Source organism: Rhodobacter calidifons (assembly GCF_011174775.1).
GTDB classification, from domain to species: Bacteria; Pseudomonadota; Alphaproteobacteria; order Rhodobacterales; family Rhodobacteraceae; genus Tabrizicola; species Tabrizicola calidifons.
Genome location: NZ_JAANHS010000002.1, coordinates 1 through 108,983, shown reverse-complemented (window position 1 = coordinate 108,983; position 108,983 = coordinate 1). Strand labels below are relative to the sequence as shown.

The 108,983-nt window shown below is 66.5% G+C and carries 113 protein-coding genes and 1 tRNA gene (1 of these 114 running past the window's edge); 57 read left to right on the top strand and 57 right to left on the bottom strand.

The features are described 5' to 3' along the window. The 3 genes in view from G8O29_RS03060 to tsaD are tightly spaced (at most 2 nt apart) and all read right to left on the bottom strand, a layout consistent with a single transcriptional unit that may run on beyond the window. Window positions 1-3: the 5' end (the start) of a YciI family protein gene (locus tag G8O29_RS03060; protein ID WP_166402078.1), read on the bottom strand. Its footprint begins 270 nt before the window's first position; only the first 3 of its 273 coding nucleotides appear in the window; its start codon is at window positions 1-3; its stop codon lies off the left edge, out of view. Window positions 4-5: 2 nt separating this feature from the next. Continuing rightward, the gene (locus tag G8O29_RS03055) at window positions 6-962 is read right to left on the bottom strand and encodes an NAD(P)H-dependent glycerol-3-phosphate dehydrogenase (RefSeq protein ID WP_166401754.1); all 957 of its coding nucleotides are present in this window, start codon (window positions 960-962) and stop codon (window positions 6-8) included. Beyond that, window positions 959-2,050, bottom strand: a complete 1,092-nt coding sequence (gene tsaD / locus G8O29_RS03050; protein WP_166402077.1) for a tRNA (adenosine(37)-N6)-threonylcarbamoyltransferase complex transferase subunit TsaD — start codon at window positions 2,048-2,050, stop codon at window positions 959-961. The genes G8O29_RS03055 and tsaD overlap by 4 nt, the downstream gene beginning before the upstream one ends. 39 nt (window positions 2,051-2,089) lie before the next feature. On the opposite strand from tsaD, the gene G8O29_RS03045 reads away from it, so the two are divergent. From G8O29_RS03045 to G8O29_RS03030, 4 genes are all read left to right on the top strand, one after another. Continuing rightward, window positions 2,090-2,860 carry a uroporphyrinogen-III synthase gene (locus tag G8O29_RS03045; RefSeq protein WP_207623639.1) on the top strand — a complete coding sequence of 257 codons (771 nt, stop codon included), beginning with the start codon at window positions 2,090-2,092 and terminating at the stop codon, window positions 2,858-2,860. A 64-nt stretch (window positions 2,861-2,924) separates the two neighbouring features. Continuing rightward, entirely contained in the window at window positions 2,925-4,094 is a 1,170-nt protein-coding gene (locus G8O29_RS03040; RefSeq protein ID WP_166401752.1) for a COG4223 family protein, read from the top strand. Then, window positions 4,094-5,545 carry a heme biosynthesis protein HemY gene (locus tag G8O29_RS03035; protein ID WP_166401751.1) on the top strand — a complete coding sequence of 484 codons (1,452 nt, stop codon included), beginning with the start codon at window positions 4,094-4,096 and terminating at the stop codon, window positions 5,543-5,545. The genes G8O29_RS03040 and G8O29_RS03035 overlap by 1 nt, the downstream gene beginning before the upstream one ends. Window positions 5,546-5,744: 199 nt before the next feature. After that, window positions 5,745-5,820: transfer RNA gene (locus G8O29_RS03030), tRNA-Thr, on the top strand. Between the two features lie 63 nt (window positions 5,821-5,883). On the opposite strand, the gene G8O29_RS03025 is transcribed toward G8O29_RS03030, so the two are convergent. From G8O29_RS03025 to G8O29_RS03010, 4 genes are all read right to left on the bottom strand, one after another. After that, entirely contained in the window at window positions 5,884-8,253 is a 2,370-nt protein-coding gene (locus tag G8O29_RS03025; protein WP_166401750.1) for a DEAD/DEAH box helicase, read from the bottom strand. Between the two features lie 143 nt (window positions 8,254-8,396). Continuing rightward, entirely contained in the window at window positions 8,397-9,173 is a 777-nt protein-coding gene (locus G8O29_RS03020) for a 3'(2'),5'-bisphosphate nucleotidase CysQ (RefSeq protein WP_166401749.1), read from the bottom strand. After that, window positions 9,160-10,503, bottom strand: coding sequence for a TldD/PmbA family protein (locus tag G8O29_RS03015; protein ID WP_166401748.1), 1,344 nt, complete (start codon window positions 10,501-10,503; stop codon window positions 9,160-9,162). Before G8O29_RS03015 ends, G8O29_RS03020 begins: the two co-directional genes overlap by 14 nt. Window positions 10,504-10,567: 64 nt before the next feature. Continuing rightward, a complete protein-coding gene (locus G8O29_RS03010; RefSeq protein ID WP_166401747.1) occupies window positions 10,568-12,082 on the bottom strand; it encodes a DUF2125 domain-containing protein in 1,515 nt (504 codons plus the stop codon). Window positions 12,083-12,188: 106 nt separating this feature from the next. Here G8O29_RS03010 and G8O29_RS03005 point away from each other — a divergent pair, with 106 nt between their 5' ends. Genes G8O29_RS03005 through G8O29_RS02990 form a run of 4 tightly spaced genes read left to right on the top strand, consistent with a single transcriptional unit; the run spans window position 12,189 to window position 16,199 of the window. Continuing rightward, the gene (locus tag G8O29_RS03005) at window positions 12,189-12,806 is read left to right on the top strand and encodes an enoyl-CoA hydratase/isomerase family protein (protein WP_166401746.1); all 618 of its coding nucleotides are present in this window, start codon (window positions 12,189-12,191) and stop codon (window positions 12,804-12,806) included. Then, complete coding sequence (gene speB / locus G8O29_RS03000) at window positions 12,803-13,747, top strand: agmatinase (protein ID WP_166401745.1); 945 nt, start codon at window positions 12,803-12,805, stop codon at window positions 13,745-13,747. Before G8O29_RS03005 ends, speB begins: the two co-directional genes overlap by 4 nt. Then, a complete protein-coding gene (locus G8O29_RS02995) occupies window positions 13,748-15,040 on the top strand; it encodes a mechanosensitive ion channel family protein (protein WP_437440795.1) in 1,293 nt (430 codons plus the stop codon). Then, the gene (locus G8O29_RS02990; RefSeq protein ID WP_166401744.1) at window positions 15,027-16,199 is read left to right on the top strand and encodes a BaiN/RdsA family NAD(P)/FAD-dependent oxidoreductase; all 1,173 of its coding nucleotides are present in this window, start codon (window positions 15,027-15,029) and stop codon (window positions 16,197-16,199) included. Before G8O29_RS02995 ends, G8O29_RS02990 begins: the two co-directional genes overlap by 14 nt. A gap of 33 nt (window positions 16,200-16,232) precedes the next feature. Here G8O29_RS02990 and G8O29_RS02985 read toward each other — a convergent pair whose 3' ends face one another. The 4 genes from G8O29_RS02985 to G8O29_RS02970 form a co-directional block, all read right to left on the bottom strand. Next, a complete protein-coding gene (locus G8O29_RS02985) occupies window positions 16,233-16,688 on the bottom strand; it encodes a hypothetical protein (protein ID WP_166401743.1) in 456 nt (151 codons plus the stop codon). Beyond that, window positions 16,689-17,762 carry a phenylalanine--tRNA ligase subunit alpha gene (gene pheS / locus G8O29_RS02980; protein ID WP_437440794.1) on the bottom strand — a complete coding sequence of 358 codons (1,074 nt, stop codon included), beginning with the start codon at window positions 17,760-17,762 and terminating at the stop codon, window positions 16,689-16,691. Between the two features lie 67 nt (window positions 17,763-17,829). Continuing rightward, on the bottom strand, window positions 17,830-18,546 hold the full coding sequence (locus G8O29_RS02975; RefSeq protein ID WP_207623638.1) for a class I SAM-dependent methyltransferase: 717 nt from the start codon (window positions 18,544-18,546) through the stop codon (window positions 17,830-17,832). A gap of 62 nt (window positions 18,547-18,608) precedes the next feature. Next, on the bottom strand, window positions 18,609-19,430 hold the full coding sequence (locus G8O29_RS02970) for an AfsR/SARP family transcriptional regulator (RefSeq protein ID WP_166401741.1): 822 nt from the start codon (window positions 19,428-19,430) through the stop codon (window positions 18,609-18,611). Window positions 19,431-19,728: 298 nt separating this feature from the next. Between G8O29_RS02970 and G8O29_RS02965 the strand changes: the two genes are divergently transcribed. Then, complete coding sequence (locus tag G8O29_RS02965; RefSeq protein ID WP_166401740.1) at window positions 19,729-20,916, top strand: aminotransferase class I/II-fold pyridoxal phosphate-dependent enzyme; 1,188 nt, start codon at window positions 19,729-19,731, stop codon at window positions 20,914-20,916. On the opposite strand, the gene ubiG is transcribed toward G8O29_RS02965, so the two are convergent. Next, complete coding sequence (gene ubiG / locus G8O29_RS02960; RefSeq protein WP_166401739.1) at window positions 20,883-21,626, bottom strand: bifunctional 2-polyprenyl-6-hydroxyphenol methylase/3-demethylubiquinol 3-O-methyltransferase UbiG; 744 nt, start codon at window positions 21,624-21,626, stop codon at window positions 20,883-20,885. The two genes, G8O29_RS02965 and ubiG, sit on opposite strands and share 34 nt — an antisense overlap. 68 nt (window positions 21,627-21,694) lie before the next feature. Here ubiG and pip point away from each other — a divergent pair, with 68 nt between their 5' ends. Next, window positions 21,695-22,666 (top strand): prolyl aminopeptidase, encoded by a 972-nt coding sequence (gene pip / locus G8O29_RS02955; RefSeq protein WP_166401738.1) that lies wholly within the window; start codon window positions 21,695-21,697, stop codon window positions 22,664-22,666. A 6-nt stretch (window positions 22,667-22,672) separates the two neighbouring features. Here the strand turns inward: pip and G8O29_RS02950 are convergent, their stop codons facing one another. Beyond that, entirely contained in the window at window positions 22,673-23,002 is a 330-nt protein-coding gene (locus G8O29_RS02950) for a hypothetical protein (RefSeq protein WP_166401737.1), read from the bottom strand. 175 nt (window positions 23,003-23,177) lie between these two features. Here G8O29_RS02950 and G8O29_RS02945 point away from each other — a divergent pair, with 175 nt between their 5' ends. Further along, a complete protein-coding gene (locus tag G8O29_RS02945) occupies window positions 23,178-23,864 on the top strand; it encodes a Crp/Fnr family transcriptional regulator (protein ID WP_242678855.1) in 687 nt (228 codons plus the stop codon). 30 nt (window positions 23,865-23,894) lie between these two features. On the opposite strand, the gene dxs is transcribed toward G8O29_RS02945, so the two are convergent. After that, window positions 23,895-25,808 carry a 1-deoxy-D-xylulose-5-phosphate synthase gene (dxs, locus tag G8O29_RS02940; protein ID WP_166401735.1) on the bottom strand — a complete coding sequence of 638 codons (1,914 nt, stop codon included), beginning with the start codon at window positions 25,806-25,808 and terminating at the stop codon, window positions 23,895-23,897. Window positions 25,809-26,253: 445 nt separating this feature from the next. Between dxs and G8O29_RS02935 the strand changes: the two genes are divergently transcribed. Beyond that, complete coding sequence (locus G8O29_RS02935; RefSeq protein ID WP_166401734.1) at window positions 26,254-26,871, top strand: hypothetical protein; 618 nt, start codon at window positions 26,254-26,256, stop codon at window positions 26,869-26,871. A 30-nt stretch (window positions 26,872-26,901) separates the two neighbouring features. Here the strand turns inward: G8O29_RS02935 and G8O29_RS02930 are convergent, their stop codons facing one another. The 5 genes from G8O29_RS02930 to G8O29_RS02910 are packed head-to-tail and all read right to left on the bottom strand — an operon-like array spanning window position 26,902 to window position 30,178. Further along, on the bottom strand, window positions 26,902-27,771 hold the full coding sequence (locus G8O29_RS02930; RefSeq protein WP_166401733.1) for a polyprenyl synthetase family protein: 870 nt from the start codon (window positions 27,769-27,771) through the stop codon (window positions 26,902-26,904). After that, window positions 27,768-28,019 carry an exodeoxyribonuclease VII small subunit gene (locus G8O29_RS02925; protein ID WP_166401732.1) on the bottom strand — a complete coding sequence of 84 codons (252 nt, stop codon included), beginning with the start codon at window positions 28,017-28,019 and terminating at the stop codon, window positions 27,768-27,770. Before G8O29_RS02925 ends, G8O29_RS02930 begins: the two co-directional genes overlap by 4 nt. Further along, window positions 28,016-28,939, bottom strand: coding sequence for a histone deacetylase family protein (locus G8O29_RS02920; protein WP_166401731.1), 924 nt, complete (start codon window positions 28,937-28,939; stop codon window positions 28,016-28,018). Before G8O29_RS02920 ends, G8O29_RS02925 begins: the two co-directional genes overlap by 4 nt. Window positions 28,940-28,991: 52 nt before the next feature. Beyond that, window positions 28,992-29,687 (bottom strand): response regulator, encoded by a 696-nt coding sequence (locus G8O29_RS02915; protein WP_166402074.1) that lies wholly within the window; start codon window positions 29,685-29,687, stop codon window positions 28,992-28,994. Further along, entirely contained in the window at window positions 29,684-30,178 is a 495-nt protein-coding gene (locus tag G8O29_RS02910) for a MarR family winged helix-turn-helix transcriptional regulator (protein WP_166401730.1), read from the bottom strand. The genes G8O29_RS02915 and G8O29_RS02910 overlap by 4 nt, the downstream gene beginning before the upstream one ends. 138 nt (window positions 30,179-30,316) lie before the next feature. On the opposite strand from G8O29_RS02910, the gene G8O29_RS02905 reads away from it, so the two are divergent. Next, window positions 30,317-31,183, top strand: coding sequence for a branched-chain amino acid aminotransferase (locus G8O29_RS02905; protein WP_166401729.1), 867 nt, complete (start codon window positions 30,317-30,319; stop codon window positions 31,181-31,183). 42 nt (window positions 31,184-31,225) lie between these two features. Next, window positions 31,226-31,471: a hypothetical protein gene (locus G8O29_RS02900; RefSeq protein WP_166401728.1), complete on the top strand. Its 246-nt coding sequence runs from the start codon at window positions 31,226-31,228 to the stop codon at window positions 31,469-31,471. Window positions 31,472-31,504: 33 nt separating this feature from the next. Here the strand turns inward: G8O29_RS02900 and G8O29_RS02895 are convergent, their stop codons facing one another. Beyond that, window positions 31,505-31,933 carry an organic hydroperoxide resistance protein gene (locus G8O29_RS02895; RefSeq protein ID WP_166401727.1) on the bottom strand — a complete coding sequence of 143 codons (429 nt, stop codon included), beginning with the start codon at window positions 31,931-31,933 and terminating at the stop codon, window positions 31,505-31,507. Window positions 31,934-32,050: 117 nt separating this feature from the next. Here G8O29_RS02895 and G8O29_RS02890 point away from each other — a divergent pair, with 117 nt between their 5' ends. Next, window positions 32,051-32,482, top strand: coding sequence for a MarR family winged helix-turn-helix transcriptional regulator (locus G8O29_RS02890; protein WP_166401726.1), 432 nt, complete (start codon window positions 32,051-32,053; stop codon window positions 32,480-32,482). Between the two features lie 21 nt (window positions 32,483-32,503). Here the strand turns inward: G8O29_RS02890 and G8O29_RS02885 are convergent, their stop codons facing one another. Further along, complete coding sequence (locus G8O29_RS02885) at window positions 32,504-32,671, bottom strand: hypothetical protein (protein WP_166401725.1); 168 nt, start codon at window positions 32,669-32,671, stop codon at window positions 32,504-32,506. A 158-nt stretch (window positions 32,672-32,829) separates the two neighbouring features. Here G8O29_RS02885 and G8O29_RS02880 point away from each other — a divergent pair, with 158 nt between their 5' ends. Then, the gene (locus G8O29_RS02880) at window positions 32,830-33,684 is read left to right on the top strand and encodes a fumarylacetoacetate hydrolase family protein (RefSeq protein ID WP_166401724.1); all 855 of its coding nucleotides are present in this window, start codon (window positions 32,830-32,832) and stop codon (window positions 33,682-33,684) included. On the opposite strand, the gene queG is transcribed toward G8O29_RS02880, so the two are convergent. The 4 genes from queG to G8O29_RS02860 all read right to left on the bottom strand — a co-directional run bounded on the left by queG (window position 33,681) and on the right by G8O29_RS02860 (window position 36,868). After that, window positions 33,681-34,727, bottom strand: coding sequence for a tRNA epoxyqueuosine(34) reductase QueG (gene queG, locus G8O29_RS02875; protein WP_166401723.1), 1,047 nt, complete (start codon window positions 34,725-34,727; stop codon window positions 33,681-33,683). The genes G8O29_RS02880 and queG overlap by 4 nt on opposite strands. A 54-nt stretch (window positions 34,728-34,781) precedes the next feature. Further along, window positions 34,782-35,459: an FtsZ-binding protein FzlA gene (fzlA, locus tag G8O29_RS02870; RefSeq protein ID WP_166402073.1), complete on the bottom strand. Its 678-nt coding sequence runs from the start codon at window positions 35,457-35,459 to the stop codon at window positions 34,782-34,784. Window positions 35,460-35,527: 68 nt separating this feature from the next. Continuing rightward, window positions 35,528-36,295, bottom strand: coding sequence for a monofunctional biosynthetic peptidoglycan transglycosylase (gene mtgA, locus G8O29_RS02865; protein WP_166401722.1), 768 nt, complete (start codon window positions 36,293-36,295; stop codon window positions 35,528-35,530). A 48-nt stretch (window positions 36,296-36,343) separates the two neighbouring features. After that, window positions 36,344-36,868 carry a DUF1269 domain-containing protein gene (locus G8O29_RS02860; protein WP_166401721.1) on the bottom strand — a complete coding sequence of 175 codons (525 nt, stop codon included), beginning with the start codon at window positions 36,866-36,868 and terminating at the stop codon, window positions 36,344-36,346. 238 nt (window positions 36,869-37,106) lie between these two features. Between G8O29_RS02860 and G8O29_RS02855 the strand changes: the two genes are divergently transcribed. Then, window positions 37,107-37,607, top strand: coding sequence for a DUF1643 domain-containing protein (locus tag G8O29_RS02855; RefSeq protein WP_166401720.1), 501 nt, complete (start codon window positions 37,107-37,109; stop codon window positions 37,605-37,607). On the opposite strand, the gene G8O29_RS02850 is transcribed toward G8O29_RS02855, so the two are convergent. Next, window positions 37,580-38,596: a calcium-binding protein gene (locus G8O29_RS02850; RefSeq protein WP_166401719.1), complete on the bottom strand. Its 1,017-nt coding sequence runs from the start codon at window positions 38,594-38,596 to the stop codon at window positions 37,580-37,582. The two genes, G8O29_RS02855 and G8O29_RS02850, sit on opposite strands and share 28 nt — an antisense overlap. A gap of 340 nt (window positions 38,597-38,936) precedes the next feature. On the opposite strand from G8O29_RS02850, the gene rpsO reads away from it, so the two are divergent. Continuing rightward, a complete protein-coding gene (gene rpsO, locus G8O29_RS02845; RefSeq protein WP_166401718.1) occupies window positions 38,937-39,206 on the top strand; it encodes a 30S ribosomal protein S15 in 270 nt (89 codons plus the stop codon). A gap of 96 nt (window positions 39,207-39,302) precedes the next feature. Then, complete coding sequence (gene hslV, locus G8O29_RS02840; protein WP_166401717.1) at window positions 39,303-39,887, top strand: ATP-dependent protease subunit HslV; 585 nt, start codon at window positions 39,303-39,305, stop codon at window positions 39,885-39,887. On the opposite strand, the gene G8O29_RS02835 is transcribed toward hslV, so the two are convergent. Then, on the bottom strand, window positions 39,862-40,152 hold the full coding sequence (locus G8O29_RS02835) for a BrnA antitoxin family protein (protein ID WP_207623635.1): 291 nt from the start codon (window positions 40,150-40,152) through the stop codon (window positions 39,862-39,864). The genes hslV and G8O29_RS02835 overlap by 26 nt on opposite strands. A 203-nt stretch (window positions 40,153-40,355) precedes the next feature. Here G8O29_RS02835 and G8O29_RS02830 point away from each other — a divergent pair, with 203 nt between their 5' ends. The 3 genes from G8O29_RS02830 to mutS all read left to right on the top strand — a co-directional run bounded on the left by G8O29_RS02830 (window position 40,356) and on the right by mutS (window position 45,505). Further along, entirely contained in the window at window positions 40,356-41,411 is a 1,056-nt protein-coding gene (locus tag G8O29_RS02830) for a hypothetical protein (protein WP_242678853.1), read from the top strand. Continuing rightward, window positions 41,408-42,706: an ATP-dependent protease ATPase subunit HslU gene (gene hslU / locus G8O29_RS02825; RefSeq protein WP_166401716.1), complete on the top strand. Its 1,299-nt coding sequence runs from the start codon at window positions 41,408-41,410 to the stop codon at window positions 42,704-42,706. The genes G8O29_RS02830 and hslU overlap by 4 nt, the downstream gene beginning before the upstream one ends. 183 nt (window positions 42,707-42,889) lie before the next feature. Then, a complete protein-coding gene (gene mutS / locus G8O29_RS02820) occupies window positions 42,890-45,505 on the top strand; it encodes a DNA mismatch repair protein MutS (protein ID WP_367890116.1) in 2,616 nt (871 codons plus the stop codon). A gap of 50 nt (window positions 45,506-45,555) precedes the next feature. On the opposite strand, the gene G8O29_RS02815 is transcribed toward mutS, so the two are convergent. Beyond that, the gene (locus G8O29_RS02815; protein WP_166401715.1) at window positions 45,556-46,086 is read right to left on the bottom strand and encodes a nucleotide exchange factor GrpE; all 531 of its coding nucleotides are present in this window, start codon (window positions 46,084-46,086) and stop codon (window positions 45,556-45,558) included. A 14-nt stretch (window positions 46,087-46,100) separates the two neighbouring features. Then, window positions 46,101-47,171 carry a heat-inducible transcriptional repressor HrcA gene (hrcA, locus tag G8O29_RS02810; RefSeq protein WP_166401714.1) on the bottom strand — a complete coding sequence of 357 codons (1,071 nt, stop codon included), beginning with the start codon at window positions 47,169-47,171 and terminating at the stop codon, window positions 46,101-46,103. A 67-nt stretch (window positions 47,172-47,238) separates the two neighbouring features. Here hrcA and rph point away from each other — a divergent pair, with 67 nt between their 5' ends. From rph to hemW, 3 genes are read left to right on the top strand one after another with little or no spacing between them, the layout of a single operon-like run. Then, window positions 47,239-47,955: a ribonuclease PH gene (gene rph, locus G8O29_RS02805; RefSeq protein ID WP_166401713.1), complete on the top strand. Its 717-nt coding sequence runs from the start codon at window positions 47,239-47,241 to the stop codon at window positions 47,953-47,955. Between the two features lies 1 nt (window position 47,956). Continuing rightward, a complete protein-coding gene (gene rdgB, locus G8O29_RS02800) occupies window positions 47,957-48,562 on the top strand; it encodes an RdgB/HAM1 family non-canonical purine NTP pyrophosphatase (protein WP_166401712.1) in 606 nt (201 codons plus the stop codon). Then, the gene (gene hemW / locus G8O29_RS02795) at window positions 48,562-49,734 is read left to right on the top strand and encodes a radical SAM family heme chaperone HemW (protein WP_166401711.1); all 1,173 of its coding nucleotides are present in this window, start codon (window positions 48,562-48,564) and stop codon (window positions 49,732-49,734) included. Before rdgB ends, hemW begins: the two co-directional genes overlap by 1 nt. Here the strand turns inward: hemW and G8O29_RS02790 are convergent, their stop codons facing one another. From G8O29_RS02790 to G8O29_RS02755, 8 genes are all read right to left on the bottom strand, one after another. After that, window positions 49,735-50,583 (bottom strand): ParB/RepB/Spo0J family partition protein, encoded by an 849-nt coding sequence (locus G8O29_RS02790; RefSeq protein WP_242678852.1) that lies wholly within the window; start codon window positions 50,581-50,583, stop codon window positions 49,735-49,737. It lies immediately after the preceding gene. Between the two features lie 50 nt (window positions 50,584-50,633). Next, window positions 50,634-51,443, bottom strand: coding sequence for a ParA family protein (locus tag G8O29_RS02785; RefSeq protein ID WP_166401709.1), 810 nt, complete (start codon window positions 51,441-51,443; stop codon window positions 50,634-50,636). After that, entirely contained in the window at window positions 51,430-52,056 is a 627-nt protein-coding gene (gene rsmG / locus G8O29_RS02780) for a 16S rRNA (guanine(527)-N(7))-methyltransferase RsmG (RefSeq protein WP_166401708.1), read from the bottom strand. Before rsmG ends, G8O29_RS02785 begins: the two co-directional genes overlap by 14 nt. Further along, a complete protein-coding gene (gene mnmG, locus G8O29_RS02775; RefSeq protein ID WP_166401707.1) occupies window positions 52,053-53,918 on the bottom strand; it encodes a tRNA uridine-5-carboxymethylaminomethyl(34) synthesis enzyme MnmG in 1,866 nt (621 codons plus the stop codon). Before mnmG ends, rsmG begins: the two co-directional genes overlap by 4 nt. A gap of 9 nt (window positions 53,919-53,927) precedes the next feature. Beyond that, window positions 53,928-55,214, bottom strand: a complete 1,287-nt coding sequence (gene mnmE / locus G8O29_RS02770) for a tRNA uridine-5-carboxymethylaminomethyl(34) synthesis GTPase MnmE (RefSeq protein ID WP_166401706.1) — start codon at window positions 55,212-55,214, stop codon at window positions 53,928-53,930. A gap of 12 nt (window positions 55,215-55,226) precedes the next feature. Further along, window positions 55,227-56,498 carry a transcription termination factor Rho gene (rho, locus tag G8O29_RS02765; protein ID WP_166401705.1) on the bottom strand — a complete coding sequence of 424 codons (1,272 nt, stop codon included), beginning with the start codon at window positions 56,496-56,498 and terminating at the stop codon, window positions 55,227-55,229. Between the two features lie 117 nt (window positions 56,499-56,615). Then, window positions 56,616-57,515, bottom strand: a complete 900-nt coding sequence (locus G8O29_RS02760; protein ID WP_166401704.1) for a hypothetical protein — start codon at window positions 57,513-57,515, stop codon at window positions 56,616-56,618. Next, window positions 57,509-57,970, bottom strand: coding sequence for a CopD family protein (locus G8O29_RS02755; protein ID WP_166401703.1), 462 nt, complete (start codon window positions 57,968-57,970; stop codon window positions 57,509-57,511). The genes G8O29_RS02760 and G8O29_RS02755 overlap by 7 nt, the downstream gene beginning before the upstream one ends. Before the next feature lie 413 nt (window positions 57,971-58,383). On the opposite strand from G8O29_RS02755, the gene G8O29_RS02750 reads away from it, so the two are divergent. Genes G8O29_RS02750 through dnaQ form a run of 4 tightly spaced genes read left to right on the top strand, consistent with a single transcriptional unit; the run spans window position 58,384 to window position 61,130 of the window. Next, window positions 58,384-58,971: a Maf family protein gene (locus G8O29_RS02750; RefSeq protein WP_166401702.1), complete on the top strand. Its 588-nt coding sequence runs from the start codon at window positions 58,384-58,386 to the stop codon at window positions 58,969-58,971. Beyond that, on the top strand, window positions 58,968-59,807 hold the full coding sequence (locus G8O29_RS02745) for a shikimate dehydrogenase (protein WP_166401701.1): 840 nt from the start codon (window positions 58,968-58,970) through the stop codon (window positions 59,805-59,807). Before G8O29_RS02750 ends, G8O29_RS02745 begins: the two co-directional genes overlap by 4 nt. Continuing rightward, entirely contained in the window at window positions 59,804-60,400 is a 597-nt protein-coding gene (gene coaE, locus G8O29_RS02740; protein WP_166401700.1) for a dephospho-CoA kinase, read from the top strand. The genes G8O29_RS02745 and coaE overlap by 4 nt, the downstream gene beginning before the upstream one ends. Beyond that, on the top strand, window positions 60,393-61,130 hold the full coding sequence (gene dnaQ, locus G8O29_RS02735) for a DNA polymerase III subunit epsilon (protein WP_166401699.1): 738 nt from the start codon (window positions 60,393-60,395) through the stop codon (window positions 61,128-61,130). The genes coaE and dnaQ overlap by 8 nt, the downstream gene beginning before the upstream one ends. A gap of 91 nt (window positions 61,131-61,221) precedes the next feature. Here the strand turns inward: dnaQ and secB are convergent, their stop codons facing one another. From secB to G8O29_RS02700, 7 genes are all read right to left on the bottom strand, one after another. Next, window positions 61,222-61,740, bottom strand: a complete 519-nt coding sequence (secB, locus tag G8O29_RS02730) for a protein-export chaperone SecB (RefSeq protein WP_166401698.1) — start codon at window positions 61,738-61,740, stop codon at window positions 61,222-61,224. Window positions 61,741-61,926: 186 nt separating this feature from the next. Continuing rightward, window positions 61,927-62,928, bottom strand: coding sequence for an inositol 2-dehydrogenase (iolG, locus tag G8O29_RS02725; protein ID WP_166401697.1), 1,002 nt, complete (start codon window positions 62,926-62,928; stop codon window positions 61,927-61,929). Window positions 62,929-62,967: 39 nt separating this feature from the next. Next, window positions 62,968-63,735 carry an ATP-binding cassette domain-containing protein gene (locus G8O29_RS02720; RefSeq protein WP_166401696.1) on the bottom strand — a complete coding sequence of 256 codons (768 nt, stop codon included), beginning with the start codon at window positions 63,733-63,735 and terminating at the stop codon, window positions 62,968-62,970. A 2-nt stretch (window positions 63,736-63,737) separates the two neighbouring features. Further along, window positions 63,738-64,850, bottom strand: a complete 1,113-nt coding sequence (locus tag G8O29_RS02715) for an ABC transporter permease (protein ID WP_166401695.1) — start codon at window positions 64,848-64,850, stop codon at window positions 63,738-63,740. 106 nt (window positions 64,851-64,956) lie between these two features. Continuing rightward, window positions 64,957-65,898: a substrate-binding domain-containing protein gene (locus G8O29_RS02710; RefSeq protein ID WP_166401694.1), complete on the bottom strand. Its 942-nt coding sequence runs from the start codon at window positions 65,896-65,898 to the stop codon at window positions 64,957-64,959. Between the two features lie 152 nt (window positions 65,899-66,050). Further along, window positions 66,051-66,857 (bottom strand): TIM barrel protein, encoded by an 807-nt coding sequence (locus tag G8O29_RS02705; RefSeq protein ID WP_166401693.1) that lies wholly within the window; start codon window positions 66,855-66,857, stop codon window positions 66,051-66,053. A 129-nt stretch (window positions 66,858-66,986) separates the two neighbouring features. Beyond that, window positions 66,987-68,018, bottom strand: a complete 1,032-nt coding sequence (locus G8O29_RS02700) for a LacI family DNA-binding transcriptional regulator (RefSeq protein ID WP_166401692.1) — start codon at window positions 68,016-68,018, stop codon at window positions 66,987-66,989. A 153-nt stretch (window positions 68,019-68,171) separates the two neighbouring features. Between G8O29_RS02700 and G8O29_RS02695 the strand changes: the two genes are divergently transcribed. From G8O29_RS02695 to G8O29_RS02685, 3 genes are read left to right on the top strand one after another with little or no spacing between them, the layout of a single operon-like run. Then, window positions 68,172-69,263 (top strand): fatty acid desaturase family protein, encoded by a 1,092-nt coding sequence (locus G8O29_RS02695; RefSeq protein WP_166401691.1) that lies wholly within the window; start codon window positions 68,172-68,174, stop codon window positions 69,261-69,263. 9 nt (window positions 69,264-69,272) lie between these two features. After that, complete coding sequence (locus G8O29_RS02690; protein WP_166401690.1) at window positions 69,273-69,584, top strand: MocE family 2Fe-2S type ferredoxin; 312 nt, start codon at window positions 69,273-69,275, stop codon at window positions 69,582-69,584. After that, window positions 69,584-70,381 carry a 3-methyl-2-oxobutanoate hydroxymethyltransferase gene (locus tag G8O29_RS02685; protein WP_166401689.1) on the top strand — a complete coding sequence of 266 codons (798 nt, stop codon included), beginning with the start codon at window positions 69,584-69,586 and terminating at the stop codon, window positions 70,379-70,381. Before G8O29_RS02690 ends, G8O29_RS02685 begins: the two co-directional genes overlap by 1 nt. Here the strand turns inward: G8O29_RS02685 and G8O29_RS02680 are convergent. Then, on the bottom strand, window positions 70,378-71,310 hold the full coding sequence (locus tag G8O29_RS02680) for a LysR family transcriptional regulator (RefSeq protein WP_166401688.1): 933 nt from the start codon (window positions 71,308-71,310) through the stop codon (window positions 70,378-70,380). The genes G8O29_RS02685 and G8O29_RS02680 overlap by 4 nt on opposite strands. Window positions 71,311-71,474: 164 nt before the next feature. Between G8O29_RS02680 and chvE the strand changes: the two genes are divergently transcribed. From chvE to G8O29_RS02640, 8 genes are all read left to right on the top strand, one after another. After that, complete coding sequence (gene chvE / locus G8O29_RS02675) at window positions 71,475-72,521, top strand: multiple monosaccharide ABC transporter substrate-binding protein (protein WP_242678867.1); 1,047 nt, start codon at window positions 71,475-71,477, stop codon at window positions 72,519-72,521. A 64-nt stretch (window positions 72,522-72,585) separates the two neighbouring features. Beyond that, the gene (gene mmsA / locus G8O29_RS02670) at window positions 72,586-74,127 is read left to right on the top strand and encodes a multiple monosaccharide ABC transporter ATP-binding protein (RefSeq protein ID WP_166401686.1); all 1,542 of its coding nucleotides are present in this window, start codon (window positions 72,586-72,588) and stop codon (window positions 74,125-74,127) included. Further along, window positions 74,128-75,297, top strand: a complete 1,170-nt coding sequence (gene mmsB, locus G8O29_RS02665) for a multiple monosaccharide ABC transporter permease (protein WP_166401685.1) — start codon at window positions 74,128-74,130, stop codon at window positions 75,295-75,297. It abuts the gene before it with no gap. A gap of 8 nt (window positions 75,298-75,305) precedes the next feature. Beyond that, window positions 75,306-76,277 (top strand): AraD1 family protein, encoded by a 972-nt coding sequence (araD1, locus tag G8O29_RS02660; protein ID WP_166401684.1) that lies wholly within the window; start codon window positions 75,306-75,308, stop codon window positions 76,275-76,277. Window positions 76,278-76,286: 9 nt separating this feature from the next. Continuing rightward, a complete protein-coding gene (araD, locus tag G8O29_RS02655) occupies window positions 76,287-78,032 on the top strand; it encodes an L-arabinonate dehydratase (protein WP_166401683.1) in 1,746 nt (581 codons plus the stop codon). After that, window positions 78,032-78,952, top strand: a complete 921-nt coding sequence (locus G8O29_RS02650; protein ID WP_166401682.1) for a Gfo/Idh/MocA family protein — start codon at window positions 78,032-78,034, stop codon at window positions 78,950-78,952. Before araD ends, G8O29_RS02650 begins: the two co-directional genes overlap by 1 nt. Before the next feature lie 11 nt (window positions 78,953-78,963). Further along, window positions 78,964-80,472 (top strand): aldehyde dehydrogenase (NADP(+)), encoded by a 1,509-nt coding sequence (locus G8O29_RS02645; protein ID WP_166401681.1) that lies wholly within the window; start codon window positions 78,964-78,966, stop codon window positions 80,470-80,472. Between the two features lie 2 nt (window positions 80,473-80,474). Next, a complete protein-coding gene (locus G8O29_RS02640) occupies window positions 80,475-81,500 on the top strand; it encodes an aldose epimerase family protein (RefSeq protein WP_166401680.1) in 1,026 nt (341 codons plus the stop codon). 42 nt (window positions 81,501-81,542) lie between these two features. Here G8O29_RS02640 and G8O29_RS02635 read toward each other — a convergent pair whose 3' ends face one another. Continuing rightward, window positions 81,543-82,241: an SDR family oxidoreductase gene (locus G8O29_RS02635; RefSeq protein WP_166401679.1), complete on the bottom strand. Its 699-nt coding sequence runs from the start codon at window positions 82,239-82,241 to the stop codon at window positions 81,543-81,545. A 424-nt stretch (window positions 82,242-82,665) separates the two neighbouring features. On the opposite strand from G8O29_RS02635, the gene G8O29_RS02630 reads away from it, so the two are divergent. Next, window positions 82,666-83,343, top strand: a complete 678-nt coding sequence (locus G8O29_RS02630; protein WP_207623634.1) for a GntR family transcriptional regulator — start codon at window positions 82,666-82,668, stop codon at window positions 83,341-83,343. A 39-nt stretch (window positions 83,344-83,382) separates the two neighbouring features. Here G8O29_RS02630 and G8O29_RS02625 read toward each other — a convergent pair whose 3' ends face one another. From G8O29_RS02625 to G8O29_RS02600, 6 genes are all read right to left on the bottom strand, one after another. Next, window positions 83,383-85,464, bottom strand: a complete 2,082-nt coding sequence (locus G8O29_RS02625; RefSeq protein WP_166401677.1) for an oxidoreductase — start codon at window positions 85,462-85,464, stop codon at window positions 83,383-83,385. Beyond that, window positions 85,461-86,219, bottom strand: coding sequence for a nitrilase-related carbon-nitrogen hydrolase (locus G8O29_RS02620; RefSeq protein WP_166401676.1), 759 nt, complete (start codon window positions 86,217-86,219; stop codon window positions 85,461-85,463). Before G8O29_RS02620 ends, G8O29_RS02625 begins: the two co-directional genes overlap by 4 nt. An 86-nt stretch (window positions 86,220-86,305) precedes the next feature. Then, window positions 86,306-87,325: an extracellular solute-binding protein gene (locus G8O29_RS02615; RefSeq protein ID WP_166401675.1), complete on the bottom strand. Its 1,020-nt coding sequence runs from the start codon at window positions 87,323-87,325 to the stop codon at window positions 86,306-86,308. 17 nt (window positions 87,326-87,342) lie between these two features. After that, window positions 87,343-88,143 carry an ABC transporter permease gene (locus tag G8O29_RS02610; protein ID WP_166401674.1) on the bottom strand — a complete coding sequence of 267 codons (801 nt, stop codon included), beginning with the start codon at window positions 88,141-88,143 and terminating at the stop codon, window positions 87,343-87,345. A gap of 154 nt (window positions 88,144-88,297) precedes the next feature. Beyond that, window positions 88,298-89,215, bottom strand: a complete 918-nt coding sequence (locus G8O29_RS02605; protein ID WP_166401673.1) for an ABC transporter permease — start codon at window positions 89,213-89,215, stop codon at window positions 88,298-88,300. Beyond that, on the bottom strand, window positions 89,215-90,270 hold the full coding sequence (locus G8O29_RS02600) for an ABC transporter ATP-binding protein (protein ID WP_166401672.1): 1,056 nt from the start codon (window positions 90,268-90,270) through the stop codon (window positions 89,215-89,217). The genes G8O29_RS02605 and G8O29_RS02600 overlap by 1 nt, the downstream gene beginning before the upstream one ends. Window positions 90,271-90,350: 80 nt before the next feature. Here G8O29_RS02600 and G8O29_RS02595 point away from each other — a divergent pair, with 80 nt between their 5' ends. Then, the gene (locus tag G8O29_RS02595) at window positions 90,351-91,178 is read left to right on the top strand and encodes a helix-turn-helix transcriptional regulator (protein ID WP_166401671.1); all 828 of its coding nucleotides are present in this window, start codon (window positions 90,351-90,353) and stop codon (window positions 91,176-91,178) included. A gap of 168 nt (window positions 91,179-91,346) precedes the next feature. Here the strand turns inward: G8O29_RS02595 and G8O29_RS02590 are convergent, their stop codons facing one another. Next, a complete protein-coding gene (locus tag G8O29_RS02590) occupies window positions 91,347-92,003 on the bottom strand; it encodes a flagellar hook capping FlgD N-terminal domain-containing protein (protein ID WP_166401670.1) in 657 nt (218 codons plus the stop codon). Between the two features lie 7 nt (window positions 92,004-92,010). Then, complete coding sequence (gene fliK, locus G8O29_RS02585; protein WP_207623633.1) at window positions 92,011-93,474, bottom strand: flagellar hook-length control protein FliK; 1,464 nt, start codon at window positions 93,472-93,474, stop codon at window positions 92,011-92,013. 268 nt (window positions 93,475-93,742) lie between these two features. Here fliK and G8O29_RS02580 point away from each other — a divergent pair, with 268 nt between their 5' ends. Genes G8O29_RS02580 through G8O29_RS02570 form a run of 3 tightly spaced genes read left to right on the top strand, consistent with a single transcriptional unit; the run spans window position 93,743 to window position 94,534 of the window. Further along, window positions 93,743-93,928: a hypothetical protein gene (locus tag G8O29_RS02580; protein WP_166401668.1), complete on the top strand. Its 186-nt coding sequence runs from the start codon at window positions 93,743-93,745 to the stop codon at window positions 93,926-93,928. A gap of 35 nt (window positions 93,929-93,963) precedes the next feature. Beyond that, window positions 93,964-94,236 carry a rod-binding protein gene (locus tag G8O29_RS02575; RefSeq protein WP_166401667.1) on the top strand — a complete coding sequence of 91 codons (273 nt, stop codon included), beginning with the start codon at window positions 93,964-93,966 and terminating at the stop codon, window positions 94,234-94,236. After that, the gene (locus G8O29_RS02570; protein WP_166401666.1) at window positions 94,223-94,534 is read left to right on the top strand and encodes a hypothetical protein; all 312 of its coding nucleotides are present in this window, start codon (window positions 94,223-94,225) and stop codon (window positions 94,532-94,534) included. The genes G8O29_RS02575 and G8O29_RS02570 overlap by 14 nt, the downstream gene beginning before the upstream one ends. 61 nt (window positions 94,535-94,595) lie before the next feature. Here G8O29_RS02570 and G8O29_RS02565 read toward each other — a convergent pair whose 3' ends face one another. Genes G8O29_RS02565 through G8O29_RS02555 form a run of 3 tightly spaced genes read right to left on the bottom strand, consistent with a single transcriptional unit; the run spans window position 94,596 to window position 97,656 of the window. Next, a complete protein-coding gene (locus tag G8O29_RS02565; RefSeq protein WP_166401665.1) occupies window positions 94,596-95,774 on the bottom strand; it encodes an acetyl-CoA C-acyltransferase in 1,179 nt (392 codons plus the stop codon). Beyond that, a complete protein-coding gene (locus tag G8O29_RS02560; protein ID WP_166401664.1) occupies window positions 95,771-96,895 on the bottom strand; it encodes a 3-hydroxyacyl-CoA dehydrogenase in 1,125 nt (374 codons plus the stop codon). Before G8O29_RS02560 ends, G8O29_RS02565 begins: the two co-directional genes overlap by 4 nt. A 5-nt stretch (window positions 96,896-96,900) precedes the next feature. Beyond that, window positions 96,901-97,656: an enoyl-CoA hydratase-related protein gene (locus G8O29_RS02555; RefSeq protein ID WP_166401663.1), complete on the bottom strand. Its 756-nt coding sequence runs from the start codon at window positions 97,654-97,656 to the stop codon at window positions 96,901-96,903. A gap of 104 nt (window positions 97,657-97,760) precedes the next feature. Between G8O29_RS02555 and G8O29_RS02550 the strand changes: the two genes are divergently transcribed. From G8O29_RS02550 to G8O29_RS02495, 12 genes are all read left to right on the top strand, one after another. Then, window positions 97,761-100,046 carry a bifunctional salicylyl-CoA 5-hydroxylase/oxidoreductase gene (locus tag G8O29_RS02550; RefSeq protein WP_166402069.1) on the top strand — a complete coding sequence of 762 codons (2,286 nt, stop codon included), beginning with the start codon at window positions 97,761-97,763 and terminating at the stop codon, window positions 100,044-100,046. Further along, window positions 100,043-100,795 (top strand): SDR family NAD(P)-dependent oxidoreductase, encoded by a 753-nt coding sequence (locus G8O29_RS02545; protein WP_166401662.1) that lies wholly within the window; start codon window positions 100,043-100,045, stop codon window positions 100,793-100,795. Before G8O29_RS02550 ends, G8O29_RS02545 begins: the two co-directional genes overlap by 4 nt. Next, on the top strand, window positions 100,792-101,223 hold the full coding sequence (locus G8O29_RS02540; protein WP_166401661.1) for a MarR family winged helix-turn-helix transcriptional regulator: 432 nt from the start codon (window positions 100,792-100,794) through the stop codon (window positions 101,221-101,223). Before G8O29_RS02545 ends, G8O29_RS02540 begins: the two co-directional genes overlap by 4 nt. After that, complete coding sequence (locus tag G8O29_RS02535) at window positions 101,220-102,047, top strand: enoyl-CoA hydratase family protein (protein ID WP_166401660.1); 828 nt, start codon at window positions 101,220-101,222, stop codon at window positions 102,045-102,047. The genes G8O29_RS02540 and G8O29_RS02535 overlap by 4 nt, the downstream gene beginning before the upstream one ends. A 4-nt stretch (window positions 102,048-102,051) precedes the next feature. Next, window positions 102,052-103,200, top strand: coding sequence for an acyl-CoA dehydrogenase family protein (locus tag G8O29_RS02530; RefSeq protein WP_166401659.1), 1,149 nt, complete (start codon window positions 102,052-102,054; stop codon window positions 103,198-103,200). A gap of 4 nt (window positions 103,201-103,204) precedes the next feature. Continuing rightward, window positions 103,205-103,612 carry an acyl-CoA thioesterase gene (locus tag G8O29_RS02525; protein WP_166401658.1) on the top strand — a complete coding sequence of 136 codons (408 nt, stop codon included), beginning with the start codon at window positions 103,205-103,207 and terminating at the stop codon, window positions 103,610-103,612. Next, on the top strand, window positions 103,609-104,007 hold the full coding sequence (locus tag G8O29_RS02520) for a RidA family protein (RefSeq protein WP_166401657.1): 399 nt from the start codon (window positions 103,609-103,611) through the stop codon (window positions 104,005-104,007). The genes G8O29_RS02525 and G8O29_RS02520 overlap by 4 nt, the downstream gene beginning before the upstream one ends. Before the next feature lie 45 nt (window positions 104,008-104,052). Then, the gene (locus G8O29_RS02515; RefSeq protein WP_166401656.1) at window positions 104,053-105,684 is read left to right on the top strand and encodes an AMP-binding protein; all 1,632 of its coding nucleotides are present in this window, start codon (window positions 104,053-104,055) and stop codon (window positions 105,682-105,684) included. 236 nt (window positions 105,685-105,920) lie between these two features. Next, window positions 105,921-107,123 carry a flagellin N-terminal helical domain-containing protein gene (locus G8O29_RS02510; RefSeq protein WP_166401655.1) on the top strand — a complete coding sequence of 401 codons (1,203 nt, stop codon included), beginning with the start codon at window positions 105,921-105,923 and terminating at the stop codon, window positions 107,121-107,123. A gap of 71 nt (window positions 107,124-107,194) precedes the next feature. After that, window positions 107,195-107,566 carry a flagellar biosynthesis regulator FlaF gene (gene flaF / locus G8O29_RS02505; RefSeq protein ID WP_166401654.1) on the top strand — a complete coding sequence of 124 codons (372 nt, stop codon included), beginning with the start codon at window positions 107,195-107,197 and terminating at the stop codon, window positions 107,564-107,566. Next, window positions 107,563-107,967, top strand: coding sequence for a flagellar biosynthesis repressor FlbT (gene flbT / locus G8O29_RS02500; protein WP_166401653.1), 405 nt, complete (start codon window positions 107,563-107,565; stop codon window positions 107,965-107,967). The genes flaF and flbT overlap by 4 nt, the downstream gene beginning before the upstream one ends. A gap of 59 nt (window positions 107,968-108,026) precedes the next feature. Further along, the gene (locus tag G8O29_RS02495; protein ID WP_207623632.1) at window positions 108,027-108,755 is read left to right on the top strand and encodes a DUF1217 domain-containing protein; all 729 of its coding nucleotides are present in this window, start codon (window positions 108,027-108,029) and stop codon (window positions 108,753-108,755) included. Window positions 108,756-108,983: the final 228 nt, after the last annotated feature.

Sequence of the window (108,983 nt, the reverse complement as noted above, 5' to 3'; positions counted from 1 at the left end):
CATGGTCATTCCTGTTTCAGCGGTCGGCTCATCAGCCGGGCGATGGCATCATTCAGCGCGATCCGACCCGAGGCAAGGGCGTCCACCATCGCCGTGACCGGCATGTCGATGCCCAGACCGGCGGCCAGCCGCAGGACGGCACGGGCGGTGGCAATGCCTTCGACCGTGACGGACGGGTCGAACACGGTTCCCTGGCCGAGGGCGGCGCCATAGCGGAAGTTGCGCGATTGCGCCGAGGTGCAGGTCAGGACCAGGTCTCCCAGGCCGGACAGGCCCGCCAGCGTCTCGGGCCGCGCGCCCAGCGCCATGGCCAGCCGCAGCATTTCGGCATAGCCGCGGGTCAGCAACGCGGCCCGGGCACTTTCGCCCAGGCCCGCGCCGATCACCACCCCGGCCGCGATGGCGACGACATTCTTCAGCGCCCCGCCCAGTTCGGCCCCGATGATGTCGTCGGTCCGATACAGACGCAGGGTCTGGGTCGAGAGCAGATCCTGCAACGCCGCGCCCCGCTCGGTCGCGGCCAGGGTCAGGGCCGTCGGCAGGCCCCGGGCGATGTCGGCCGCAAAGCCTGGCCCGGTCAGGATGGCCGCCACCGCCTCTGGCCGGCGATCCCGGATCAGGGCCACCGGGCCGCGGAGGCTGGTCAGGTCCACCCCCTTGCAGCAGGCCACCAGCGGACAGGACCCGTCGATCCCGGTATGTCCGTCCAGAAGCGCAGCCAGGGCCTGCATCGGGACGCAGAGCAGCAGCGCCTCGGCAGGCACAACTTCGGCGATCTCGGCGTGAACCGAGACCGTCTCCGGCAGATCCACATCCGGCAGCGCCACCGCGTTGCGCCGTGTCGCCTGCATCGCCCTGACCTGATCCGCGTCTCGCGCCCAAAGCCGGACCGCCCGGCCCGACCGGCCCAGCGCAACGGCAAGAGCCGTCCCGAATGCGCCCGCCCCCAGGATGCCGATCATGCCTTGGCCCCCTTCCGGCCCGATCCGAGCAGCGCAGGCGCCGCCTGATCCAGCGGCCAGCGTGGCCGGGCAGGGAAATCGGCGGGTGTGGCCAGACCCAGGCGCAACCGCTCGATCCCGGCCCAGGCGATCATCGCCGCATTGTCGGTGCACAGCCGCAAGGGTGGCGCGACGAAGGGCAGACCGAAGCGGGCGCAGACCGTTTCCAACCTGGCCCGAATCGCCCGGTTCGCCGCGACGCCCCCGGCGACGGCAAGCGCCGTCGGGCGCTGATCTGCGACCGCTGCAAGGGCCCGCGCTGTCTTGGTTGCCAGGACCTCGGTCACCGCAAGCTGAAATCCGGCGCAAAGGTCGCGGCGGTCCTGCACCGTGATGCCGCCCTTTTCGGCCACCAGCGCGTCGCGCGCCCGCAGCAGCGCCGTCTTCAGCCCGGAAAAGGACATGTCACAGCCCTCTCGGTCCAGAAGCGGCCGGGGAAAGCGGAAACGGTCGGGATCGCCGGATGCGGCCTCGGCCTCGACCGACGGCCCGCCCGGTTGCGGCAGGCCCAGAAGCTTGGCGGTCTTGTCGAAGGCTTCGCCGGGGGCGTCGTCGATCGTCCCGCCCAGCCGCTGAAAGCTGTCGGCGCCCTTCACCAGAAGGAACTGGCAATGCCCGCCCGAGACCAGCAGCATCAGGTAGGGAAAACTGATCCCGTCAGTCAGCCGGGGCGTCAGTGCATGTCCCGCCAGATGGTTCACCGCCACCAGCGGCAATCCGCGCGCGGCAGTCAGCCCGCGTGCCAGCATGACGCCGGACAGCACCCCGCCGATCAGCCCAGGACCCGCCGTCACGGCAACCGCGTCGATCCCCTCAAGCCCGACCCCGGCCTGTGCCAGGGCCGCCGCGACGACGCCATCCAGCCGCTCCGCATGGGCGCGCGCGGCAATCTCGGGGACCACGCCGCCATAGGCCTCGTGCAGGGCAGTCTGACCCAGGACTTCCGAGGACAGGATCTCTGGCCTGCCGCCTGCGGGGGCGCGCACGACCGCCGCCGCAGTATCGTCGCAGCTGGTCTCGATCCCGAGAAGGGTCAGCGTCCGGTCCATGGCCTGCCGTTGCACCAAAGGTCATCGGCAGGTAACACCATGGGCATGGCGAGACAATCCGATCCGTCCCCGGCCGATCCGTCCCCGGCCGATCCGACCCTGCCGGTGCTTCTCACGCGGCCCCGCGCCCAGGCCGAGGCCTTTGCCGCGCGGCTGCTTTCCCGCCTTGGTGACAGGATTCGCCCCCTGGTCGCACCCTTGATGGCGCCGGAGTTCCTGTCTCCTGCCCTTCCCGATGGCCCTTTTGCCGCGGTCGTCTTCACCTCGGCCCACGGCGTGGAGGGCGCGGTGCGGCTGGGGGTTCCCCTGCCTAAGCTGGCCTGGTGCGTCGGACGCTCGACCGCTGCCGCCGCAGCGGCGGCAGGGTTCCGGCCAAGGTCCGCCGACGGTGATGCCGAAGCCCTGGTGAAGGCGATCCTGGCGGACCCACCCAAGGGCAGGATTCTATACATACACGGCGTAGATACATCAGGAGACGTCGATAAGATATTGAATTCAGAAGGTATCATGACGATATCTTTACAAGTGTATCTACAGAAGGCGCTACCACTTTCGGATGAATCGGCGCGTGTGCTTCAGCAGGGCGGCCCCGTGATCCTGCCGCTGTTCTCGCCCAGAAGCGCGCGCCTGTTCCACGCGGCCATGCCTTCACAGCTGCGGTCCGACCTCAGGATCGCAGCGATCAGCCCCGCCGTTGCGGCGGCTTCGCGTGACATCCCGCACGCTGCCCTGACCATCGCCGCACGTCCCGATGCCGAAGCCATGCTGGATGCGGTCGAAAGCTTGCTTGCCGCACCCCCTCTGCCTTGAACCGGGGGGCCGGCAGTGTGTAGGTTGGGACCAGCGACGTAGAAGGGTTGCAGGGGGCCCACGCATGACCAGACGCAAGGAAACCCCGCCCGAGGCCCCCGTCGAAGCGCCCGCGCCCGTCCCGCAGGATCCCGCCGCGCCCCCCTCCGACACCCCCGAGCCTTTCGTGGCCGAGCCAGCCATCGCCGATTCCCCGTCGGTGGACCCGGCACCGGAACCCGCCGTCCCGCAGCCGCCTGACCCGCCAAAACCCGCGCCGCAGCCGCAGCGGTCCGGGGTTCTTGCTCCACTTCTCGGCGGGGCGCTTGCCGCCATCGGCGGCTTTGCGCTGTCGCATTTCGATCTGCTTGGCCTCGGCGGATCCACGGATCCGGCCGAACTTGCCGCGCTCTCCACCCGGCTGGACGAAACCGAGGCGCGGCTGGTGGCGGCCCTGGACGCGGCCAAGGCCGAGGCTGCGGCCATCGCATCACGCGTCGCGGCACTGGAAACGGCTCCCGAACCTGCCGCACCGGACCTGTCGAGGCTTGACGACCTCGCGCAGCGGCTGGCCGCGCTCGAGACCGCCCCGGCCGATGGCGCCACGGGCGATGCTGCGCTGGCAGCCCGGCTGGCCGATCTGGAACAGCGGCTTTCCAACCTGCCCGCGACCGACGCCTCGCCCGAGATCCGGCAGCAACTGGACGCGGCGCTGGCCCGGCTGGACGCGGCCGAGGCCGAGGCGAAGGCGCGTGCTGCCGAAGCCGAAAGTGCCGCGGAAAGCGCGCGCCGCGCCAAGGCGCTGGACGCCCTGACGGCAGCCGTCGCCACCGGAGGCCCCTTTGCCGCCGAGCTTGAGGCGCTGGCCGATCCGGCGCTGACTGCGGCGCTTGGCCCCTTGGCCGACAGCGGCGTGCCGACGCTGGCCCGCCTTCAGGCCGACTTCCCGGAAGCCGCCCGCGAGGCGCTGCGGATCGCGCGCCAGACCAGCGCCGGGGACAGCTGGTTCGATCGCCTGCTGGGCTTCCTCGCGGCACAGACCGCGGCGCGGCCCCTGACACCGCTGGAAGGCGCGGCGCCCGATGCGGTCCTGTCCCGGGCCGAATTCGCGCTGACCGAAGGCAGGGTCGCCGATGCCCTTGCCGAACTGGCGACGCTCGACCCGGCAGTGCAGGCGCCCTTCGCGGCCTGGATCACGGCGGCAAATGCGCAGGTCGAGGCCGCTACCGCCCTGCGTTCGGCCCGGGGGGAATGATGCTCTGGTCGCTGACAAAGGTCGTTCTCTTCGTTGTCCTCGTTGCCGGATTGGCCCTGGCCGCCGGGCTGCTTTCGGAAAGCGGCGAGACGCTGCGCCTGATCGTGGCGGGCTGGGAATTCACCATCGGCCCGGTGCAGGCCGTCGTCCTGGCTCTTCTGGTCATCCTGGCGGTCTGGCTGCTTTTGAAGGCGCTCGGGCTTCTGGGCGCGACATTCCGCTTCCTGAACGGCGACGAGACGGCCCTTTCGCGCTATTTCGACCGGAACCGCGAGCGGAAGGGCTATCGCGCCCTGTCCGAGGCGATGATGGCGCTGGCCTCGGGCGAGCCCCGCCTGGCGCTGTCGCGGGCGCAGAATGCCGAGCGTCTGCTCGGCAAACCGGAACTGACCACGCTGATCGTTGCTCAGGCCGCCGAGGCCGCCGGCGACCGCAAGCGCGCGACCGAGGCCTACAAGACGCTGCTGTCCGACGAGACGACCCGCTTTGTCGGCCTGCGCGGCCTGTTGCAGCAGAAGCTGGCCGAAGGGGATCGCGAAGTGGCGCTGAAGCTGGCGGAAAAGGCCTTCCAGCTTCGGCCGAAACATGCGGAGACGCAGGACATCCTGTTGCAGCTCCAGGCCGATGCCGGCGACTGGGCGGGGGCGCGGTCCACCCTGGGGGCCAAGCTGAAGTCCGGTGGCCTGCCCAAGGACGTCTATCGCCGCCGCGACGCCGTGCTGGCCTTGCAGCAGGCCCGGACCGTGTTCGACGACGCTGCCAGCATCGAGGCGCGCGAAGCGGCCATCGAGGCGAACAGGCTGTCGCCGGACCTGATCCCCGCCGCGGCGATGGCGGCGCGCGGCTACATTGCCAAGGGCGACCGCAAGAATGCGACACGCGTGCTCAAGAAGGCATGGGAGGTCCTGCCCCACCCCGACCTCGCGGCGGCCTTTGCCGAGATCGTGCCGGACGAGACCCCGCAAGAGCGGCTCAAGCGGTTCCGCACCCTGACCGCCCTGCGCCCGGACCATGACGAGACGCGCATGCTGCTTGCCGAACTTCTGATCGCCGCCGAGGATTTCCCCGCGGCGCGTCGGGCGCTGGAAGATGTCGCGACCCGGGCGCCGACGCAACGTTCCCTGGCGATTCTTGCCGCCATCGCGCGCGGAGAAGGCGCTGACGATACAATCGTGCGCGATCTTGTAGCCAAGGCCATCGCCGCACCGCGCGGTCCGCAATGGGTGTGCGACAAGTGTCATGCCATCCATGACGGCTGGACCCCGGTCTGCGACAATTGCGGCAGCTTCGATACCCTGTCCTGGACGACCCCGCCGGCGAATGCGGCCGCCTCGCCCGCCCTGGCCGAACTGCTGCCGCTGATCGAGAGCCGCCCCGAGCCCGCGCCCGAAGCCGATCTGTCACTGCCGGATCCGCTTCCTCCCGACGAGATCGCACGTCGCGCGAACTAGGGCATGATCCGGCTGCCGCAGGATGGACAGCGCCGCCGGTTCCGTCCGGCGGGCTGATTTCCGCGCTGCCGACACTCGCACGCCGGTCCCGGATCCGCCGGACGAGAAGGACGCGCGCCGCCAAGAAGCCTCGCGCTTTGCGCAAATTGGGGCTACACACCGCGGATGGGCGATGCTAATAGCCCGCGCACGGAAGAATGCCGGTGTAGCTCAGCTGGTAGAGCACGTCATTCGTAATGATGGGGTCGGGGGTTCGAGTCCCTTCACCGGCACCATTCTTCCAAGGCAGAGGCCGCCGGTCCGCATGGATCCGGCGGCCTTGCTGTTTGCGACGGGGCTCAGCGTTTCGGCCCTTTCGGTGGCACGAACCGCCGGGACGTGTCCCGCGCATCGGGCCTGGGCCTGGCCGGGCGGTCGGAACCCGCCCGGTCGAACGGCTTCTTGGTCCCGAAGGACTTGCCCGCCGGTTTCCCGGTGCCCTCGCGCCTTGCGTAAGGCCGCGCCTCGTCACCCTTCTGGGCGTAGGTCTTCTTCGGGCGGTCCCCGTCTTCCCTGGGCCGGAAGCCCTCGCCTTTCGCGGCATAGGGCTTCTTCGGACGCTCGCCGGCCTCCCGAGGCTTGTAGCCCTCGGACTTGCCCGCATAGGGTTTGCGCGCCGGGCGTTCGGCATCTTCGGCTTGCTCGCGCGGTTTCCAGCCTTCGGGCCTGGCCCGGTAGCCACCTTCCGCCGCGTGGCTCTTGTAGCCTGCCGCCCGCGCCGGGCGATCTGCCGATTCGCCGTGGCTCTTGTAGCCCGCCGAACGCGGAGCCGCCTTCTGATCCGGCGACCAGCGCGGCTTGCGCGGGCGGTCTTCGTCGCCCTCGGGACGGGGCGCGCGTTCATCCTGCGGCTTGCGCGCGGGACGCTCTGGTCGGGCCTCGGTCGGGGTCACCCTTGGCCGCGCGGCATGCTTCGCCGTCGGCTGCGGCGCAGTCGCACGCGGGGAATCGGCCTCGCCCTCCTCCTCGACCACGCGCGGCGGCTTCGGCGTGTAGGCCGGCTTCCCGGCCCGCACCGGACGGTCGGCCCGTTCCGGCCGTGCCGGACGCTCGAACCGGGGCTTTTCGGGGCGCGGACGGTCGAAATCCGGTTCGCCCTCCAGCCGCTCCATCAACAGACCCTTGTCCAGTTCGATCTGGCCGCGGAACCTGTCCGCCACCCCTTCGGCGATCTGGACGAAGGTTTCCTCCTCGCGCACCCGGATCGCACCGATGGACTCCTTGCCGATGCTGCCGGCATCGCAGATCTTCGGCAAAAGCCAGCGCGCCTCGGCGCGGCCCGCCCTCCCGACGTTGATCCGGAACCAGACCGAAGGACCGAACTCTCCCCGTTCGCGTGGGGTGGCCGGGGCGGGCATCGGGTTGTCGGTCGACAGCACCTCGGGCGCCGACCGGCCTTCACGCCACAGCCGCACGAAGGCTGCGGCCAGCGCCTCGGGCCCGAACCGCTCCAGAAGCTCGGCTGCGATCCCGGCCTCTTCGCCGGGGGGGGCCGTCAGCGCCGGATGCTCCAGGATCCGCAGGTCATCCCTGGCCTGCACATCATCGGCCCCGGGCGCGCCGCTCCATTCGGCCACGACCTTCGCGCCCGCCAGCAGCCGCTGCGCCTTCTTGTAGTCCGCCGGCGTCACGATCAGCGCCGAAACCCCCTTCTTGCCCGCGCGCCCTGTCCGGCCCGAACGGTGCAGCAGGGTTTCCGAATTCGACGGCAGATCGGCGTGGATCACCAGTTCCAGCCCCGGCAGGTCGATGCCCCGCGCGGCGACATCCGTTGCAATGCACACCCGCGCCCGCCCGTCCCGCAGCGTCTGAAGCGCATGGGTCCGTTCCTGCTGCGACAGCTCGCCCGACAGCGCCACGACCTGGAACCCCCGGTTCCCCATGCGTGCGAGCAGGTGGTTCACATTGACCCGCGTCTTGCAGAAGACGATGGCGGTGCGCGCATCGTAATAGCGCAGCACGTTGAAGATCGCATGTTCCCGGTCGCGCACCGCCACCGAATAGGCCTTGTATTCGATATCGACATGCTGCTTCGCCTCGCCCTGGGCGACGATGCGCAACGCGTCCTTCTGGAATGTCCCCGCCAGCTTCTCGATCTCTTTCGGCACGGTGGCCGAGAACATCAGCGTGCGCCGTTCCGGCGGGGCGGCGGCGAGAATGAACTCCAGATCCTCGGCGAAGCCCAGGTCCAGCATCTCGTCCGCCTCGTCCAGCACCACGGCGCGAATAGCCGACAGGTCCAGCGAGCCGCGCTCGATATGGTCCCGCAACCGGCCCGGAGTGCCGACGACGATATGCGCCCCGCGTTCAAGCGCGCGGCGTTCGCTGCGGTAATCCATCCCGCCAACGCAGGTGGCAAGCCGGGCCTGCGCCCCGGCGTAAAGCCATTCCAGCTCGCGCGCGACCTGCAAGGCCAGCTCTCGCGTCGGCGCGATGGCCAGGGCGATGGGCTTGTCCGCGTAAAGCAGAACGTCCTGCCCGTTCAGGATCTCCGGCGCGATCGCCAGCCCGAAGGCCACCGTCTTGCCCGAGCCCGTCTGCGCCGAAACCAGCGCATCACGGCCCGCGACGCCTTCGGCCAGCACGGCCTCTTGCACGGAGGTCAGGGTCTGAAAGCCCTTGTCGGCCAGGGCCTGCGCCAGAGGCGCGGCCAGATTTTCGATCGTCATGGTGTCTTTTCCAAAGGGGGCGCAGCTATTCGCCCGTCAAAGCCAAACGGCCCCTGTCCCCCTGATGCGGGCCCCCTCGCCCACCGTCGCGGAATCTCGACCGTCGGGGGCACCTATCCCAGATCGGGCGGGCTGTATAGACCCTAACCCTGCAGCCGCGCCAAGGCCTCGGCATGGGGTCCCGGCGGCAGGGCCAGAACCCCCTGCGCCCGCGCACCTGCCGCGTTGAACCGCAACGGCGCCCCGGTCATGTCGGTCACCACCGCCCCCGCCCTTTCGGCGATCAGCGCCCCCGCGGCGATGTCCCACTCCCAGGCATCGCGCAGGGTCAGCATCCCGTCGAACCGTCCCTCGGCCGCCAGGCACATCCGGTAGGCCAGGGAGGCGCGGAAACTGCGCGTGATCTCCGGCACCCCGCCGGGCCATTTCTCGGGCGCCATGTTCGCCTTTGTCGTCAGGATGTTGGCGCCCTCCAGCCGGTCACGCCCGCTGACGGCAATCAGCTCGCCATCCCGCATCGCCGGAGAGGTCTCGGAAGCCGTGTATATACGGTCAAGCGCCGGCAGATACACGACGCCCGCCGTGATCCTGCCCTCTCGCGCGACTGCCAGCGAGTGCGCCCAGGTTTCCTCGCCGGCGATGAAGGCGCGGGTGCCGTCAATCGGGTCCAGGATGAACACCGCTTCGGCAGTCAGCCGGTCGGGGCTGTCCGGCGTCTCTTCGGACAACCAGCCGTAGCCTGGCCGCGCCTCCAGCAGCCGCGCCTTCAGCATGTCGTTGACGGCCAGGTCGGCCTCGGTCACCGGCCCATGCTCGCCGCCCTTGTCCCAGACCTTCGGGTCTTTCCGCCAATAGCGCAGCGCGATCCGCCCCGCCTCGCGCGCGGCCTCGGTCAGAAGGGCCAGGTCACGCGCCGGCAAGGGTCATCCCGTCGATCAGGCAGGACGGCACCCGCGTGGACAGATGCGCCCGCGCGTCGTTGGCGGGAACGATCCGCAACAGCATGTCGCGCAGGTTTCCCGCGATGGTGCATTCGTGGACCGGATAGGCCAGTTCGCCGTTCTCGACCCAGAACCCGGCAGCCCCGCGCGAATAGTCCCCGGTGGTCGGGTTGATCGTCGCGCCGATCATCGAGGTCACCAGAAGCCCGGTTCCCATCTGCTTCAGCAGATCCTCCCGGCTGGCAACCCCTTGCGTCAGGTCGATGTTCGTCGTCGATGGCGAGGGCGGTGCCGAAACCCCGCGTGACGCATTCCCGGTAGAGGCCATGCCCAGCCTGCGCCCGGTCGCCAGGTCCAGCACCCAGCCGGTCAGCACGCCGTCGGCGACGATCTCACGCCGCCGGGTCGGCAGCCCCTCGCCGTCGAAGGGCCGCGACGCGCCGATACGCGGCCGATGCGGGTCTTCGATCAGCGACAGGCCCGTCGGCAGGACTTGCTTGCCCAGAAGTTCCCGCGCCCAGCTGGAGCCCCGCGCGATCGCGGTGCCGTTGATCGCCGACAACAGATGCGACACCAGCGAGGCCGCCACCCTTTCGTCATAGACCACGGGAAAGGTTCCCGTCCTGGGCTTCACCGAGCCGACCCGCGCCAGCGCCCGCTCTGCCGCCAGCCGACCGATCTCCTCGGCCGAGGGCAGGTCTGCGGCGTATATACGCCCCTCGCCGGCATGGTCGCGCTGCATCCCGGTCCCCGATCCGGTGAAGGCCACGGCCGACAGCGAGGTCGATGTCCGCCCATAGCCCCCGGAGAACCCGTTCGTCGCCGCCATGTGCAGCGCCCGCCGGCTGTGGGACGCCGCGGCCTCGACCTGGGTGATCCCATGGGCCTCCAGCGCCGCCGCCTCTGCCGTCCGGGCCAGGGTCTCCAGCGTCGCCGCCGCCGGCTCGCCGGCCGGATCGGCCAGGTCCAGCATCCCGAGATCCCAGCCCGAGGCAAGCTGCGACGGCTCGGCCAGCCCGACCGTCGCATCCTCCGGCGCCTCGCGGGCCATGGACACGGCCCGCTCGGCCAGGGCCTGGATGGTCGCCTGCGATGTATCCGAAGCCGAGACGCAGGCCTGCCGCCGGCCCAGCAACACCCGCAGCCCGATCTCGACGCCTTCCGACCGTTCGGCCGTCTCCAGCGCGCCCTTGCGGATCTCGATCGAGACCGCAGTCCCCGAGACCGCCAGGGCATCGGCACTGTCGGCGCCCGCCTTGCGGGCGGCCTCCAGCAGGGCGTGGCTCAGGTCGGCAAGGCTTTGGTTCATCACTTTGGTCCCGCGCTGTGTCGGGATCAGGTAGCCCTGCCGACGTCCCTGTGCAAGGTCGCCGCTATTGCAGGCGCTGCCCGTTCGCGAAAAGCCCGCCCTCCTTGAACTCGATCTCCGAGGTCAGTTCGTCCGGACCGGCGCCGGGCCGCGTGAACATTGCCATCCCCATGCGGAAGCCCATCGCGTCCTCCTGGCTCAGGATGCCCAGCGCGATCAGATTCTCGACCAGCTTGTTCGCGCCCTTGATCCCGATGCTGATCTTGCCATCCGGCCGCGGCATCCCGCCGAAGGTCATCATGTCGCTGTTGTCGAAGACCAGCCCGCCGGTTGCCGAAACCTCGGCCCCGGCAGCCCTGGCCAGGATCTGGGTGACATCCAGACTGTCCAGCTCTCCCGGAGGTTCGGCGCCGTCCATCTGGACGGCCGGGTCCATGATGTCGGCCTTCCACTTGCCGGTGCCCTTCAGGTCAACGATGATCGTCGCCGGCTCGCGCGACAGGCTGGCGCCGGGATCGACCATCGCCCAGATGTCCTCGGAGACGGTGAAATCGACAAGCTTGGTCAGGAAGGCGAAATCCTGCGGGCTGTCCGACTTCGAAACCGGCATCAGCAGGTTGAACCCGCTTTCGGCAAAGGCCAGCTCGACCTGCGGGAAGGGGATTTCGGCGCCCGAGAAGGTGAACTTGCCGCCGTTCAGCGAGGTGCCGTAGGTCATCCGCGCCTTGTCCATCGCCAGCACGAAGCCGCCGCCCGTCGCATTCGCCACCACCCGGGACGGACCTGCCGCCTCCTCGATGTCAAGGTTCATCGACAGGGCGCCGAAGTTGAACGACGAGTCCATCGTGAAGCCGGAATTCAGCGCAACCGCCATGTTGGCCATCACGTCGGCACCCAGGAAGGTGCCCTTGGTCGCCCCGGTCAACCCGGACAGGGAAAGCATGATCGTGCCGCGACCGCCATTTTCGCCCGAACTGTCCACGCCCGACAGGTTCAGAAGCATCGAACCGGCGGCGAAGTCAGAATCCAGCGTGGTCTTGTCGCCGTCCTGCGCCACCAGATAGCGGGCGGTCAGATCGGCCATGGTCAGATCGGCCTTGGTGTCCAGAACCGCACCGGTCTGGTCCTTGATCTCGTCCAGTTCAACCGTCACCTTCGGGCCGGCAAATTCATAGCGCGTTTCGGTCGCGCTGCCGCCGGCCACGATCTTCATCCCCGGCTGCCTGACCGTCAGCTTCATCGCGCCGGGGCCATCGCCCTCTGCCGGGAAGGACATCTCGAGGGGATAGCTTTCCGGCATCGTCACCGTCACTGTCCCGTCGCCGTTACCGACAAATGTCAACTTGTCGAACGAAACCGCCGCGCTGCCCCCCATCTCGTCCTTGTAGGCCACGGCCAGGTCCGTCACCTCGACCGAACTGCCGTTGTCCGCGGTGTTGCCGATGGTCAGCTCTTGCCCGGCCGAGGTCAGCATGGCCTGCCAGCTGGCCCAGACCTCTTGCGGCGTGACATCGGCGCTGGCCGAGGTTGCAAGCAAAACAAGACCGATCGCTGAGGAACAGGTAAGAGAGGGGGTCATGGGCCTATGCCTTTCGGGTTGAATTCGCGGCCGCAACCTTTCTATCTCGTGGGATGTGCGTCAAGGGATTCCACGGGCGCAGGTCAGAATGTCGGACGGGGGACGCATGATCGGGGTCGATCAACGGGGCGATTGCTGCACGATCACGCTTGCCCGCCCGGAAAAGGCCAATGCCCTGACCCAGCCGATGCTGGACGGCATCGCCGCCGCCGTGCGGGAAAGCACCGCGAAGGTCCTGATCCTGACCGGCGAAGGCAAGGTCTTTTCTGCCGGGGCCGACCTTGACGGGATGAAGGCGGGCCTCGGCCTCTCGCCGGCATGGGAGGCCGCATCGAGCGCCATCGCCGCCTTCCCCGGCCTCTCCATCGCTGCCCTGAACGGCACGCTTGCCGGGGGTGCCATGGGGATCGCACTGGCCTGCGACCTCCGCATCGCGGTGCCTTCGGCCAGCTTCTTCTATCCGGTCATGCGGCTTGGCTATCGGCCGCAGCCTTCGGACCCCGGCCGGCTTGCCGCCCTGATCGGGCCATCCCGGGCGAAGATGATCCTGCTTGCAGGCCAGAAGATCGACGCCGAGACCGCCCTTTCCTGGGGTCTCATCGATCGCATCTGCCCGCCAGATACCCTTATCGACACCGCAATGTCGCTGGCCGAACAGGCACTTGCCGCCGATCCGGGGCATGTTGCCGCCCTGAAACGCATGACCAACGGGGACGCGCCATGACCAACGCCTACGACACGGGCCGCCTTGACCTGCCCTTCGTCGGCATCTCGACCTTCGGCAAGAACCCCTATGAACCGGACTGGTCCAGGATCGACGCCGACTTCGCCGTGCTCGGTGCGCCCTTCGACTTCGGCACCCAGTTCCGCGCCGGAGCCCGCTTCGGCCCCCGCGGCATCCGCGAGGCCTCCACGCTCTTCTCCTTCGGCCATGCCGGGGCCTATGACCACGAAGACGACGTGACCTACCTGGAAGGCGTCCGCATCCTTGACATCGGCGATGCCGACATCGTCCACACCGACACCGAAACCAGCCACGCCAACATCGAGAAAGGCGTCCGCGCCATCCTCGCCGCCGGGGCGGTCCCGGTGGTGCTGGGCGGCGACCATTCCATCAACATCCCCTGCATCCGCGCCTTCGAAGGCCGCCCCCTGCACATCGTCCAGATCGACGCCCACCTCGATTTCGTCGACGTGCGCCACGGAGTCCGCCATGGCCACGGCAACCCGATGCGCCGCGCCGCCGAACAGGATCACGTCAAGGGCATCACCGCACTGGGCATCCGCAACGTCTCTTCCACCGCCAAGGACGGCTACGTCGCCGCCCGCGCGATGGGCGACGACATCCTGTCGGTCCGCCAGGTGCGCAAGCTGGGGGTAGAGGCGACGCTCGCCCGTATTCCGAAGGGAATCGACTACTACCTGACCATCGACATCGACGGCTTCGACCCCTCCATCGCCCCCGGAACCGGCACCCCTTCGCACGGCGGGTTCCTCTACTATGAGGTGCTGGAGCTGATCGACGGCCTGACGAAGCAGGGCAACGTCATCGGCATCGACCTCGTGGAAGTCGCCCCGGATTACGACCACTCCGGCACCACCGCGATCCTTGCGGCGCAGATCCTGCTGAACACCATCGGGCGCATCGCCCATAACCGGAGGTAAATCGTGGACAGGGTCGAGGACTGGCTGCAACAGGCTGTCGATATCGCTTTGCGCTGGCTCTCCTCGCCAGCGGCCCTGATGCAATTCGGCCTGTTGATCGTGGCGTATATGCTGGCCACCCTCCTCACCCGCCGGCTGATGCCCGTCATCGAGAAGGCCCTCACGCCAAAGGCCGAAGCCACCCACATCGTCGTCCGCCTCCGCCGCTTTGCGCTGCAATTCCTGCCGTTGCTCCTTCCCCTCCTCGCCTACGCGCTAACCGCCGTGGGCGAAGGGCTCACCCGCGCCGCCTTCGGCAGCGGCGAAGTCATCGCCTTCGGCAAGCGCATCTTCCTTTTCCTCGCCGCGCTGGAGCTTGTCCGCCGCATCCTGCCCCCCGGCCTTTTGAAGCTGATGGGCCGCTACATCCTCCTCCCCGTCATGGCGCTGAACGCGCTGGGCGTCCTGGATGACGTCACCGCTTACCTCGATGCCGCCCAGGTCAACCTTGGCGAGATCCGTTTCACCGCGCTTGGCCTGATCCGGGGCGTGATCGCCGGGGCGCTCCTGTTCTGGCTCGGTTCATGGTCCAACCGCCAGTCTGCGGGCTACATCAAGGCACAGCCGGACCTTCGCCCCGCCACGCGGGAACTGGCGATCAAGGCCTCCGAGATCGCCATCTTCGGCGCGGCCTTCCTGCTGCTGATGTCGATCATGGGCATCGACCTGACCGCTGTCGCCGTCATCGGCGGCGCGTTGGGCGTCGGGATCGGCCTTGGCCTGCAACAGATCGCCGCCAACTTCGTTTCCGGCATCATCCTCTTGCTCGAAGGCCAGACCACCGTCGGCGATTACGTCGAACTCGACGGCGGCGAGAAGGGGACCATCGTCAAGATGACCGCCCGTGCCTGTGTGCTGGAAACCTTCGACGGCAAATGGATCGTCGTCCCGAACGAACATTTCATTACCTCGCGGGTGGTCAACTACTCCGACCAGGGCAGCGCCAATCGGTATGAGGCTGAATTCTCAGTTACTTACGAAACCGATATCAACATCGTGCCCGATTTGATCGAACGCGCTGTATCGAAGCTTCCCTTTGTTCTTCAGTCCCCGGAGGGCCCGGATTGCGAGTTACGCGGCTTTGGAGAGTCCAGCGTCAACTTCGCCGTTGAATACTGGGTTTCCGGCATCGACGACGGCAAGAACAAGTATGGCTCTGCGGTCCTCTTCGCGATCTGGAACGCGCTGAAAGAGGCCGGGATCCAGATGCCCTACCCCCACCGCATCGTCGAACTGCGCAATGGCGCAACCTGACGCACTGGTCATCGGCGCAGGCCCCGCTGGCCTGATGGCGGCCGAAGAGCTTGCGAAGACCGGCGCGCAAGTGCTTGTCTGTGAGGCCAAACCCACGGTCGCCCGCAAGTTCCTGATGGCCGGGAAATCCGGCCTGAACGTGACCAGGGACGAGCCGTGGGAAACCTTCGTCACCCGCTACGACTGCCCCCACCTGCGCCCGATCCTGGCTGATTTCGGCCCCGAACAGGTGCAGGACTGGTGCCGTGCTCTGGGGCAGGACGTATATACAGGCTCCTCCGGCCGGGTCTTTCCCGTGGCAATGAAGGCCTCGCCCCTCCTCCGTGCCTGGCTCCAGCGTCTCGCAACCCAGGGCGTCGAAATCCGCACCCGCTGGCGATGGACCGGCTTTGACGGCAGCGCCTTCCGCTTTGACGCGCCCGATGGCCCCCGGACCCTGATGCCGAAAGTGACCGTCCTCGCCCTCGGCGGTGCCAGCTGGCAACGGCTCGGCTCTGACGGCGCCTGGGTCCCCTGGCTGGAGGCAAAGGGCGTCCGGATCACCCCCTGGCAGCCCGCCAACATGGGGTTCCACGTCGACTGGTCGCACCACATGGCACCGTTTTTCGGACGCCCCGTCAAAGGCATAGCCCTGATTGCCGGGCCGCAGCGGGCGCTTGGCGAGTTCGTCATCTCCTCCAGAGGGATCGAAGGCGGCGGTATATACAGTATATACAAGTATCTGCGCGATGCAGCTACACTTCACCTCGACCTCTTGCCTGACCTGACGCAGGATGACATTGCTCGAAGGCTGGCGAAGATGCGGCCCGGCGAAAGCACCGCGAATCGACTGCGCAAACTCGGCCTCGACCGAACCCAGATCGCCCTGGTGATGGAGTTCGCCCGAAGCGACCCGTTCGCGCACATCAAGCACCTGCCCATCCCCCTGCAAGGCCCCCGCCCCCTGGACGAGGCAATCAGCGTGGCCGGCGGCATCGACTGGGACGCCCTCACCCCCGATCTGGAACTGGAAGCCTTGCCGAACACCTTCGCCGCCGGGGAAATGCTGGACTGGGAGGCCCCGACGGGCGGCTACCTCCTGACCGCCTGCTGGGCCACAGGCCGCTGGGCGGGACAGGCCGCGGCACGTCGTTTGCAGGAAACCCCGCCCCGGACCTGATCCGGGGCCTCTCGCGTTGCAGGGTGCCCCGGATCAGGTCCGGGGCGGGTGGTCCCGATGCAGCGCCTCGAACCAGGGCAAGACCTGATCGCGCAGTGTCACCACGGCCACGTCCAGACACTCCGGCCGCTCCAGCACGTCGATGAAGGCCAGCGTCCCCGGATCGCCCACTGCCTGCTCGAAGAAATCGGCCAATGTCACGTCCTCGCCACCCGGCCAGTCGGGATGGTCCGGCACCTCGCCGTCCGGGGTCACGAACCGCAGCACGATCCGCACGTCCCAGCCATAGCGGTCCCGTTGAAGGTGCACCGCCGACTTGCCCGCCGCCGTCACCCGGCTCCAGGTCGATTTGGTCAGCGCATAGCCCGCAGGCGCCAGCACCCCGTCGAGCGTCGCCACGATCCGGCCCCAGGCTTCCTCCCGCCGCGCCGGAAAGGCCGGGTCATTGGCGGCGAGGTGCTGGCGGGCGGAAAGATCCGGGTCGTCCATTCAGGCCGACAGCCCCCCCGCCAGGTCCGGCACATCCAGCGCGCTGAACCCGTAATGCCGCAGCCAGCGCAGATCGGCCTCGAAGAAGGCCCGCAGGTCCGGGATGCCGTATTTCAGCATCGCGATCCGGTCGATCCCCATGCCGAAGGCAAAGCCCTGCCACTGGGTCGGATCAACCCCGGCCGCTTGCAGCACCTTGGGATGCACCATGCCAGAGCCGAGGATCTCCATCCACTTGTCGCCCTCGCCGATCTTCAGCTGGCCGCCGGTGTTGGAATAGCGGATGTCCACCTCGGCCGAGGGTTCCGTGAACGGAAAATGCGAGGCGCGGAAGCGCAGTTCCACCTTGTCCACCTCGAAGAAGGCGCGGCAGAACTCCTCCAGGCACCATTTCAGGTTCGCCATGCTGATGTCGCGGTCGATGGCCAGCCCCTCGACCTGGTGGAACATCGGCGTATGGGTCTGGTCCATGTCCATCCGATAGACCCGGCCCGGAGCGATCACCCGGATCGGCGCCCCGCGTTCCATCATCGCCCTGATCTGCACCGGCGACGTATGCGTGCGCAGCACATGCGGCGGGCGGTTGTCGCCCGGGGCGCGGTGCATGAAGAACGTGTCATGTTCCTGCCGCGCGGGGTGTTCGGGCGGGATGTTCAGCGCGTCGAAGTTGTACCAGTCGCTTTCGACCTGCGGCCCCTCGGCCACGGAAAAGCCCATGTCGGGAAAGATCGCCGTCAGCTCTTCCATCACCTGGCTGACCGGATGCACCGTCCCCCGCGGCCTGGGCCGCCCCGGCAGGGTCACGTCCAGCCATTCGGTCTTCAGCCGCTCGTCCAGCGCCGCATCGGCCAGAGCCACCTTCCGGGCGCGCAGGGCGGCGTCGATCTCGTCCTTCAACGCGTTCAGACTGGCCCCGGCGGCCTTGCGCGCCTCGGGGTCCATCTTGCCCAGACCCGCCATCAGGGCCGAGATCTCGCCCTTCTTGCCCAGCGCCGCGACGCGGACCTCTTCCAGCCCGGCCTCATCCGCCGCACCGGCCACCGCCGCCAGATATCTGGCCTTCAGCGTGTCGATCCCGTCCATCGCGCCTCTCCTCGGAAACCGCCCCTCTGCTAAAGGCGAAGGCCCTGCATTGCAAGGTTCAGAAGATCGACCGCCGCCCCCGGACCTCCAGGATCCTGCGCGACCGCGTGACCTGACCGTTCCTTGCCGCAATCGAGACCGGAGGCTCTTTCAGCCGCTTTTCGATGACCACCAGACTGTCATGAAAGCGGATGCCGCCGATCTCGCGTGCCAGGGGATGCAGCGGAAAGCCCGCGTCGTCCTCGGTGTACCAGGAATGCATCCGGTCGATCAGATCCTTCGCGAATTCGATGAAGCTGGCCGGTTCACGGAACCCGCCGCCGAAGCCCGGCCAGTAGCTGGTGTGCACGTCCTCGACGATATACAGCCCCCGGTCGCGCAGCCGGGGCCAGAGATGGCGGAAACTTGTGATCTGCTGATGCATCTTGTGGCCGCCATCGTCCACGATCAGGTCGAAGGGGCCATGGTCCCGGCCTACCCGGTCCAGAAAGGCCGGGTCCGCCTGGTCGCCGATCTCGACCAGGGTGCCCGGCAGCGCCAGGTCGCGGCAGGCCGGGTCGATGTCCAGGAACACCAGGCGCGAAGCCGGTCCGAGGAACCCCTGCCACATCGGCAACGAGCCGCCCTTGTAGATGCCGATCTCGAGGAACGACACATCACGCCCCTGCCAGCCGGCCAAGATCTCGTCGTAGATTTCCAGATAATGCTCCATCTTCAGAAGCATCCTGTCGCCGCTGCGGGCCGGAAAGTCGCGGAAATAGCGTGTGATCGACATGGCACCCCCTTCCGGCCCGGAACCGTCCTCCTGCTAGCCGGTCCGGCCGGCATAGGACAAGCCTACATGATCGGCGCGTCGGTGGTCTCGAAGATCAGCGCCGATGCGGCGCCTTGCCCTTCTTCGGCGGAAGGACGGGTCGCGATCAGCCGCTGGCTCCAGATCGTCTTGCGGTCCGACTGGGCAACCAGCCGCACCTTCAGATGGGCGCGGTCCTGGCTCCAGGCGCCTTCGATCTCCAGATCCAGCCCGTCCGGCAACAGGGCCGCGGGCGATCCGAAGGCCGCGACGCCATCGCGCAGAAGATGCTCGGCCGCCAGCCGCGCGACCGCCTGAGCCAGGTCGCGCGCCATGTCGGCGCCGATGCCTTCGGGCAGCGCGCCGATGCGCAGGGTGAAGGGCTGGCTGCGCCCCGGAACCTGCTCAGCCAGGGTCGCGCCGCCCAGCTGCCGGGCCAGACGCTGCCGCTCCTCGGTCAGCCAGGCGCAGAAGGCCGCGTCGATCACGTCGTTGCCTTCCAGGAACTCGCGCCCGCCGGCCAGCGCCATCCGGGCCGCCACCGGGTCGCGATCGATGTCTGTCGTGACCTCGGTCAGCGCCACGCTGTCCCGGTCGCTGTGCAGGTGGACGGCCAGCGGGCCAAGGCTCTTGCGCAACTCGGTCAAGGCCTGGCGCAGGCTTCCCGAAGCCTGCTCCTGCCCGCGGTCCGACCAGAGCCGGCTTTCCAGCCAGCGCCGGGGGCGGCAATGGCCCGGTGTCCGGCAGAGCAGCGCCAGGAGTGCGCGGGCCTTTGCCCCGCGCGGCGTGTGATCCCGCCCGTCTGCATCCTGCACCTGGAACAACCCTATCAGCCGAATGAACATCGCCTTTGCCCCGCTTGTCATCGCGTTTCGTGGTTCGCAACGACCTTCGAGGGGTCTGCGTGAAATCTTCGTCAATTGCCGCGACCGGCGCTTGGTGCCCGCGAGAAAATCGTGAAATCGCGTGAAAACCGGGGTGGTTCCGGCGGTGTCCGGCGCCGATTCTCCGGTTTTTGGCGCCATTCGACCCGCCAGTTCACGGATTCCGGGCGTTTCACGGGGAATTAACGCGCATTTCTCCCCCTTGATCGGAGGCTGGACAACGAAGCGGCGCCGCGACCGCCGCCCAAGTCCGTTTCCGGAACCCGAAAGAGGTGACGCCATGCCCAGACCCGCTTCGGCCACCCCGTTCCCCGCCGGCACTGCCGAGGCCGAAAGCCTGCTCCGGCTCCTGGACGGCGGCCTTCTGCGGGACCGCAGCGAAATATCCAGGTTCCAACAGGAACCCCGGCTCGACTTTGCCACGCGCGATCCGCTGGCCCTGCGCCTGCGGTCAGGCCCAGGTTGCGCGCTGGCCGAGCCTTGCGGGGATCCTGCACAGGCACTTGCAACCCGGATTGCCGACGCGCTCTCGCTGGCCGGCGCGGCGACCTTCGCCTCGGCCGCGGATGCCAGCCGCATCGCGCTGGCCGGGGTCATGGGTCCGGGGGATGAGGCTCTGGTCGATTCCGGTGTCGATTCCGCCCTGTTCGAGACGGTTCGTGCCACCGGCGCCCGCCCGCAGCGCTTTCCTGCGGCTTCCTTGGACGGGGCAGAGCGGCGGTTGCGCCGCCTTTGCCGGCAGCCGACCATGGGCCGCGTGCTGATCGTCGCACCGGCGGTTTCGGCGCATGGGGCACGGTTGACGGACCTTTCAGCTCTGGGCCAGCTGGCCCGCCAGCATGGCGCCGTGCTGGTCGTTGACCTGTCGCAGGATTTCGGCCTGATGGGTCCCGACGGCGGCGGCGTGATGGAGATCCAGTCCTGCCTCGGCCGCGCCGACCTGGTCCTTGGCGACCTTGCGCCCGCCTTCGGCACGACCGGAGGCTTTGCCGCCTGGCGCGACCCCGATCCGGAAGAGCGCCTGCGCCGCCAGAGGCCGGTCTCGGCCTTCCTGCCCACGGACCGCGCCGCGGCGGCGCTGGCGGCGGCCGAGATGGTTTTCGGGCCAGAGGGACGCCGCCGTCGCCGCAAGCTGCAAGGTCTGGCGTTGCGGCTGCGGAATCACCTGATGGCGGACGGGCTGCGTGTCCCGGGCTCCGCCGCGCCCTTCGTGCCGGTGCTGTTGCCATTCCTGACCGCGCTGCCCCGGGCCGCGCTTCTGCAAAGCGCCGGACCGCGGGTCGGCCTGCTGCTGGCGCCGCAGGTGCCGCTGCACGTTCCGCGCTGGCGGATCGAGCTTTCGGCCCGCCACGGCCTGGCCGACATCGACAATCTGGCCGACCTGATCCGCGATGTCTCGCGCGCCTTCGACCGGGTTCCCGCCCGAAGCCGGGGTCACGCCTGGGGCTTGACCGAGGCGGTGACGTAGTTGCAGCTCAGGTCGCGGTCCGAAAGGCTCCAGCGCCAGGTGACCGGGTTGAACACCATCCCCTTGCGGTCCACCGGGCGCAGTCCGGCCTTCTGGATCAGCGCGTACAGCTCGTCCGGCGTGATGAACTTCGCCCAGTCATGCGTGCCCTTCGGCAGCCAGCGCATGACCCATTCCGCGCCGATGATCGCCATCAGAAAGGACTTGGGGTTGCGGTTCAGGGTGGAACAGATCATCAGCCCGCCCGGTTTCAGAAGCTCCTGGCAGGCGGTGAGGTAAGCCAGCGGGTCGGCCACATGCTCGACCACTTCCATGTTCAGCACCACGTCGAACCGTTCACCCGCCGCTGCCAGCGCCTCGGCCGTGGTGTGGCGATAGTCGATCGCCAGCCCGGACTGTTCGGCATGCAGTCGCGCCACCGGGATGTTGCGCGCCGCCGCATCGGCCCCCACCACCTCGGCCCCCAGCCGGGCCATGGGTTCCGACAGAAGGCCGCCGCCGCAGCCGATGTCCAGGATGCGCAGGCCCGTGAACGGCGCGGGCCCCGCCAGATCCCGCCCGAACTCGGCGGCGATCTGGCTGGTGATATAGTCCAGCCGGCAGGGGTTCAGCATGTGCAGCGGCTTGAACTTCCCTTCGGGGTTCCACCATTCGGCGGCCATGGCCTCGAACTTGGCGACCTCTGCCGGGTCTACAGTGTCAACCGTCATCGTCGTCTCCCGACTGTCCCGTGATTGCCCTTCGACTTCGGGCTTTCCCGTGGCTATATAGGGTGAAGATGGATCAGAGATCAGGTCAAAAGCGCGCAGTCGAATTCCTTTATCCGCCGATCGACCCCTTCGATCAGCGCGTGATCGACGTTGGCGACGGCCATCGGGTCTATCTGGAACAGTGCGGCAACCCCGAGGGCATCCCCGTCATCGTCTTCCACGGCGGCCCCGGCGGCGGCTGCTCCCCCGCCATGCGCCGCTATTTCGACCCGCGCGCCTTCCGCATCGTCCTCTTCGACCAGCGCGGTTGCGGCCGGTCGCGTCCCCATGCCAGCGTAACCGCCAACACCACCTGGCACCTCGTGCAGGATGTCGAGACGATCCGCACCGCCCTGGGCATCGACCGTTTCATCGGCTTTGGCGGCAGCTGGGGCGCGACGCTGGCGCTGATCTACGCGATCACCCATCCCGACCGGGTGATGCACCTGGTCCTGCGGGGTGTCTTCCTGGCCACCCGGGCCGAGCTGACCTGGTTCTACGGCGGCGGGGCAGGGGCCTTCTTCCCCGATCTCTGGTCGCGCTTTGTCGATGTCATCCCCGAGGCCGAGCGCGGCGACCTCATCGCCGCCTATCACCGCAGGCTCTTTTCCGGCAACCTGGTCGAGGAAACCCGCTTTGGCCGGATATGGGCCAACTGGGAAAACGCGCTCGCCTCGATCCAGAACGAAGGCGCCCTGGGCGAAAGCCCTTCGGACTATGCCCGCGCCTTTGCCCGGCTGGAGAATCACTATTTCCAGAACGCGGGCTTCCTGGAATCCGACGGTTGGATCCTGCGCGAACGCAAGCGGATCGAACATATCCCGGCCACCATCGTCCAGGGCCGCTACGACATGATCTGCCCGCCGCACTCGGCCTGGACGCTGGCGCGCGGCTGGGCGGCTTGCGAGCTCAGAATGGTTCCCCTGGCGGGACATGCGCTGTCCGAACCCGGCATCAGCGAAGCGCTGGTGCGGGTGATGGACGGCCTGCGCCGCGACTGATCCGCGTCAGGCCATTCTGCCGCCGCCCGGCCGCGAGGACTGGCCCAGCACCCGGTCCAGGACGTCACGCAGTTCCGCGGCGATCGCCGAGCTGACGAAGGGCAGTTCCAGGAACCGGTGGCGCGTGGCCAGCGCGTCGGCCTCGTGACCCAGCAGGATCACGGTCGCACCTGTCTGCTCCAGCTGTCGCACCAGATCGCTGCGCGCCAGTTCAAGGGGCGACAGGTTCAGGAAGGCGATGTCCACCCGCGCGTCCTGCAACAGCGTCATCGCCTGCTCCGCCGATCCGGCGACCAGCATCCGCGTGTCCGGCATCACGTCCTGGACAATCGCCATCAGATCCTCCGCGACCAGCGCGACGGGCTCCAGCAGCAGGCATGTCAGTCGGTTTGCGTTTTCCACACCTCATATGGAACGGACTCCGGGCCGTCCGCATTAACCTGCGTTAAGTTCGAGGGCCGAAATGATGCAGATGACCGATTGCGCCGCCTGTCCGCTTCAGAAAAGGCGGATGTTCCTGCCCTTCACACCCGAAGAGATCGCCTTCATGCGGGCCTTCAAGACCGGCGAGGCGGTGGTGCGGCCCGGCGAGACGCTTCTGGCGCAGGGCGAACGGTCGGAACGGCTTTACACCGTGCTTGAAGGTTTCGCGACCCGCTCCATCCAGCTGGAGGATGGCCGGCGCCAGGTGGTGAACTTCGTCTTCCCCGGCGACTTCCTGGGCCTTCAGGCCGGGATCATGGGCGAGATGCGCCACAGCGTGCAGGCGACCACGCCGATGCGGGTCTGCATCTTCCAGCGCAGCCGGTTGTGGGACCTGTTCCGCGACAAGCCGGACAGGGCCTACGACCTGACCTGGCTCGCCGCCGTCGAAGAGCACTTTCTGGGCGAGACCATCGCCACCCTTGGCCAACGCGACGCGACCGAACGTGTCGCCTGGGCTCTGGCGCGGATCTGGCAAAGGCTGTCGGCGCTGGGCGAGATCACGCCGGACGGCGTTGCGCTGCCCTTCCGCCAGCACGAACTTGCCGACGCGCTGGGCCTGTCGAAGGTTCACACCAGCCGCACCGTGTCGCAACTGCGCGCGCTGGGCCTTCTGGTCTGGCGGCGCGGCCGGCTGAACATGCCGGACCCCGCGCGCCTGTTCGCCCTCGCCGGCCTGCCGATGGAACGCGAGGAGCAGCGGCCGCTGATCTGATCCCGATCAGGGATGCGGGGCGATCCGCAGCTACGCCCGTTTCCCCACCACCGCGACGCCCAGCGCCTCAAGCACCTTGGCCTCGATATGCCCGGCATCCAGGCCCGCGACCCGATACATCGCCTCGGGCGAGGCCTGGTCGATGAAGATGTCGGGCAGAAACAGGCTGCGGAACTTCAGCCCCCGGTCGAACATCCCTTTCTCGGCCAAAAGCTGCGCCACATGGCTGCCGAACCCCCCGATCGCGCCCTCCTCGACCGTCAGCAGCGCTTCATGACCCCGCGCCAGGTGCAGGATCAGCTCGCGGTCCAGCGGCTTGGCAAAGCGCGCGTCCGCCACCGTCACCGACACGCCCCGCTGGCCCAGGGCCTCTGCCGCCTTCAGGCTTTCCGCCAGCCGGGTCCCGAAGGACAAGAGGGCCACGCGCGAGCCTTCCCGGACCACCCGGCCCTTGCCGATCTCCAGCGGCACCCCGCGCGCGGGCATCTCCACCCCCACACCCTCACCGCGCGGATAACGGAAGGCAATCGGGCCGTCGTCATGCGCCGCCGCCGTCGCCACCATATGCACCAGCTCGGCCTCGTCAGCCGCGGCCATCACCACAAAGCCCGGCAGGTTCGCCAGAAAGGCCACGTCGAAGGCCCCCGCATGGGTCGCCCCGTCTGCGCCCACCAGCCCCGCCCGGTCGATGGCAAAGCGCACCGGCAGGCGCTGGATCGCTACATCGTGCACGACCTGATCGTACCCGCGTTGCAGGAAGGTCGAGTAGATCGCACAGAACGGCTTCATCCCGCCCGCCGCCAGCCCCGCGCTGAAGGTCACCGCGTGCTGCTCGGCGATCCCCACGTCGAAGCACCGCCTCGGGAACCGCCCCGCGAACAGGTCCAGCCCCGTCCCGTCCGGCATCGCCGCCGTGACCGCGACGATCTTCTCGTCCCGCTCCGCCTCGGCGATCAGCGACTGCGCGAAGACCTTGGTGTAGCTCGGCGCGTTCGACGCCGCCTTGACCTGCACCCCGGTCAGCACATCGAACTTGCCCGTCGCATGTCCCCGATCCCGCGCCGCCTCGGCCGGGGCATAGCCCTTGCCCTTCTTCGTCAGCACATGCAGCAAGACCGGCCCCGTCGCCCGCGCCTTCAGCGTCCGCAACACTGGCAGCAGCTGGTCCAGATCATGCCCATCGATGGGCCCGACATATTCGAACCCCAGCGATTCGAACAACGTCCCGCCCACCGCCATGCCCTTCAGCATCTCCTTGGCCCGCTTCGCCCCCTCTTGCAGCGGCGAGGGCAGAAGGCCCACGATCCCCTTCGCCACCTGCTTCAGGTCCTGCATGGGTGCGGCGGCATAGATGCTGCTCAGATAGGCCGACAGCGCGCCTACGGGCGGAGCGATCGACATCTCGTTGTCGTTCAGGATCACGAACAGCCGCTTCTTCAGATGGCCCGCGTTGTTCATCGCCTCGAAGGCCATGCCCGCACTCATCGCCCCGTCGCCGATCACCGCAATCGCATCGCCGGGGTCGCCACCCAGATCGGCCGCCATGGCGAACCCCAGCGCTGCGCTGATCGAGGTCGAGGAATGCGCCGCTCCGAACGGGTCATAGGGGCTTTCCGACCGCTTGGTGAACCCGCTGAGGCCCCCCTCCTGCCGCAGCGTGCGGATCCGGTCCCGCCGCCCGGTCAGGATCTTGTGCGGATAGCACTGGTGCCCGACATCCCAGATCAGCTTGTCGCGCGGCGTGTCGAAGACGGCGTGCAGCGCCACCGTCAGTTCGACCACGCCCAACCCGGCCCCCAGATGCCCGCCCGTCTGCGACACGGCGGAAATCGTCTCGGCCCGCAGCTCTGCGGCCAGCTGGTGAAGCTCCCGGTCGCTCATCGCCTTCAGGTCCGAGGGCAGCGTCACCCGGTCTAGCAAAGGAGTCTTGGGTCGGTCTGCCACGCCAGATCCTCGATCGACTGCAATTTTCCCCGACCTAGACGGATTTCGGGCATCGGGCAATCACCAAGGTGACGCATCGGGCGGCCCGCACGGCCGGCAGCGGGCACATGAGGCTACGCGCGCTGCTTTGGCCCTGAATTGTTCATCCAGGAACCGAAATCTCGTCAAGATTCGCCGGTAGGCCCCACAGGCGAGCCGAGGGTCCGGTACGCAGGTTGCGGGCAACATCCCCAAGCGGTCGCCGACCCTGTCGCACGAACACGGATCATGGAGCGATAGCGAGATGTTGAAAGCGAAAGAGTGTTCCGGTCGTTATGTTGATGTCCGGGCGGCAGCCAGCCTGCTTGCCTTCTGTGTCGCCATCTTCCCGGTTGTGGCTTCGGCGGACCTTGCCGCCGGGCCTGTAATCCTGAAAGCCTACCCTGCACCCGGCGGCCACGCGCCGATGCTGGTCCAGATGGATGCGGACCGGGTCCGTCTCATCACCGGGCTGATCGCTATCGAACACGATCTGCTGCTGGGTTCGCTGTTCAGCAACGACCAGCTGGTCAGCGCCGAGGGGTCGCATTTTTCCCACCCGCGCCAGGAAACCTTTCCCGAGATCAGCGAGGCACTGGCCAAGGCCGGAGCGCCCGACCTCGAACCCCTTCTGATCGACCTCGAGAATGCAGGCGACCGGAAGACGATCGACGCGGCCTATGTTGCCGCGCTGACCGGCATCAAGCGCACCCTCGAGGTCTTGCAGCCGACCGAGCAGGAAATCCTTCATGCCGTGATTGCCACGGCACAGGAAGCGCAGCGGAAACTGGATCCTTCCGGCACGACCGCGGTGGCCGACTATCAGGAAGCCTGGGGTCTGCTGATGGCAGCGCGCGGCAAGCTGGATACCCTGGTCTTCAGCCGCGACCCTGCGATCAAGACTTCTGCCACAAAGGCTGTTCTTGACTTCGACGAGGTGCTGATGCTGGCCCCCGATCCTGCGGCAAAGGCGCCGGTCCAGTTCGACCCGGCCCTGATCGGCAAGCTGGTAACTTCTCTGGAGGGAAGGCTTTCCTCGACCTGACCCGGACAAACCCTGTCGCGAATCCGAAGATCAGGCACGCCGCTCGATGCTGAATCGGGCGGCGCTGCGCAGATTGTCCGCCCGCGCTCCGTAGCAGGCCAGAGCCGCCTCGGCCTCGGCCACCAGAGCGGCCGCCCGGGCCTGTGCACCCTCCAGTCCCAGAAGCGAAACGAAGGTCGCTTTCCCTGCCCTTGCATCCTTGTGGAGCCGCTTGCCGGCCTGTACCTCGTCGCCGGTCACGTCCAGAAGGTCGTCCGCGATCTGAAAGGCCAGCCCCAGCGCCGCCGCATATCGCCGCAGGGGGTCAGGGTCCGCCCCCGCAATCACGGCCCCCGCCTCGGCCGCAAAGCCGATCAGCGCCCCGGTCTTGCCTGCCTGCAATGCCGTGATCTCCTCCAGCGTCAGCGCGCGCCCCACTGTTTCCGCCGCGATGTCCAGCGCCTGACCCAGAACCATCCCGTCGATCCCCGAGGCCTTCGCCAGCCCCGCAACCAACGCCATCCGCACCTCGGCCGACCCCAGCGCCGGATCGCACAACAGCTCGAAGGCCAGCGTCTGAAGCGCGTCCCCCGCCAGCACCGCCGTCGCCTCGTCCCACTTCCTGTGCACGGTCGGCTGTCCCCGCCGCAGGTCGTCGTCGTCCATGCAGGGCAGATCGTCATGCACCAGCGAATAGGCATGCAGGGCCTCGATGGCCGCCGCCGCACTCACCGCCCGGGCCTCGGGAACCCCCAGCATCCGCGCGCCTTCCAGCACCAGAAACCCGCGCAGCCGCTTGCCGCCCCGGACCGCATAACGCATCGCCTGCGTCACCGGCTGGTCCGCGCGCCCTTCCAAGGCAGACAACAACCGAGCCTCAATCAGCCCGGCATCCGCCGCCAGCCTCTGCGAGAAATTCACATCCCCTCCGCCGGAGTCGTGCCCACCGCCCGGCCTTCCTGCGCCCGGATCAGCTCCACCTTCTCCTCGGCCTCGGCCAGCTTCTTCGCACAATGCGCCTTCAGCGCTGCCCCGCGTTCATACAGCGCGATCGACTGCTCCAGCGGCACCTCGCCGCGCTCCAGGGCGCCCACGACCTGCTCCAGCGCGGCCATCGCCTCCTCGAAACTCATCGCCTCAACGGCCTTTTCAACGGCCTTGTCGCTCATCGGCCCCGCTCCTCCATCGCGCCCACATGCGCCGCGACGCTTGCCGCCAGCGCGTCCAGATCATAGCCCCCCTCCAGCGAGGACACCACCCGCCCCCCCGCGAAATCGCACAGCCGGTCGGTCAGCCAGCGATAGTCCTCCGCCTGCCATTCCAGCCCGGCCAGCGGATCGTCGGCATGGGCATCGAAGCCCGCGGATATGAGCAGCAACTCGGGTTTCCACCGCTCCAGCGCCGGGAAAACCGCACCCTCATAGACCTCGCGCATCGCCTTGCCGCCCGAGCCCGCCCGCAGCGGCACGTTCAGCACCTGCCCATGCGCCCCCCGCTCCTCGGGCCGCCCGGTCCCGGGATACAGGGGCATCTGGTGGCTGGAGACGAACAGACACCGCCCCTCGTCCCACAACAGATCCTGCGTCCCGTTGCCGTGATGCACGTCGAAATCCACGATGGCGACACGCGACAGCCCGTGATGATCCAGCGCCCGCTTCGCCCCGATGGCCACGGTTCCGAACAGACAGAACCCCATCGCCGTCTCGCGCTCGGCATGGTGCCCGGGGGGGCGCCCGGCCACGAAGGCCGTCATCGCCTCCCCGCGCAGCACCGCATCCACAGCCGCACAGATCCCGCCCACCGCCCGCATCGCCGCCTGATACGACCCCGGCGACAGGAACGTGTCCCCGTCCAGCTGCACCCAGCCCTCGCGCGGGACCGCGGCCTTTACCCGCGCCAGATAGGCGCCCGGATGACAGCGCAGGACATCGGCCTCGTCCCCCGGCGGACAGTCCCGCCGCTCGACCGCCAGTCCGACCAGCCCCCGCTCCACCGCCGCCAGCCGGTCCAGCCGTTCGGGATGTCCTGGCGGGGTCGCATGGCCGGCAAAGGCATCAGAGTTGAAGACAAGCACGCGCTGCCCTTTCATCTGTCCAAAAATATCCCGGGGTCCGGGGCAGCGCCCCGGGGGCAGCCACAGGTCAATCCGGCTGCAACATATAGCCCTCGCCGCGCACAGTCTGGAGATAGCGCGGGGCCTTCGGGTCGTCCTCGATCTTGCGCCGCAGGCGCGTGATCTGCACGTCCACCGCACGCTCCTGCGCCGCGTCCTCGCCCTGGTCGGCCACCAGCTTCTCGCGGCTCAGCGGCACCCCCGGCTGCGCGGCAAAGATCCGCATCAGCGCCGCCTCGGTCGCCGTCAGCCGCACCGGAACCTCCCCGCGCCACATCTCGCCCCGGTCCAGATCATAGCGCACCGCGCCCATGTGCAGGAATTGCCGCACGGGCTCGGCGGCCTTGGCCGCCGGGACGCGCCGCAGGATCGCGTTGATCCGCAACAGCAACTCCTTCGGCTCGAAGGGTTTCACAAGGTAGTCGTCCGCCCCCGCCTCCAGCCCCTCGATCCGGTTCGCCGTCTCGCCCCGGGCGGTCAACAGCAGGATCGGCGTCTGCATCCGCTTGCGCAACTCGCGCGTCAGCGTCACCCCGTCCTCGCCCGGCATCATCACATCCAGGACAATCAGGTCGAACTCCAGCCCGCCGAGGATCTTCCGCGCCTGCGCCGCATCCCGCGCGACAGATACCAGAAATCCGTTGCGGATCAGGAACTTCTGCAACAGCCCCCGGATACGCTCGTCATCATCGACGATCAGCAGATGAGCGTCCGGAACCATCAGCCCCCCTCCTTCAGCCGGTTGTACTGGCGCCGCATCTCCGGGTCCATCATCGCCTCCAGCACCTGCCGGAAGCCCGCAACCGCCTGCGGCCCCGCCGCGCGATATGCCGCCCGCATCCGCGCCCTTTGCGCGTCCGACAATTCCCGTTCCAGCATCAGTCCCTTGTCCGTCAGATGCAGATGCCGCTCCCGCGCATCCACCTTGCCCTTTTCACTGCGAACAAGGCCATCCTCGATCAGGGTGCGCAACACACGATTCAACGACTGCTTTGTAACACCCAGGATCGACAGGAGGTTCGAAACCGTGGTCCCGGGCGAGCGATGGATGAAATGAATCGCCCGGTGATGCGCCCGGCCATAGTTCATGCCTTCCAGGATCCGGTCCGGGTCGGCCGTGAACCCGCGATAGGCGAAGAACATCGCCTCGATGCCCTTCCGCAGCTGTTCATCCGTCAGGAACAGCAGGTTCTCGCCACCCGGTGTCTCGGCCATCGCGCTCTCCTTTTCCCGGAATTTACGTCAGCCTTGTTGACTTTCCAAGCACGAACCCGTAACCCTCAGCCGATTTGGCGCAAGAATCTGTCCGATACGGACCTTTCTGGCGCAACTTTCGCAAAGCTGGAGGGTCAAATGGCAGGCTATGACGATCGCGACGGGTTCATCTGGATGGATGGCAAGCTGGTGGACTGGCGCTCCGCGAATGTCCACATCCTGACCCACGCGCTGCACTATGCCTCCTCCGTCTTCGAAGGCGAACGCTGCTACAATGGCAAGATCTTCAAGGGCCACGAACACTCGCTGCGCCTTCTGCGCTCAGGCGAGCTTCTGGACATGCCGATCCCCTACACCGCCGAACAGATCGACGCCGCCAAGGAAGAGGTGCTGAAGGCCAATGGCCTGACCGACGCCTACGTCCGCGCCGTCGCCTTCCGCGGCGCGGGGGAAGAGATGGGTGTCGCGTCCCTCGGCAACCCTGTCCGCCTTGCCATCGCCTGCTGGTCCTGGGGCGCCTACTACGGCGACGCCAAGATGAAGGGCGCGAAACTCGACATCGCTAAATGGAAGCGCCCCTCGCCCGAAACCATCCCCACCGCCGCCAAGGCCGCGGGCCTCTACATGATCTGCACCATGTCGAAACACGCCGCGATGGCCAAGGGCTGCTCGGACGCTCTGTTCTACGACTATCGCGGCTATGTGGCCGAGGCGACCGGGGCCAACATCTTCTTCGTGCGGGACGGAGAGGTCCACACCCCGGACCCCGACTGCATCCTGAACGGCATCACGCGGCAGACGGTGATCCAGATGCTGCGCGACATGCAGATCAAGGTGCACGAACGCCACATCCTGCCCGAGGAACTGGCGACCTTCGAACAGTGCTGGCTCACCGGCACCGCCGCCGAGGTGACCCCTGTGGGTCAGATCGGCGAGTACATGTTCGAGGTGGGCGAACTCACCCGCCGTGTCGCGACCGAATACGAAAAGCTGGTCCGGTCCTGAGGGCCCGGCGCGCCGACGCTGCGGATGAACTGGCGGTATCTGATGATCGTTCTGGCTCTGGGCTTCTTCGGCGTGGGCGTCGATGCCCTTCACTCTCTCCTGTCCCATCTGACAGGGACCGACCTGTTCGGAACCGTTGCACAGCAGGCACTTGGCATGGTTGAAGACGGCGGAGAAATGCTGATTGGCAGTCTCGCGGTGGCGTTTACGCTGACCGATGAGGCCGTTGCGCCTGCTGTTTCCCCTGCCGACCAGCCTCAGACCGGCGCGGGCGGGACGAGCGCATAGGGTGATAGGCCCGGCACCCGGCACTGGCCCGCTTCAGGCAATCTCGGTTTCAACCTCGATGTTTCCCCTGGTCGCATGAGAGTAGGGGCAGATGAAGTGGCCACGCTCGGCGATCTTCTCGGCAACCGCCCGGTCGACCCCCGGCATGCTGACCACCAGCCGCACCTTCAGCCCGAAGCCACCGTCCGACCGGCCGCCGATCCCGACATGTGCCGTCACCGTCGCCGTGTCCGGCACGGTGCCCAGCTTCTCGCTGCTGGCCGCAAAGCGCATCGCGCCCAGATAGCAGGCGCTGTAGCCCAGGGCGAGCAGCTCTTCCGGATTGTGGCCCAGGCCCGAACCGCCCAGTTCCTTCGGGCTGGCGTGCGTCACCGTCAGCTGACCGTTCGCCAACGAGGCAACCCCGTTCCGTCCGCCGCCCGTCGCCTTTGCTTCGGTCCAGTATTTCACATCGACTGCCATCCAGTTCTCCATCTTGTGCGATTTAATCGTTTACGATTTATAGGACACTCCACCATACCGGTCAACGCTGCGGCGCAAGGAGCTTGAAATTATATCGCCTGCGATCTATCATCCGGCATGGCCATTGCTCCGTCGGACATGCTCTGCTTTGCGCTGCATTCGACCGCCCATGCGGTCCACGCAGCCTATGCCCCGCTGTTGCAGCCGCTTGGCCTGACCTATCCGCAATACCTTGCGATTTCGGCCCTGGGCACGCGGGACGGGATGACCGTCAGCCAGCTTGGCGCCGAACTGCGGCTCGACTCCAACACGCTCACGCCACTGCTCAAGCGGATGGAGGCTGCGGGTTGGATAACCCGCAGCCGCGACACCAGGGACGAACGTCAGGTCCGCCTTTCGCTGACCGAAGCCGGACGCGCCCTGTCGCTGAAGCTGGCCGATGTGCCGAAGGCCTTTGCCGCCAAGACCGGACTCCAGATGTCCGAGATCGCCGATCTGCGCGACATCCTTGCCGCCTTGCGCGACAAGCTGAAACCGGCCCGATCCTGACGCCAGGCTGTCGCCGACAGGTCAGGCGGTCCGGCCCCTTTCGATCCGCAGGAACTGGACCAGCCGCGAAGCACCCGAGGCGCCCCGTGCCCGCTGCCAGGTTTCCCGTGGCGTGCGGGACAGGCGCAGGAAATGCTTGACGCGGGCCCCGGTGCTCCGGGCGCGATGGTCTGCCAGATGACGGCTCATGCTTTCCTCCCAGGCAACTGCAACCGCGACAGTCTGCACCCGAATCGCCGCTGCGCCAACCCTTTCGCGTGGCCCGTCCGCGTCATCTTGCCATTCCGCCGCCCGGGACGGTAGCCTGCGGCCGACCTGCCATCTTCGCACCCGGACAAGGACATCCAATGAAGCTGCTCAGATACGGGGCCAAGGGCGCCGAGAAACCCGGTCTCCTGGACGCGGACGGCCGCATCCGCGACCTCTCGGCCCATGTCGCCGATATCGCCGGGGACGCGCTGTCCCCCGCCGGTCTGCAACGTCTGGCCGCTCTGGACCCGGCCAGCCTGCCGCTCGTCCCCGGCACGCCGCAGAAGGACATCCGGCTTGGCCCCTGCGTCGGCGGCACCCGCAAGTTCATCTGCATCGGCCTGAACTACGCCGACCACGCCGCCGAAACCGGCGCGGCCATCCCCACCGAACCCGTGGTGTTCAACAAGTGGATCACCGCCATGTGCGGCCCCGACGACGACGTCGAGATCCCCCGGGGCTCGGTCAAGACCGACTGGGAGGTGGAACTGGGCGTCATCATCGGCACCGGCGGCAAATACATCGACGAGGCCGTCGCCCTGGATCACGTCGCCGGCTACTGCGTCGTCAACGACATTTCGGAACGCGAGTACCAGCTGGAACGTGGCGGGACTTGGGACAAGGGCAAGGGCTGCGACACCTTCGGTCCGACCGGCCCCTGGCTGGTGACGAAGGACGAGGCCGGCGACATCGGCAATCTGAAGATGTGGCTGGAGGTCGACGGCCGCCGCTATCAGGACGGATCGACCGCCACGATGATCTTTGGCGTGGCCCATATCGTCTCGTACCTGTCGCAGTTCATGTCGCTGGAACCCGGAGACGTGATCTCGACCGGCACGCCCCCCGGTGTCGGTCTGGGCCAGAAGCCTCCGGTCTATCTGAAGGGCGGCGAGGTCATGCGGCTTGGCATCGACGGTCTGGGCGTGCAGACCCAGCGCGTGGTGCGCAGCTAGGGCGGCGAGGCCTCTGCCCCGGTCAGCCGCCGCAGGGCCCAGCCTGCGGCGTCCGCCACCGCGGGATCGGGGTCGTCCAGCCGTTCGGCAGCCACCGCCGCCAGATCAGGCAAACGCGAGTTGCCGATCGCATACAGCACGTTCCGCACCAGGCGGTCGCGCCCGATGCGCTTGATCGGGCTGCCCGCGAACATCGCGCGGAACCCGGCATCGTCCAGACCGGCCAGTAGCGAAAGCTCTGGCAGACCGACCTTCGGTCGGTATCCCAGATCGCGCGCCGCGACGGCGAACTTGTTCCAGGGGCAGACGGCCAGACAGTCGTCGCAGCCATAGATGCGGTTGCCCATCAGGCCGCGCAGGCTTTCGTCCACCGGCCCCCGGTGCTCGATGGTCAGGTAGGAAATGCAGCGCCGCGCATCCAGCTGATAGGGCGCGGGAAAGGCGGCGGTCGGGCAGATGTCCAGACAGGCGGTGCAGCTGCCGCAATGGCTGACCTCCGGCGCATCCGGCTCCAGCTCCAGCGTGGTGAAGATCGCGCCCAGGAAGATCCAGTTGCCCAGATCGCGGCCTAGAAGATTGGTATGCTTGCCCTGCCAGCCCAGCCCCGCCGCCTGCGCCAGCGGCTTCTCCATCACCGGGGCCGTATCGACAAAGACCTTGATCTCGCCCCCCGCCTGATCGATCAGCCAGCGCCCCAGCCGCTTCAGCCGCCGCTTGACCAGATCGTGGTAGTCCTTCCCCTGCGCATAGACCGAGATCACCCCCCGGTCCCGCGCGCCCAGCCCGGCCAGCGGATCGGCCTCCGGCGTATAGGCCTCCGCCAGCATGATGACCGACCGCGCCTCGGGCCACAGCGCCGCCGGATTGCCCCGCCAGGCCTCGCGCTCGGCCATCCAGCCCATCTGCCCGTGCCGCCCCTCGGCCAGAAACGCCCGCAACCGCCCCGCCTGCTCGGGCACCGCATCCGGGCGGCAGACCCCCACCTTCACGAACCCCTCCTCCAGGGCCCGCGCCACCAGCCGCTCTTTCGTCAGCCCTTTCATCTGTCCGCAAATATCCCGGGGGTCCGGGGGCTGGCCCCCGGTCGGCGCCCGGGATCAGAAATCCAGGTCGGCATAGTGCGGCGCCGGCGGAAAGCCCGAGATCTGGTCCGCCAGCAGTGGCCGGAAGCTGGGGCGCGACTTGATCTTCGCATACCAGTCCTTCAGCACCGCGTGCCGGTTCCAGTCCACGTCGCTGATATAGTCAAGGCAGCTCAGATGCGCCGCCGCGGTGAAATCCGCCAACGTCATCGCGTCGCCCGCCAGCCAGCGCCGCTGGTCCAGAAGCCAGGCCATGTAGTCCAGGTGATACTTGATCCGCGTCGATCCCAGCTTGACGTTCTTCGAATCCGGATAGCCCTGGCCGGTGACCTTCTTGTTCACCCGTTCGTACAACAGTTTCGACGTCACCTCGTGGTGGAACTTGTCGTCGAACCAGGCGCAGAGCCGGCGCACCTCATACCTGCCGTCAGGATCCTTCGGCATCAGCGGCACCTGAGGCGCGATCTCCTCCAGATACTCGCAGATCGCCTGGCTTTCGCTCATCGTGCGCGTGCCCATCTTCAGGATCGGCACCTTGCCCGCCGGGTTGCGGCGCAGGAAGTCCGGCGAGGGGTCCCAGTAGCGCTCTTCCACCAGTTCGGCCTCGATCTTCTTTTCCGCCAAAGTCAGGCGCACCTTGCGGCAGAACGGGGACAGCGGAACGTGGTAGAGGCGGTTCGAGGGACGGTTCATCGGGCGGAGCTCTCCGGTCTTTCCCCTCATTGCCGCGCCGGGGGCCGGAATTCAATCCCTGCGCGGGGTCATCCCTCGAAACAGGCGGATCTGCCGTCCGCCGCAATGGTCTCGGCCCCCGAAATGATCGCCCGGGTCCGGCTGCGCACGAAGGTGGAGGGATTTGACGCGCTGCGCCCCTTCGGATCCGGCAATACCGCTGCCAGCCGTGCGGCCTGCAACGCCGTCAGGTCGCGGGCATCGACGCCGAAGTAGTGCCGCGCCGCCGCCTGGACGCCGAAGACGCCCTCGTCGAACTCGGCCACGTTCAGATAGACCTCCAGGATACGCTGCTTGGACCAGACCAGCTCGACCACCGGAGTCAGCACCGCCTCCATCGCCTTGCGCAGCCAGCTGCGGCCGTGCCAGAGCAGCACGTTCTTCGTCACCTGCTGGCTGATGGTCGAGGCGCCGCGGTTGCTGCCCGCCTCGATCGCCTGCCGGATGGCGGCCATGTCGAAACCCCAGTGATTGCAGAAGTTCGCATCCTCCGCCGCCACGACCGACCGCCCCATGACCGGCGCGATCTCGTCCCAGCTGACCCACTCCTTCTCGATCCCGCCCAGCCGCGAGGATTCGGCCAGCTGATAGGCGTTGATCGGCGGCGGCACGAAGGCGAACAGCACGATCAGCACGGCATAGGCCGCCGCCACGGCGCCCAGGGCCCGCGCGGTCCAGCGCAGGCCTGTCCGCAGCACCGACCGGCGCGGGGGCGGCGCCTCGACGGCTTTGGCCTTGCGCTTCCGCGGCGGATTGGCCGGCTTGGCGGCAGTCTTTTCGGCGGATTTCTCGCTCATTCCCTCACCTGGCCGCAGGCAGGCTGGTCCCGCCAAGCCGCACGTCCTTCAGCCCCCCCGGGGACGCGCGGTCCGGCCCAGCGCGGCCTCGGGGATCTGGCCGATCATGCCGGTCAGCGCCTCTTCGGTATCCGCATCCAGCCGGGTCCTGAGGATCTGCGGCGCGCCCGCAAGGCTTTCCAGCTTCTCGATGACCCGGTTGCTGCCCAGCATCCGCACCCGCAGCCCGACGGCGGCTCCGCCCTTGTCCAGGGACTGCACGGCTCCGGCCAGAAAGCCTTCGTCCAGTCCGGCGGCGCGCAACTGCGCCGCAAGCCCCTTGGACCCGGGTTGCGGCTTGCGCGCATCCAGAAACATGGTGCCGATCAGCATGCCCCAGCCTCCGCCGCCCAGCGGTGCGCCGGTGGCGATGTCGATCGACTGGTTGACCGAGATCCGACCCTCGGCGCTGCGCGTGACGACCACGATGTCCTCCGGCTCGGTGCCTGCGGCGCGCTGAAAGGCGGCCAGTTGCTCGCCGGCTGCGAAGGCCGCGGCCTGGCTGCGGTAGACAGAGATGATCAGATCGGACATGTCGCGGTCTCCGGGTTTGGGTCGCGTCAGGCCTATCTAGTCGTCGTCGCGGACCCGCAACAAGCGGATTCCGCGCCCTGCCGGCGGGTGGGGTGGCCGGTCGGCCGGAACCGGGAAGGGTGCAGAGGTTCCGGCCTTGACGCGGTCACGCCCCTTGGATTCCCTGCTGCCACTTTCCTTCGGGCGAAGGACAAGGGCCGGCACGGGGGACCGGCAAGGGATTTCGGAGGCCTGACCATTGATTTCGCGCAGCCATTCCGCAAACGGCATCCGCTCGGAAGCGGTCTATTCCGATTGCGAACGGTATCGTTACCTGCTGACCCGGACCTGGGGGTCGGGGCCGCGCGCCCTGTTTGTCATGCTGAACCCGTCCACCGCCACCGAGGTCCAGAATGATCCCACGGTCGAACGCTGCCAGCGGCGCGCGGCTGCACTTGGGTTCGGATCCTTCCGGGTGACGAACATCTTCGCCTTCCGCGCCACCGACCCCAGGGAAATGCGCGCGCAGGACGACCCCGTCGGTCCCGACAACGATGCGGCGATCCTGGACAGCCTGCCCGGAGCAAAGCTGATCCTCTGCGCCTGGGGCAACCATGGCCTGCACCTGGATCGTGGGGCCAGGGTCGGCGCCCTTCTGCGACAGTCCGGGGCGGCGTTGTTCCATCTTGGACTGACCGGCCAGGGCCAGCCGCGCCATCCGCTTTATGTGGCCTATGACCAGAAGCCGCAGCCCTGGTAGCCCTCAGGACGCGCCATGAGTCGGATGTCCGACAGGCTGAGCGGGGCCCCGCTGACCACGGCCACCCTGGCACCGTCAAGGTAGACCACCTGACCCGGCCCGCCCTCGTTCGGGCCGATCGTCAGCACGGGGTCGGTATGCACGCTGGGGTCGTAGACGATGACCAGGCTGTCCTCGGCCGGATCGTAATCGGTGATCTGGGCGACCAGGCTTTCCGAAAGCCATTCGTCCAGCACGAATTCATCCGCGCCACGGCCCCCGGTCGCGATGTCGCCGGCGCCCAGGATCAGACGATCGTTTCCGTCGCCGCCATTGATGTAGTCCACCTGCTGACCGCCCGGCCCGGTTTCGACGCCCGATATCCAGTCGTCACCGGCGCCGCCGTCCAGGACATCGCTGCCCCGACCACCGACCAGCGTGTCGTTTCCGACGCCGCCGACAAGCCAGTCGTCATCGTCCCCGCCATCCAGCCAGTCGTCGCCTTCGCCGCCGATCAGCGTGTCACGGCCTTCGCCGCCCAGCAGGGTGTCGTCCCCCTCGCACCCGGCGAGGCTGTCGTTCCCCGCCCCGCCGAACAGAAGATCGTCGCCCCCCTGACCCAGGATGCTGTCGTTCCCCTCCCCGCCATAAACCGTATCGGCACCGTCGCCGGCCCAGACCGCATCATTGCCGTCCCCGGCGTCGATCCAGTCATCACCACCGCGGCCGTCAATGAGATCAGAGCCACCATGTCCCCGGATGTGGTCATTCCCGCCCCCCCCGGACAGGACATCCGCATCGTCGCTGCCGTCCAGCGACACCGGAGCATCCACGGCGTCGGGAAGGTCATCCGACGTGGGAACGCCCGGTTCTATGATCACAAGGTCGAGAAGATCGCTTTCGCAGTCGAGATCATCGTCCCCCTCGGCGCGGTCATCCTGCGGACCGCCCGGGGATTCGTCCCCGGTGTCACGCCCGAACAGAAGGGCATCCGCGGCAAGACCGGCCATGAGGATCCCGAACAACCCGAATACAGCAAGCAACTCTTCACCCTCCGGCCGCCGCGCAACAGGACACAAGACCTGGCATCCTGATGTTAACCATATGTTAACACAAGGATTCTCCCCGTCAGACTACCACTCGGCCGGCGCCGACCAAAGCCCTTCCTGCGGCCCGGCCCCCGGAATCTGCGCCGTTGGTTAATCACTCCGGAAGGCCGGGATCCGCAAATCCCCTTTCCAAGCGGGGCGAATCCGCCTATACGCCCGCATCCGCCCGATGGCGGACCCTCCAAGGGCCCTGCTGGACGACATCCCGGCTTGCGCCATCACCCTAGCCAAGGAGACCCCGATGTCGATCACCGTCGAAGAAAAGGCGAAGCTCATCAAGGAATACGCGACCAGGGAAGGCGACACGGGCTCGCCCGAAGTCCAGGTTGCGATCCTGTCTTCGCGCATCGCCACCCTGACCGAGCATTTCAAGAGCCACAAGAACGACAACCACTCGCGTCGTGGCCTTCTGATGCTGGTCGCCCAGCGCCGCAAGCTGCTGGACTACCTGAAGAAAACGGACGAATCGCGCTACGCCTCGCTGATTTCCCGCCTCGGCCTGCGCCGCTGATCCCGGCACCAGTCGGACCGAACGCCCGCACCGCAAGGCGCGGGCGTTTTGCCTTGCCGCGCCGGGATGGCTATATGGTCCCAAACGGAGGGCATCATGGCGGACGACACATTCCCCGGCTGGCACGGCACCACCATCCTTGCGGTCCGCCGCGGCGGCGAGGTCGTGGTGGCCGGCGACGGCCAGGTCTCGCTGGGCCAGACGGTCATCAAGGGCACCGCCCGCAAGGTCCGCCGCCTGTCCCCCGGCGGCCACGAGGTCGTCGCGGGCTTCGCCGGGTCCACCGCCGATGCCTTCACCCTGCTGGAACGGCTGGAAAAGAAGCTGGAGGCCGCCCCCGGCCAGCTCGCCCGCGCCTGCGTCGATCTCGCCAAGGACTGGCGCATGGACAAGTATCTGCGCAACCTCGAAGCCATGCTGATCGTCACCGACGGCGCGGCACTTTACGTCATCACCGGCGCCGGCGACGTGCTGGAACCCGAACATGACGTCGCCGCCATCGGCTCCGGCGGCAACTTCGCCCTCGCCGCCGCCCGGGGCCTGATGGCAACGGACCTGCCGGCCGAAGAGATCGCCCGCCGCGCCATGGCCATCGCCGCCGACATCTGCGTCTATACCAACGGCAACCTGACGGTCGAGCGGATCGGTGCCGGGGTCAGCCCCTGCCCATCTCCTTCTTGACCTGCATGTAGGCCTGGAGGACGGCATTCATCCGCGTCTGATAGCCCGGACCCTGCGCCTTGAAGAACTCCAGGACCTCCGGATCGACGCGCAGAGAGATCAGCTTCTTCCGCGTCTGCTCGGGCAGGACCGTCTCGGTCCAGCTGCCTTGCGCCAGAACCTCGTCCGGCCGGTCCTCGACCTGGTTTTCGGCGTGCAGCACCAGGGGAAGATTCATCGCCCGCTTCTCGGCGATGCTCAGCCGCTTCGGTCCCTCTTCCACCATTCACGCACTCCCTCGGACGACACAGGCGTGTTAATTCTTCTATGTTTGGCAGGGCCTTGCAACCCTGTCTGAACGTATACACAAAGTGTAACTACACTTTTCGAACGTATATACCGCAGGTAGATACCAGAATACCTGACTTGGTTTGCCGCCACAAACCCCTTATCTCTGCGTGGACGATTTCCCGCCAAGGATGGCCCCGCATGACCCCAGACGATCTCCGTGCCGCCGTCGCCGCCGGGATTCTCAGCGAAGCCCAGGCCGCCTCGCTTTCGGCCCTGGCGGCCGACCGCGCCGGCAAGCGCGCCGCCCTCCCGCAAGAGGACGAACCGTTCGAATTCTTCCGCGGCTTCTCCGAGATCTTCATCTCCATCGGCCTGGTGATCCTGCTGACCGGGGCGACCATGCTTCTGACCATTGTCGGAGGCTTTGCCCTGATGACGCTGGTCCCGCTGGCAACGGCCGCGATCGCCTGGTGGTGGGCGGGCTACTTCACCCTGAAACGGCGGATGACCCTGCCCTCGATGGTGCTGGCCAGCGCCTATGGCATCGGCATCGTCATCTTCGCCTTCGCCCTTCTGGCCCGCACCAACCTCGACGAACGGGTGATCGGCATCGCGGGCTTCGGCCTTTCGGCACTGGCCCTGCTGCTGTGGTATCGCCGGTTCCGCCTGCCCTTCTCGGCCTTTCTCGCCGGGGCGGCGATCCTGGGCATGATCTATGCGCTGACCGCCTCGGCGTCGAACCTGGCCCCGATCGCCACCGGCAACTTCGGGCTTCTGTTCGACCTGACCGAAAGCCCCGCCTTCGCCACGGCAACCCTGCTGTTCGGCATCGGCGCCTTCCTGGTCGGCATGTGGTTCGACACCCGCGACCCGCACCGCCTGGGCCGCCATTCCGCCACCGCCTTCTGGTGCCACCTCCTCGCCGCGCCCGCGCTGGTCAATACCGTCGCGATCACGCTGCTGAACGGCGGCGGCACCGGCCTTCTGGCCATCGCCCTGGTGCTCATCACCATCCTTGCCCTGGTGATCGACCGCCGCAGCTTCCTGACCGCAGCCATCGCCTATATCGCCGTCGTGATCTCCTGGGCCATGGGGGAAACCGGCGGGACGGGCTGGATCTACATCCTCCTCGTCCTCGGCGCCTTCATCACCGCCATCGGCACCTGGTGGGTCCAGCTGCGCGCCTGGCTGATGGGCATCCTCCCCGATTTCCCCGGCAAGTCCCGCCTGCCGCCCTATGGATCCACCGAATGACCGACCTGACCCCGCGCGAAATCGTCTCGGAACTCGACCGTTTCATCATCGGCCAGAAGGACGCCAAGCGCGCCGTCGCCGTGGCGCTGCGCAACCGCTGGCGCCGCAAGCGTCTGGGCGACGACCTGCGCGACGAGGTCTATCCGAAGAACATCCTGATGATCGGCCCGACCGGCGTCGGCAAGACCGAGATTTCGCGCCGCCTCGCCAAACTCGCCAGGGCCCCCTTCCTCAAGGTCGAAGCCACCAAGTTCACCGAGGTCGGCTATGTCGGTCGCGATGTCGATTCAATCGTGCGCGATCTGGTCGATGTCGCGATCAACGACACCCGCACCCGGATGCGCGACGAGGTTAGGGCGCGGGCGCAGAAGGCGGCCGAGGACCGGGTGATCGACGCCATCGCCGGCAAGGAGGCCCGCGAACAGACCCGCGAAACCTTTCGCGGCAAGCTGAAGCGCGGCGAACTGGACGACACGATGATCGAGATCGAGGTCGCCGATGCTGCGCCCGCCATGCCGCTCGGCTTCGGCATGCCGGGGATGGAAAGCCAGATGCAGGGCCTGCAAGACCTGTTCAAGGTCTTTGGCGGCCGCTCCACCCGCAAGCGGATGACCGTGGCGCAAAGCTACGAGGTGCTGATCGGCCAGGAAGCCGACAAGCTTCTGGATGATGAGGCCGTCCGCGCTGCCGCGCTGGAAGCCGTGCAGGAAAACGGTATCGTCTTCCTCGACGAGATCGACAAGATCTGCGCCCGCTCCGACGCGCGCGGCGCCGATGTCAGCCGCGAAGGCGTCCAGCGCGACCTTCTGCCCCTGATCGAAGGCACCACCGTCAGCACCAAGCACGGGCCCGTGAAGACCGACCACATCCTCTTCATCGCCTCCGGCGCCTTCCACATCGCCAAGCCCTCGGACCTCCTTCCCGAACTTCAGGGCCGCCTGCCGATCCGCGTCGAACTCGCCCCCCTGACGGAAGAGGATTTCGTCCGCATCCTGACCGAAACCGACAATGCGCTGACCCGGCAGTACACCGCCCTGATGGCGACCGAGGGGGTCAGCGTCACCTTCACCCCCGACGGCATCGCCGCCCTCGCCCGGATCGCCGCCGAGGTGAACCGCAGCGTCGAAAACATCGGCGCCCGCCGCCTCTACACGGTGATGGAGCGCGTCTTCGAGGACCTCAGCTTTCACGCGCCCGACCGCTCTGGCCAGTCCGTGACAGTGGATGCCCGGTTTGTCGAAACCAATCTCGGCGCGCTGGCCCGCTCGGCGGACATCTCCCGCTACGTGCTGTAACTCCCGCCGGTCCGGCCTCCGATCAACCTGCGCATTTGCCTTCGGCCCAAATACTCCCGCCGGAGGCATCCGACCGATGCTCCGGGCACTCCGCTCCGGCAGAGGCGGGCCATTGCAGCCGGGCACCCCCCTTCCCCGACGCCCCCCCAGCCGTTACTCTCCCCCCACTCAAGGGGGCACGCAGTGACCGACGACACCGTCACGCCGATGATGGCGCAGTATCTGGAGATCAAGGCCCAGAACCCCGGCGCCCTCCTCTTCTACCGGATGGGCGACTTCTACGAGATGTTCTTCGACGACGCCGTGGCCGCCGCCGCCGCCCTCGACATCGCGCTCACCAAGCGCGGCCTCCACCTTGGCGAGCCGATCCCGATGTGCGGCGTCCCGGTCCATTCCGCCGAAGGCTACCTCCTGACCCTGATCCGCAAGGGCTTCCGCGTCGCCATCGCCGAACAGCTGGAAGACCCCGCCGAGGCGAAGAAGCGCGGCTCGAAGGCCGTGGTCAGACGCGACGTCGTCCGCCTCGTCACCCCCGGCACGCTGACCGAGGATTCCCTCCTCGAAGCCCGCCGCCACAACTTCCTTGCCGCCTATGCCGAGGTCCGCGACCAGGCGGCGCTGGCCTGGGCCGACATCTCGACCGGCGAATTCCGGGTGATGCCCTCCTCCCTCACCCGCCTCTCCCCCGACCTCGCCCGCATCGCCCCGCGCGAGCTTCTCCTCTCCGAAGCCCGCGAACGCGAGATCGCGCCCCTCCTCGACAACCTCGCCGTGACCCCCCTCAGCCGAGGCAGCTTCGACTCCACCAACGCCGAGCGTCGCCTCTGCGACCTCTTCCACGTCGCCTCTCTTGACGCCTTCGGCACCTTCGACCGGGCCGAAATCTCCGCCATGGGCGCCCTTGTCGATTACCTCCACCTCACCCAGCGCGGGCGGATGCCCCTCCTCCGACCCCCGGTGAAGGAACCCCTCGGCGGCACGATGCAGATCGACACTGCCACCCGCCGCAACCTCGAACTGACCCAGGCCCTCTCCGGCGGCCGCGAAGGCTCGCTCCTTGCCGCCATCGACCGCACCGTAACCGCCGGCGGCGCCCGCCTCCTCGAACGCCGCCTCTCCTCCCCCTCGCTCGACCTGCGCACCATCCACGCCCGCCAGGCCGCGCTCGACTTCCTCCTCGAATCCCCCAGCCTCCGCGACCAACTCCGGGAATCCCTCCGCCGCGTCCCCGACATCGACCGCGCCCTCTCCCGCCTCGCGCTCGACCGCGACGGCCCACGCGACATGGCCGCCATCCGCGCGGGTCTCGAACAGGCGGGCCGCATCGCCACCCTTCTGACCGACGCTCCGCCGCTCCTGGCCGAAGCCGCACAGGCCCTCGTCGGCCATGACGCGCTGGTGGACCTCCTCACCCGCGCCCTCGTCGCCGAACCCCCGCTGCTGACCCGCGACGGCGGCTTTATCGCGCCCGGCTTCGACCCCGAACTGGACGACACCCGCGCGCTGCGCGACGAAGGCCGCAGCGTCATCGCCCGGATGCAGGCCGACTACATCGAGGCCACCGGCATCCAGTCCCTCAAGATCAAGCACAACAACGTGCTGGGCTATTTCATCGAGACGACGACCACCCACGAAGACCGCATGCGGGCGATGCCGGAGCTGTTCATCCACCGCCAGACCACGGCCGGACAGGTCCGCTTCACCACCCTCGCCCTCTCCGACCTGGAAACGAGGATCCTGAACTCCGCCAACCACGCCCTGGACATCGAAAAGCGTCACTATTCCGCCCTCAAGGCCGAGATCCTCGACGCCTCCGCCCCCATCGCCCGGGCCGCCCGCGCGCTGGCCGAGATCGACCTTGCCGCAGCCTTCGCCGATCTCTCCGCCGAGGAAGGCTGGTGCCGGCCCGAGGTGGACGACAGTCGCGCCTTCCAGATCACCGCTGGCCGCCACCCCGTTGTCGAACGCAGCTTGCGCCGCGACGGCCAACCCTTCGTCGCCAACGACTGCCAACTCACCGACAAGGACACCCCGGCGATCTGGCTGCTGACCGGCCCCAACATGGCGGGTAAGTCCACGTTTCTAAGACAAAACGCCCTCATCGCTCTTCTCGCGCAGGCGGGCTCCCACGTCCCGGCCGCTTCAGCCCGCATCGGCCTCGTCTCCCAGCTTTTCAGCCGCGTCGGGGCGTCCGACGACCTCGCCCGTGGCCGCTCGACCTTCATGGTGGAAATGGTCGAAACCGCCGCGATCCTGAACCAGGCAGACGACCGCGCGCTGGTGATCCTTGACGAGATCGGCCGAGGCACCGCCACCTACGACGGCCTCTCCATCGCCTGGGCCACGCTGGAACACCTGCACGAGGTCAACCGCTGCCGCGCGCTGTTCGCCACGCATTACCACGAGATGACCGCGCTGGCGGGCAAGCTGCCGGGCGTGAAGAACGCCACCGTCACGGTGAAGGAATGGGAAGGCGAGGTCATCTTCCTGCACGAGGTCCGCGAAGGTGCGGCCGACCGCAGCTATGGCGTGCAGGTCGCGCGCCTTGCGGGCCTGCCGCAGTCGGTCATCGAACGGGCGAAGGTCGTACTTGAGGCGCTGGAGAAGGGCGAGCGCGAAGGCGGCAAGCAGGCCACGCTGATCGACGACCTCCCCCTGTTCCGCGCCGCGCCCCCGCCTCCCCCGCCGCAGAAGCAGAAGGTCTCGGCGGTGGAGGAACGGCTGAAGGACATCCACCCGGACGAGCTCACCCCGATGGACGCCCTGAAACTGATCTACGAACTCAAAAGCCTGGTGTAGGGTGCGCTACAGCGCACTGTCCGAAGGTGCGCTGTAGCGCACCCTGTGGTTCACTCCGCCGTGTTCGACGACACCCCGACCTGCGCCGGGCGCAGCAGGCGGTCGTGCAGCAGAAAGCCTTCCGTCGCCACCTGGATGATCTGCCCGGCCTTCGTCCCCGGCAAGGGCGCCTCGAACATCGCCTGATGCAACTGCGGGTCGAACGTGTCCCCCACCGCCGGAGAGATCGGCGTCACCCCGTGCTTCGTCATCACATTGGTCAGCTCGCGCAGCGTCAGCTCCACGCCCTCGATCAGGGCGGCGCTGGCCTCGCGGTTCTCCTCGGGCACGGCCTGAAGCGCGCGCTTCAGGTTGTCATAGACCGGCAGCAGGTCCCGCGCCAGGCGCGAGCCGCCATACATCTCGGCCTCCCGCCGGTCCCGCTCGGCGCGCTTGCGGCTGTTCTCGGCATCCGCCAGCGCGCGCATGAACTTGTCGCGCAATTCGTCGCGCTCGGCCCGCAGGGCCTCAAGCTCATCGACTTCGGGGGTTTCAAGCTCTTCCAGCTCCACCTGCTCGGCAGAGATTTCTTCCTGCGACATTCACAACGTCCTTTTCAGCCCTTGCCGCGGTCACTGACCAGGCGGCCCACCAGCTGGGCGGTGTAATCGACGATCGGGACGATCCGGCCATAGTTCAGCCGGGTCGGACCGATGACGCCCACCGCGCCGATGATCTTCCGATCCGCGTTCATATAGGGAGAAACCACCAGACTTGAACCGGAAAGTGAGAAAAGCTTGTTCTCGGACCCGATAAAAATGCGCACGCCTTCGCCCGCCTCGGTCAGGTTCAGGAATTCGGCGATATCCCGCTTGCGCTCCAGATCGTCGAACAGCACGCGGATGCGCTCGATTTCCGCCTGATCGGCCACGTTGTCGATCAGATTGGACCGGCCGCGCACGATCAGCCGCTCGGACGGCTCGCCCGCGTTTTCCCACAGCGCCAGCCCGCTTTCGACCAGATCGCGCGCGAGCGAATCAATCTCCTGCCGTCTGGCCGCGATCTCGCCGGCAATCCGTGCCCGAAGCTCGGACAGCGTCATCCCCTCGGCCAGCGCATTCAGGAAGTTCGCCGCCTCCCGCATCGAGGACGGCGTCTGCCCCGGCGGCGGCACGAAAACCCGGTTCTCCACCTGCCCGTCTGCGAACACCAGCACCACCAGCGCCCGGTCGGCGGCCAGGCTGACGAACTCGATATGCCGGATCGCCGCCTCGCGCTTGGGCGCCAGCACCACGCTTGCCCCCCGGGTGATCACCGACAGCGCCGCGCCCACCTCATCCAGCAGCGTCGTCACGTCCTGATCGTTCATGCCCAGGGTCGCGTCGATCTTTTCCTGATCCTCCGGCGCGACCTGGCCCACCTCCAGCAGGCTGTCCACGAATATCCGCAGGCCCATCTGTGTCGGCACCCGCCCGGCCGAGACATGCGGGCTGTCCAGCAGGCCCAGATATTCCAGATCCTGCATCACATTCCGCACCGTCGCGGCCGAGACCTTCTCGGACATGCTCCGTGTCAGCGTGCGTGACCCCACCGGCTCGCCCGAGGACAGATAGCCCTCCACCACGCGGCGAAACACCTCGCGCGTGCGGTCGTTCATCTCGGCCAGAACGGGTTGCGGCGTCGTCATGGTAATCGGGGTTGCATCCATCGCTCTTGGTTGCATATGTGGCCGCATTCCCAGGAAAGGTTCGGCAATGCGCCCGTCAGGCAGAAAACTAAGCGATCTTCGGGCGGTTTCAATCGAAACCAACGTGATGAAACATGCCGAGGGCTCCTGCCTCATCAGGATGGGGGAAACCCACGTCCTCTGCTCGGCCACGATCGAGGACAAGGCGCCCCCCTTCCTGAAGAACACCGGCCAGGGCTGGGTCACCGCCGAATATGGCATGCTGCCGCGCGCGACAAACTCGCGCACGAGGAGAGAGGCGGCGGCGGGCAAGCAATCCGGCCGCACTCAGGAAATTCAACGGCTTATCGGACGAGCCCTGCGTGCCGGCGTGGATCGGCAGGCCCTGGGCGAACGGCAGATCGTCATCGACTGCGACGTGATCCAGGCCGATGGCGGCACCCGCTGCGCCGCAATCACCGGCGGCTGGGTTGCGCTGCGGCTGGCCGTGAACAGGCTGCTGGCCTCCGGCGTCATCACCTCCGACCCGATCCTCGACCACGTTTCCGCCGTGTCCTGCGGCGTCTATGCCGGGCAACCCGTCCTCGACCTCGACTATGCCGAGGATTCGGCAGCCGGGACCGATGGCAACTTCGTGATGACCGGCGCGGGCAAGCTGATCGAGGTGCAGATGTCCGCCGAGGGCTCTGCCTTCAGCCAGGAAGAACTGCTGCATCTCCTCGACCTCGCCCGCCAGGGCAACGCCGCCCTCGTCACCGCCCAACGCGCGGCCTTGGGCCTCTAGGATGCTCAAGCGCGGGGATCGACTGCTGGTCGCCACGCATAACCGTGGCAAGCTGGAAGAGATCGCCGATCTCCTCTCTGACTTCGACGTGACCGTCGTCGGGGCCGGAGAGCTCGGCCTGCCCGAGCCCGAGGAAACCGAGACGACCTTCATCGGAAACGCGCGCCTCAAGGCCCATGCCGCCGCGAAAGCCTCGGGCCTCGTGGCGCTGGCCGACGACTCGGGCCTCGCGGTCGATGCCCTTGGCGGGGCCCCCGGCGTCTTCACCGCCGACTGGGCCACAACCGCGAAAGGCCGCGACTTCAAGGTCGGGATGGAGCGCGTCTGGCGCGAGCTGGAGGCGATCCACGCCCCCGAACCGCGCACCGCCCAGTTCTGCTGCACTCTCGTCCTCGCCGCGCCCGATGGCCGGGACCTTGTCTTCGAAGGCAAATCCCCCGGCCGCCTCGTCTGGCCCGGCCGCGGCGAGCAAGGCCACGGCTTCGACCCGATCTTCCTGCCCGATGGCTATGCCCAGACCTTCGGCGAGATGGACCGTTGGGAAAAGAACCGCCTTTCCCACCGCGCCGATGCCTTCCGCAAACTCGTTGCGGCGATGTTCCCCTGATGGAGGACTGGCGCCATGCGGGCTTCGGTCTGTATATACACTGGCCCTTCTGCCAGTCGAAATGCCCCTACTGCGACTTCAACAGCCACGTCGCCGCCCGCATCGACCAGTCGCGCTGGCTGCAAGCCTTCCAGCATGAGATCGACCGCATCGGCGCCCTCACCGAAGGTCGCATCCTCAACACCGTCTTCTTCGGCGGCGGCACCCCTTCGCTGATGGAGGCCGCGACCGTCCAGGGCATCCTCGACCGCATCCGCGCCACCTGGACCCTGGCGAATGACGTGGAGATCACGCTGGAGGCCAACCCCGGCAGCGTGGAGGCTGGCCGCTTCGACGCCTACGCCAAAGCCGGAGTCAACCGTGTTTCCCTTGGGATTCAATCGCTTGATCCAGACGATCTGCGTCGCCTCGGCCGGATGCACACGGTGGACGAGGCCGCCAGAGCCATCGCCATCGCCCAATCCACCTTCGATCGCGTCTCCATCGACCTGATCTTCGCCCGCCAGAACCAGACCCTCTCCGCCTGGCGCGACGAACTGAACTGCGCGCTAGACTTCGGCACCTCGCACCTCTCGCTCTACCAGCTGACCATCGAGGACGGCACCGTCTTCGGCAAGATGCACGCGAAGAACCTGCTGAAGGGCCTGCCCGAGGAAGACCTCGCCGCCGACATGTTCGAACTGACGCAAGAGATCACTCGCGCCGCTGGCCTCCCCGCTTACGAGGTGTCGAATCACGCGCGCCCGGGCGACGAATCACGCCACAACCTGATCTACTGGCGCATGGGCGATTATGCGGGAATCGGCCCCGGCGCACATGGCCGACTCACCCTCGATTCGGCCCGATTCGCCACTGAAGCAGAGCGTCAGCCGACCCCCTGGCTGGATCAGACCCTGACCCACCCCGGGTCAGCGGAACGCGTCGAACGCCTCACGCCCGAGGAACGCGCCGCCGAATACCTGATGTTCGCCCTGCGGCTGAAAGAGGGGGCATCGCTCTCGCGGTTCCAGGCTCTCCGGGGATCGCCTCTGTCCGCGGCGGGCCTTGCCGAAATGATCGATCTCGGCTTCCTGCATCAGGACGGCGACCGCATCCGTACGACCGAGACCGGGGTCATGATGCTGAACGGCATCCTCCGCGCCTTGCTGGCGGACCGGCTAAGCGCGGGCTGATCAATCTTCATCTGGTAGCTGAGACAGAATCCGGCACAACCTGTCGAGGTCATCCAGCGATCCATAGCGGATCACCAGCTCCCCGCTCTCTCCGCCCGGCGCATGTTCGATCCGCACCGGCATCTTCAGGTTCGCCGAAAGATCCCCCTCCAGCGCCCGCGTGTCCGCGTCCTTCTCCGCTCCCCTGGCAGCCTTCGCAGATGGTGTTTTCGCCGTCTCCTGCGCCTTCATCAGCCGCTCGACCTCGCGCACCGAAAGTCCCTTGGCCACGATCTGCGCCGCCAGTTCGCTGGCTTTCGGGCTGCCGATCAGCGCCCGGGCATGACCGGCCGACAGCTTCCCGTCGCGCACAAGATCCTGCACATCATCCGGCAGCGTCAACAGCCGCAGCAGATTCGCGACATGGCTGCGACTCTTGCTCAGCGCCTCGGCCAGCTTCTCCTGCGTGTGCCCGAATCGAGTCATCAGCTGCCGGAACCCAAGCGCTTCTTCGATGGCGTTCAGATCCGATCGCTGGATGTTCTCGATGATCGCGACTTCCAGCACTTCCGTATCGCTAAGCTCCCGCACTACAACAGGAACTTCGTGCAGCTGAGCCAACTGCGCCGCCCGCCAGCGCCGCTCACCCGCGACGATCTCATACACATCCCGCCCCGGCTTCCGCCGCACGATCAGAGGCTGGATCACGCCCTTCTGCCGAATCGAATCAGCGAGGCTCTCCAGCTCGTCCTGCCGGAAATCCAGCCGTGGCTGCTGCGGATTCGGCTCCAGCTTCTCCACCGGGACGTGCAGCTCTGCCTTGCGCGGCGCCGCCATCTGCTCCGGCCCCGCCAGATGGACGTCCGCCATCAAAGCCGACAATCCACGGCCAAGGCCCCTCTTCTCCGTCTTTGACATGCTCAAGCCTCTGAAACTTCCGGGGTTTTGCGGCGGTCGGCGATTTCCCTCGCCAGCGCGCGATAGGCTTCCGCACCCTTCGACGCCGGATCATAAGTCAGCACCGGCAGCGCAAAGGACGGTGCCTCGCTGATTCGCACGTTGCGCGGAATTGTTGTCTTCATCACCAGGTCGCCCATGTTCGCCCGGGCATCAGCCTCGACCTGAGCAGTCAACCGGTTGCGCCGGTCGTGCATGGTCAACACAATACCTTCGATCCGCAGGTCCGGGTTGGCCGATCGCCGCACGTCCCGGATCGTCAGCATCAGCTGGGAAAGCCCTTCCAGAGCAAAGAACTCGCATTGCAGCGGGACAAGCACCGAATCGCTTGCGACAAGAGCGTTGACCGTCAGCAGGCTCAGCGCCGGCGGGCAGTCGATCAGGATGTAGTCAAAGCCGTAGGCGTCCATTTCCGGCCGCCGCAGCGCGTCGTGCAGCAAGTAGCTGCGCTTCTCGTTGGACACGATGTCCAGGTCGGCCGACGCAAGATCCGCGTTCGCCGGAATGATCATGACGTCGGGAATACCGGTTTCGATCACAACATCCTGTAGATCTGCACCGTCGACAATCAAGTCATAGCTCGTCTTCTTCCGCGCGTCCGGGCGGATGCCAAGACCGGTCGAAGAGTTCCCCTGTGGATCGATGTCGACAAGAAGAACTTTCTTTCCCAACTCTGCCAGGCCAGCTGCCAGATTGATCGCTGTTGTCGTCTTTCCCACGCCACCTTTCTGGTTGGCAAGCGCAAGGATGGAGGTCTTGTCAGTCTTGGGCACGGCGGATGTTCCTGATTACTAGAAGAGCTGCCTCTGCATCGGAATGGCTGGGCTGGCGGACGACGTCGAACGACCACGCTTTGCGGGCTTCGACAACCTCGGTCTCATAGCGCGCACCTTTGGGGAAGATCGCAACGCCATCACGCGCAAGATGCTGATCGGCAAACCCGAGAAGGTCGGCAAGGGGAGCAAGCGCGCGCGCAGAAACAACATCCGCAGACAAAGCTGGAACCGATTCGATTCGCTGGCTCAGAACAGTAACGCACAGCTCCAGTGCTTGCGCTGCCTGGCGCAGGAAGGTTGCTTTCCGCAGGTCGGATTCGACAAGCGTTACCCTCAAGCCTGGCCGCAACTCTCGCGCGATTATCGCAACAACAAGCCCCGGAAGCCCGGCTCCAGACCCCAGATCGACCCAGGTCTGCGCTTTTTCGGGGCAGAACGTGAAGACTTGCGCTGAATCGACGACGTGTCGCATCCAGAAATCCGCAAGCGTGCCCTTGCTTACCAGATTGATCGCCGTGTTCCAGCGCTGCACAAGCGATTCGTACGCTTGCAAGGCCGACAATGTTTCACGTGAAACATCCAGCCCCGGAAGATTGCGTGTCGCCGTCATCCTGCAAGCCGGTCTGCAATCGGCTTCCGCAAATGCGCAAGCAGAAGCAACAGAGCTGCTGGGGTCACTCCTTCGATTCGCGACGCTTGCAGAATCGAATCGGGCTTCGCGCGACCCAGCTTCTGTTTCAGCTCGTTCGACAGGCCCGAAATCCGCGTGTAGTCGAAGCCAGAAGGGATACGCTGCGTTTCCTGTCGCCGCAGATCGGCGATTTCCTTGGCCTGACGATCGGAATATTGATCGTATGTCGCGTCGATTTGCAGCTGCTCAAGCACGTCACGGCTCAACATCCGGTAGGCTGGCAGCGCATCTGCCACGACATTCAGATCCACACCCGGCAGGGACAGCACATCATAGGCAGAGCGCCGCCCGCCGTCCCTGCTGACTGCAATGCCGATTTCGTTCAGCACCCCTGGCGCGATCATTTCCGCCCGCAACGCCGCGCGGCCCGACTCAAGCGCGTCGAGTTTCGCCTCGAACGCCTGCCGCCGCGCGGCCGAAACGCAGCCGACGGCGATGCCCACGGGCGTCAACCTCCGATCGGCGTTGTCGGCCCGCACCGTCAGCCGGAACTCGGCGCGCGACGTGAACATCCGGTAGGGCTCGGTCACCCCCCTAGTTGTCAGATCGTCGATCATCACGCCGATGTAGCTGTCGGTCCGGCTGAACTCTACTGGAGCGCGGCCCCTGGATGCTGCTGCTGCATTCAGGCCGGCAACAATCCCTTGCGCCCCTGCTTCCTCATATCCCGTCGTTCCATTGATCTGGCCCGCAAAATACAGACCCCGGATCGCGCGGGTCTCCAGCGTCCGATGCAGACAGCGGGGGTCGAAATAATCGTATTCGATGGCATAGCCGGGTTGCAGGATGACGGTCTGTTCCAGACCGGGAATCGTGCGGATGTAGGCGTGTTGCACATCTTCGGGCAGCGAGGTCGACAGCCCGTTCGGATAAACGGTGCTATCGTCCAGTCCCTCCGGCTCCAGGAAGACCTGATGCGAGGTCTTGTCTGCAAATCGCACGACCTTGTCTTCGATCGACGGGCAATAGCGCGGACCGACACCTTCGATATGGCCCCCATACATGGCGGAGCGACTCAGGTTATCCCGCACGATCTGGTGAGTCGCCTCGGACGTATGGGTGATTCCACAGGAAATCTGCCTGGCCTCGGGGGCGCGGTTCAGGAACGAAAACACGGACGGAACTTCGTCGCCCGGCTGGCTTTCCAGCCGCGACCAGTCGATGGTCCGGCCATCCAGCCGCGGCGGAGTGCCCGTCTTCAGCCGCCCCACGGGCAGCGCGAGCTCGGACAGCTGCGCTGCCAGGATCTTCGACGGCGAATCGCCCATCCGCCCGCCCGCCATCCGACGGTCGCCAATGTGAATCACGCCGTTCAGGAACGTCCCCGCCGTCAGCACCACCTGGCCCGACGACAACTCGACGCCCGAGGCAAGAACAACCCCCGCCACAGCACCGCCGGCCAGCCGCAGCCGCGCCACCTCGCCCTCGATGACCTCCAGCCCCGGCGTCGCCAGAAGCTCGGCCCGCATCGCCTCGCGGTAGAGGCGCCGGTCGATCTGCGCGCGCGGGCCCTGCACAGCCGGGCCCTTGCGTCGGTTCAGCAAGCGGAACTGGATTCCCGCCCGGTCCGCCATCCGGCCCATCAGCCCGTCCAGCGCATCGATCTCGCGCACAAGGTGGCCCTTCCCCAGGCCTCCGATCGCCGGGTTGCAGGACATCGCGCCCAAGGTCTCGATCCGCAGCGTCACCAAGGCCGTCGCTACGCCCATCCGGGCCGCCGCCGCTGCCGCCTCGGCGCCTGCATGGCCGCCTCCGATCACGATGACGTCGTAGTGTTTCACGTGAAACCCTCACTTACCGATGCAGAAGCTGGCGAAAATCTCGCCCAGAAGATCGTCCACATCCACGCGGCCGACCAGGGCATCCAGTGCCCGGACGGCCTGCCGCAGATGCTCTGCCGCCAGCTCGACGCGCGAGTCAGGTCTTACCACTTCCGCCCGTGACTCGGCCAGAGCGGCAATCGCCCTTGTCACAGCCACGCGATGCCGTTCACGCACCAGGGCGCCGGCCGAACCCACCCGCTCACCAAGGATTTCACCGATCCGGGCCAGAAGTTCCGGCACACCCGCCCCGGTCTTGCCCGAGACGGCCAGGCCATCAACACCTGATCTTGTGTCAGACTTACCTAAAACCACAAGATCATCGCCTTCTGGGTCCAGCCCTGGCAAGGGTGATCCGTCCGTCAGGAACAGGCGCAAATCCGCCGCCCTGGCACGCGCCAGGGCACGCTCGATCCCCGCCTGCTCCAGAGGATCGGCGGTATCCCGCAGGCCCGCCGTATCCAGGAACGTCACCGGCAGCCCGGCAATCTCCATCCGCACTTCGATCACATCCCGCGTCGTCCCCGCGATCTCCGACGTGATCGCCGCCTCCCGCCCCGCCAGCTGGTTCAGCAGCGTGGACTTCCCCGCATTCGGCGCGCCCACGATCGCCACCTCGAACCCGTCGCGGATGCGCTCGGCCGCGGCCACCCCGGCCGCCTCGCGCCCGAGGTCGGCCATCAGCCCGTCGATCAGCGCCAGCACCTCCGGCGAGACATCCACCGGCACCTCCTCATCGGCGAAATCGATGGTCGCCTCCAGCAGCGCCCCCGCCCGGATCAGATCGCGCCGCCATCCCTCCACCTTCTGACCCACAGACCCCGAAAGCACCCGCACCGCCTGCCGCCGCTGCGCTTCCGTCTCGGCGTCGATCAGGTCGGCCAGCCCCTCGACCTGCGCCAGGTCCAGCACGCCGTTCTCCAGCGCGCGGCGGGTGAACTCGCCCGGTTCGGCCAGCCGCAAACCCGGCTGGTCCGCCAGCGCCCGCAGCACCGCCCCCACGACCGCCGGGCCGCCGTGACAATGCAGCTCCACCACCGCCTCGCCAGTAAAGCTCGCGCCTTCGGCAAAGGACAGCACCAGCGCCTCGTCCAGCAGTTCCCCGCCCCACATCAGCCGCCGCAGCCCCGCCCTCCGCGCAACCGGCAGCGTCCCGCACAGCGCGGAACCGGCCGCAAACGCCGCCGGTCCCGAGATCCGAACCACGGCGAGGCCCGCCCGACCCCGCGCCGTGGCGAGGGCATAGATCGTGTCCATCGCCGCGCGCCTTTACGTGTTCATCGATTCGAAGAACTCGGCGTTGGTCTTGGTCTGCTTCAGCTTGGAAATCAGGAACTCGATGGCATCCGTGGTGCCCATCGGGTTCAGGATGCGGCGCAGGACATAGGTCTTTTGCAGGTCCATCTTGTCCACCAGCAGGTCCTCTTTCCGGGTGCCGGATTTCAGGATGTCCATCGCCGGGAACACGCGCTTGTCGGCCACCTTGCGGTCCAGCACGATCTCGCAGTTGCCCGTGCCCTTGAATTCCTCGAAGATCACCTCGTCCATCCGGCTGCCGGTGTCGATCAGCGCCGTGGCAATGATGGTCAGCGACCCGCCCTCCTCGATGTTCCGCGCCGCGCCGAAGAACCGTTTCGGCCGCTGCAAGGCGTTCGCATCCACACCGCCGGTCAGCACCTTGCCCGAGGACGGCACAACCGTGTTGAACGCACGGCCCAGGCGGGTGATCGAGTCGAGCAGGATCACCACGTCGCGCTTGTGTTCGACCAGGCGCTTGGCCTTCTCGATCACCATCTCGGCCACCGCAACGTGCCGCGTCGCCGGTTCGTCGAAGGTCGAGGCCACGACCTCCCCCTTCACCGTGCGCTGCATGTCGGTCACTTCCTCGGGGCGTTCGTCGATCAGCAGGACGATCAGATAGCACTCGGGATGATTGGTCGCGATGGAATGGGCGATGTTCTGCAACAGCACCGTCTTGCCCGTGCGGGGCGGCGCCACGATCAGCGCGCGCTGGCCCTTCCCGATCGGAGCGATCAGATCGATGATCCGGGCGGAACGGTCCTTGATCGTCGGATCGTCGATTTCCATCTTCAGCCGCTCGTCGGGATACAAGGGCGTCAGGTTGTCGAAATGGACCTTGTGCTTGGCCTTTTCGGGATCGTCGAAGTTGATCTTCGTGGCCTTGGTCAGGCTGAAATAACGCTCGTTGTCCTGCGGCGCCTTGATGACGCCTTCTATGGTGTCGCCGGTGCGCAGCGAAAACTGGCGGATCATCTCGGGCGAGACGTAGATGTCATCCGGGCCGGGCAGATAGTTGGCTTCCGGCGACCGCAGGAACCCGAAACCGTCCTGCAACACCTCCAGCACACCGTCGCCGCCGATTTCCCAGCCTTCCTCGGCGTGCTCTTTCAGCAGCGAGAACATCATCTCGCCCTTGCGCATGCTGGGCGCGTTCTCGATCTCCCACTCCTCGGCCATCGCCAACAGGTCGGCGGGGGTCTTGGCCTTCAGTTCGGCAAGGTTCAAGCGGTCAACGGTCATGGAATACCTTCGGACGGACCACGGCCTGATGCGGCGGGTCTCAGCAGATGTGCAACGGGAGATGCCGTGGACCGGACGGTCCTGCGGCGCTGGTCTACACCGCAGCGGCGGTCAAAGTCAATCTGGCAAACCCGGATCGGCCAACAGCGCCGCGCCGGGGGCCAGAAAGATCAGCCGATGCTGCGGAAAATCCCACAACACCGGGGTATCGGCCAGGAACCTTGCGCCAAGTCGCAGGAAATCCGCCGGGCCGCTGTGGCGAAAATCCCGCGGGCCGCCAGCCTGCACCAGGTTCACCGTCAGCGGGCCGAACGTCATGTCCCCCAGCCGGATCGACGCCAGCTGCCAGAGATCGGGTCCTCCGGTCAAGAGCCCGGCCTCTGTCAGCGCCGCTTGCGTCTCGGGGCGCACATAGAGGGTTCCCCCGTCGCCGGTGTCGAAGTCGGCCAGAATCGCCTGATCGCCGATCTGCACGGCGGTGGTCGGCTGTTCGCCCTTCCAGTAGGAGAAGACAATCTCGCCGCGCAGGTCCTCCGGGGTCAGGGCAAGGCTGCCCTCGCGCAGCACGATCAGACGTTTGCGCGCATAGTCCAGCAGGAAGGGATGCGGCTCGACAGCGGGTGAACCGAGAAAGCCCATGAACCCGGCGCCGAACCGGGCTTCGACAAAGCCGAAGTCGCCGCTCACCACCTTCGGCGGCAACGACAGCGGGGCCCCGTCCACCAGCATCTCCGGCGCATCGTGCAGCATGACGATGATCGGCTGGCCAGACGCCGCATTGCCCCGCGCCACCTCTTGCCCCGGCGCCAGATCGGCCGCCTCGCGGTTCAGCATCACCGCCTCCGGCGTGCCGTTGTCCAGCATCATCTGGCCAGGCTGGCCATTGACCGTCACCTCCAGCATCGGCTTGCCGTCGATGACCGAAAAGACGATGTCGCGCCGATCCTGTCCAGCAGCCAGAAGATCGGCCCAGACGGGCCCGGCGCACAGAAGCAGAAGGCTGGCCAGCCTTACCATCGCAGGATCACCGAAAAGACGATGACGACCATCAGCACGGTCGGCACCTCGTTCATCATCCGGTAGGTCCGGCCCGAGCGCGTGTTGGTGCCCGCGATGAACTCCTTGCGGCGCAGGCCCAGCCAGTGGTGGAACCAGGTCATCCCCAGCACCGCCGCCGCCTTCACCCAGGGCCAGGCGAAGGACCAGTCCACCACACCGGGCGTGAAGACCAGCGCCAGTCCGAAGACCCAGGTCGCCACCATGGCCGGGTTCATGATCCCGCGCAACAACCGCCGCTCCATCGTCTGGAATATCGCGTCCGTGGTAGACCCCGCCTGCACCTGCTCGACGTGGTAGACGAACAGCCGGGGCAGATAGAAGATCCCCGCCATCCAGGAAATCACCGAGACGACATGCAGCGACTTCGTCACCAGATACCAGTCGGCCAGAAAATCCGTGATTGTCCCAAGCATCTTGTCCACCAGAGGGCCGCTGTTCTTTCTACTATAAGGAATAAATGAAAGAAGGAATGTGGATGATGTAGAGCCTGTGGATGACGGGATTTCCGCGGTCGCCCCCAGATCCGTCCACAAGAAGCGGCCTGGGGACAAATCGTGGAAAACTGGACCGCAGATGGAAGATTGCAAAATTATATCTTCCAAATCAATACTTTATTACGTATCACTGGCGAACACAATCCACAGGCGAGTGCTGTCCCAAGCCCGGGCACAACACGTTTTCCCGTCCCCCGTGACAATCCCGTGCACAGCGGGATATCTCTGGCCCGTGCACCCCGGACTGCGTCACATGCTCACAGCCCCCCCTGCGACCCGGCTTTCGCCCCCGCCATGACCCCAGGAACAAACCGCGGATATCCACACCCCCCATGATCCTCGCCTCCACCTCTCCCACCCGCCTCGCCATGCTCCGCGCCGCGGGCCTCGACCCCACCCCCGTCGCCCCCCGCGTCGATGAGGTGACGATCCGCGACGCGCTTGTGGCCGAGGGTGCCTCCCCCCGCGACATCGCCGACACCCTGGCCGAGATGAAGGCCCGCAAGGTCGCCGAGAAGCACCCCACCGACCTCGTCCTCGGCTGCGACCAGGTCCTCGCGCTCGACCGTCAGACCTTCGCCAAACCCGAAACCCCCGACGACGCCCGCGCCCAGTTGCGCGCCCTTCGGGGCAAGACCCACAAGCTCCTCTCCGCCGCCGTCGTCTACCAGGCGGCCCGACCCGTCTGGCGTCACGTCGGCGAAGCCCGCCTGACCATGCGCGATTTCTCGGACGCCTATCTGGAGGACTACCTTGCCCGGAACTGGAACAGCATCCGCTACTCGGTCGGCTGCTACCGGATCGAAGAGGAAGGCGTCCGCCTGTTCTCGGCCATCCAGGGCGACCACTTCACCATTCTCGGCCTGCCACTGTTACCGCTGTTGGCTTGGGCGGGCACAAAGGGCATCATCCCCGCATGACCGACCACCCCCGCATCCCGCTTGCCGCCGTCATCGGCCATCCGATCGCCCACAGCCGCAGCCCTGCGCTGCACGGCTACTGGCTGAAACGCTACGGAATCAAGGGCCACTACATCCCCATCGACATCGCGCCACTCGACCTGCCCCGCCTCCTCCGCACCCTGCCGGACCTGGGCTTCGTCGGTTGCAACGTCACCATCCCGCATAAAGAGGCCATCCTCCAGATCGCCGATGTCGTCACCGACCGCGCTGCGCTGATCGGCGCCGCCAACACGCTGATCTTCCGCAAGGACGGAAAGATCCACGCCGACAACACCGACGGCTCCGGTTTCATCGCCAACCTGCGCCAGCACGCCCCGGACTGGAAACCCGCCTCGGGCCCCGCCGTGGTCCTCGGCGCCGGAGGGGCCGCCCGCGCTGTCGTCGCGGCCCTGATCGAGGTCGGCGTGCCGGAAATCCGTCTTGCCAACCGCACCCGCGCCCGGGCCGATGCCATCCGCCAGGACTTCGGCGCCAAGATCCACGTCCATGAATGGGTGCAGGCTGCAAACCTGATGGACGACGCCGTGACCGTCATCAACACCACCGCGCTCGGCATGACCGGCAAGGCCGAGTTCAACGTGCCGATGCACCGCCTGAACCCCGGCGCGGTCTGCAACGACCTTGTCTATACCCCGCTCAAGACCCAGTTCCTGATCGAGGCGGAAGAGCGTGGCGGCATCATCGTCGATGGCCTCGGCATGCTGCTTCACCAGGCCGCGCCCGGTTTCGAACGCTGGTTCGGCATCCGGCCCGAGGTGGATGAGGCCACCCGCAAGGCCGTCCTTTCGGCATGAGCTTCATCCTCGGTCTCACCGGCTCCATCGGCATGGGCAAGTCCACCACCGCCCGGATGTTCGCCGACGAAGGCCTTCCGGTCTGGGACGCCGATGCCGCCGTGCATCGCCTGTATCAGCCCCGCCAGCCCGCCGCGCGCGCGGTGAAAACGCTTTTCGCCGAAGCCATCGACGCCGACGGCAGCGTCAACCGCGCCAGACTTCGCGCGCTGATCCAGGCCGACAGCACCGTTCTCGACCGGCTGAACGCCGCCGTTCACCCGCTGGTCGCTGCCGACCGGGCGGCCTTTCTGAAGGCCCATGAAGCGGACGACATCGTGCTTCTCGACGTTCCCCTTCTGTACGAAACCGGCCTGGACGCCGCCTGCGATGCCGTGGCCGTGGTTTCCGCCCCTGCCGAGATCCAGCGCCAGCGCGTCCTCGACCGCGGCGCCATGACCGAGGCCGAATTCCAGACCATCCTCGCCCGCCAGCTGCCCGATGCCGAAAAGCGCGCGCGGGCGGACTACATCATCCCCACGACCAGTCTTGCAGCCGCCCGGCAGGCGGTGAAAGATGTGCTGGCAGACATCCGGCGGACCCTTGATGCGTGAAATCGTCCTCGACACCGAAACCACGGGTTTCGAGCCCGCCGAAGGCCACCGCATCGTCGAAATCGGCGCGGTAGAGCTTTACAACCACCTGCCCACGGGCCGCACCTGGCACCAGTACATCAACCCCGAACGCCCCATGCCGAAAGAGGCTTTCGAGGTGCACGGCATCGGCCATGACATCCTGGACCCCCCCGGCCAGCCCGTCCCGGGGGGCGTGACCCTGCGCGACAAGCCGGTGTTTGCGCGCATCGGCCGGGCCTTCCTCGATTTCGTCGGCGACGCGCAGCTGGTGATCCACAATGCCGCCTTCGACATGAAATTCCTGAATTTCGAACTCGAACGCGCGGGCCTGCCGGGCCTGCCGTTCTCGCGCGCGACCGACACGCTGATGCTCGCCCGGACGAAATTCCCCGGCTCCCCCGCCTCGCTCGACGCGCTCTGCCGCCGGTTCGGCATCGACAATTCGATGCGCGAAAAGCACGGGGCGCTCTTGGACAGCGAAATCCTGGCCGAAGTCTATCTGGAGCTGATCGGCGGCCGCCAGCCGGACCTGGTGCTTGCCGCCGCCGCCCCGGCCTCGGCGCGCAATGCCAGCGGCGAGGCGATCGCCTGGCGCCCGCGCCCGCGCCCCGAACCGCTGCCCGCCCGGATCACCGAAGACGAGGCCGCCGCGCACGCCGCATTTCTCGGCAAGCTCGGCGATGCCGCCATCTGGAAGAAGCCCGTCTAGCGCAACATCATCACGGGGACACCCGTCCCGGGCCTGACCCGGGACCTCCCCCGTTGCCCGAGGCCCCGGCACAAGGCCGGGGCGGGGTCTCTCAGTTGACCTGCTCGTTCGGCGCCGCCGATGCCGCCTGCGCCTGCGCGCGCCGGGCCAATTCCTGCCGGTACAGCGCCATGAAGTCCACCGTATCGACGTTCAGCGGCGGGAAGCCTCCGTCGCGCGTCACGTCCGAGATGATCCGGCGGACAAAGGGGAACATCAGGCGCGGGCATTCGATCAGCAGGAAGGGGTGCAGCTGCTCTTCGGCCACGCCCTCGATGTGGAAGGTGCTGCCGTATTCGACTTCCAGCAGGAACAGCACATCGCCGTTGACCTTGTTCTTCGAGGTGACCTTGTATTTGGTGATGACCTCGAACTGGTTCGGCGCCGGGCGCTTGCGGGCGTCCAGGCTGACCGCGACCTGGATGTCCGGCTGGACCTCGCCGGCGCTCAGGCCCTTCTGCACCACCACGTTCTCGAAGGACATGTCGCGCACATATTGTGCCAGCACCTGCATCCTGATCTGCGCAGGGGCCGCCGCCGCGCCATTCCCTGCCGGGGTTTCGTCTGCCATGTTCCGGGTCTCCCAAACGGATTTGCGGCCTTCTATCAGACCGGGGGGCCGCTCTCAATGCCGCCGTTCCGCGGAACCGAAAAGGCCAGCCCCGAAGGGCCGGCCAATTCCTAACGATTCGTGAATGCCCGCGGCCAAGTGTCTGATTTCATTCACTCGAAAAAAGTGACCGCGTGCGGCGCACCCTCACAGGATCTCGCTCATCTTCACCACCCGCCCCTCGGCGACCGACTTCAAGGCCGCCTCGGCGAGGGCGAGCGCCGCCAGCCCATCCTCCCCCGAAGGCTGCGCCTTGGCCTTCCCCGCCATCGCATCGATGAAGGCCGCGATCTCGGCCGCGTAGGCCTCGGTATAGCGGGTCATGAAGAAGTCATGCAACGGCGGCCGGGTATAGCCCGCCCCGGTGGCCACCTCGATGCTGACGGGCCGCTGGTTCTCGGCCGCCACCATCCCGCCGGACCCATGCACCTCGATCCGCTGGTCGTAGCCATAGGTCGCCCGGCGGCTGTTCGAGATCACCGCCATCTTCCCCGAGGCCGTCTTCAGCATCACCTGGACCGAGTCACTGTCCCCCGCCTGGCCGATCTCGGGATCGACCAGCACCGAAGCCATCGCCGAGACCTCGGAGACCTCCTCGCCCAGCAGGAACCGGGCCATGTCGAAGTCATGGATCGTCATGTCCCGGAAGATCCCGCCCGACCGCTTGATGTAATCGACCGGAGGCGCCCCCGGGTCGCGGCTGGTGATGACCACCATCTCCACCGCTCCGATGGTCCCCTTGTCGATCTCGCCCCGCACCGCCCGGAAATGCGGGTCGAAACGGCGGTTGAAGCCAACCATCAGCGTGCCGTTGTGGGCGCGGACGACCTCCAGGCACTGCTTCACGCGGGCGAGGCTCAGGTCGATCGGCTTTTCGCAGAACACCGCCTTGCCGGCCTTCACGAACTGCTCGATCAGGTCGGCATGGGTATCGGTCGGCGTGCAGATCACCACCGCGTCGATGTCCCCGGCCGCCGCAATCGCCTCGATGGTCCGCACCTCGCAACCATACTGATCCGCAACCGCCTGCGCCGCTGCCGGCATCGCATCCGACACCGCCACCAACCGCGCGCCCGGGTTCCCCGTCACCGCCTTCGCATGCACCTTCCCGATGCGCCCCGCACCCAGAAGCCCGAACCTGATCGTCATTTTTTCTCCTTGTCCCGGGCCGACCCCGGCTTTCCACTGTCAGGCATAGGCGGTGTCCGAACCACCCTTCACGCCGGTGATGTAGCTGACGATGTCGTTGCCGTCGGTCTCGTCCTTCCGCAAGGAGGCGACGATGCGACCCCGGCGAAAAACGACGATCCGATCCACCAGATCGAAGACCTGCCGGAGGTTGTGGGAAATCAGGATCATCGGAATGCCCCGGTCCTTCAGGCCGCGGATGATGTTCTCGACCTGCGCCGTCTCCTGCACCCCCAGCGCCGCCGTCGGCTCGTCCATGATCACCAGCTTGGACGCAAAGGCTGCCGTCCGTGCGATGGACACGCATTGGCGCTGGCCCCCGCTCATGTTGCGGATCGGGTTGTCGATGTTGGGGATCTTCACCGCCGTCGTCTTCAGCGCCTCGAGCGTCCGGTCGCGCATCGTCTTGCGGTCCAGCCAGGAAAACGGGCCGAGACGGAACTTGAACAGCTCGCGCCCCAGGAACAGGTTCGACGGCACGTCCAGATCATCGGCAAGCGCCAGCGTCTGGAACACCGTCTCGATCCCGGCCTGCCGCGCCTCGAGCGGCCCCGAGAAATGCACCGGCTGGCCGTCGAAGATGATCTCGCCGGAGGTGCGTTGTTCCACCGCCGTCACCTGGCGCACGAAGGTGGATTTCCCCGCGCCGTTGTCGCCCACGACGGCGACATGCTCGCCGTCATGCAGGATGAAATTCGCATCTTCCAGCGCATGGACGCCGCCGTAATGCTTGGTCAGGCCGCGGGTTTCCAGAATGATCTTCGACATGACTACCCCCTTGCCCGCTTGCGTTGACGCCACTGGTCCAGCACCACGGCGCCCACGATGATCGCGCCCTTGACCATCTCCTGGTAGTAGGCGTCCAGCTTGATCGACGTGAAGCCGGAGATGATGACGGAGAAGATCGCGGCACCCAGAACCGTGCCAAGGATCGACCCGCGCCCACCGGCCAGCGACACGCCCCCGATCACCGCCATCGCGATGGCGTCGAGTTCGTACATCACCCCCATCCCGGCCTGCGCGGTAAGGTTCTTCGAGGTGAGAAGCACCGCCGCAACCGCCGCCAGGAGACCGGCGATGGCATAGACCAGCACCTTGTGGCGGTCGACGTTGATCCCGGACATCCGCGCGGCCGCCTCGTTCGAGCCGATGGCATAGCAGCGCTTGCCATAAAGCGTCTTGGTCATGATGACGTGGAACAGCACGGCCAGCAGGACGAAGACCACGGCAGGGTTCTGGCCTGGCCAGGTGAGGAGACCGAAGGTCATTCCGCCAAGAAGATCGCCGTTGGCCAGCTGGCCGTATTCGGCAGTCGGAAAGCTGACCGGCTGGCCGTTGGACCACCAGCGCGCAACACCGCGCGCCGAGACCATCATCCCCAGCGTGGCGATGAAGGGCGGAATTCTGGTGTAGGCCACAAGCAAGCCGTTGATAAGCCCGGCCAAAAGTCCGCAGGCAAGGCCTATGGCAATCGGCACGATCACCGGCAGATCCATCGCCCAATCGCCGAAGATCGCCTTGGGGTTGGGGTTGCCGTTGACCGTGGCGGTCTGGGCAAAGCTCATCACGATCATCGCCGTCGCGCCCACGACCGACCCAGAGGACAGGTCGATGCCGCCGATGATGATGACCTGCGTCACCCCCAGGGCGATGATCCCGATGATCGCGACCTGAAGGATCATGATGTCCAGCCGCTGCTTGTTGAAGATCGCGTCCACATTGTCGCGCATGTTGAAGAGGAACGAGCCGCCCTGCATGCGGTTCAGGATCTCGAAGATCACAATGATCAGGACCAGCGCGCCGAACACGTTCCATTCCGGCGCACGGGTGCGCTTTGCCGGGTCGTATTTCAGGCCGCCAAGGCCATGCGTTGCTTCTGCCACGTTGCCGTCCCTCCCCAGAATTCAACAAGGCTGGCCGATGTGCCCCACCTGCAACAGAAAAGCGGGGCGACCGTCGCCGGCCGCCCCTGAGGTGCCCGGAAGGGGCTTAGTTCTTCGTCAGGTAGGCGTCGATGTTCGCCGGCGTCACCAGTTCGAACGGGATATAGACCTTCTGGTCCACCGCCTCGCCCGCAGCCAGCTTGACCGCCGCATCCAGCGCGCCGCTGCCCTGGGCCGCCGCGTTCTGGAACACGGTGATGTCCAGTTCCCCGGCCTGCATCGAGGCCAGCGCGTCCTGGGTCGCATCGACGCCCGAGACGATGACCGAGCCCATGTCGATCCCGGCGGCCTTCATCGCCTGGATCGCACCAAGCGCCATCTCGTCGTTGTTGGCAAGGACGCCGTCGAACGGGGTGCCGGTGGAAAGCCAGTTGGTCATCAGGCTTTGCGCCTGATCCCGCGACCAGTTGGCGGTCTGCTGGTCGATCACGTTGACCTTCACCGCGCAGAGCCCCTCGTTCATCACATCATAATAGTTCTGCGTGCGCTGCACGGCGGCCTGGTTCGACAGCTCGCCCTGCATGACATAGACACTGACCTCTTCCTTGCCGGCCGCCTTCCACTGATTGCATTGCTCGATGAAGCCCTGGCGCGAGGATTCGCTTTCGTTCGAGGCGACGAAGGCCTGGTTGTCGGGCAGGCTGTCCACGTTGATCGGCTGACGGTTCACATAGACAAGGGGCACGCCGGCGGCAGCGGCGGCGTCCGACATGGCCTGGGTGGCCGAGGTATCGACCGGGTTCACGATGATCGCGTCAACGCCCGAGGCGATGAAATTGTTGATCTGGTCCAGCTGCTTGGCCACGTCGTTCTGCGCGTCCTCGATCTGGACCTTCAGTCCCCGTTCATCCGCGGTCTTCTGGATGCCGTTGCGCAGGACGGTCAGGAAGTTGTCATCGAACAGCGCCATCGACACGCCGATTCCGTCCGCCATGGCGGTCGTGGTCATCAGCGCGGCGAAGCCTGTGGCGATAAGGGTCTTCTTCATGGGTCACTCCTCCCGTTATTGTCCGCTGTCCGTTACAGCGGTTCAATTCCATGCCGCGACGCGCTTCCCGCCTGTCGCAGCCATTCGTCAGTTCAGACCGAGCCGCTGCCGCGCCCCGGTCAACCGATTCTTGCAACAGGTTGCAAAGACGATCATGCGTGGACATTCGCAATGTGATCCATGCTGGACCGCAGCGCGCTGGCGGGGTCTGCAAGGGCATGAACCTCCGCCGAGAACGCCTCGAAGCTCACCGGGCCGACCCAGCCCGCCGCCTGCAACGCGGTGATCTGGTCCAGGTTGCCCAGCCGGTCGCCCGGCGTCACCAGCACCCGATGCGGGTCGCGCATCTCGCTGATCCCGACCTGCTGATCCACCACGCCCGAGACATGGACGATGCCGGTATGATCCGGGAACAGCGGCCCGCCATGGGCCAGCGTGTGGTGAAAGGTGTCGTGGACCAGCTTGAACCGGCCCCGGCCGCCGACCGCCTCGATCCCCTCGACCGTTTCGGCCTTGTAGCGCAGCGCGCAGGTCTCGAAGCCCAGGGGTTCGACCATGCCGACCAGATCGTGATCCTCGAGCATCGGCTTCAGCGCCTTCAGCGCCACGCGCAGATTTGCCTGGCGTTCGCCATTGCCCATGCCGAGATTGTCGTTGCGCGGGATCAGGCTGACCGCCTCGGCTCCGGCTGCCCTGGCGATCCGTATCAGCGCCAGCGCCTCGGCCTCCCTGTCCGACGACCAGTCGTTGAAGCGCTTCACCTCGGCCACCGCCAGAAGGCGCAGGCCGTTCTCGCGGACAAGCGCACCGCCCGCGGCCGGCTCCATCCCGTCGAACAGCGGCTGGGGCAGGTCGTTCCGTACCTCGATCCCGACACAGCCAAGCTGTTTCGCCAGCGCCACGAGGTCACGGAAGGACATGCGGGCCACGGTCATGTGGTTCAACGCAAACTGGATCATTCCCGGCCTCCCAACCGCGGCGATTTCCTGGGCCGGACCATCCGCGAGACTCTCCCGCCGCGTCAATCCGTTGCGGGGCGTTCCCATCATCTCTGACGAATGATCACGCAGAGCGATGATTGATTTTCGTCAGACGCTTTCGGGCAGGTAGATGTCCGGAGGCAGGAAATGCTGGCCCTGGACGGGGACCATGCCTTCGGTCACCGCCTCGGTCGCCAGCCGGATGAGATCGTTGCAAAGCCGCTGAAGCGGCGTGGCGATCACCATGGTCACATGCCGCGTGATCAGGGCCGCGCGGCTTTCCGGCGTCAGTTCGTTCACGACCAGGGCCACCTCGCCGGGGGCCCTGGCCTCGCGTACAGCGGCAATGGCCCCCTCCATCCCGCCGCCCGCACAGTAGATGCCGCGCAAGTCGGGATGGCGGGACAGAAGGTCCAGCGTCGCCTCGTAGGTCAGCTGCCGCGTCTCAAGGTTGATGAGCGTATCCAGCACCTGGAACTGCGGTGCGTGTTCACGGAAATAGCTGCGCACGCCTGTTTCCCGCAGCTCGTGCCCGTGCCAGCGGTAGCCGCCGACAAAGACGGCGATCTTTCCCGCGTGGTGCGCGGCGGTCGCAATCATGTGTGCTGCAATGCGCCCGACCTTCAAGTTGTTGAGTCCCAGATAGTTTTGTCTGACACCCTGGCCAAAGTCGTTCAGCAGCGAAAAGCAGGGGATGCCCCTGGCGTTCAGCCGCACCACCGCCTCTGTCACCTCGGGATGGGTCACGGCAGTGGCGGCAACGGCATCGACGCGGCCGGCCATCCCCTCCATCAGCTCGGTGAAGTCCCTGGGCGACTGTGACGCGGCGAAAGCCACCTGAAGGCTTGCACGGACCCCGGTCGCCTGGGTCACGGCCCGCTCGGCCTCGGCCTTGAAGGCCTGATAGAAGGCCTGCCGCTCCTTGTGCAGCACAAGGCCAAGCCGCAGCCGGGGAAGGTCGGCCTGCACCCTCTGCCCGATCAGCGGCGCGGCATGGTAGCCGATGAGCCGTGCCGCCTCATAGACCTTGCGGGCGGTTTCCTCCCGCACCCTTTCGCGCCCGTTCAGCACGCGGTCCACGGTCGCGCTGGACACGCCTGCCTCGCGGGCGACATCGTTGATCGTGGGCCGGTTTGCCATTTTGGATGACGAAAAACCATCAGAAAGCTGCCGAAGGATGACGGATCTTGACGAAACCTGCAAGCCGGGTTCTTGGCGATCCGTTTCCGGCTGCCTTATCCACGAGGGCGCAGGGTGGCTTCACCCCTAGGACCAGGGAGGCAGGAGGCTGATATGGCAAAGCGCAACTACAGTCCTTTCGGCCCCGACGCCAAACGCGCGGTCGAAAGCGGGCTGACGGCGGCGGAATGGTATCACAGCGAGGTGCCGCGGAAGGTGATGAAGGAGCTGATGGCGCGCAGTGACGGGCCGGCGATCCGTGACACGGTGATCCTTTATGGCAGCATGATCCTGCTTGCGGGCATCGGCATCGCACTGTGGCCGTCCTGGTGGTCGGCGCCGTTCTGGCTGGCCTATGGCGTCCTCTACGGTTCGGCCTCCGATTCGCGCTGGCACGAATGCGGCCATGGCACCGCGTTCCGGACGCCCTGGATGAACACCCTCGTCTACGAGATCGCCAGCTTCATGATCATGCGCAACTCGGCCACCTGGCGCTGGAGCCATGCACGGCACCATTCGGAAACCTACATCGTCGGCCGCGACCCCGAAATCGCCGTCATGCGCCCGCCCGAACTGGCGAAGCTGTTTCTGAACTTCTTCGGTATCCTGGACGTGATCAGGTTCTTTCCGACCCTGATCCGGAACGCGCTTTCCGGCCCGACGGCTGCGGAGAAGACCTTCGTGCCGCAAAGCGAATGGGGCAAGGTGCAGCGCGTCGCCATCATCCATCTGTCGATCTACGCGGCAACCCTTGGCCTTGCGCTCTGGTTGGGGTCGATCCTGCCGCTGATGGTGATCGGCCTGCCCCGGATGTACGGCGCCTGGCACCATGTGATGACCGGGCTGCTTCAGCATGGGGGCCTTGCCGACAACGTGGTGGACCACCGCCTGAACAGCCGCACGGTCTACATGAACCCGATTTCCCGCTTCATCTACTGGAACATGAATTACCATGTCGAACACCACATGTTCCCGATGGTGCCCTACCACGCCCTTCCGCGCCTGCACGAGGTCATCAAGGACGACCTGCCCCCGCCCAACCGTTCCATCGCCGAAGCGTTTGCCGAGATGTGGCCCGCGATCAGGCGCCAGGTGGTGAACGAGGACTATTTCATCAAGCGCGACCTGCCGCCGACGGCCAGGCCCTACCGCGAGGACTTCCACCAGTACGTGCCGGGGATGATGCGCCCGGCCGCCGCAGAATGAGGACCCGACATGCCCTGGATTGACGCCTGCGCGACGGAGGACATCGACGCCGAAGACCTGATCCGCTGGGATCATGGCGGACAGACCTTCGCGATCTACCATTCGCCTGAGGGAGAGTTCTTTGCCACGGCGGGTCTGTGCACGCACGAGCAGGTCCATCTCTGCGACGGGCTGGTGATGGGGCACCTGATCGAATGTCCCAAGCACAACGGCCAGTTCGACTATCGCACGGGCGAGGCGAAGCGCGCGCCGGTCTGCGTGAACCTGCGCACCTTCCCCGTCAGGGTCGAAGGCGGCCGCGTCCTTGTCGAGGTCGCGTGATGGCGCCGCCCACCGTGCGGGATCTGCTGGACCAGCGGGGCAGGCATCCTTTCGCCATGCTGCGGGTCGAGTCGCTGGAGGAAGCCGAGGCCGCAGCGAAGGCCGGCGTCGAGCTTCTGTCTGTCCCGCCCGCAATGGTGTTCGACCGCCGTTTCCGCGAGGTGGCGCCCGATGCCTTCATCTTCCCCGGCGACAATTTCTACGAGATCGGCGGGACGGACGACTTCCTGCGCTGGGCCTTCCCGTTGTTCAAGCACGGGGCGGACGCCTTATACTGCTCCGGCGCGCTGGCGACCGTCCGTGCGATGGCGGACCACGGGCTGCCGGTCTGCGGCCATGTCGGCCTGATCCCCGCGAAACGTACCTGGACCGGCGGGTTCAAGGCGGTCGGCAAGACGCTTGAGACGGCGCAGCTTGTCTGGCGCCAGTGCCGGGCGCTGGAAGAAGCCGGGGCCTTTGCCGTGGAGATCGAGGTCGTCCCCCATTCCATCACCCGCCTGATCGCGGAACGGACAGACCTTTTCCTGATCTCGATGGGGGCGGGGGCGGGCGGGCATGCGCAGTATCTGTTCGCCGATGACGTCCTGGGCCAGAACCGCGGCCGGATCCCCCGGCACGCCAAGGTCTATGCCGACTTCGCGGCCGAACAGGACCGGTTGCAGAGGATGCGGATCGAGGCCATGGGGCGCTACGTTGCCGATGTTCATGCGGGCGACTATCCCGCGCCGCAGCACCTTGTGGATTGCGACGCCGATGTCGTTTCGGCCTTTGCCGACTGGCTGGATCGCAATGCCTAGGCTGCGGCCAGCACCGCGTCGGCCAGGCGCTGGGCCGATGGCGTCATCTGCGACCCGATCCGGGTCACCAGGCTGAACGGGGCGACTGCCAGGCCAAGGTCGATCGGCAACGAGACGAAGGGCACGGAGGGGTTGCCCGCAAGGCTGTCAACGACCGGGGTTGCCAGCGGCGCGATGGCGTCGGTCTGGTTCAGCAGCGCCAGCGTGAACAGGAAAGAGGACGTCGAGATCCGCCGCTTCGGCTGCGGCAGGCCCAGCTCCGTCAGGCGGGTCAGGACGGTCTGGGTCAGCAGCGTCTCGTCGTCGCCCATGACCCAGTCGAAGCCCAGGAGATCGTCAAGCGACAGGATCGGGCGCACCAGCAGCGGGTGTCCGCGTCGCACCACAAGCGACAGCGGCTCAACCGCCAGCACATGCGCCTCGAGCTGGCTTTCGCCGGGCGACAGGCGTGCAAGCGCAAAGTCCAGCCGACCCGCGCGCAGAAGCTCGCACAGGGTCACCGAGGTCGCCACCGTCACCTCGGCGCGGAAGTCGGGCAGATCGGATTGCAGTGTGATCAGCGTCGGCATCACCAGGCTGAGCGCCGGGCCGGTCACCGCGCCGACCCGCACGACGCCCGCCCGCCCGGTGGCGGCCTCGGCCAGATCGCGCGCGGCATCGGCCAGTTCGATCTCGATCCGGGCGGCGCGCCGGGCCAGGGCACGGCCAACGACTGTCAGCTGCAACCCGCGGCCGTGGCGTTCGTGCAGCGACAGGCCAAGCGTCGCCTCCATGTCGGCCAGCAGCCGCGAGGCGGCCGGTTGCGCAATTCCGATCCTGGCCGCCGCAAGACCGAGGGCGCCCGTGTCGTCCAGTTCGGCCAGCAGGCGCAATTGCGCAGGCTTGAGCCGTCGCAGCTGCGTTGCAAGGCCGGTCTCGGTGATATTCATAACGATTTAGCCATGTTTCATCGCACAACGTCTATTTGACAGATATGGATCTGCTGCGCAATCTGCGCTGCGTCCGTGTGCAAGGGCAGCAAAGGCACGCCCAGATCGGATGCAAAGAAGAATCATCGGGAGGAAACAAGATGATCTTGACCCGCCGTGGCCTCATGGCCCTGACCGGCGCCACCGCCGCCCTTTCGGCAATGCCGCTTTTTGCCCAGGACAAGGGCACCATCGGCATTGCCATGCCCACCAAATCCTCGTCGCGCTGGATCTCGGACGGGGAATCGATGGTCAAGGCGTTCCAGGAGGCCGGCTATGCCACCGACCTGCAATATGCCGAAGACGATATCCCGACCCAGCTGAACCAGATCGAGAACATGATCACCAGCGGGGTCAAGGCACTGGTCATCGCGGCCATCGACGGCACCACGCTGTCGAACGCGCTGGACAACGCCGCCGCGCAGGGCATCAAGGTCATTGCCTATGACCGCCTGATCCGAGAAAGCGGGTCGGTGGACTATTACGCCACCTTTGACAACTTCAAGGTCGGCGTGCAGCAGGCGGAAAGCCTGGTCAAGGGTCTCAAGGAGCGTTTCCCGGATGTGAAGCCGTGGAATGTCGAGCTGTTCGGCGGCTCGCCCGACGACAACAACGCGTTCTTCTTCTACAACGGCGCGATGTCGGTCCTACAGCCGCTGATCGACGCGGGCGACATCGTGATCCCCTCGGGCCAGATGGGCATGGACGTGGTCGGCACCCTGCGCTGGGATGGCGCAGTCGCCCAGGCGCGGATGGACAACCTGCTGACCTCGAACTACGGCGACAAGCAGCTGCATGGCGTGCTGTCGCCCTATGACGGGCTGTCGATCGGCATCCTGTCGTCGGTCAAGGGTGTCGGCTATGGTTCGGGCGATCTGCCCATGCCGATCGTCACCGGTCAGGATGCGGAGATCCCCTCGGTCAAGTCGATGATCGCCGGAGAGCAGTATTCGACGATCTTCAAGGACACCCGCGAACTGGCAAAGGTCACCGTCAAGATGGTGGATGCGGTCCTTGGCGGCGGTGAACCCGAGATCAACGATACTTCGACTTACGACAACGGCGTCAAGGTCGTGCCGTCCTATCTGCTGGAGCCGGTTTCGGTGGACATCTCGAACTACGAGGAAGTTCTTGTCGGTTCGGGCTACTACACGGCGGACCAGCTGAAGTAGGCTGATCTGACAGGGCCTGCCTGCGCCGCTCCCGCGCAGGCAGGTTCCGCCAGCGGGAGGAAGAATGTCGATACTTCTGGAAATGCGGGAGATCAGCAAGGTCTTCCCGGGCGTGAAAGCGCTTGACCGGGTCAGCCTGACGGTCGAGGCCGGGGAAATCCACGCCATCTGCGGCGAGAACGGGGCCGGAAAATCCACGTTGATGAAGGTGCTGTCGGGTGTCTATCCGCATGGCAGCTATGACGGCGAGATCGTCTATGACGGCCAGCCCCTGCGCAACCGCGGGATCCGCGACAGCGAGCACAAGGGCATCATCATCATCCACCAGGAACTTGCGCTGATCCCGCTTCTGTCGATCGCCGAAAACCTGTTTCTGGGCAACGAGGTGGCGTCGAAGGGCGTGATCTCCTGGCCCATGGCCTTCAAGAAGACCGGGGAGCTGCTGCGGCAGGTGGGTCTGAACGAACCCCCCGGCGCGGTGGTCGGCAAGCTGGGCGTCGGCAAGCAGCAGTTGATCGAGATCGCGAAGGCGCTGTCGAAGAACGTGCGCCTTCTGATCCTGGACGAGCCCACCGCCGCGTTGCAGGAGGCCGATGCCGACCGGCTGCTGGACCTGATGCTGGAGCTGAAGGCGCGCGGCGTGACCCAGATCATCATCAGCCACAAGCTGAACGAGATTTCCCGCGTCGCCGACCGGATCACCGTGATCCGCGACGGCACCTCGGTCTCGACCCTGACCAAGGCAGAGATTTCCGAGGACCGCATCATCAAGGACATGGTCGGCCGCGACATGGCGCATCGCTACCCCGAGCGCGACAGCCATCCGGGCGAAATGCTGTTCGAGGTCGAGAACTGGTCCTGCTGGCACCCCGAACAGGCGGGGCGGCAGATGATCAAGGGGGTCAGTCTGAACGTCCGCAAGGGCGAGATCGTCGGCATCGCCGGGCTGATGGGAACGGGCCGCACCGAGCTTGCCATGTCGATCTTCGGTCGAAGCTATGGCAAGGGGCACCAGGGCACGGTGAAGATGCACGGGCGCCCGGTCGATGTCTCGACCGTGACCAAGGCGATCCAGGCCGGCATTTCCTATGTCACCGAGGACCGCAAGGCGCTGGGCCTGATCCTGGAAGAGCCGATCCTGAAGAACATCAGCTTGGCCAATCTGGCCGGTATCGCCCGTCGGTCGGTTCTGGACAAGCGGCGCGAGGCGCAGGTGGCCGAGACCTACCGCAAGCAACTGGCGATCCGCACGCCGGGCGTGCAGCAGAAGGTGGTGAACCTGTCGGGGGGCAACCAGCAGAAGGTGGTGCTGTCGAAATGGCTGTTCACCGACCCGGAGCTCCTGATCCTGGACGAACCCACGCGCGGCATCGACGTGGGCGCGAAGTTCGAGATCTACACGATCATGAAGGATCTGGCCGACCAGGGCCGCGGCGTTCTGATGATCTCGTCGGAAATGCCCGAACTGCTGGGCATGTGCGATCGGATCTATGTGATGAACGAGGGCCGGATCGTCGGCGAGCTGGCGCGCGGGGAGGCGAGCCAGGAGCGGATCATGGCGCTGATCGTCAAGGACAATGGCAAGACCACAGGGAAGGTGGCGTGAATGGCTGACAAGCAAGGTTCTCTGGGCGGGCACCTGCGCGAAAACGGGATGCTTCTCGCGCTGGTCGCGATCGTGGTGCTGTTCTCGGTGCTGGTGTCGATGCAGGGCAAGCCGATGTTCCTGCAGGCGCCGAACATCACCAACATCTTTCTTCAGAACGGGCATGTCATCATCCTGGCGCTGGGGATGCTGCTGATCATCGTCTCGGGTCATATCGACCTGTCGGTCGGGTCCGTCGCGGCCTTCACCGGGGCGGTCGCGGCCTATCTGACCGTCCAGCTGAAACAACCGATCTATGTCGTGATCCCGCTGACCCTGATCGTGGGCGGAGCGATCGGCGCCGCGCAGGGCTATTGGGTGGCCTATTGGCGGATCCCCAGTTTCATCGTGACGCTGGCCGGGATGCTGGTGTTCCGCGGCGCCACGCTGTGGCTTCTGGGCGGGCAGAACATCGGCCCCTTCCCGAAGGAATTCCAGGCCATGTCCTCGGGCTTCATTCCCGACCTGACCGGCGTGATGAAGCCGCATGGGCTGACCCTGATCATCGCGGCGCTGGCCATGGCCCTTGTGGTCTGGATCGGCCTGCGCGCGCGGAAACGGGACGCCGAATTCGGCATCACGCCCGAGCCGGCGGGCCTGTTCTGGGGCCGGACGCTGGTGATCGCCGCGGCCATGGCCTTTGTGGGCTGGCAGCTGGCCAGCTTCCGCGGCCTGCCGAACGTGCTGGTCGTGCTGACGATCCTGATCGTGCTGTATGCCTTCTTCACCGAGAATACGGTTCAGGGCCGGCGCATCTATGCCGTCGGTGGAAACGAGAAGGCGGCCAAGCTTTCGGGCATCAACACCGAACGGCTGGTCTTTGCCTGCTTCGTCAACATGGGCGTGCTGGCGGCGCTGGCGGGGATGATGGTGACGGCGCGCCTGAACTCGGCCACGCCCAAGGCCGGGACTGGGTTCGAGCTGGATGCCATCGCCGCCGTCTTCATCGGCGGAGCCTCGATGACGGGCGGGTCGGGCAAGATCATCGGCGTGGTGATCGGCGCGCTGATCATGGGCGTGATGAACATGGGCATGTCGATCCTGGGAGTCGGCATCGACTATCAGCAGATGATCAAGGGTCTGGTGCTGCTCGCCGCCGTGATCTTCGATGTCTACAACAAGAACAAGTGAGGCAGGCGATGCTGCATCTTTCCACCGTCCGGGGCGCGGGGGTCGTCGTGCGCGAGGGCCTTGATGCCCGCATCCTGCGCAACACCACCTCGGTCTATGAACTGGCCGGCGCCGCTATCCGGTCCGGTCAGAGTCTGGCGGCCGAGATCGCCCGTCGCGGGCTGGGCGAGACTGTGGATCTGACCCGGGCAGAGTTCGACCTGCCCGTCAGCCATCCGGACCCGGCGCATCTGCACCTGACCGGGACGGGGCTGACCCATCTGGGCAGCGCCGCAGCCCGCGATGCGATGCATGCCACACTGGAAGGCGCGGAAGCCCTGACCGACAGCATGAAGATGTTCCGCATGGGCCTGGAGGGCGGCCGCCCTGCCGAAGGCGAGGTCGGGGCGCAGCCGGAATGGTTCTATAAGGGCAACGGCCACGCGGCGGTCGCCCCGGGCGCAGCCCTTGAGGCCCCGGGCTTTGCCGAGGACGGGGGCGAAGAGCCCGAGATTGCCGGCATCTACCTGATCGGCCCGGACGGAACGCCGCACCGGATCGGCTGGGCGCTGGGCAACGAGTTTTCGGACCATGTGACCGAACGGGTCAACTATCTTTGGCTGGCGCACTCCAAGCTGAGGGTGGCCTCGTTCGGGCCGGAAATCCTGGTCGGCGCGCTTCCGTCGGATCTGCGCGGGAAAAGCCGCATCCTGCGGCAGGGCAAGACGCTGTGGGAAAAGCCCTTCCTGTCGGGCGAGGCCAACATGTCGCACAGCCTTGCCAATCTGGAACACCATCACTTCAAGTACGACATCTTCCGCCAGCCGGGCGATCTGCACGTGCACTTCTTCGGCACAGCTACCCTGTCCTTTGCGGACGGGATCAGGACCGAACCCGGCGACATCTTCGAGATCGAAGTCGCGGATTTCGGCCAACCGCTGCGCAACACTCTGACCTTCGCGCCCAAGGCGCCCGGCATCTGCCGCGTCCATCCCCTGTGAGGCAACATCATGAGCAATTTCAAACCCGCCCCCTGGCCGCGCCGCTTGCGTTCGCAGGAATGGTTCGCGGGCAACTCGAAGGACGCGATCTATCATCGCAGCTGGATGAAGAACCAGGGACTGCCCGCCGACCTGTTCGACGGCCGCCCGGTCATCGGCATCCTGAATACCTTCAGCGAGGCGAACCCCTGCAACGCGCATCTGAACGACCTGGCCGAGCGGGTGAAACACGGGGTCTATGAGGCGGGCGGTTTCCCGATCATCGTGCCGGTCTTTTCCGTCAGCGAAAGCGCCTTTCGCCCCACCGCGATGATGTTCCGCAACCTTGCCGCGATGGCGGTGGAGGAAACCATCCGCGGCCAGATGATGGATGGCGTCGTCTGCCTTGTCGGCTGCGACAAGACCACACCAAGCCTGCTGATGGGCGCGGCCTCGGTCGATCTGCCCACGATCATGGTCTCGGGCGGGCCGATGCTGAACGGCTATTATCGGGGTGAGCGTGTCGGATCCGGCACGCATCTGTGGAAGTTCTCCGAGGCCGTGAAGGCCGGAGAGATGACCGCCGAGGAATTCGTCGAGGCCGAGGCCTCGATGTCGCGCAGCCCCGGGTCCTGCAACACGATGGGCACGGCCTCGACCATGGCCTCGATGGCCGAGGCGCTGGGCATGACCCTTTCGGGCAATGCCGCGATCCCGGCGGTGGACAGCCGCCGCCGGGTGATGGCGCATCTGACAGGGCGGCGCATCGTGCAGATGGTGAAGGACGACCTGCGCCCCAGCCACATCCTGACGCGCGCGGCCTTCCAGAACGCGATCCGCACCAATGCGGCGATCGGGGGCAGCACGAACGCAGTGATCCACCTGCTGGCGATTGCCGGGCGCTGCGGCATCGACCTGACGCTGAACGACTGGGACGACTGGGGCCGCAACGTGCCCACCATCGTCAACCTGATGCCGTCGGGCAAATACCTGATGGAGGAATTCTTCTACGCCGGCGGCCTGCCCGCCGTCATCCGGCGGCTGGGCGAGGCGGGGCTGCTGAACCGGGACGCGCTGACAGTCTCGGGCGGGCCGATCTGGGACGAGGTGAAGGACGCCCGCATCCACAACGACGACGTGATCCTGCCGGCGGACCGGGCGCTTACGCAGTCGGGCGGCATCGTGGTGCTGCGCGGCAACCTGGCGCCGGACGGGGCGGTGCTGAAGCCCTCGGCAGCAAGCCCGCATCTGATGAAGCATCGGGGCCGCGCAGTCGTCTTCGAGGACATCGACGACTACAAGGCGAAGATCGAGGACGAGGCGCTGGACATCGACGAAACCTGCGTGATGGTGCTGAAGAACTGCGGCCCGCGCGGCTACCCCGGCATGGCAGAGGTCGGCAACATGGGCCTGCCGCCCAAGGTCCTGCGCAAGGGGATCACCGACATGGTGCGGATTTCCGACGCCCGCATGTCCGGCACCGCCTACGGCACGGTGGTGCTGCACACCAGCCCCGAGGCCGCGCGCGGCGGCCCGCTGGCGGTGGTGCGCAACGGCGACATGATCGAACTGGACGTTGAGAACCGCCGTTTGCATCTGGATATTCCGGACGAAGAGCTGAAGGCGCGCCTCGCCGCCTGGAAACCAGCGGTCGAGCCGCCCGCCTCGGGCTATGCGAAGCTTTACCACGACCATGTCGAAGGCGCCGACAAGGGGGCCGACATGGACTTTCTGGTCGGATGCCGCGGCAACGCCGTGGCACGGGAGAGCCACTGATGGCCCGCACCAAGGTCGCGCTGGTCGGTATCGGCAAGATCGCGCTGGATCAGCATGTCCCGGCGATTGCGGCAAGTCCGGACTGGGAGCTTGCCGCAACCGTCAGCCGCAAGGGAACGGTTGCGGGCGTGTCGGCCTACACCGATTTCGCCAGCTTCCTGGCCGAGCGTCCGGACGTGCCGGTGGTCTCGCTTTGTCTGCCTCCGGTGCCGCGCTTCGACTATGCCGAGGCGGCGCTGAAGGCCGGCCGGCATGCGATGCTGGAAAAGCCCCCCGGTGCCACGCTGGCCGAGGTGCACACGCTTCAGGCGCTGGCCCGCGACCGGGGCCTGACGCTGTACGCCACCTGGCACAGCCGCATGGCCCATGCCGTCGCCCCGGCGAAGGCATGGCTTGCCGACAGGGCGATCCGGAAGGTCCACATCACCTGGCGCGAGGATGTGCGGAAATGGCATCCCGGCCAGGACTGGGTGTTCGAGCCCGGCGGAATGGGCGTCTTCGACCCCGGCATCAACGCGCTGTCGATCCTGACCGAGATCCTGCCTGATCCCGTGCACCTCACCCGCGCCCGGCTGGAGTTTCCCGCCAACCGCCAGACGCCGATCGCGGCACAGCTGACCTTCTCGGGCAATGTCACCGCCGACTTCGACTGGCGGCAGGAAGGTCCGCAGACCTGGGACATCGACGTGGACACCGACGCCGGCAGGCTAGCCCTGCGCATGGGGGGCAACGTGCTGGAAATCGACGGGCAGCCCATGGCCGGAGAGAACACGATCATGGGCGAATATCCCGCGCTTTATGCGCGCATGGCCCAGCTGGTCCGCGCCGGGGAAAGCGAGGTTGACCTTTCCCCTATGGTGCATGTGGCCGATGCCCTGACCCTTGGCGAGCGGGTGACGACCGTCGCCTTCGACTTCTGAAAGAGGCTCTCATGCTGACTGGAAAACACCTGATCGCCGGCGAATGGGTGGGTTCGGCCCAGACGTTCCAATCATCGCCGGCGCATGGCCCGTCGCACAGCTTTGCAACGGGAACCCCTGCGCATGTAAAGACGGCCTGCGCGGCCGCCGAAGCGGCCTTTGCGGACTATAGCGCCGTCCCCAGGGCACGGCGCGCGGCTTTCCTGAACCGGATCGCCGACGAGATCGAGGCACGCGGCGCCGAGATCACCGAGATCGGAACCCAGGAAACCGGCCTGCCCGCCGCCCGCCTGGAAGGCGAGCGGGGCCGGACCACGATGCAGCTGCGGCTTTTTGCCAGCCATATCCTGAAGGACGGCTGGCTTGACCGACGCCACGATCCGGCCCTGCCCGACCGTCAGCCGCTGCCCCGGCCGGATCTGAAGATGATCCAGCGGCCCATCGGACCGGTGGCGGTGTTCGGCGCCTCGAACTTCCCGCTCGCTTTTTCCGTGGCGGGGGGCGATACGGCCTCGGCCCTGGCGGCGGGCTGTCCGGTAGTCGTCAAGGGGCACTCTGCACATCCGGGAACCGGCGAGATCGTCGCCCAGGCGATCCTGGCGGCGGTCCTTGGCTGCGACATGCCGCGCGGGGTGTTCAGTCTGGTGCAGGGCGGCAAGCGGGATGTGGGCGAGGCTCTGGTGCAGCACCCGTTCATCAAGGCGGTCGGCTTCACCGGATCGCTGGCGGGGGGACGCGCGCTGTTCAACCTCTGCGCCGCCCGGCCCGAGCCGATCCCGTTCTTCGGCGAGCTCGGGTCGGTCAACCCGATGTTCCTGCTGCCTGCCGCCCTGGCCGCGCGCGGAGAGGCCATAGCGAAGGGCTGGGCCGGTTCCCTGACGCTGGGTGCCGGGCAATTCTGCACCAATCCGGGGATCGCCGTGATGATCGACGGCGCCGATGCGGACCGCTTCGTCGCGGCGGCGAAAGAGGCGGTCGGCGCGGTCGGCCCGCAGACCATGCTGACGGACGGAATTGCCGAGGCCTTCCGGGCCGGCCGGGACAGGATCGCGCGCGGGTCCGGGGTCCGGTCGGTGCTGACCACCACCTGCGACCAGCGCAATGCGACGCCCTATCTGTTTGAGGTGTCGGGCGCCGACTGGCTGGCGGACCATGCCCTTGCCGAAGAGGTGTTCGGCCCGCTGGGTCTGATCGTCCGCGTCCGTCACGCGAGTGAGATGCAGGCCGTGGCGCGCAGCTTGCAGGGGCAGCTGACCTGCACGCTGCATCTGGACGACGCGGACCTCGACCTTGCCCGCACCCTCATGCCGGTTCTGGAACGGAAGGCGGGCCGGGTTCTGGCGAACGGCTTCCCCACCGGGGTCGAGGTCGTGGACGCGCAGGTCCATGGCGGCCCCTACCCCGCCAGCACGAACTTCGGGGCGACCTCGGTCGGGACCCTGTCGATCCGGCGCTGGCTGCGGCCGGTGGCCTATCAGAACATGCCCGATGCGCTTTTGCCGCAGGACTGGGCGAACTGACGATGGCCACCCCAACCAGTGCCGGGCAGATCGACGGTCAGGAGGTGCATCGCATCACCCTGACCGGCGCGCAGGGTCTAAGGGCCGAAATCCTGACCTATGGCGCAAGACTGGCCGCGCTTTGGGTGCCGGATCGCACCGGGGCGCTGGCGGATATCGTCCTTGGCTATGACGCTCTGTCCGACTGGAGGGACCGGGGCGGCTATCTGGGGGCGACCTGCGGGCGCTATTCCAACCGGGTTGCGGGGGGGCGGCTGGTGCTTGATGGCCGCACGGTCCAGCTGGACCAGAACGAGGGCGCGCAGCACCTGCATGGCGGCCGGGCCGGGCTGGACAGCAAGTGCTGGCAGATCGAGGATTTCTCTGACCAGCACGCCATCCTGACAACCCGATCGCCCGACGGCGAGATGGGCTATCCCGGAACCCTGACCGCGCGCGTCACCTATCGCATCGAGGGGGTAGGCCTGCGGATCACCATGGAGGCGCAGACCGATGCTCCCACGCCGGTGAACCTGGTCAATCACGCCTATTTCAACCTGGCGGGCCATGGGTCGGGCGATGTCCTGCGGCAGGAGTTGCAGGTCGAGGCGAACTTCTACCTGCCGGTTGATGACCGGCTGATTCCGACCGGGGAAGTCTTGACGGTGGGCGACACAGCCTTCGATTTCCGGTCCCTGCGCCCCATCGGTGCGCGACTACCCGGACCAGCGGGCTTCGATCACAACCTGTGCCTTTCCGCCCCGACCGGCGCCGATGGACTGCGTCCCTGCCTGCGCGCCAGGGACCCGGTTTCGGGTCGTCAGATGCGGCTTTCGACGACCGAGCCGGGCCTGCAACTTTACACTGGCGCGCATTTCGATGGCAGCCCGGGGAAGGGCGGCGCCCGCTATCCGCGCTTTGCCGGTTTTGCGGCGGAAACGCAGCGGTTTCCGAACTCTCCCAACATGCCGCATTTCCCTTCGGCGCGGCTGGACCCATGCGAGACCTACCGCCACGTCATGCTGTTCGACCTTACACCCGACTGTTGAGGAACAGGCGACAGTTGCACAGGTCCTGTCCGGTCCTCAAGGCTAGACCGACCGCGTCAGGCCGCCATCGACGCGCAGCGTCTGGCCGGTGATGTAGCTGCTGTCATCGGTCAGCAGGAAGGCCGCCGCCTTGGCCTGTTCCTGCACGGTACCGATACGCTTCAGCGCCGCCAGTTCGGCGTATTTCGCCACGTCCAGGCTGTCGGTGAACCCCGGGGCCAGGCAGTTCATCCGGATGTTCGACGGGCCGTAGCGGTCGGAGAAAAGCTTGGTGAAGGTCGAAACCGCTGCCCGGTAGGTGCATGAGGCCGGGAACCACAGGGACGGCTCGTGGCTGGCATAGGTTGTGACGTTCACGATGGATCCGCCCTTCTGCTGTTCCATGACCGGCGTGACGAGGCGTGCCATCCGGATGACCGATGCAAGGATCATGTCATGCGCCAGGGTCCAGCCTTCGTCCGGGATGGACAGAAGGTCGCCCTTCGGCGGATGGCCGGTATGGTTGAGGACGGCGTCGATCCGGCCATGCGTGGACAGCGCAAGATCGACCAGCGCCTTCAGATCCTCGGCGCTTTGCGCGACGCCGCGCCGGGCGACGCCGCCCAGTTCCGCGGCCAGCGCCTCGCAGGAACCGGACGGAGACATCAGCACAAGCGCATAGCCGCGCGCATGCATCTCGCGGGCCACGGCGGCGCCGATGCCGCGCCCTCCTCCGGTGACTATGCAAACCTTGCGGGACATGGGTGGATCCTTTGCAACGGTTGATCGGTTCGGAACAGCCCTGACCTCTGGCCGGGCGCCGGGGGTCTGCTCTCGCCGCATCCGGGCCGCGAAGATAGTCATGCTCCGTGCAGGATGCCCCCGTCCGGTGCCGCGGAACAGCCCTTTTGTGCGGGCGCATGTCCGTGCCCGTCGAACCCGTTGGACCCCCGCCGCTTGCAAGATAATCCGAACCTTTGGTGGACTGCCACTCCCTGTCGCCGTCCCCGTGCCGGTTTTGCCCATGGTTCGGTCTTCCCTTGTGACGACATGATGACGACAGTCCGCGTCAGGAATGGATGGTGTCGACTTGTTGGCAGGCGCTGGTCTAGGGTGCTTTGCGCAGGGAACCGGGAGAGGGGACATGCGGAACGAGACGGAACCGAGACGGGTCAAGGGGACCGGAGTGAGGTTCGCCTACGAGACGCTGCGGGACGAAATCCTGGCGTTGCAGCTGCAACCCGGAGCGGTCCTGGACGAGACATCGCTGGCGGAGCGGTTCTCGATGTCCCGCTCGCCCATCCGCGAGGCGCTGATCCGGCTTGCGGGCGATGACCTGGTGGTGACCCTTTCGAACCGCTCGACCGTGGTTGCGCCGATCGACGTGCAGAGCTTTCCGAAATTTGTCGAGGCCCTGGATGTCGCCCAGCGCATGACCACCCGGCTGGCCGCCGAACTGCGCACCGATCCGGACCTGAAGGTGATTGCCCGCCGTCAAAGGGAGTTCATCGCCACGGTTCAGCGCGGCGAGCATCTGGCGATGTCCGAAGCCAACAAGGCCTTCCACATGGCCATCGCACATGCCGGCCGCAATCCCTATCTTGCGGCCTTCTACGAGCGGCTGCTGAACCAGGGACGGCGCCTGCTGCACCTGCACTTCGCCTATCTGGAGCAAGGCGGGGAAGGCGTGCTTTCGACTGACGGCCATGACGAGATGCTGGCTGCGATCCGGGACCGGGACGTGGCGCGCGCCGATGCGCTTGCCCATGAACACACGCGGCAGTTCCGCGACAACTTTGTCCGCTATCTGTCGCAGAACCATCTGAAGGACGTGCCGCTCGGGACGCTGGGTCCGGCGGTCTGATCCGGTCTGGCGCAAGACCGGAGGACCGGGGTACCTCTGTCAGGGTGTGATCCGGTCCGGCGGAAGCAGCTGGGCGATTTCCCGCCGGAAAGGCAGGGCGTCGCCGGGATCGGGCTGGTCAAGCGCCTCGGCCCAGGCGCGGCCGGCGTAGGTGGCCCAGGCGATCGGTCCGGGGGCGGCGGCATCGCCGATCAGCTTCAGCGAGCGGATGCCGGCGCCCTGCCAGTCCAGCGCCCGGGTGGCATGGTACAGCCGGTCGTTCGGGCTGCGGGAGGTGACATGGAGGACCGCATCGCAGGGCAGCGCCATCTGCCGTCCGGTCCAGGCGCAGCCGAGGGTGATCTCGCGCGCGCCGATGGCTTCCGGGGCTTTGCCGAGGTGAAGCTCGACGCCAAGCTCCAGCAGGCGCCGCATGATCGTGCCCTGCTCCAGCGTGTTTTCGGTCCATTCCGCGACCTTCGCGGCGGGGGTGACGAAATGCACGCGGTTGTCCTTCGCCACCAGAAGTTCGGCCAGGACCGAGCCCATGTAGAAATGGTCGTCGTCGTAAAGCGCGACGGTCATGCCCTCGGGCATGCGGCCCGCCATCACGTCGTCGGGGGTGAACAGCGCCATGCGCGCATCGGTCGGAATGTCGTGCAGATGCAGCCGCGCGACGGCATCGCGGCGCCAGGTCGCCCCCGTGGCGACGGCGACATGGTCGGCCCCCATGGCGAGGATGTCCTCGGGCGCAAGGGGGCTGTCGCGGTAGATCTCGACATTCGGCATCGGGGCCATCTGGCCGGTGCGGTAATCGGCGACCCGGCCCCAGGCTGACAGGCCGGGAAGGGCGCGTTCCCTTGCGACGCGGCCGCCGAGGGTGGTGGTCGCCTCGGCCAGGGTGACCCTGTAGCCGCGCCTTGCGGCTTGCAGGGCGGCCTCCAGCCCGGTCGGTCCGGCGCCGACGATCAGGACGCTTTCGGACGCCCCTTTCGGCCACGCGCGCTCGGGATGCCAGCCCTTGCGCCATTCCTCCATGAAGGCGGTGTTCTGGGTGCAGCGGCTGATCGCGCCGGTCATGTCGCCGCTGACGCAGATGTTGCAGCCGATGCACTCGCGGATGTCCTCGTAGCGGCCTTCCTGCACCTTCAGCGGCAGGAAGGGGTCGGCGATCGAGGGCCGCGCCGCGCCGATGAAGTCCAGGATGCCGGCCTTGATCTGGCGCACCATCGCATCGGGAGAGGTGAAGCGTCCGACGCCCACGACGGGCTTCGAGGTCAGCGCCTTTATCCCGCGGACCAGGTCTTCCTGCGCGCCTTCCGGCTTGAAGCGACTGGTGCCCGAGCAGTTTTCCCAGGTGCCGTGGGCCAGGTCCCAGAGGTCGGGAAGGTCGCCGTGCATCGCGATGAAATCGCGCAGTTCGGCATTGGAAAAGCCGTAGGCGCCGGCTTCGTGCAGCGACATGCGCAGGGTGACGGCCATCTCTCCCTTCGTGGTCTCGCGGAAGTCCTCGACGACTTCGCGCAGGAACCGACCGCGGTTCTCCAGGCTGCCGCCGTATTCGTCGGTCCGGTGGTTGGTCGCGCGGCTGAGAAAGTGTTGCAGGATGCCGAAGCCATGCGCGCCATAGAGGCAGACGAGATCGAAGCCCGCCTGTCGGCTGCGGCGGAAAGCATTCACGAACCAGCGGCGGAGGTCGCGGATATCCTGCTTGTCCATGGTTCGGGCCTGAACCGGGTCTGAAGTGAAGGTCAGGATCGGGCCGCCGGAGACGGCCAGCGGCACCTCGCGGGAGTAGAGGTTCGGGCCGTTGATGCCGGAATAGGCCAGCTGGATGCCCGCCAGCGCGCCGTGCGACTTCATCGCCTCGGCCATCCGGGCCAGAGCCGGGATGTCGCGGTCGTCCCAGAGATGCTGTTCGATGAAGGGGGTGATTTCAGAGGTCGGATGGATCTCCGTCTGTTCGGTGAAGATCACGCCCCAGCCGCCCTCGGCCTTGGTGCGGCGCATCTCGACCACGGCGGAAGGGTCGCGGTAGCCGCCGCCGTTGCAATGCGGGACCTGGTAGAAGCGGTTCGGGGCTGTCTTGGGGCCGATCCGCATCGGCGTGAACAGAATGTCATGTGCGAGGAGACGGGTCATTCGATGGCCCTCAGATCGGCGGACTGGGTGGACAGGCGGGCCGGGTCGCGGGGTGGGATCTCGGCGATCAGCAGCGCGGGGTGATCTCCGGCCTGGGCAAGCACCTCGCCATGTGGCCCGGCGATCAGCGAGCCGCCGACATAGGTCAGGTCGTCCTCGCTGCCGCAGTAATTGGCGTAGGCGATGCTGACCCCGTGGTTTGCGGCCATGGCGGGCACCGTGTGGCGCACGACATGGGTGAAGGGGGCCATGTTGGCGGTAGGGGCCAGGATCGCGCGGACACCCCGGTCGGCAAGCGCCTTCACATGCGGCGCGAACTCGACATCATAGCAGATCAGCAGTGCGACCGTCTGGCCGCCAAGAGGGAAGGTCGCGAAGGACCTACCCGGAGTGAAGAGCGCGTGTTCGCGCGGCCCGTAAAGCTGAACCTTGCGGTAGTTGGCCAGCAGGCCTCCGTCCGCGCCGAAACAGGCGGCAGAGTTGTAAAGCCTGTCACCGTCGCGCTCGGCATAGCCCACAACCAGTGCTGTCGCGTGGGCGCGCGCGGCCGAGGCAAGGCGGCGCAGCGGTGCGCTGTCCAGCGGCAGGGCCCGCGCGGGAAGGTCCGGCCGGTTGTAGCCGGGCAGCCAGAGCTCGGGCAGGACCAGCGCCGCCGCACCCATCGCCGCGGCTGCGGCAAGGGCGGTCTCGGCCTCGGCGCAGGCGCGGTCCAGATCGGCGGCGGGCGAGGTGCCCTGCCAGAGTGCGAGTTTCATCTGTCAGAACCGGGGGTCAGCCCCCCGGACCCCCCGGGATGGTTGTGCAAGGATGAAAGGGGCCGGGGTGATCCGGCCCCCGGCGGTCACTTCTTCAGGTTGGTCCAGATCGCGTCATAGAGGCGCTGGGTTTCCTCGTCGCAGGCCTGGGCGAAGACGCCGGGAGTGATCCCTTCGGGCGGGTTGTTTTCCGGGCTGGTCTTGATCGCCTCGTCCAGGAACGGGTCCACCCCGATCACGCCCGAGGTATAGGCGGCGTAGTTGGTGACGGCCGCCGCATTCTCGGGTTCGAGCAGGAAGTTCATGAACTTCAACGCATTCTCCCGGTTCGGGGCATCCTTGAGGAGGACAACATTGTCCATCCAGACCACATGGCCTTCCTTCGGATAGACGTATTCGACATTCGCGCCCTCGGCACGCGCCTTGGCGGAAAAGCCGTTGTAGATCATCCCGGCCGCCGCATCGCCCGACACCAGCACGTCCTTGGCAATGTCCGAGCCGAAGCTGGCCCAATGCGGCTTGGCGGCAAGCAGCATGTCGTTCAGGGCCTTCAGCGCCTCGCGGTCCTGGGTGCATTGCGGGATGCCAAGGTAGAGGCTGCCCAGGATCAGCAATTCGTTCTGGCTGTCGAGCACGTTGATCTTGCCCGACAGTTCCGGCGGCGGGTCGAAGATCGTGGCAAGCGACGAGATGTCGCCTTGATAGACGTCACGGTTCACGCTGAACGAGGTCGATCCCCACTGGTAGGGGATCGAATGTTTCCGGCCCGGATCGAAGGGCACGTCCAGCCATTGCGGCTCGATATTGCCGAGGTTCGGCATTTCTTCGGGGGTGAAGCTGTCCAGCATCCCTTCGGCGGCCATGATGCCGACCATGAAATCGGCCGGCACGGCCACGTCATACTGGCCAAGCTTGCCTGCCTTTAGCGCGGCCAGCATCGCCTCGTTCGAATCATAGGTGTCGATGGTGACCTTGATCCCGGTCTCGGCCTCGAACTTCTGCACCAGGTCGTCGGGGATGTATTCGAACCAGTGGTAGACCTTGAGCTGGCCCTCGGCAAAGGCGGGCGAAGCGAGGAAGACCCAGGTCAGAAGCAGTTTTCTCATGTATCTCTCCATGTCGTTCAGGGGCTCTGGCGGCCCTTGCGGTTGATGAGGTAGGCGGCGGTGACGAAAAGGACGCTGACCAGCAGCATCAGCGTGGAAATGGCCATGATGTTCGGCTTGATGCCCTGCTTGACCGACCCGAAGATCGCGGTCGGCAGCGTCTCCATCCCGGCACCCTTGACGAAGTTGGTGATGATGAAGTCGTCCAGGCTGATGATGAAGGCCAGAAGCCAGCCCGAGATCACGCCGGGCATCATCAAGGGCAGCAGGATCAGCCGGAAGGCCTGGGCACGGGTGGCGTAAAGGTCGCGGGCGGCCTGTTCGTAGGTGCCTTCGATCCCTTCCAGCCGGGCGGCGATGGGCAGGTAGGCGAAGGGGATGCAGAAGGTGATATGGGCCAGAAGGATGGTCAGATAGCCGGTGCGCAGCCCGATGGTGGAGAAGAAGATGAGGGTCGCCACGGCGATCACGATTTCCGGGACCATCAGCGGCAGGTTGATGAGGGCAAAGCTGGCCTGTCGGCCGCGGAACGGCCCGCCGCGCACCATCGCCAACGCAGCGGCGGTGGCAATCACCGTGGCGGTGGTCGCGGCCATCAGCGCGATGGTGATCGAGTTCCAGGCCGCCTGACCAAAGCGCGCGGCCTCGCGTCCGGTGAAGACCTCGCCATACCAGCGCAAGCTGAAGCCGCCCCAGCTGGTAATCGAGGTCGAGGCGTTGAAGCTGTAGACCGCGACGACGATCAGGGGGGTGTAGAGGACGACCAGGCAGAGAATGGTCAGGGGCAGGAAGCCGGGATAATGCCGCACACCCTTCATGACCGCGCCCCCTTGCGGTGGCCCCCATTTCCCATCCCTCCCCCACGAGGGGGGAGGGAGGCGCGAGGCGGCAGCGGGAGAGCCCGAGGTCCGGGGCGGGCGGCTCCCCTCCGCCTCGTGGGGAGGGGTTGGGGGTGGGGGGCTGGCGGCAGGATCATCGCGGGGCCCTCCCTTGTGCGCGGGCGTAGACCAGCAGGACGATCAGCACCAGCGTCATCAGGATCATGGCCACTGCCGCGCCGAAGGGCCAGTTGCCCTGGCTGCCGCGGAACTGTTCGTCGATCAGACTGCCGATCATGAAGGTCTTGGCCCCGCCGAGGAGGTCGGGCGCAAGGAAGGCGCCAAGCGAGGGGATGAAGACCAGGATGCAGCCGGCGATGATTCCGGGCTTGACCACCGGGAGCACGATCTCGCGCAGGGTTGCCCAGCGGCTGGCGTAGAGGTCGGCGGCGGCTTCGGACAGGGCGAAATTGTAGCGCTCGACCGCGGCATAGATCGGCAGCACCATGAAGGGCAGGTAGCTGTAGAAAAGCCCGATCTGCACCGCAAGGTTGGTGTTGATGATCGAGATCGGGCTGCTGATCAGGCCCAGGCTCATCAGCGCCTCGTTCATCGGACCCTGGTCGCGCAAGAGAAACCGCAGCGAGACGGTACGGATCAGCAGATTGACCCAGTAGGGAATCGTGACGAGGAACAGCCAGATTCCCCTTGTCCGCGCGGGTCGGGTCGCAATGAACCAGGCCGTCGGGAAGCCGATCAGCAGGCAGAGAAGCGTCGCGAGCACAGCCTGCCAGATCGACCGCCAGAAGATCGTGATGTAGGTCCACTCGATCCGCGGCGGCTCGTCGCCGAACAGGCCGCGGTCCAGGAAGAACTGGTCGTAGGCGGCAAGGGTGAAGTCCCAGATCACGCCGCCGCGGAACTCTTTCGTCAGGAAGGAATAGACCGCCATCAATGCGACCGGCAGCACCATCAGGATGCCGATGACCAGCCAGCTAGGGATCAAGAGCGGCCGCACCAGCGCGCGGTAGGTGGCGTCACCGGAACCTGTGCCGCGACCCGGGCCCGCCATCAGTCGGCCAGAAGGCGGGCGCCGCCTTCCTCCAGATGCAGGCCGATGCGCTGGCCGGGCTCGGGCAGAGAGACCCGGGCGGCATTCTGAAGCCGAAGCGAAATCGGCTCGCCGCTGTCCAGATGGGCGATGACCTGAAGATCGGTGCCAAGGTAGACGACCCGTTCGACCGTCGCCATCAGGTCGGCATTGTCCGAAATGGTCAGGCGTTCGGGGCGGATCGACAGGTTATGGCGCCCGCTGGACGTGCCGGAGGCGGGACAGACGATCTGCTTTCCGCCAGGCAGGACGACCGTTGCCCTGCCTTCGCGGACGGCTGCGACATCCACCTGCAACAGGTTGGTCTCGCCGATGAAATCGGCCACGAAGCGGTTCTCGGGCGCCTCGTAGATGTCGCGCGCCGTTCCGATCTGCTGCACGCGGCCCGCGCTCATCACGGCGATCCGGTCCGACATGGTCAGCGCTTCCTCCTGGTCATGCGTGACGAAGATGAAGGTGATGCCGGTCTGTTCCTGCAACTGCTTGAGCTCGACCCGCATGGCCTGGCGCAGCTTGAGGTCGAGCGCGGAAAGCGGTTCGTCCAGCAGCAGCACCTTCGGCTCGGGCGCAAGGGCGCGGGCAAGGGCCACCCGCTGCTGCTGGCCACCGGAAAGCTGAGAGGGAAACCGATCGGCAAAGGCGGAAAGATGCACCATCTCAAGCATCTGCCCGGCCCGCGCACGTCGGGCGACCGGGTCTACCCCCTTCATCTTCAACCCGAAAGCCACATTGTCGAGAACCGTCATGTGCGGGAACAGGGCATAGTGCTGGAAGACCGTGTTGACGGGCCGGAGATTGGGCTCCAGCCCGGCGATGTCCTTGTCGAACAGCCGGATCTCTCCTTCCGAAATGTCCTCGAACCCGGCGATCAGGCGCAGGAGGGTGGTCTTGCCGCAGCCCGAGGGACCGAGCAACGTGAAGAATTCGTTGTCTGCGATGGCCAGAGAGACACCATGCAGCGCCGTCACCGGCCCATAGCGCTTGACCACGTTCTTCAGATCCACCGCGGCTGTCATTGACGCATCCATACCCCCGAAACTATGTGGAAAGGATAGCCCATCGTGTTTCGGGTGGTATATACCCCCAGAGAGGTATCATGCGTGCGCAACCCAACTGCGCCGAGGAGGCCCTGGGTGAAGCCGTCCGGCGCCTGGCGCGGCCGGGTTTCGAAAGCGCGCTCTGGGCCTGGTTTCACCGGGCCGTTGCCCCGGACAATCTGATCGTGCTGGCCTATCGTGACGGGGTTGCGCCACAGGTGCTGTTCCGGCACTCGGCCCCGGGCAGTCCGGTCTTCGGTCAGCTGGAAAGCACCTATCTGGGCGGGGCCTACCTGCTTGACCCCTTTCACGCCCTTCACCTGGCGCGGGCACCGGCCGGACTTTACCGACTGTCGGACGTCGCCCCCGACGCCTTCCAGCGCAGCCGCTACTTCAACGACTATTACCGCCAGACCACGCTGGTCGACGAGCTGACCTTCGTGGCCTATCCGTCACCCGGCGTTACCTTGAACCTCTGTCTCGGTCGGGATGGCCAGTCGCTTCGGGCTTTCGAGGCGCGCGCCATCGAGACCTGCCAAAGGATTGCCCCGATCGTCCTGGCGCTTGCCGAGGGGCATTGGTCCGGGCTTTCGGCGGCAGGAGTAGCCCCCGAGGCGGTTGCCGGAAAGATCCGGGACCGCCTGGCCGATGCCGGCATTCGCCTGACCCCCCGCCAGGCAGATGTGGCGCTGTTGATCCTCCAGGGCCATTCGTCTGCCTCCATCGCGCTGCAACTTCAGGTCAGTCCGCAGACCGTCAAGGTGTTTCGCCGCCAGCTTTATGCGCGCTGCGGCCTGTCCAGCCAGGCTGAACTGTTCGGCCTGCTCATGCCTCTTCTCGGAGCGCCGCAGGAGCCGGAGCCGGTCGAGGCCCGGTTTCGCGAGTGAAGTGTGGCCCGCGAGCGTCCGCGGCGTGAACCTGACTCTGCCATGGCTGGGCAAGGAAACCTTATCGCCCCGCGACGTTGTCTTGGCAGAGCGCCTGCGTCGCACAGGAGGCTGGCAAAGAAGCGCCCGCTGTCGATGACCGGACAGCCGAAGGGCGGGAAGCTCGACCTATCCCTGCGGGCTTCGCAATGCCGTCACGCTGGAGGCCGGCACTTCGATCCCGCCGCGCAGGACCAGTGTGGTTCCCGTGCTGCTGCCCTTTGCCTCGACGATGCGGGCGTAGTGTTCGACAGGTCTGGCGTCGATCCGTGTATCGCCGCGCATGCTTTCCAGCGTGATCGTGTAGGTTCCCGTCGGCAGCGGCGCGCCGTCGATTCCGGCGCCAAGCCACTGGTAAGGCTCGATGCTGACGGGGATCTCCTCGCGAGAGACCAGCCTGCCGGCACTGTCACGCACCACGAGTACCGCCCGGTCTGATCCGACGGCGGGATTGGGCGAAAGGGTTATCGGGCTCCCTTCGTACAGCACCGGCGCATTGGATCTGGCTTCCTTGCCGACCCAGCCGGCCATCTCTGCCAGGCCCAGCTGCTGGAACTTGCTTTGCAGATCGGCAAGCAGCTGGTTGGTCCGCACCTGCTGTTCGACCCCCGAGAAGGTCGCCAGCTGCACCGCGTAGTCCGCGGAATCGATCGGTTTCAAGGGATCCTGGTTCTGCATCTGCACCGTCAGCATGCGCAGGAAGGTATTGAAGTCCGATGTGATCTTCGACGGCGCCGCGGACTGCTGCGCGACATACATCGAAGAGCTGACGGTTGAGATGTCCATTCCGGCCTCACAATCTGAGATCAAGGGTTTCCCCGAGGAGATGACGCATCGGGGTTTGGGTGGGGGGTTCGTCCTCCGGCACCGCCGAGGCGCCGATTCCGCGATCCTCGTGTCCGGCTCTGGTCAGGCGGTCTTCGCCGTCATGCGCGAAATCGATGCTTGATCCGGAGAAGCCGGCGTTGCGGATCGCTTCTGCAAGGTCTCCGGCATGACGCCGGAAAAGATCCAGCGTCTCAGGTCGCTCGACCGTGATGATGACGACCAGTCGGTCCGGATCCGCTGCGTCCGGCTTCATCCGCAACCGGACCCGGCCCAGTTCGGCGGGCGCCAGCGCAAGCTCGGTGACACCGCCGGAACCATGGGACAGGACGGCTGCGAGTTGCACCCCCACATGCGACAAGAGGTGCGGGGCAAGATCGACCTTCGCGCCGGAGGGGCTTGCCTGACCGGGGGAAGATACCATCACAGCCACGGCCGTCTGTTCCTCGGGGGCATCGCTGCGGCCAGGCGATGGGTCGGGCCATGATTCCACCAGCATCCCGACCACATGGTTGACCGGGCGTCCATCGGCTGACCGCACTGCCGGGCGGATAGCGGCAAGGGCTTCTGGTGGTTCGGGGATGATCCCCGATGCGCCTGCGGTGATCGGAGCGACCGGCCAAGGCCCCGGATCGACAGAAACATGACCAGAAACTGTTACCGGGCCCGCCATGCCGGTTTGAAGGACCGCCACGGGAACGGCCGGATCATCCTCGGGCGAATTCGAGGCGGGAGGGAACGGACCGGCCGCATGGTCACGGGTCGTGTCGAGGAAAGCACGCTCCCAGATGCTGCCGGACCTCCGGCCCCCGTACGCTGTTCGATCGGGATCGAACGCCTGAGCGGCAGGAGGGGTCTGATCCGACTCGGACGGCAGCGTCGGACCTGTCTGGTCCGCCCCGGTCTGCCGGAACGCGGAAGCCGGTATCGGATGGGCGGGCAGGTCCTCCGCAAGGTCCGGCCGTGGCCCGAAGGTGCTGGGCGTGGGACGGTGCGTCGGCGCATCGCCGGACCCGACCTTCAACGGATTGGGGGTGGCGGCATCTGTTTCAGATCCGGCCGCGGATCCCGCTCCGGTCAGGAGCTCGGCCGGCTCGGCCGGCTCGACAGGTTTCGGCAGGTTGGCGGCAGCGTCCTCGTTTTCAGCTGCCCCACGCCGGAAGTGGAAGGCGGCTGTCGCGACATCTGCGCCGCCGGCGGGAATCACAACAAGGGATGTGGCATCCGGCCCGGCTTCGCCTGCGGGTGTTCCCGGGACAGAACCAGCACTTTGCGTCGGTCGAGAGTCCGCCACAGGCGATGGCCCTGTGAATTCCGGTGCGGCAGTGCGGCCACCTGCCATGGAAAGAGGAGTGTCGGGGGTCCAGTCCGAACCGGGTGGCGAAGCGGGAACAAGCTCCGACCACGGATCCGCCGCTGCCGCAGAAAGCATCGTTCCTTCGGTGTCCGGCCTGGTCGGGCCGGCCTGCCGTCCGACGGCACCTGCATCAGCAGCGATGGGCAACAGTGCCTGCCATGGACCCGCCCAACCGATGGGCAGACAACCCGTCTGGTCGGCAACGGCGGAGTTCAGAGCGCACCTTTCCGGGTCGGATCCGCTGCCAAGGGTCGATCTGACGAAGAGGCGTTCGTTCCGGAATGGGACACCAGGGGGGCTCGCCTCGGCCCCGTCGGGCGACTGGCTGGCGTGAAGGGGGTCCGTGACCGGTTCCGAAAGCGTGAAGGCAAACCCGCGGCCCGTCGGTGCGGCGGGCATCGGCCCGATGTCACTGACAGGAACGGTGATCGATGCGATTGAAACTGCGTTCTGCATGGGTCCACGACATCTGCCGCTGCCAGACCGTTATCCGGTGCAGAAGTTACCCATTCTTTACCCGCATCCCTGATCCTTGCGGAAAATTCGACCCTTCTGGAGCATGCGATGGACGTATCCTCGGTAAAGATCCCGGCGCCGGCGCGCATCGATCTGCTTATGACCAAGGCACGGGAACTGGAGGCGACATTCCTGTCCGAGATGTTGGGACATTCCGGTCTTGGCGCGATGGAGGGGGCTTTCGGCGGCGGGGCGGGCGAGACACAGTTTGCCTCGTTCCTGCGGCAAGAGCAGGCAAGACTGATCGTGCAGAGTGGAGGAATCGGGCTGGCCGAAATGATCTTCAAGGCGATGACGGAGGCCGAGAATGGACAGGCTTGAAGCCCTGCTGGATGAGGTCGCAGAGGCCTTGACCACTGGCGACTTTGCGGCCCTGACGCGGCTGGCGCCCCAGATCGACTCCAGCAGCATCCCGGGCGGCGATGCGCGGTTGGCGGAATCGGTACTTGCCAAGGCCCAGCGGAACGCGCGGCTGATCGAGGCGGCAAGCCGCGGGGTCCGCGCCGCCCGCTTGCGGATGAGCGAGATCACGAGGGGTCCGGAACTGAACACCTACAACGCGCGCGGGCAGAAGGCGCCAGTTCCCATCGAGGGTCCCGGGCGTACGCATCGCGTTTGACGGGCCCCGGTCGGAGGGCACCGACCCAACCGCCAGGCAGAGCAGGACAGCCTGTGCCGTCTCAGACCGGGAGGAGTTCCAGCGCGACGCCTTGTCCGACCCCGACACACAGTGTCGCCAGAGCGGACTTGCCCCTGCCTTCCGCAAGACGCCGCGCGGCCGTCGCGGCAATGCGGGCACCGGACATGCCCAGTGGATGGCCCATGCTGATGCCCCCGCCCTGCGCGTTGACTCTGGGATCGGCGTCCTCCAGTCCCCAGGCGCGGGTGCAGGCCAGGACCTGGGCGGCGAAAGCCTCGTTCAGTTCGATCACGTCCTGTTCGGCCGGCGGGCGCACTCCGGCGGAGACCAGCCGCTCGACAGCCGCAATCGGACCGATGCCCATGACGCGCGGGGCAACTCCGGCGGATGCTGCGCGACCGATCCGGGCCAGGGGTGTCAGGCCAGCCCGTTGCAGACCCCGGGCCGAGGCCAGCAGCACAGCGGCGGCCCCGTCGTTGACGCCGGCGGAATTGCCTGCCGTCACCGTCCCGTTGGCGCGGAACGGGGTTGGCAGGGCTGCCAGACGGTCTGCCGATGTGGCGCGGGGATGTTCGTCCGTGTCGATGACGGCTTCGCCGGACCGCCAGCGGAGGGTCACGGGCAGGATGTCGGCGCGATGCCAGTCCGCATCGTAGCGCTGTTGCGAGCGCAGCGCGTAGCCGTCCTGGTCGGCCCGGCTGATCGCGTGATCCGCAGCCACGTTCTCGGCCGTCTCGGGCATCGAATCGATTCCGTAAAGATCCGCAATCCGCTGGTTCACGAACCGCCAGCCGATGGTCGTGTCGTGGATTTCCGTCTTCCGGGCAAAGGCGGATTCGGCCTTGGGCATCACGAAGGGCGCGCGGCTCATGCTTTCGACGCCGCCTGCGATGACCAGATCGGCCCCGTCGCGGATCGCGCGGGCCCCGGCGATGACTGCATCCAGGCCTGAAGCGCAAAGCCGGTTGACGGTGAGGGCGGGAACGGTTTCCGGCAGCCGCGACAACAGCACGGCCATGCGGGCGACATTGCGGTTGTCCTCGCCCGCCTGGTTGGCGCAGCCGAAGATCACCTCGTCCACCGGCAGACCCGGGTAAAGGTCAAGCAGGCCGTCGATCACCAGCGCGGCCATGTCGTCGGGGCGAAGGCTGGCCAGGACCCCGCCGTAGCGACCGATCGGCGTGCGGCGCATGGTGCAGAGGAAGACGTCTCGGGTCATGCTGGAACAAGTTCTGGTGCGGGCAGATAGCGTCCACGCAGATGCGCGGGCGCAGCGCCTTCAAGGCGGGCCAATTCGGCGATGATCCTGTCGGTGCCCTGCGCCTCGAGGCACTCGAAGGGCCCGCGCGGCAGGTTCAGCCCAAGCTTCATGGCGGTGTCGATCCCTTCGCGCGTTGTGCCGCCCTCTGCCAGCAGCCAGGCGGCCTCGTTGGCCAGCGTCGCTTCGATCCGCAGGACAATGGCATCGGCGTCGCCGGGAGGAGAGCCGGGCTGGTCGGGAAAGACGAAGCCCTTGCCTGTCTTGCGTCCGAGATTGCCGCTGGCCGCCTGCGCCCGCAGGGCTGCAAAGACGTGGTAACGCGGGTGCCCGCCCATCGCACGGTTCAGCCCTTCGGTCGCGGCAAGGTTGATGTCGGCGCCGACAAGGTCGATCAGCGAGAACGGACCCAACCTGTAGCCCGCCGCCAGCATCGCGGCGTCCATCGCGGCGGCTGAGCGTCCTTCTTCAAGCAGGGCCAGCGCCTCGCCATAGAAGGGCCGCGCGCAGCGGTTGACGATGAAGCCGGGGCGGTCCGGGCAGTCGATGAGCGTCTTGCCGACAGGCTTCATGAGCGCCCGCACCTGCGGCAGAACCCAAGGGGCAGTGTCGGCATGGGCCACCAGTTCCACCAGTTTCATCGCCGGGGCCGGGTTGAAGAAATGCAGACCGACAAGGCGCCCGGGACAGGCAAGACCCTCTGCCATCTGCGCGATCGGCAGCGACGAGGTGTTGCTGGCCAGGATGGAATCCGGCGCAATCACCCGTTCCAGCGCCGAGAAGATCGCCCGCTTGACGGGCAGATCCTCGACCACGGCCTCGATGGCCAGCGCGACAGGGGCCATCCGGGCAGGGCCATCGACCACCCGGACCCGCGAAAGAATTGCGATGCTGTCCGTCTCGGTCAGCTTTCCGGCCTGAACCCGTGACGCGAGGGCGGCGGCCAGCCGGTGATTGGCGCTGGCGCAGGCCGGTGCCTGGCTGTCGGTCGCCAGCACCTGATAGCCGGCCGATGCGAAGACCTGGACGATCCCGATTCCCATCGTGCCAAGACCGATGACGCCGATGGCTGTCGGATCCATGCGTCTCACCTGTCCTGGAACTCGGGCTTGCGACGCGCGCGGAAGGCCTGGATGCCTTCCTGCTTGTCGGCCGAGGACAGCAGTGCCTCGAAGCCTGCCCGTTCTTCGGTGAAGGCAAGGGATGCCTCGGCGCCCGCGACAAGGGCCACCTTGGCCGCCCTCAGCGCCAGGGGCGCGCGGTCGGCCAGCCGGGCGGTCAGAGCCGCGCCTTCGGCGATGGCATCCGGCGCACGATGCGAGGCGATGCCCCATGCGAAGGCGGTATCCGCATCCATGATCTCTCCGGTCAGGACCATCCGGGCCGCGCGGGCCGGACCGATCCGGGACAGCAGCCGCTGGCCGCCACCCGCGCCGGGGATCAGGCCGAGGTTGGTCTCGGGAAGCCCGAGGCGGGCAGTGTCGCCGACAACCATCAGGTCGGCCATCAAGGCAAGCTCCAGCCCTCCGCCCAGCGCAAAGCCTTCGATGGCCGCGACCATGGGTTTCGGGAAGGCGCGGATCGCCGCCCAATGGGCCTTGCGTGGGTCGGTCGCTGCCTCGGCCGCGGTTCTGGTCTCGATCTCGGCGATGTCCGCCCCGGCCGCGAAATTGCCCCCGGCGCCCTGAAGCAGGACCGCCCGACAGGAGGGTCGGTCGGCAAGGCGTTCCAGGCTTGCAGCAAGATCGCCCAGCAACGCCGTGTCCAGCGCATTGCGCGCCGCCGGCCGGTTCAGCACCAGCCGCACCCAGGCGCCTTCGTCGATCTCCAGCAGATGATCCATGACCGCAGCATGAGACAAGGCGGAAAATTTTCAAGCATAAAAGTTTTAAGCTTGAAATTCATCGCCGACCTGCGACACTTCCGGACAAAGGGGAGCACCGGGTGATGAAGATACTCTGCCTCGGCGGCGGGCCGGCCGGTCTTTACTTCGCGATCTCGATGAAGCTGCGCGATCCGTCGCATGACGTCACCGTGCTGGAGCGGAACCGCGCGAACGACACCTTCGGCTGGGGCGTCGTCCTGTCCGAGGAGGCGCTGGCCCGGATGCAGAAGAACGATCCCGTCTCGACCGAGGTGATCCGGTCCAGTTTTGCCTACTGGGACGATATTGCCGTGGTCCATGACGGTGTGCGCACCGTGTCGGGGGGGCATGGTTTTGCCGGGATCGGCCGCAAGGCGATGCTGATCCTGTTGCAGGCCCGCGCACGGGACCTGGGTGTGAGGCTGGAGTTCGAGACGACCTTCCGGTCCGCCGAGGACTATCGCCGGGAATATGATCTCGTTGTCGGCTGTGACGGGATCAACAGCCTGGTCCGGCAGGAATATGCCGAAGTCTTTCGTCCCGACATCGACACCCGGCGCTGCAAGTTCGTATGGCTTGGCACGCACCAGAAATTCGACGACGCCTTCACCTTCATCTTCGAAAAGACCGAACATGGCTGGGTCTGGGCCCATGTCTACCAGTTCGACGACAACACCGCGACCTTCATCGTCGAGACCCTGCCCGAGACCTGGGACCGCCTCGGCTTTGCCGGGATGAGCAAGGAGGAAACGGTCGAGACCTGCCGCAGGATATTCGAGCGGCATCTCGGCGGGCACGACCTGATGTCGAATGCGGCCCATCTGCGCGGCTCGGCGGTCTGGATCCAGTTCCCCCGGGTGATCTGCGAGAAGTGGTATCACCAGAACGTGGTCCTGATGGGCGACGCTGCGGCGACCGGGCATTTCTCGATCGGTTCGGGGACCCGGCTGGCCTTCGACAGCGCGATCGCGCTGGCTGACTATCTGCACTCCGAGGCCAGCATGGAGGACGCCTTCCGCCGCTATCAGGAGGAGCGGCGGGTCGAGGTGCTGCGCCTGCAATCGGCGGCGCGGAACAGCCTGGAATGGTTCGAAGAGGTCGAGCGTTACCTCGACATGCCGCCGATCCAGTTCGCCTATTCGCTGCTGACCCGCTCGCAGCGGATCAGCCATGAAAACCTGCGGATGCGCGACCCCGACTGGCTCAGCGCGGCGGAAGACTGGTTCCAGGAACAGGCGGGCGGCCGCAAGGGAAGCCGACCGATGTTCGCGCCTTACCGGCTGCGCGACATGACGCTGAAGAACCGCATCGTCGTATCCCCGATGGCGCAATACAAGGCGGTGGACGGCTGCCCGACCGACTGGCATCTGGTTCACTACGCCGAACGGGCCAAGGGCGGGGCCGGGCTGGTCTATACCGAGATGACCTGCGTCAGCCCCGAGGGGCGCATCACGCCCGGCTGCCCCGGCCTGTACGCGCCCGAACACGAGGCCGCCTGGAAACGGCTGGCGGACTTCATCCATGCCGAAACGGATGCCAGATTCTGCATCCAGATCGGCCATGCGGGGCGCAAGGGCTCGACCTGCGTGCCATGGGAGGGCGGCATCGACCGCCCGCTTGCTGCGGGCAACTGGCCGATCCTGTCGGCCTCGGCCATCCCCTACCGGACCGACAATGCGGTGCCGAAGGCAATGGATGCGGACGACCTGGAGCGGGTGAAGGGCCAGTTCGTCGCCGCCGCGCGGATGGCCGACCGCGCAGGGGCCGACATGATCGAGCTGCACGCCGCGCATGGCTATCTTCTGGCCAGCTTCATCAGTCCCGTGACCAATCACCGGACCGATGCCTATGGCGGCAGCCTGGAAAACCGCATGAACTATCCGCTGGCGGTGTTCCGGGCCATGCGCGAGGTCTGGCCTGCGCAAAAGCCGATGTCGGTGCGCATTTCTGCATGCGACTGGATCGCGGGCGGAGTTACGCCGCAAGAGGCCGTCGCCATCGGCCGGCAGTTCGCCGAGGCAGGGGCGGACATCATTGACGTCTCCTCCGGGCAGACCGACCCGGCCGAACGTCCGATCTACGGGCGCATGTTCCAGACCCCGTTCAGCGACCGCATTCGCAACGAGGCGGGCCTGGCCACGATGACGGTGGGCAACATCACCGACTGGGATCAGGTGAACGGCATCCTGATGGCGGGCCGGGCGGATCTGGTCATGCTGGCGCGGATGCATCTGGCCGATCCCTACTGGACGCTGCATGCCGCCGCCGAACAGGGCGAAACCGAGGTTGACTGGCCCGCACCCTATCGCGGCGGCCGCGACCTGCTGGTCAGGTTGCGCCAGCGGCAACAGGAGGTGATCCGCGCATGACGGTCTCCGGGCTTGATCCACGCTGCGGGCGCGTGCTGATCACCGGTGGCGGCACCGGGGTCGGGGCGGACCTTGCGCGCGGTTTCGCCGAAGCCGGGGCCGAGGTGGTGATCTGCGGCCGCCGCGAAGCTCCGCTGCGCAAGGTTGCCGACGCGACCGGGGCGCACATCGTTCTGGCCGACGTCAGCGACGAGGCCCGTGTGCAACGCCTTTTCGCCGAGGCCGGTCGCTGCGACGTGGTGATCGCCAATGCCGGGGCCGCGACCAGCGCCCCATTTGGCAGGACGACGCTGGAAGACTGGAACGCGATGATCGCGGTCAACCTGACCGGCGTCTTCCTGACCTTTCGCGCCGGGCTAGCACAGTTCGGCGACTGGGGGCGGCTGATTGCCGTGGCCTCGACCGCCGGGCTGAAGGGTTATCCCTACGTCGCGCCCTATGCGGCCGCCAAGCACGGCGTGGTGGGACTGGTGCGGTCACTTGCTCTGGAGGTCGCGCGCAAGGCCGTCACGGTCAATGCGCTTTGCCCCGGCTTTCTCGACACCGAGATGACCGACCGCTCGGTCGAAACCATTGTCGGCAAGACCGGCATGACACCCGAAGCCGCGCGGCAGACTCTGGCCGATCATAACCCGCAGCGACGCCTGATCCAGCCCGCCGAGGTAACGTCGGCCGCGCTCTGGCTTTGCAGCGCCGGGACCGAGGGCATCAATGGGCAGACGCTTGCCATCGCAGGGGGAGAGGCATGAGCGAGGGATCGAAACGCCGCCTCAAGCTGTGGGTCCGGCTTCTGTCCGTCACCCGCACCGCCGAGGCCGAGCTGCGGGAATACCTGCGGGTGCGGCACGGCTCTACCCTGCCCCGTTTCGACGTGATGGCCGCCCTCTACCGCCGCCGCGATCCGGTCAGCATGAGCGAGTTGAGCCGGATGCTGCTGGTCTCGAACGGCAATGTGACGGCGGTGGTGGACCGGCTTGAGGCGGATGGCCTGGTCGTGCGGCGACCGTCCGAAAGCGACCGGCGCACCGTGCATGTCTCGCTTACGCCCGAGGGGCTCGCGCATTTCGAGACACTCGCGCGGGATCATGAGGCCGAGGTGGCCCGGATCTTTGCCGGGCTGAGCGACGCCGATGTGGAGACATTGACCGAAATCCTGAAGAGGGCGGCGAAACGATGAGCCTTCTGACCCGCACCGCGCTTGCCGACCTGAAACCGCTGCATTTTCTGTGGGAGGTGCGGGACCGGATCGGCATCCTCAGGCTGAACCGCCCGGATCGGAAGAACCCGCTGACCTTCGACAGCTATGCCGAACTGCGCGACCTGTTCCGCGCCCTGCCCCATGCGACGGATGTCGATGTGGTGGTGCTGGGCTCGAACGGCGGCAATTTCTGTTCCGGCGGGGATGTGCACGACATCATCGGCCCGCTGGTCGGAATGGAGATGACAGATATCCTCGCCTTCACCCGGATGACCGGAGACCTGGTCAAGGCGATGATCGGCTGCGGCAGGCCGGTGATCGCGGCGGTGGACGGCATCGCGGTGGGGGCGGGCGCGATCCTGGCCATGGCCTCGGATCTGCGGCTGGCCACGCCCGACGCAAGATGCGCCTTCCTGTTCACACGCGTCGGGCTTGCCGGCTGCGACATGGGGGCCTGTGCGATGCTGCCGCGGATCATCGGGCAGGGCCGGGCGGCCGAACTTCTATACACCGGACGGGTCATGACGGCGGCAGAGGGCCATGCCTGGGGCTTCTGGAATGCGCTGCACCCGACCGAGGGGCTGGACGACGCCGCGATGGCCTTGGCCCGGCAACTGGCGGCGGGGCCGACCTTCGCGCAGGGGATCACCAAGACCCAGCTGAACCAGGAATGGAACATGGGGCTGGAACAGGCGATCGAGGCCGAGGCGCAGGCCCAGGCGATCTGCATGCAGACGAAGGACTTTGAACGGGCCTATCGGGCCTTCGTGGCGAAGGAAAAGCCGGTGTTCGAGGGGAACTGACCGCATGGCAGGGGACGTGGACCGCAGCTTCCTGGATTGGCCGTTCTTCGAGCCGCAGCACCGCGATCTGGCCGCAAGGCTGGAGGCCTGGTGCGCCGCCAACCTGCCCGTCCCGCATGACGATGTGGACGCCGCCTGCCGGACTCTGGTTGCGATGCTTGGCGCTGGCGGCTGGCTGCGCCACACGGGGGCGTCCGAAGGAGAGCGGCTGGACGTCCGGACGCTTTGCCTGATCCGCGAGACGCTGGCCCGCCACGATGCCCTTGCGGATTTCGCCTTTGCCATGCAGGGCCTGGGCATGGGTGCCGTCTCGCTGTTCGGGACAGACGCGCAGCGGGCCTGGCTGGACCGGACCCGGTCCGGCGCGGCAATCGCCGCCTTTGCCCTGACCGAGCCGGCGTCGGGCTCGGATGTCGCTGCCACTTCGACCATGGCCGAAAAGGTCGCGGGCGGCTGGCGCCTGAACGGGACCAAGACCTATATCTCGAACGGTGGCATCGCCGATATCCATGTCATCTTCGCCCGCACGGGCGAGGCCCCCGGCGCGCGCGGGTTGTCAGCCTTCCTGATGCCCGCGGATGTCCCGGGTCTGACCGTGACCGAGCGGATCGAGGTCATGGCGCCGCATCCCCTGGCCACGCTGCAACTGACCGATGCGCAACTGCCCGATGCCGCGCTGATCGGTCGTGCCGGTGACGGCTTCAAGCTGGCGATGTCGGTGCTGGATGTCTTCCGCTCGACCGTCGGCGCCGCGGCGCTGGGCCTGGCACGCCGCGCGCTGCAAGAGGCCCTTGCCCGCAGCGCCGCGCGCCGGATCCAGGGCGAGCCGCTGGCCGCCTTGCAGATGGTGCAGGGGCACCTTGCAGACATGGCGCTGAAGGTCGATGCGGCGGCCCTGCTGGTCTATCGCGCCGCCTGGACCAAGGATCAGGGCACTGCCCGGATCAGTCGGGAGGCCGCGATGGCCAAGCTTTACGCGACCGAAGCCGCGCAGGAGGTCATCGACATGGCAGTCCAGCTGCACGGCGGCGACGGGGTGCGACACGGGGTGAAGGTCGAAGAGCTTTACCGCGAGATCCGCGCCCTGCGTATCTATGAAGGGGCCAGCGACGTGCAGCGCGTCGTGATTGCTCGCAGCGTTCTGGGCGGGTGACAGCATGACCTATGCCCGCAGCATCCGCGTCGAGTTCAACCACTGCGATCCCGCCGGCATTGTCTTTTACCCGCGCTATTTCGAGATGATGAACTCGGTCATCGAGAATTTCTTCCGCGACGTGGCCGGATGCACCTTCGGGCAGATGACGGCCAGCCGCACAGGCGTGCCGACCGTGGCCATCGAGACGGTGTTCCACGCCCCCTCGCGTCTGGACGACATGCTGGACTGGCACCTGTCGGTGACCAGGTTGGGCCGCAGTTCCGCAGGCCTTGCCCTGCGGGCGCATGGCGCGGGCGAGCTTCGGCTTTCGGCAAGCCTGACCCTGGTCCACGTCAACGAAACGGGTCGCCCAAGGTCCTGGCCACAGGACCTGCGCGACCGCATCGCAGCTTTCCAGGAGACGACATGAGCATCACGATCCTGCATCCGCCGGCCTGGAAACCGGCAAAAGGCTATGCCAACGGGGCGACCGCGCGGGGGCGGATGGTCCTGACCGGCGGGCTGATCGGCTGGAACGCGGACTGTCAGTTCGAGACCGACACCTTCCTTGGCCAGGTCGAACAGACCCTGCGCAACGTCGTTGCCGTTCTGGCCGAAGGCGGCGCAGGTCCCGAGCATCTGGTGCGGCTAACCTGGTACATCACCGACAAGGACGCCTATCTGGCCGATCCCAAGGCGCTGGGCCGCATCTACCGCGAGATCATCGGCCGCCACTACCCGCCGATGGCCGTGGTCCAGGTCGTCGCCTTGATCGAGGACCGCGCCAAGGTCGAGATCGAGGCCACGGCCATCGTTCCCGACTGAGGCACCGTTTCCCGGCGGGACCGGGACCGCGCGTAAGGAGCCGCCATGCTTGGACCAACCGGACACCTTGACAGTTTCACCCGCGACCGGCTTCCCGCCCCGCAGGACTGGCCGCCGATCGATCTGACCGGCTTCGACTACCCCGAGATGCTGAATGTCGCGGTCGAGCTGACCGACCGCATGGTCGCTCAGGGGTTCGGTGATCATGTTGCCCTGATCGGCAATGGCCGCAGCCGGACCTACAAGGAACTGACCGACTGGACCAACCGGATCGCGCATGTCCTGATCGAGGACTACGGGGTCAAGCCCGGAAACCGCGTTCTGATCCGCTCGGCGAACAACCCGGCCATGGTGGCCTGCTGGCTGGCGGCCACCAAGGCCGGGGCGGTGGTGGTGAACACAATGCCGATGCTGCGCGCGGGCGAGCTGGCGAAGATCGTGGACAAGGCCGAGATCAGTCATGCGCTCTGCGATACCCGGCTGATGGAAGAGCTTGTCCTTTGCGCCAAGGACAGCCGGTTCCTGACGACCGTTGTCGGCTTTGACGGCACCGCCAATCATGACGCCGAACTCGACCGCCGCGCACTGAAGAAGCCGGTCCGGTTCGAGGCCGTCCTTACCGGACGCGACGACGTGGCGCTTCTGGGCTTCACCTCTGGCACCACCGGCGAACCGAAGGCGACGATGCATTTCCACCGCGACCTCCTGGTCATTGCCGACGGCTACGCGCGTGAAGTGCTGCGCATGACGCCGGAGGACGTGTTCATCGGCAGCCCTCCGCTTGCCTTCACCTTCGGTCTTGGCGGTCTGGCCGTCTTCCCGCTGCGGTTCGGCGCGGCCGCGGCGCTGTTGGAGCAGGCCTCGCCGCCGAACATTGTGGCGATGATCGAAGAACATCGAGCCACAATCTGTTTCACCGCGCCGACAGCCTATCGCGTCATGCTGAAAGCCATTGACGAGGGCGCCGACCTCTCCTCGTTGCGGGCCGCCGTCTCGGCAGGCGAGACGCTGCCCGCCCCGGTTTACGAGGAATGGCGCGCCAAGACCGGCAAGGCGATGCTGGACGGGATCGGCGCGACCGAGATGCTGCACATCTTCATCAGTAACCGGTTCGACGATAACCGGCCCGGCTGCACCGGAAGGCCCGTGAGGGGCTATGAGGCCCGGATCCTGGGTGAGGAGATGGTCGAGAAACCCCGGGGCGAGGTCGGCCGCCTTGCCGTGCGCGGCCCGACGGGGTGCCGCTACCTCGCCGATGCCCGCCAGCGCGACTATGTGCAGGGCGGCTGGAACCTGACCGGGGATGCCTTCTGGCAAGACGAGGACGGCTACTTCCACTTCGCCGCCCGCACCGACGACATGATCCTGTCCGCCGGCTACAACATCGCCGGACCCGAGGTCGAGGCGGCGCTGCTTCAGCACCCGGCGGTTCTGGAATGCGCGGTCGTCGGCGTCCCCGACGCAGAACGCGGCCAGATCGTCCAGGCCCATGTCGTGCTTGCGCCCGGGCAACAGGGCGACGCACTGATGGTCAGGACGCTGCAGGACCATGTGAAACGGGTCATTGCCCCGTTCAAATACCCGCGCAGCGTGGTCTTTGCCGAGGCGCTGCCCAAGACCCCCACAGGCAAGATCCAGCGGTTTCAACTGCGCCGCGCTGCGACCGGCCCGTCCTGAATCCACAGGCAAGGCTGCTTGAAGACGGCAGGATTCGATCAGAAGTCATTCAAATGCCGGGCATTTGCCTTTGCCAGGTTAGGAAATGATTAGGCGCTTTGCGGCTTGATGGTCCTCGCGCCTCATGACGGGGCGGCGCTTCCGGTCACCCGGCGGCATGGACAGAACGCCACAACTGCCACGATCCGTGGCTTTTCCGGCCGTGAAACCTGCGGCCTTGCAGCAAGGACTGAAACATGTCGTCGATTCTGACCAATACCAGCGCAATGGTGGCCCTCCAGACGATGAAGGGCATCAATGCCAACCTGAACAAGACGCAGGCCGACATCTCCACCGGCAAGTCGGTGGCCAGCGCCAAGGACAACGCCGCCGTCTGGGCCATCTCGAAGGTGATGGAATCCGATGTCGAGGGCTTCAAGGGCATCTCCGACAGCCTTGCGGTCGGCTCTGCCACTCTGACCGTCGCGCGCAACGCGGCGGAAACCGTGACCAAACTTCTGACCGAAATGAAGGGCAAGATCGTCGCCGCCCAGGCAGAGAACGTCGATCGGAACAAGATCCAGACGGATATCGAGGCGCTGACCAAGCAGATCGAATCCACCGTCGGTGCGGCGCAGTTCAATGGCCTGAACCTCGTCAATGGCTCGCAGACCCAGGTCAACATCCTGTCGTCGCTGGACCGCAGCCAGACCGGCGTTTCCTCCAACAACATCGAGGTGAATGCGCAGAACCTGTCCACCGGTGCCTATGTGGCAAAGGCGGCCTTCACCGGCACCACCGGCGTGTCCACCGGGGCGGATACGGCAGGATTTGCTCTGGCCGCCGGCACCGGTACCGGTGATATCGTCATCGATGGCAGCGCGGGTTTTGCCGCAGGCGACCGCCTGTCGATCACGATCGGCGGCAAGACGGCCTCATATACCTTCACGGCCGCCGATGTGGCGTCCACCACGCCGGAGGGCGTGGCGGCGGTCGGATTGAAGACTGCGATCGAAAGCCTCGGGATTGCTGGTCTGACCATCGACTATGACAGCAGCGCTCCCGGGACCCTGTCTCTCACCAATGGCGGTGCGTCGGACCTTTCGGTCAGCGCCCAGTTCAAGAACGCCAACGCAGGTGGCCTGGGGGCCCTGACAGGTCTGGATGTCACGACCGGAGCCGGCGCCCTTGCGGCTTTGGGCAACATCGAGGGGATGCTGCAGACCTCGATCGACGCCGCCGCTTCCTTCGGTTCGGCGCAGAAGCGGGTCGAGATCCAGAGCGAGTTCGTCGGCAAGCTGACCGATTCGCTCAAGACCGGCATCGGCGCCATGGTCGATACCGACATGGAGGAGGCCTCGGCCCGCCTCCAGGCGTTGCAGGTCCAGCAGCAGCTGGCCACCCAGGCGCTGTCGATCGCCAACCAGCAGCCGCAGGGCCTTCTGTCTCTGTTCCGCTAAGCACTTAGGGCCGCGGAGAATGGCCTCCGCGGCCACCTTCACCCCGACGCTTTCGAACAGATGGACACCCCATGACCTTCCACTCCGCCATAAGCTACGCTCGACCAGAGGCGCCAACGCGGTCGCAGCGCTCGGTCGAATACGATCTTCTTGCGCAGGTCACCCAGCGTCTGCGCAGCGCCTGGGCCTCCCGGACAACCGACTTTCCGGCTCTGGTGCGCGCCGTGACCGACAACATGCAGCTCTGGTCGACGCTCGCATCCGACGTCGCGCTGCCTGGCAACACGCTTCCGGCCGCCCTGCGTGCACGGCTATTCTACCTCTACGAGTTCACTGTCCACCACAGCCGCGCTGTCCTTGACGATAAGGCCAGCGTCGAAGTCCTGACGGACATCAACATGGCCGTCATGCGTGGTCTGCGTGGGGAAGGGGGCGGCAGATGAGTGGCCTTGTCCTCAAGCTTGGACCGCATGAGCGGGTGCTGATCAACGGAGCGGTGATCGAGAACGGCGACAAGCGGTCGCGCCTTGCCGTCATGACGCCAAATGCCAACATTTTGCGTCTGCGGGATGCAATCCACCCAGAACAGGTGAACACGCCAGTCCGCAGGGTCTGCTATATCGCGCAACTGGTGTTGTCCGGCGACGCAGATGCCGAAGAAGCAAAGTTGCAGCTTCTGCGCGGGATCGAGCAGCTTTCGCAGGTCTTGACTGACTATGACAGCCGCACGCAGCTCACCATCGCCAGTCGTGCGGTGATTGAGGATCAGCATTATCAGGCCCTGAAAGCCCTGCGCGCCCTGCTTCCACGAGAGGAGCGGCTCCTCGCCGCTGGTCGCGCGTGACCTTCCAGCCGCTCTTGCCATTCTCGGGCTATTCGGGCTGGACCTTCCTCAAGCGCACGATGGCCCGACAGCAGGCCGTTCAGCAGGCGCTTCCGGCACAACGGCGCGACGAGGCCTACTTCCGGGACAGGATCGGCACGGCTGATACGGCCGAGAAGCTGGTGAACGACAAGCGGCTTCTGCGCATCGCTCTCACGGCCTTCGGGCTTGAGGGCGATGTGAACAGCAAGGCATTCATCCAGAAGGTACTGGAGGGTGGTACGCTCAAGGAGGGAAGTCTCGCGAACCGGCTTGCCAACAAGCAGTATCAGAAGCTTGCAGCCGCCTTCGGCTACGGGGATTTCTCGGTTCCGCGCACGATGATCTCGACCTTTCCGGAAGAGATCCTGTCCCTGTTCAGGACACGCAGCTTCGAGAAGGACGTCGGCACTCAGAACAACACCTATCGCCTTGCCCTCAATGCCGAAAGGGAGATCTCGGATCTTGCCACCAGGTCGTCCAGCGAGAAGGCAAAGTGGTACAGTCTTCTTGCCAATCCGCCCTTGCGCGAAATGATCCAGACGGCATTCGGATTGCCGAAAAGCTTCGCGGCAATCGACCTTGACCAGCAAGTCGCAACATTGCGGGCGAAGACCGAGGCGGCCTTCGGGTCGCCGGATCTTGCGCAGTTCAACGATCCGGCAAAACTTGACGCATTGATCCGCAGGTTCGTTCTGCGATCGGAAATTCAGGACCGGGCCGGGTCAGTTTCCCCGGCTGCAACCGCGCTGGCCCTGCTCCGAAGGTGACGCGACCGGCCCCGCGCTTCACAGTCGAAGTCGCTTTCGACGGTCCCTCGCTCTCGATGCGAGCGGCGGGGATCCGAGCAACCTTTGGCCAATTTTGTCCTGGCACGGGGCTCGGATGATGTGACCGCCCCCCGACGGCATCGATGTGCCGAGGTGGGTCTGCGAGGATCCACAAAGGAGGACGGTCATGCTGGATGTTACCACTGTCGGGCTCGACCTGGCGAAGAA

What these genes read in the sequence shown, in the direction of transcription:
- mnmE (WP_166401706.1), bottom strand. Translation starts at nt 55,214, where the DNA reads ATGGACACGATCTATGCCCTCGCCACGGCGCGGGGTCGGGCGGGCCTC.
- G8O29_RS02540 (WP_166401661.1), top strand. Translation starts at nt 100,792, where the DNA reads ATGAGCGAGGGATCGAAACGCCGCCTCAAGCTGTGGGTCCGGCTTCTG.
- flbT (WP_166401653.1), top strand. Translation starts at nt 107,563, where the DNA reads ATGAGTGGCCTTGTCCTCAAGCTTGGACCGCATGAGCGGGTGCTGATC.
- G8O29_RS02705 (WP_166401693.1), bottom strand. Translation starts at nt 66,857, where the DNA reads ATGATCCAGTTTGCGTTGAACCACATGACCGTGGCCCGCATGTCCTTC.
- G8O29_RS02565 (WP_166401665.1), bottom strand. Translation starts at nt 95,774, where the DNA reads ATGACCCGAGACGTCTTCCTCTGCACCATGCGCCGCACGCCGATCGGT.
- G8O29_RS02620 (WP_166401676.1), bottom strand. Translation starts at nt 86,219, where the DNA reads ATGAAACTCGCACTCTGGCAGGGCACCTCGCCCGCCGCCGATCTGGAC.
- G8O29_RS02525 (WP_166401658.1), top strand. Translation starts at nt 103,205, where the DNA reads ATGACCTATGCCCGCAGCATCCGCGTCGAGTTCAACCACTGCGATCCC.
- G8O29_RS02835 (WP_207623635.1), bottom strand. Translation starts at nt 40,152, where the DNA reads ATGGTGGAAGAGGGACCGAAGCGGCTGAGCATCGCCGAGAAGCGGGCG.
- G8O29_RS02990 (WP_166401744.1), top strand. Translation starts at nt 15,027, where the DNA reads ATGGCGCAACCTGACGCACTGGTCATCGGCGCAGGCCCCGCTGGCCTG.
- hslV (WP_166401717.1), top strand. Translation starts at nt 39,303, where the DNA reads ATGGCGGACGACACATTCCCCGGCTGGCACGGCACCACCATCCTTGCG.
- G8O29_RS02880 (WP_166401724.1), top strand. Translation starts at nt 32,830, where the DNA reads ATGAAGCTGCTCAGATACGGGGCCAAGGGCGCCGAGAAACCCGGTCTC.
- G8O29_RS02520 (WP_166401657.1), top strand. Translation starts at nt 103,609, where the DNA reads ATGAGCATCACGATCCTGCATCCGCCGGCCTGGAAACCGGCAAAAGGC.
- G8O29_RS02815 (WP_166401715.1), bottom strand. Translation starts at nt 46,086, where the DNA reads ATGTCGCAGGAAGAAATCTCTGCCGAGCAGGTGGAGCTGGAAGAGCTT.
- G8O29_RS02685 (WP_166401689.1), top strand. Translation starts at nt 69,584, where the DNA reads ATGGCGCCGCCCACCGTGCGGGATCTGCTGGACCAGCGGGGCAGGCAT.
- G8O29_RS02905 (WP_166401729.1), top strand. Translation starts at nt 30,317, where the DNA reads ATGGCAGGCTATGACGATCGCGACGGGTTCATCTGGATGGATGGCAAG.
- G8O29_RS02680 (WP_166401688.1), bottom strand. Translation starts at nt 71,310, where the DNA reads ATGAATATCACCGAGACCGGCCTTGCAACGCAGCTGCGACGGCTCAAG.
- G8O29_RS02755 (WP_166401703.1), bottom strand. Translation starts at nt 57,970, where the DNA reads ATGCTTGGGACAATCACGGATTTTCTGGCCGACTGGTATCTGGTGACG.
- G8O29_RS02560 (WP_166401664.1), bottom strand. Translation starts at nt 96,895, where the DNA reads ATGGATCCGACAGCCATCGGCGTCATCGGTCTTGGCACGATGGGAATC.
- G8O29_RS02985 (WP_166401743.1), bottom strand. Translation starts at nt 16,688, where the DNA reads ATGGACGACCCGGATCTTTCCGCCCGCCAGCACCTCGCCGCCAATGAC.
- G8O29_RS02535 (WP_166401660.1), top strand. Translation starts at nt 101,220, where the DNA reads ATGAGCCTTCTGACCCGCACCGCGCTTGCCGACCTGAAACCGCTGCAT.
- G8O29_RS03055 (WP_166401754.1), bottom strand. Translation starts at nt 962, where the DNA reads ATGATCGGCATCCTGGGGGCGGGCGCATTCGGGACGGCTCTTGCCGTT.
- G8O29_RS02920 (WP_166401731.1), bottom strand. Translation starts at nt 28,939, where the DNA reads ATGAAAGGGCAGCGCGTGCTTGTCTTCAACTCTGATGCCTTTGCCGGC.
- chvE (WP_242678867.1), top strand. Translation starts at nt 71,475, where the DNA reads ATGGCCCTGACCGGCGCCACCGCCGCCCTTTCGGCAATGCCGCTTTTT.
- araD (WP_166401683.1), top strand. Translation starts at nt 76,287, where the DNA reads ATGAGCAATTTCAAACCCGCCCCCTGGCCGCGCCGCTTGCGTTCGCAG.
- fzlA (WP_166402073.1), bottom strand. Translation starts at nt 35,459, where the DNA reads ATGAACCGTCCCTCGAACCGCCTCTACCACGTTCCGCTGTCCCCGTTC.
- iolG (WP_166401697.1), bottom strand. Translation starts at nt 62,928, where the DNA reads ATGACGATCAGGTTCGGGCTTCTGGGTGCGGGGCGCATCGGGAAGGTG.
- pip (WP_166401738.1), top strand. Translation starts at nt 21,695, where the DNA reads ATGGATCAGAGATCAGGTCAAAAGCGCGCAGTCGAATTCCTTTATCCG.
- G8O29_RS02555 (WP_166401663.1), bottom strand. Translation starts at nt 97,656, where the DNA reads ATGGATCATCTGCTGGAGATCGACGAAGGCGCCTGGGTGCGGCTGGTG.
- G8O29_RS02965 (WP_166401740.1), top strand. Translation starts at nt 19,729, where the DNA reads ATGCCCAGACCCGCTTCGGCCACCCCGTTCCCCGCCGGCACTGCCGAG.
- G8O29_RS02900 (WP_166401728.1), top strand. Translation starts at nt 31,226, where the DNA reads ATGATCGTTCTGGCTCTGGGCTTCTTCGGCGTGGGCGTCGATGCCCTT.
- G8O29_RS02615 (WP_166401675.1), bottom strand. Translation starts at nt 87,325, where the DNA reads ATGAGAAAACTGCTTCTGACCTGGGTCTTCCTCGCTTCGCCCGCCTTT.
- G8O29_RS02695 (WP_166401691.1), top strand. Translation starts at nt 68,172, where the DNA reads ATGGCAAAGCGCAACTACAGTCCTTTCGGCCCCGACGCCAAACGCGCG.
- G8O29_RS03005 (WP_166401746.1), top strand. Translation starts at nt 12,189, where the DNA reads ATGATCGGGGTCGATCAACGGGGCGATTGCTGCACGATCACGCTTGCC.
- G8O29_RS02640 (WP_166401680.1), top strand. Translation starts at nt 80,475, where the DNA reads ATGGCCACCCCAACCAGTGCCGGGCAGATCGACGGTCAGGAGGTGCAT.
- araD1 (WP_166401684.1), top strand. Translation starts at nt 75,306, where the DNA reads ATGCTGCATCTTTCCACCGTCCGGGGCGCGGGGGTCGTCGTGCGCGAG.
- G8O29_RS02925 (WP_166401732.1), bottom strand. Translation starts at nt 28,019, where the DNA reads ATGAGCGACAAGGCCGTTGAAAAGGCCGTTGAGGCGATGAGTTTCGAG.
- G8O29_RS03040 (WP_166401752.1), top strand. Translation starts at nt 2,925, where the DNA reads ATGACCAGACGCAAGGAAACCCCGCCCGAGGCCCCCGTCGAAGCGCCC.
- G8O29_RS02885 (WP_166401725.1), bottom strand. Translation starts at nt 32,671, where the DNA reads ATGAGCCGTCATCTGGCAGACCATCGCGCCCGGAGCACCGGGGCCCGC.
- G8O29_RS02650 (WP_166401682.1), top strand. Translation starts at nt 78,032, where the DNA reads ATGGCCCGCACCAAGGTCGCGCTGGTCGGTATCGGCAAGATCGCGCTG.
- G8O29_RS02935 (WP_166401734.1), top strand. Translation starts at nt 26,254, where the DNA reads ATGCTGGTCCAGATGGATGCGGACCGGGTCCGTCTCATCACCGGGCTG.
- G8O29_RS02510 (WP_166401655.1), top strand. Translation starts at nt 105,921, where the DNA reads ATGTCGTCGATTCTGACCAATACCAGCGCAATGGTGGCCCTCCAGACG.
- hemW (WP_166401711.1), top strand. Translation starts at nt 48,562, where the DNA reads ATGGAGGACTGGCGCCATGCGGGCTTCGGTCTGTATATACACTGGCCC.
- G8O29_RS02635 (WP_166401679.1), bottom strand. Translation starts at nt 82,241, where the DNA reads ATGTCCCGCAAGGTTTGCATAGTCACCGGAGGAGGGCGCGGCATCGGC.
- G8O29_RS02700 (WP_166401692.1), bottom strand. Translation starts at nt 68,018, where the DNA reads ATGGCAAACCGGCCCACGATCAACGATGTCGCCCGCGAGGCAGGCGTG.
- G8O29_RS03045 (WP_207623639.1), top strand. Translation starts at nt 2,090, where the DNA reads ATGGGCATGGCGAGACAATCCGATCCGTCCCCGGCCGATCCGTCCCCG.
- G8O29_RS03035 (WP_166401751.1), top strand. Translation starts at nt 4,094, where the DNA reads ATGCTCTGGTCGCTGACAAAGGTCGTTCTCTTCGTTGTCCTCGTTGCC.
- ubiG (WP_166401739.1), bottom strand. Translation starts at nt 21,626, where the DNA reads ATGACGGTTGACACTGTAGACCCGGCAGAGGTCGCCAAGTTCGAGGCC.
- G8O29_RS02910 (WP_166401730.1), bottom strand. Translation starts at nt 30,178, where the DNA reads ATGGCCGAGACACCGGGTGGCGAGAACCTGCTGTTCCTGACGGATGAA.
- G8O29_RS02570 (WP_166401666.1), top strand. Translation starts at nt 94,223, where the DNA reads ATGGACAGGCTTGAAGCCCTGCTGGATGAGGTCGCAGAGGCCTTGACC.
- fliK (WP_207623633.1), bottom strand. Translation starts at nt 93,474, where the DNA reads ATGCTTTCTGCGGCAGCGGCGGATCCGTGGTCGGAGCTTGTTCCCGCT.
- G8O29_RS02610 (WP_166401674.1), bottom strand. Translation starts at nt 88,143, where the DNA reads ATGAAGGGTGTGCGGCATTATCCCGGCTTCCTGCCCCTGACCATTCTC.
- G8O29_RS02945 (WP_242678855.1), top strand. Translation starts at nt 23,178, where the DNA reads ATGTTCCTGCCCTTCACACCCGAAGAGATCGCCTTCATGCGGGCCTTC.
- speB (WP_166401745.1), top strand. Translation starts at nt 12,803, where the DNA reads ATGACCAACGCCTACGACACGGGCCGCCTTGACCTGCCCTTCGTCGGC.
- G8O29_RS02600 (WP_166401672.1), bottom strand. Translation starts at nt 90,270, where the DNA reads ATGACAGCCGCGGTGGATCTGAAGAACGTGGTCAAGCGCTATGGGCCG.
- G8O29_RS02710 (WP_166401694.1), bottom strand. Translation starts at nt 65,898, where the DNA reads ATGAAGAAGACCCTTATCGCCACAGGCTTCGCCGCGCTGATGACCACG.
- G8O29_RS02890 (WP_166401726.1), top strand. Translation starts at nt 32,051, where the DNA reads ATGGCCATTGCTCCGTCGGACATGCTCTGCTTTGCGCTGCATTCGACC.
- G8O29_RS03015 (WP_166401748.1), bottom strand. Translation starts at nt 10,503, where the DNA reads ATGAACCAAAGCCTTGCCGACCTGAGCCACGCCCTGCTGGAGGCCGCC.
- G8O29_RS02860 (WP_166401721.1), bottom strand. Translation starts at nt 36,868, where the DNA reads ATGTCCGATCTGATCATCTCTGTCTACCGCAGCCAGGCCGCGGCCTTC.
- G8O29_RS03025 (WP_166401750.1), bottom strand. Translation starts at nt 8,253, where the DNA reads ATGACGATCGAAAATCTGGCCGCGCCTCTGGCGCAGGCCCTGGCCGAC.
- G8O29_RS02595 (WP_166401671.1), top strand. Translation starts at nt 90,351, where the DNA reads ATGCGTGCGCAACCCAACTGCGCCGAGGAGGCCCTGGGTGAAGCCGTC.
- G8O29_RS02495 (WP_207623632.1), top strand. Translation starts at nt 108,027, where the DNA reads ATGGCCCGACAGCAGGCCGTTCAGCAGGCGCTTCCGGCACAACGGCGC.
- G8O29_RS02550 (WP_166402069.1), top strand. Translation starts at nt 97,761, where the DNA reads ATGAAGATACTCTGCCTCGGCGGCGGGCCGGCCGGTCTTTACTTCGCG.
- G8O29_RS02605 (WP_166401673.1), bottom strand. Translation starts at nt 89,215, where the DNA reads ATGGCGGGCCCGGGTCGCGGCACAGGTTCCGGTGACGCCACCTACCGC.
- G8O29_RS02830 (WP_242678853.1), top strand. Translation starts at nt 40,356, where the DNA reads ATGACCCCAGACGATCTCCGTGCCGCCGTCGCCGCCGGGATTCTCAGC.
- G8O29_RS02950 (WP_166401737.1), bottom strand. Translation starts at nt 23,002, where the DNA reads ATGGCGATTGTCCAGGACGTGATGCCGGACACGCGGATGCTGGTCGCC.
- G8O29_RS02545 (WP_166401662.1), top strand. Translation starts at nt 100,043, where the DNA reads ATGACGGTCTCCGGGCTTGATCCACGCTGCGGGCGCGTGCTGATCACC.
- G8O29_RS02690 (WP_166401690.1), top strand. Translation starts at nt 69,273, where the DNA reads ATGCCCTGGATTGACGCCTGCGCGACGGAGGACATCGACGCCGAAGAC.
- flaF (WP_166401654.1), top strand. Translation starts at nt 107,195, where the DNA reads ATGACCTTCCACTCCGCCATAAGCTACGCTCGACCAGAGGCGCCAACG.
- rho (WP_166401705.1), bottom strand. Translation starts at nt 56,498, where the DNA reads ATGACCGTTGACCGCTTGAACCTTGCCGAACTGAAGGCCAAGACCCCC.
- G8O29_RS02970 (WP_166401741.1), bottom strand. Translation starts at nt 19,430, where the DNA reads ATGACAAGCGGGGCAAAGGCGATGTTCATTCGGCTGATAGGGTTGTTC.
- G8O29_RS02530 (WP_166401659.1), top strand. Translation starts at nt 102,052, where the DNA reads ATGGCAGGGGACGTGGACCGCAGCTTCCTGGATTGGCCGTTCTTCGAG.
- mtgA (WP_166401722.1), bottom strand. Translation starts at nt 36,295, where the DNA reads ATGAGCGAGAAATCCGCCGAAAAGACTGCCGCCAAGCCGGCCAATCCG.
- mmsA (WP_166401686.1), top strand. Translation starts at nt 72,586, where the DNA reads ATGTCGATACTTCTGGAAATGCGGGAGATCAGCAAGGTCTTCCCGGGC.
- G8O29_RS02790 (WP_242678852.1), bottom strand. Translation starts at nt 50,583, where the DNA reads ATGGCGGACGTCCATCTGGCGGGGCCGGAGCAGATGGCGGCGCCGCGC.
- G8O29_RS02760 (WP_166401704.1), bottom strand. Translation starts at nt 57,515, where the DNA reads ATGGTAAGGCTGGCCAGCCTTCTGCTTCTGTGCGCCGGGCCCGTCTGG.
- G8O29_RS02745 (WP_166401701.1), top strand. Translation starts at nt 58,968, where the DNA reads ATGACCGACCACCCCCGCATCCCGCTTGCCGCCGTCATCGGCCATCCG.
- G8O29_RS02720 (WP_166401696.1), bottom strand. Translation starts at nt 63,735, where the DNA reads ATGTCGAAGATCATTCTGGAAACCCGCGGCCTGACCAAGCATTACGGC.
- secB (WP_166401698.1), bottom strand. Translation starts at nt 61,740, where the DNA reads ATGGCAGACGAAACCCCGGCAGGGAATGGCGCGGCGGCGGCCCCTGCG.
- G8O29_RS02575 (WP_166401667.1), top strand. Translation starts at nt 93,964, where the DNA reads ATGGACGTATCCTCGGTAAAGATCCCGGCGCCGGCGCGCATCGATCTG.
- hrcA (WP_166401714.1), bottom strand. Translation starts at nt 47,171, where the DNA reads ATGACGACGCCGCAACCCGTTCTGGCCGAGATGAACGACCGCACGCGC.
- G8O29_RS03010 (WP_166401747.1), bottom strand. Translation starts at nt 12,082, where the DNA reads ATGACCCCCTCTCTTACCTGTTCCTCAGCGATCGGTCTTGTTTTGCTT.
- rsmG (WP_166401708.1), bottom strand. Translation starts at nt 52,056, where the DNA reads ATGACGGCGACACGCAATCTTCCGGGGCTGGATGTTTCACGTGAAACA.
- hslU (WP_166401716.1), top strand. Translation starts at nt 41,408, where the DNA reads ATGACCGACCTGACCCCGCGCGAAATCGTCTCGGAACTCGACCGTTTC.
- rpsO (WP_166401718.1), top strand. Translation starts at nt 38,937, where the DNA reads ATGTCGATCACCGTCGAAGAAAAGGCGAAGCTCATCAAGGAATACGCG.
- coaE (WP_166401700.1), top strand. Translation starts at nt 59,804, where the DNA reads ATGAGCTTCATCCTCGGTCTCACCGGCTCCATCGGCATGGGCAAGTCC.
- rdgB (WP_166401712.1), top strand. Translation starts at nt 47,957, where the DNA reads ATGCTCAAGCGCGGGGATCGACTGCTGGTCGCCACGCATAACCGTGGC.
- G8O29_RS02750 (WP_166401702.1), top strand. Translation starts at nt 58,384, where the DNA reads ATGATCCTCGCCTCCACCTCTCCCACCCGCCTCGCCATGCTCCGCGCC.
- G8O29_RS02515 (WP_166401656.1), top strand. Translation starts at nt 104,053, where the DNA reads ATGCTTGGACCAACCGGACACCTTGACAGTTTCACCCGCGACCGGCTT.
- G8O29_RS02590 (WP_166401670.1), bottom strand. Translation starts at nt 92,003, where the DNA reads ATGGACATCTCAACCGTCAGCTCTTCGATGTATGTCGCGCAGCAGTCC.
- G8O29_RS02625 (WP_166401677.1), bottom strand. Translation starts at nt 85,464, where the DNA reads ATGACCCGTCTCCTCGCACATGACATTCTGTTCACGCCGATGCGGATC.
- G8O29_RS02645 (WP_166401681.1), top strand. Translation starts at nt 78,964, where the DNA reads ATGCTGACTGGAAAACACCTGATCGCCGGCGAATGGGTGGGTTCGGCC.
- tsaD (WP_166402077.1), bottom strand. Translation starts at nt 2,050, where the DNA reads ATGGACCGGACGCTGACCCTTCTCGGGATCGAGACCAGCTGCGACGAT.
- mmsB (WP_166401685.1), top strand. Translation starts at nt 74,128, where the DNA reads ATGGCTGACAAGCAAGGTTCTCTGGGCGGGCACCTGCGCGAAAACGGG.
- rph (WP_166401713.1), top strand. Translation starts at nt 47,239, where the DNA reads ATGCGCCCGTCAGGCAGAAAACTAAGCGATCTTCGGGCGGTTTCAATC.
- G8O29_RS02895 (WP_166401727.1), bottom strand. Translation starts at nt 31,933, where the DNA reads ATGGCAGTCGATGTGAAATACTGGACCGAAGCAAAGGCGACGGGCGGC.
- dnaQ (WP_166401699.1), top strand. Translation starts at nt 60,393, where the DNA reads ATGCGTGAAATCGTCCTCGACACCGAAACCACGGGTTTCGAGCCCGCC.
- G8O29_RS02975 (WP_207623638.1), bottom strand. Translation starts at nt 18,546, where the DNA reads ATGTCGATCACACGCTATTTCCGCGACTTTCCGGCCCGCAGCGGCGAC.
- G8O29_RS02850 (WP_166401719.1), bottom strand. Translation starts at nt 38,596, where the DNA reads ATGGCCGGTCTTGCCGCGGATGCCCTTCTGTTCGGGCGTGACACCGGG.
- queG (WP_166401723.1), bottom strand. Translation starts at nt 34,727, where the DNA reads ATGAAAGGGCTGACGAAAGAGCGGCTGGTGGCGCGGGCCCTGGAGGAG.